Origin of the sequence: Pseudomonas sp. PsB (assembly GCF_043658375.1) — a bacterium.
In the GTDB taxonomy this organism is placed as follows: domain Bacteria; phylum Pseudomonadota; class Gammaproteobacteria; order Pseudomonadales; family Pseudomonadaceae; genus Aquipseudomonas; species Aquipseudomonas putida_Z.
The window spans coordinates 1-104,645 of record NZ_JBIGLU010000019.1; the positions used below are offsets into that span (position 1 = coordinate 1).

Consider the following 104,645-nt stretch of genomic DNA (forward strand, 5'->3'; position numbering starts at 1 on the left):
GTGCACATCGCAGCTGGGCAGATCAGTGGCTCGCAGTCGGGTGTTCTGGCGGACGACGTCTATGTGGGCAGCAGTGCTTCGAGCATTGCTATCTCCGGGATCACCGAGCAAGGTACAGGCAAGCAGGTCTTTGAGAACCTGGTCAAAGGCGACCCGGTAACCCTGCAGATCACCGACGAGCCGGGCACTCCAGGTAACCCTGGCACCCCGGGCACACCGAATGGCGGCGATGAAGTGACGCTGACCCTCACCGGCAATGCCGTGCAGGAAGGCAACACCACGACCATCACCGGCACCCTGAGCCACCCGGCAGGCCAGGCCTTCACCGTCACCCTGAGCAACGGCCAGACCCTGACCTTTGCCGAGGGCGCGCTTACCGCGACCACCAATCCGTTCGTGGCGCAGAGCGATGACGTGTTCAAGGATGGCGAAACCCAGACCGTCAGCGTGATCGATGCCGGTAGCCACAACTTCGAGAACCTGAACACCAGCGCGACCACCATCGTTACGGTGAGCGACACCGTCGACACCGTGAAGGCCGAGCTGAGCATCTCGCCGAACCCGGCCGTGGAAGGTCAGGCGGTGACCTACACCATCACCTTGACCGGCCCGGCCGGTGCCGACCTGAGTCAGCACGGTGGCCTGTCCATCGCGCTGAGCAACGGCGAGGTGATCAACATCCCTGCGGGCCAGATCAGCGCTTCGCAAACCGCTAACCTGGCGAACGACGTTTATGTCGGCAGCAGTGCTCCAAGCATCGCCATCAACGGGATCACCGAGCAAGGCACCGGCAAACAGGTCTTTGAAAACCTGGTCAAAGGCGATCCGGTGACCCTGCAGATCACCGACGAACCGGGTACCCCGGGCAACCCTGGCACTCCAGGCACGCCGAATGGCGGCGATGAAGTGACGCTGACCCTCACCGGCAATGCCGTGCAGGAAGGCAATACCACGACCATCACCGGCACCCTGAGCCACCCAGCGGGCCAGGCCTTCACCGTCACCTTGAGCAACGGCCAGACCCTGATCTTCGCCAAGGACGCGACCACCGCGACCACCGCACCGTTCGTGGCGCAGAGCGATGACGTGTTCCGTGACGGCGAAACCCAGACCGTCAGCGTGATCGATGCCGGTAGCCACAATTTCGAAAACCTGAACACCAGCGCGACCACGACCGTCACCGTGAGCGACACCGTCGACACTGTGAAGGCCGAGCTGAGTATCTCGCCGAACCCGGCCGTGGAAGGGCAGGCGGTGACTTACACCATCACCCTGAGTGGCCCGGCCGGTGCCGACCTGAGTCAGCACGGTGGTCTGTCCATCACCCTGAGCAACGGCGAGGTGATCAACATCCCTGCGGGCCAGGTCAGCGCGTCGCAAACCGCTAACCTGGCGGACAACGTCTATGTCGGCAGCAGTGCCCCAAGCATCGCCATCAACGGAATCACCGAGCAAGGCACAGGCAAACAGGTCTTTGAAAACCTGGTCAAAGGCGATCCGGTCACCCTGCAGATCACCGACGAGCCGGGCACGCCAGGTAACCCTGGCACCCCGGGCACGCCGAATGGCGGCGATGAAGTGACGCTGACCCTCACCGGTAATACCGTGCAGGAAGGCAACACCACAACCATCACCGGCACCCTGAGCCACCCAGCGGGCCAGGCCTTCATCGTCACCTTGAGCAACGGCCAGACCCTGACCTTCGCCAAGGACGCGACCACCGCGACCACCGCACCGTTCGTGGCGCAGAGCGATGACGTGTTCCGTGACGGCGAAACCCAAACCGTCAGCGTGATCGATGCCGGTAGCCACAACTTCGAAAACCTGAACACCAGCGCGACCACGACCGTCACCGTGAGCGATACCGTCGACACCGTGAAGGCCGAGCTGAGCATCTCGCCGAACCCGGCGGTGGAAGGTCAGGCGGTGACCTACACCATCACCCTGAGTGGCCCGGCCGGTGCCGATTTGACCCAGCACGGTGGTCTCGATATCGCGCTGAGCAACGGTAAGGTGGTTCACATCGCCGCCGGGCAGATCAGCGGCTCGCAGTCGGGTGTTTTGGCGGACAACGTCTATGTCGGCAGCAGTGCCCCAAGCATCGCCATCAACGGAATCACCGAGCAAGGCACCGGCAAACAGGTCTTTGAAAACCTGGTCAAAGGCGACCCGGTGACCCTGCAGATCACCGACGAGCCGGGCACGCCAGGCAACCCTGGCACCCCGGGCACGCCGAATGGCGGCGATGAAGTGACGCTGACCCTCACCGGCAATGCCGTGCAGGAAGGCAACACCACGACCATCACCGGTACCCTGAGCCACCCGGCAGGCCAGGCGTTCACCGTCACCCTGAGCAACGGCCAGACCCTGACCTTCGCCAAGGACGCCACCACCGCGACCACTGCACCGTTCGTGGCGCAGAGCGATGACGTGTACCGTGACGGTGAAACCCAGACTGTCAGCGTGATCGATGCCGGCAGCCATAACTTCGAGAACCTGAACACCAGTGCCACCACGACCGTCACCGTGAGCGACACCGTCGACACCGTGAAGGCCGAGCTGAGCATTTCGCCGAACCCGGCCGTGGAAGGGCAGGCGGTGACCTACACCATCACCCTGACCGGTCCGGCCGGTGCCGATTTGACCCAGCACGGCGGCCTGGATATCGAGCTGAGCAACGGTAAGGTGGTCCACATCGCAGCCGGGCAGATCAGTGGTTCGCAGTCGGGTGTTCTGGCGGACAACGTCTATGTCGGCAGCAGTGCCCCAAGCATCGGCATCAACGGAATCACCGAGCAAGGCACGGGCAAACAGGTCTTTGAGAACTTGGTCAAAGGCGATCCGGTCACCCTGCAGATCACCGACGAGCCGGGCACCCCAGGCAATCCTGGCGCCCCGGGTACGCCGAATGGCGGCGATGAAGTGACGCTGACTCTCACCTGCAACGCCGTGCAGGAAGGCCATACCACGACCATCACTGGCACCCTGAGCCACCCGGCAGGCCAAGCGTTCACCGTCACCCTGAGCAACGGCCAGACCCTGACCTTCGCCAAGGACGCCACCACCGCGACCACCGCGCCGTTCGTGGCGCAGAGCGATGACGTATTCCGTGACGGCGAAACCCAGACCATCAGCGTGACAAATGCAGGCACCCACAACTTCGAAAACCTGAACACCAGCGCGACCACGACCCTCACGGTCACCGATACCATCAACACCGTGACGGTCGTGCTGAGCGCTTCGCCCAACCCGGCAGCCAAGGGCCAGGAGGTGACCTACACGGTCAATCTGGAAGCGCCGGCTGGCATGAGCGCAAGCAACCATGGCGGCCTGACCATCAAGCTGGACAATGGCCTGACCATCATGGTGGCGGCGGGCAGCACCACCGGCACGGTGAAAGGTGCCATTCCCGACGGTGTCTTCGTGGGTGGTGGCAGCGTGTCCGTGGGCATCGACCAGATCACCCAGAATGGCACGGGTAGCAAGGTGTTCGAGAACCTGGTCCCGGGCGCCAGCGTTGCGGTGGGCATGACCAATGCCACGCCAACCATCACTTCGGGGGCCGCGCTGGTGTCCGAGGAGGGGCTGATCGGCGGGAACAAAGATACCGTCGGTTCACCAGCCGACCAAAGCGACAGCAAGTTGTACGCTGGCAAGCTGACGGTCAGCGATATCGATACGCCGTCGGCCAACCTCTCGGTCAGCCTGGCAGCACCATCGACAGCGCTGACGTCCTCTGGCCAGAGTGTGCAATGGGCGTTGTCCAATGGCGGCAAGACCCTGACCGGCACGGCCGGTGGCAAGGACGTGATCGAAATCAGGATCGACAACGCTGGCAACTACACCGTGGAGCTGAAGGGGCCGCTCGACCATCCGAACCAGGCGGCCGAGGATGTACTGTCCCTCAACGTTGGTGTCAGCGTTTCCGACGGCAGCACCTCATCGACTGGCACGCTGACGATCAGCGTCGAAGACGACAGCCCGACCTTCGCCACCAGTGACAATGCCGGCATGTGGAACACTGTCGGGTACACGGCGGTTGGCGACACGCACTTCCTGGCGGGCGGCGATGGCGTGGGCACGCTGAAGTTCGGCACCATCGTTGGCCTGCCTTCGGGCTGGAGCAGCAAGGCAACGGATGCAAGCGGCACCACGGTGGAAATCTTCGACGGTACCACGAAGGTGTTCACGCTTGCCTTGGGAGCGGATGGGCACTACACCGTCACCCAGAACGCCGTGCGCGAAGGTAGCCGAGATACGTTCAACCTGGAAAGTTTGAAATCCGGGAATACCTCAACCCTGCCCGTCACTTTCAACAGTGGCATAACGGCCACCTTCGAAGCCTTGGCCAGTGCTACAGGGAAGCCGACGATCAACGTCGGCAATGGGCTGGGGGTGGGTAACAACCACTTCTCTGCCAACGAAAAGTTCTCCGTGGCGTTCACCGATGCCCAGCAGCACGCCGTCTCGATGAAAGAGGTCACGCTAGGCATTGCGCGGCTTCAGGTCAGCGGTGACGTCAATATCATCGCCTCCTACAAGGACGCCAATGGTGTTGTGCATGAAGCAACGAAGACTTACACCATCACCTCTGGCTCCGAGTCCATAAAGATTCTGGCCAGTGACTTCACGGGCCTTGCCGGGCACGCCTTCGATACGATTACCCTGGCTGCACCGAGCAAGAGTACGCTTGACACCACCTTCACCAAACTGACCTATGTAGAGGAGAAACCTGCCAGCGACCTGAACTTCACGGTCCATGTCATCGGCACCGACCACGATGGTGATTCGGCAAGCAGCTCGTTCGTGGTGACATCCCATGGTGATGCAGCCTCGTCGACGTCGATGAGCACGATGTCGCTGATGGCGAGCGACACATCGGACAGCGCCTCCACGTCCCTGCTTGGCAGCGAGGACCACATCGTGTTCGTGGGGGCAGGGGACAGCACCGTCACCGGCAGCAGCGGCATCGCCGAGTCCTTCGTGTGGACGGCAGGTGATACCGGCCATGACGTGGTCAGGAACTTCAATGCTGAAGAAGGCGACCGCCTGGACCTGAGTGCCCTGCTGCAGGGCGAATCGCTGTCGGCCATCGACAGCTACCTGAAGATCACCACGGTCGATGGCGAGTCGACCTTGCAGGTCAGCACCCAGGGCAAGTTCACACCCGGCGGTGACACCAGCAGCGCTGACGTGTCGATCAAGCTCGAAGGTGTGAACTGGTCGAACACCACGGTCAGTTCGCTGGTCAGTGGTGGCGATCCAACCATCAAGATCGACCACTCCGGGCAATGAGCCACGCCCCGCGGCGGCGGCCAGGCCGCTGCGGGGTCCCCCTGAACTATTGATTTGGCAGCCCAACCTGTGGGGGTTCACCCGCGAGCACCGCTACGAAGGCCGAATCCGTCGATGGGGTTCAGCCGGGCAGCCTGGCGCAATCGCTCGCCAATCCGAGGAAGCGGCCCTTGTCGTACCAGGCATCGCGTTGGTAGGCCGTGTAGCTGCCCGTCTTCGACAACACCAGCATTGCCGAGGCCCTGGCGGGGTCGGCGGCGCCGAACAGCAAACGGCTGCCGCTGTCGGTTTCCGAGGTGAATACCTGCGTGCCCGGGGCAAGGTTGCTTTGCAGGCAGCCGACGAAGGCCGCTTCGCTGCGCGCCGTCTGCCCGCTCACCTGGTCGTGGCTGGCGCCGATGTCCGGGTTGTGAGCGCAGCCCGAAAGAGCAGCAGCGGCAAGCAGGCTGGCCAGGAAACGAATGCCCGTAGTGAAGGGGCGATGGATTGGGTTCACGCTGCTCATGGTTTGGTCCTCGTTTGGCGAGCGCTTTTGTCAGGTAGCGCAGGGCATGCGCTCAGGCTAAGGGCGCTGCGACTGGCAGGCGACAGCCAATGCAAGGGAAAACCACAAGACCAATGTCCGGCCTGCATGCGGTCAACTCAGGCGATCTGCCGCAGGATATCCAGCACACGGTCCAGGGCCGGGTCGATGTCCAGCGTTTCGATCGTGCCGAAGCCCAGCAGCAGGCCCGGGCGCACAGGCGCCTGGTAGTAGTAGTCGTCGATCGGGTAGATGCCGACCTCGACCTTGCGCGCAAGCTCGGTGAGCAGGCGGGTATCGACGGGCACCTTGAACAATGCGCCGACATGGGACCCTGCCGTGCTGGGGACGGCCTGCAGCCAGGGGGCTAGGTCACTGCCCAGGCGGTAAAGCAGGCGTGCGCGACGGCTGGTATAGATCGCGTGGCAGCGGCGAATATGCTTGAGCAGCTCGCCATCGGCGATGAACTTGGCCAGCGCCCACTGGCCCAGGGATGCCGTGTTCCAGTCGGTGACCTGCTTGGCCTTGATCACTGCCGAAAGGATCGCTTCCGGGAGAATTGCATAGCCCAGGCGCAGGTCGGGGAAGGTGGTCTTGGAGAAGGTGCCGACGAACGCCACCAGTCCGCTGTCGTCCATGCTCTGCAGGCAGTCGGTGGGACGTCCCTCGTAGCGGAACTCGCTGTCGTAGTCGTCCTCGACGATCACCGCGCCCAGCGCCCTGGCCCGCGCCAGCAAGGCCTGCCGTCGTGCGCTGCTCATGGGCATGCCAAGAGGGAACTGGTGCGCCGGGGTGACGTAGATCAGCCGTGTCTGGTCAGGAATGAGGTCGACTCTGATGCCCTCGTCGTCGACCGGAATACCGACGACGGTTGCACCCTGGGAGGCGAACAGCAGCCTGGCCGGTGGGTAACCGGGGTCTTCCACTGCGACGATGCTGCCTGGCTGCAGGACGACCCTGGCGATCAGGTCCAGCGCCTGCTGCGCGCCGTTGCACACCACCACGTCATCATCCTTGCAGACCACTCCGCGTGAGAACGATATGTGCTGGGCTATGGCGCTGCGCAGCGCCGGCAAGCCTGCCGGATGGCAGTAGAGCCCACCGTCGCGTTGCATCTGGCGCATGGCGTGCTGGACGCAGCGGCGCCACTCGTCCTGGGGGAACAAGCCCTTGCTGGTCGCGCCGCCAACGAACTCGAAACGCAGCGTGCCCTCCCGGATCGGCGTCGGTATCGGTGCCGGCAGGTTGCGCCAATGCTCGAGCTGCTCGGCGCAGGCCAGCTCCGGGGCCGTCGCGCGACGGGCTTGCGCCACGGGCCGGGCGTTGACGAAGGTACCCTTGCCGACACGGCCGATGAGGATGTTTTCGTAGGTCAGCTGCGCATAGATATCGGAGATCGTTTTACGCGAAATGCCGAGTTGTTCTGCGAGCAGTCGCGAGGGTGGTAGCTGGGTGCCGGCTGTCAAACGACCGCTCTCGATCGCGCCACGCAGTTGCTTGTACAACTGGCCGGCGAGGTCCTTGCGGCCATTGATGACAACATGAAGTTCCATTGTGCAAGGCTCTTTATGGAAGGTAGAAATGCGCGCCGTGGCATATGGCAAGGCCCAAGGGCAAAACTGGCAAGTTCAAGGCGCTGAACGTGTTGGCTGCCCCTGCACTTTGCAATTGCTGCGGGCGGCGATTGGTCTTGCGAGAAAAGACTGGATTGGTCTTGGACAGCTATCGGGCTGTTCAATACAGTGGTCGCGGGTGATTGAGAAGTGCAGCGAGTGAGGCACGCGTTGCACGATTCAGTTGCCTGGTGCTCGGTACCTTAGTGTTGAATGATTAACTGAACATTATCGTTCGACGGTATCGCGCGCATCTCCCTTGGATTGCAGTCAACCGGTGTGTCGTGCGCCGCGTAGTGCAATGTCTGATTTTAGGCTCGCCCCAGTGGCGAGCCTTTTTTTATCGGTCAAAGCCCTGTGACGCAGGCAGCCCTTCGCGGGCAGATCGCAGCGCACCGAGCTGCTGCGACTGCCCGCGAAGGGCTATGCGTGTCATCGACAGGAGCAGTTCAGCTGCCCCGGGACTGGCTGCCGCCCTCGGACTTGGCGGTGTCGCGGGTTTCCTTGCGGGCCTTTTCCTGCGCCAATTCCTTGGCCTGGGCTTGCGCCTGGGCGCGTGCTTGCATGCGTTCCACCAAGCGATCACTGCCACCTTCGGCGAAGGCGACACTGCTCATCATCGCACCTATCAGGGCGAGGCCGGTCATTAACTTCTTCATGGGTTCACCTGTTTTGAAAGGGACACGGAAAGTGTGTGCCATGGCAACAGGTTAAAAACCGGAAGGGGGTTGCTGAATATCCAATTACGGAAAAAACCATATGACCAAGATTCATGGGCGAATCACCCGTTTGGTATATCGCTTTAACCAGTGATTGGCTGTTCCTGACAGCCTGACAAGCTCATAAGGTGGCGGCCGGAACACACTAACAGCCCCTTTGACGAGAACCAAGATGAATACTTCAGCGCTGACCAGAAACATTGGCAGGCGAGCACTTGGGCTCGGCACGCTCCTTGTCTTGGGCGTCGCCGGCTACTACTTCGCTGGCCCGGCGCCGACGGCGGCGCCCCCGACCTCGGCGACCCCGGCGACGCCCGTGACGACCCCGGTCGATGTCGCCAGCGTTATCGAAAAACCGATCATCGAATGGAACGACTTTTCCGGACGCGTCGAAGCCGTCGAGAGCGTCGAGATCCGGCCACGGGTCACCGGCACCATTGACGCGGTGCATTTCCAGGAGGGCCAGATGGTCGCCAAGGGCGCCGCGCTCTTCACCATCGACCCGCGGCCCTACCAGGCGGCCTTGGCCAAGGCCCAAGCCACCCGGGAAAGCGCCGTGGCGCGGCTGTCCCTGGCGCGCACCGAGTTGGAGCGGGCGAGCAAGCTGATCCTGGTCCGGGCGATCTCCCAGCGCGAGCACGACCAGCATGTCAATGAGCAGCTTGAAGCGCAGGCGGCACTGGCTGCAGCCCAGGCGGACGTACAGGCGGCGCAGTTGAACCTGCAGTACACCACTGTCATCGCGCCAGTGGCGGGCCGGGTTTCGCGCGCCGAACTTACAGTCGGCAACCTGGTCGGCGCAGGCCCCACGGCCCCCGTGCTTACCCGTATCGTCTCGGTTTCGCCGGTGTATGTGAACTTCGAACTCGACGAGGCCAGTTTCATCCGTTACGCGCGCAATGGCGCCCGAGGCAGCACCGGGGTCGCCGAGCTGCCGGTGCTGATGGGCCTGGCCAGCGAGGCCGACTACCCCTACAGCGGCCGCATCAAGTCGCTGGACAACCAACTCGACCAGCACTCGGGCACCTTGCGCGTGCGTGCGGTGTTCGATAACGCCAGCGGTGTGCTGACGCCCGGCATGTATGCCCGCGTGCGCATCGGCGACGGCGCTCCCCGCGCTGCGCTGCTGATCAATGACCAGGCCGTCGGCACCGACCAGGCCAGGAAATACGTGTTCGTGGTGTCGGCAGACAACCGCGTGGAGTACCGCGAAGTGCAACTGGGCCCGGTGGTCGACGGCTGGCGTGTAGTACGCGCCGGGCTGGCCAACGGGGAGCGGATCGTGGTGCAGGGCCTGCAGAAAATCCACCCCAACGACCGCGTCGATCCGCACCCCGTCCAGGCCTCCGTTGCCGTTCAAGATCCGGCCCGGCCTGGTCGGTCCTGACGCGTCACGAGGAACAAGTTCATGAACATTTCCCGCTTCTTCATCGACCGTCCAATTTTTGCCGGCGTGCTGTCGGCGACCATCTTTCTCGCCGGGCTGATTGCCATCTTCAACCTGCCGGTGTCCGAGTACCCGGATGTGGCGCCGCCGTCGGTGGTGGTCAGGGCACAGTACCCTGGCGCGCACCCGCAGACCATTGCCGAAACCGTGGCCACCCCCATCGAGGAGCAGGTCAACGGCGTGGAGGGCATGCTCTACATGAACTCCCAGGCCACGCCGGACGGCCAGTTGACCCTGACCGTGACCTTCCGCCTGGGTACCAACCCCGACCTGGCCCAGCAAATGGTGCAGAACCGCGTGAACCAGGCTTTGCCACGCCTGCCCGAACCGGTGCAGCGCCTGGGCGTTACCACCATCAAGAGCTCGCCGGACCTGACCATGGTGGTGCACATGCGCTCGCCCAACGAGCGCTACGACATGCAGTACCTGCGCAACTACGCAGTGCTCAACATCAAGGACCAGTTGGCTCGCATCAACGGCATGGGCCAGGTCCAGGTGGCAGGCTCGGGCGATTACGCCATGCGCATCTGGCTTGATCCGCGCAAGCTGGCTGCGCGCAACCTGTCGCCGGGCGACGTGGTCCAGGCGCTGCGCGAGCAGAATGTCGATGCCGCGGCCGGCGTGATTGGTGCCTCGCCATCAGTGCCCGGCGTGGACTACCAGATCTCGGTCAATGCCAAGGGGCGCCTGAAGACCGAGGAGGAGTTCCGCGATGTGATCGTGCGCACGTCTGCCGATGGCTTGGTCACTCGCCTGCGCGATGTCGCTCGGGTGGAGCTGGCAGCGGGCGAGTATGCGCTGCGCACGCTGGTCAACAACAAGCAGGCCACTGCGATCCTGATCTATCAGCTGCCCGGCTCCAACGCCTTGCAGATTTCCAAGGATGTTCGTCAGCGCATGGCCGAGCTCAAGCAGGCCATGCCCGAGGGTGTCGACTACCAGGTGGTGTACGACCCGACCGAGTTCGTGCGTTCGTCCATCGATGCGGTGATCCACACTCTGTTCGAGGCCATCCTGCTGGTGGTCGTGGTAGTGATCGTGTTCCTGCAGACCTGGCGCGCCTCGATCATCCCGCTGCTGGCCGTGCCGGTTTCGGTGGTGGGCACCTTTGCGGTGATGCTGGCGATGGGCTTCTCGATCAACGCGCTGAGCCTGTTCGGTTTGGTGTTGGCGATCGGCGTGGTGGTGGACGACGCGATCGTGGTGGTGGAGAACGTCGAGCGCAACATCGGCCTCGGGCTGAGCGCCCGTGAAGCCACCTACCAGGCCATGCGCGAGGTGTCGGGGCCGATCGTGGCGATCGCCCTCACGCTGTGTGCGGTATTCGTGCCGCTGGCCTTCGTCAGTGGCCTGTCGGGCCAGTTCTTCAAGCAGTTCGCCCTGACCATCGCGATTTCCACGGTGATCTCGGCGTTCAACTCACTGACCCTGTCGCCAGCGCTGGCGGCGCTATTGCTGAAGGGCCACGACGCACCCAAGGACGCCTTCCAACGGGCTTTCGACAAGCTGTTCGGCGGGTTCTTCGTGCGTTTCAACCGCCTCTTCGGCCGCGCTTCTGACCGCTACGGCGTTGGGGTTTCGCGCATACTCAAGCGCAAGACCGCTGCGCTGCTGGTATACGGCCTGCTGGCGATGGCTGCGGTGCTGCTGTTCAACCGTGTACCGGCCGGCTTCGTGCCGCCCCAGGACAAGCAATACCTGGTGGGCTTCGTGCAACTGCCCGACGCGTCGTCGCTGGACCGTACCGAAGCGGTGCTGCGCGAGATGACCGCCACCGCCCTGGCCCAGCCGGGAGTGGAGGCGGTGACCGGCTATGCGGGCTGGTCGATCAACGGTTTCGTCAGCAGCCCGAACTCGGGGGTGGCATTCTTCGTGCTCAAAGACTTCGCCGAACGCAAGGGCGCGGACATGACAGGCAACGCCATCGCCGCGCAGCTCAATGCCAAGTTCGCCGATATCAAGGGTGCCTACACAGCGGTGTTCCCACCGCCACCGGTATCGGGCCTGGGTAGCGTGGGCGGCTTCAAGCTGCAGCTGCAGGACCGCGCGGCCTTGGGCAACGCAGCGGTCAACGACGCTTTGCAGGCGTTCATGGCCGAGGCCCGCAAGGCGCCGGAGCTGGCGGGCATGTTCTCCAGTTTTCAGATGAACGTGCCGCAGCTGTACGCCGATGTCGACCGTACCCGTGCCCAGCAGTTGGGCCTGTCGATCCCGTCGGTGTTCGAAGCGCTGCAGGTCTACCTGGGCTCGTTGTACGTGAACGACTTCAACGCCTTCGGCCGTACCTTCCAGGTCAAGGTCCAGGCAGATGCGCAATTCCGTGCCCATGCCGAAGATATCGCCCTGCTCAAGACTCGCAACGACAAGGGCCAGATGGTGCCGTTGGCTTCGGTGCTGAAGATCGAGCAGCGCTATGGCCCCGACCAGGCGATGCGCTACAACGGCTTCCCCTCGGCCGATGTCAGCGGTGCGCCAGCTGCCGGCTACAGCAGCGGTCAGGCCTTGCAGGCGGTGGAGCGCATCGCCGCGCAGACCCTGCCGCGCGGTATCGGCTACGAATGGACCGAGATTACCTACCAGGACAAGATTGCCGGCAACACCTTGGTCATCATCCTGCCGCTGGCGATGCTGCTGGTGTTCTTCGTCCTCGCTGCGCAGTACGAAAGCCTGACGTTGCCGATCGCTGTGCTGCTGATTGTGCCGATGGGCATCCTCTCGGCGATTGCGGGGGTATGGATGACCGGCGGCGACAACAACCTGTTCACCCAGATCAGCTTTGTGGTGCTGGTGGGGCTGGCGTGCAAGAACGCCATTCTCATTGTCGAGTTCGCCCATGAGCTTGAGCATCAGGGCCGTTCGATCCGACAGGCTGCAATCGAGGCCGCGCGCTTGCGCCTGCGGCCAATCCTGATGACTTCGATCGCCTTCATCGCCGGCGTGGTGCCGTTGATCCTGGCCACCGGTGCCGGCGCCGAGATGCGTCATGCCATGGGTATTGCCGTGTTCACCGGGATGATCGGGGTGACCCTGTTCGGCCTGTTCCTCACGCCGCTGTTCTACGTGCTACTGCGCCAGTTCTCGGTCCGTTTTACCCGTGGTGCCGGCGCGCCAGCTGCCCAGCGCGACGCTCGCGCCGCTTCTGTGGAGGGTTGACGCATGAAAAGCCTGAAACCTGCCGATAGCCGCCTGACCTTGGCCGCACCGCAAGCCTTGGCTGTGTGCTGACGGCTGGACACAGGTGGCGCCGGGGCGGCACTGGTCTGCGGTTTTTCCCGCGGATTGGTGGTGGTCTGCCCCGGCACCGTACCCTACAGTCAGCAGAAAAAATACTCAGGAGCCTACAATGGAGCCTCGTCTCGATTACTACGCGGCGTCCCCCGGGGCAATGAAGGCGATGCTCATACTGGAAGCTATGACCGGTAACTTGACCATCGAGCAGCCACTGCTGCACCTGATCAAGATCCGCGCATCGCAGCTCAATGGTTGTGCCTTCTGTACCGACATGCACTCGATCGACGCAAGACGGTTAGGGGAAACCGACCGCAGGCTGTACTCGATCGTGGTCTGGCGCAGCAGCGGCTTCTTCACCCCCCGGGAAAAGGCGGCCCTGGCCTGGACCGAGGCGTTGACCTCGCTGACTGACGGCGAGGTTTCCGACGAGGTCTACCAGCAGCTTGAAGCGTACTTCAGCGAAACCGAAAGGGTCGACCTGACCATGGCGATCAATGTCATCAGCAGCTGGAATCGCCTGGCGGTGGGCTTCAGGCAGAAACCCTGCACCTGACGCCGTCGACAATAAAACTGCCCGTAACTCATTGAATTGGCAGGGACCCTGTGGGAGCAACCGTCTTGCTCAAATTCTAAAAGTTGGCGCGATCCCCTTTGGGAGCGGCCTTGTGTCGCGAAAGGGCTGCAACGCAGCCCCAGGGTACGCGGACCGCTTGCGAATCCAGTTCTCTACGCGACGCGCAGCCCAAAGGGCAGGGTGATCGCCCACAGGTTTTATTGCAGGGTTACCGGCTTCATGCCATCCGGCAGCTTTTGAATAGCTGCCTCCATCCGCGCGATCGGTGCCGCGAGTTCGTCCGCTTCCTTGTCCTTGCCCTCCCTTCTCAGGCGATCACGCTCAAGGCGTAGGTTAAGCAAATTCTTCTGCAGCTTCAGGGCCGAGGTATTGAACGGATCCATGCTTTTCTCACGCTGTAGGCTTCCGTGCCGTTGTAGGAAAACTGGACCGTAGCAGCTCGAATTTGCTGGAGAAACTGATGTTTCATACAGGCAAATCTCACTACTTCGATTCTTCCTACGTTGCGAGGTAAAAGATCCTACAAACCACATTTCAAATCGTGTCTTTCAAATTCGCCTCAACACCGCGCGATAGCTGGGCACAACCGGTTTTCGACAATGCAGGCCCTCGACGCGGCTCAAACCAGGGCCTGCCGCTCCTTTCGAAACCTTATGTAGCAATTGCCGCCTCGCAAGCTACAGGTGGTCCGCATCCACCACCGCCTGGGTGAACGCCTGCGGCGCCTCCTGCGGCAGGTTGTGGCCGATGCCGCCGCTGATCAGCCGGTACTCATACTTGCCGGTAAAGCGCTGCGCATAGGCTTCGGCCGGCGGGTGCGGGGCGCCGTTGGCGTCGCCTTCCAGGGTGATGGTCGGTACGCCGATGCTGGGGAAGCTGGCCAGTTTGGCCTCGAGCGGGTCGTAGCGCGTTTCGCCCTGGGCCAGCCCCAGCCGCCAGCGGTAGTTGTGCACGGTGATCGCCACCTGGTCGGGGTTGTCCAGGGCCTTGGCGCTGCGCTCGAAGGTGGCGTCGTCGAAGGCCCACTTGGGCGAGGCGGTTTGCCAGATCAGCTTGGCGAAGGCATGGCGGTTCGTTTCATAGCCGGCCTGGCCGCGCGCGGTGGCGAAGTAGTACTGGTACCACCACTGCAACTCGGCACTGGGGGGCAGGGGGGCCTTGGCGGCTTCCTGGCTGCTGATCAGGTAGCCGCTGACCGATACCAGTGCCTTTACCCGCTCTGGCCACAGCGCCGAGACAATATCGGCGGTGCGTGCGCCCCAGTCGAAGCCGGCGAGCACGGCACGCTGGATATGCAGCGCGTCCATGAAGGCGATCACGTCGCTGGCCAGCGCCGAGGGCTGGGCATTGCGTGGGGTTGCCGCAGACAGGAAGCGGGTCTGCCCGTAACCACGTACGTAGGGCACCAACACCCGGTAGCCTTTTGCCGCCAGGGCGGGTGCAACTTGTTCGAAGCTGTGAATGTCATACGGCCAGCCATGCAGCAGGATCACCACCGGGCCATCGGCCGGGCCTTGCTCTACGTAAGCCACATCGAGCACGCCAGCGTTGACGTGTTTCAGCGGGCCGAAGTTATCCGCCGCTGTGGCGGCTGGCTGGGCCTGCAGTGGTGCAGCCGTGGCCATGTTCGCCGCCAGCAGGCCAAGTGGCAGCAGGGCACAGGCGAGCAGCGTACGGCTGAAGCGGCGTGGCAGGGCGGTGGTCGAGTGGCGGGCAGACATTGGGCATCTCCTTGGCGAAGCCATCGGTGCAGGTTGATGGGTGCCAGTAAAGATGACGGCTGTATCGCGGATGTGTCCGCTCGGCCTGCAGGAAACGTTCTTGTGTATCAGGTCTCAATTTGTACACATGAAGATACAAACACCGGCTGGCAGCGGGTTTTGCCGCTTCTGCTACGATCGATGAGTTTTCCCGGCCAAGGAGAGGCCCATGCATTACGTTGTGATTGAATCTCACCGCAGTGAGTACCCGCGGCCCATCCGCTTCGCCAAGGGCACCTTGCTGAACATTGGCCCACGCTACGAGGGCGAGGCAGGTTGGCAGGACTGGTACCTGTGCACCTGCACCGGCCAGGAGCCCGGCTGGGTGCCGGCCCAATTGATCGAGCGGCTCAGCGTGTGCCAGGGCAGGGCGCTGGACCACTACTCGGCGCATGAACTGGATGCCGACCCGGGGCAGTTGGTGCAGATGGTGCGCCCGCTCAATGGCTGGGTCTGGTGCAGGCGCCACGGCAGCGATGAGTTCGGCTGGTTGCCTGCGCAGAAGCTTCAGCAGCTGACCTGATATGCCGCAAACTCGGCCTGCAACCGGGCACGGCTTTGTGTAGGAGCGGCCTTGTGTCGCGATGGGCTGCGCAGCAGCCCCAGTAATTTGTGCTTGAACATTGAGATCCTTGGGGGGACTGCTGCGCAGCCCATCGCGACACAAGGCCGCTCCTACACGTGTCCCGGTTCAATTGGAGAGAGGGCCAGTCTTCACATCTGATCCGCTTTTTTTCCCCAAACCTGAATCTGTAACGGTATCAGCCCAAGCCCGACAATATGCCCATTCCCGCATCACACTTGTAGAGGTTCCAATGGGCAAGCTCGCGCTATTCCTGGGTGGTTTTCTGCTGCTGACCATTCTGATCGGTATTCTTGGCACCATTCCGCCAAGCTGACGTTAACCACCTATATCCCTCGCGGCCTGCCTTTCCTTCGGGCGGGCCCATTCCTCTTCATTGTTGGCCGATTCACCCTACCGATTTGTACGATAAGTCGTTCTTTGCACTGGGAAAACTGTCCACAAAAAACGTGGGTAGGTCTGTGGATAAAGTGCTGCAAGCCAGGCCCGCGGCGGGCTCTGTTAAATTGAGCAGAATTTGAACAGCCATTTCAGGGCGTTGTTTCAGTAGGCCAGGCCGGCGCGGCGCAGGGCAGCCAGCAGGTCGCGTACCCGCGCCGGCAGCTCGCCGGCGGGGTACACGGCATGCATCTGCGGGTCCTGGCCGTTGCTGGAAGTCAGGCGGTACTGCGGGCATACCCGCACCAGCCGCCCGGCCTTGACCTGCGCTTCACCGACCCAGGCGGCCAGGCGGGCGATACCGGCGCCGGCCAGGGTGCTGTGGTACACCGCGTCACCTGAGTCCAGGCGCAGCCTGGGCCTGGGGCGCAGGCTGGTGATCTGGCCGTCGCGGCAGAAGTGCCAGGCCTTGAGGATGCGCGGGGCAGTGTGCAGGATCAGCGCGTGGCCTTCGAGGTCCTCGGGTTGTTGTGGCGTGCCGGCCAGTGCCAGGTATTCAGGGCTTGCATACAGGTGGCGCTGGTAATCCCACAGCGGGTAGCCGATCAGCTCGCTCGACTGCGGAAAAGCACCGCGCACCACGAAGTCGAACTTGCCTTGCAGCGGGTCCAGGGCCCCGTCGCTGTACTGCACGTCCAGGGTTACCTGGGGGTGGCAGCGGGAAAACTCGGCAAGCACCTGGGGCAGGACATGTTCCCCCAGTACCTGCGGCACGGCGAAGCGGATCCAGCCTTGTGCACTGCCGCTGAGCGCGGCCAGTTCGTCGGCGGCATCACGTTGCACATCCAGCAAGCGTTCGGCGTGTGGCAGCAGGCGCTCGCCGGCTTCGGTCAGGGTCACGGCATTGGCGTTGCGGTTGAGCAGTTTGCTCCCGGCGTTGTCTTCCAGGGTTTGTACCGCGCGGGTGACCGCGCTGGGTGAGCGCCCCAGGGCGCGTGCGGCGGCGACGAAGCTGCGCTTGTGCGCCACGCTGACGAACGCCTGGATTTCCCGCAGCATGTCCAATGCCATTGCCTGCTCCTCGTTGCAGTTTTTGCAATATGGCATTTCAACACAAGCGCGGCACTTTGATTAGCCTTGCAGGCGTCTTCACTGCCTGGAACCGCGTCATGATGGATATCGCTGTGCTTTCCGTGTTCGCCTTCGCCGCAGGGCTGATCGACGCCGCCGTGGGGGGCGGTGGGCTGATCCAGATCCCGGCCTTGTTCAACGTGCTGCCCACCGCGCAACCGGCGGCATTGCTCGGTAGCAACAAGCTGGCGTCGGTGTGTGGCACGGCCTTCGCTGCGCGTTCGTTCATCCGCAGGGTGACGCTGGACTGGGGGTTGATCGTGCCGGCTGCGCTCAGTGCCTTCGTCATGTCGTTCGCCGGTGCCGCCACGGTGTCGCTGGTGCCGCCCAGTGTGATGCGCCCGGCGGTGCTGGTGCTGATCGTGCTGATGGCCATCTACACCTTCTGCAAGAAGGACTTCGGCACGCTGCACAAACCCACAAGGATCGGCCGCAAGGAGCAGTGCCTGGCGGTGCTGATCGGTGGCGCGATCGGCTTTTACGATGGCCTGTTCGGGCCGGGCACCGGCAGCTTCCTGATCTTCCTGTTCATCCGCTTCTTCGCTTTGGACTTCCTGCACGCCTCGGCATCGGCCAAGGTGGTGAACATCGCCACCAACCTGGCGGCACTGGTGTTCTTCGTGCCATCGGGCAACGTGCTGTACGCCATCGCCTTGCCCATGGCGGCGTGCAATATCCTCGGTGCGCTGACCGGTACCTGGCTGGCGGTGCGCAAGGGCGCGGGCTTTGTACGCGGGCTGTTCCTGGTGCTGTTGTGCGTGCTGATCGCCAAGTTGACGTGGGACTTGCTGGCCGGCTAGCTCACATCACCTGGCGTTGCGGCTCGGCCTGCTCGACGCGGTTGCGGCCATGGGCCTTGGCTCGGTACAGCGCCTGGTCGGCGCGCGCCAGCAGTTCGTCGAGGGTGGGGGCCGGCATGTCGGCGGCACAACCGGCCAGGCCGATACTCACGGTAATTTGCAGGTGTTGGTCGGCCTGCACCACATGCAGGTCCTGCACGGCGCGGCGCAGGCGTTCGGCAGTGAACTTGGCCCGGTCTGGTGCCAGGCCTGGGAGGATCACGACAAATTCCTCGCCGCCCAGGCGGGCGAACAGTTCGCCATCGTGCAGCTGGTCCTGCAGGGTGCCGGCGAACTGGCGCAGCACCTGGTCACCGACCGCATGGCCGTGGGCATCATTGATCGACTTGAAGTGGTCGATATCCAGCATCATCAGGGTCAGCGGCAGCGCCTGGGCGTGTTGCTGGCGGCTTTCCAGCAGCGCGTTGGCGCGGCGGGTGAAGGCGCTGCGGGTGAACACGCCGGTGAGGTGGTCGATGGTGGCCTGATGCGCCAGGCGGGCCATCAGGCTGCGGTTGGCCTGGCTGACGCAGGCCACCACCAGCGGCCCGAGCACCAGCATGGCGATGCCCAGGCGCGCCGACATCAGCGTGGTCACCCCGGGCTCGCTTTGCGGCACGCTGAAATGCATGAGGTTTTGCGCCACCGCCACTATCAGCGTGCTGCCGGCGGTGAGTGTCAGCAGTGAGACCAGGAACGGTGAGTAAGTCCAGGCGCACCACAGCAGCGCGGCAATCGGGAAGGCAATGGCCCCGGGGCCGCCGAAGGCAATGCTGGACGCTAGCGAGACCAGCAGCATCAATAACGGCGCCAGGCGGATGGCCTGGGCGCCACCGCGCACCAGGGCTCGCGCCGAGGGCGCCGTCAGCAGCACTGGCAGCACCAGCACGCTGGTCGAGAACTGTTCACTGAACCAGGCCAGCCAGGTGGCGCGCAAGGACTGTTCGAACCACGGCGCGGCCATTGCCGCCGCCATGCTGGCCGCCACTATCGCCCCGGCGGCACAGGCGCCGAACACGCTGAGCACGCCGTGGGGGGTACGCATGCGCCGGTGCAGGCGCGGCAAGCGCGAGAGCAGCAGCCAGAGGGTGACCACCACGCCCAGGTTGCACAGGTTGAACCACAGGGCCGGTACCCAGGCGCTGCCACACAGCAGATCGGCGCCGACCATGGCCAGCCAGACCAGGGCAAAGCCCGTCAGCGTGGCCTGGCGGGGGTAGCGCAGCAGCACGCCGGCCAATACCGCATTGACCGGCCAGAACAGCGACAGGGATTCGATCGGGCGGGCCAGGATGCCGCCCAGCGTCAGGGCGAAGGTCAGGCCGAGTAGAACGACGTAGTGCAACAAGCGCGATTGGGCTGGAAAAACCATGGGCTCGACCGGCAAAGCGGAAACGAAATCCAGGACAACGGCTTGAAGCACCTGGGGCAATTGTGCATAAGTGTGTTTCGTCAGAGGACTTGATGTCAATCTGCCGCGATCGGTCGAGATAATGCCAAATTGCCTTCATTCGAGATGTGTCACCTCACAGCCCGAAGAACCACGGCACCATCAACACGGTCACCAGCATCACCAGTACGGTGAACGGCACGCCGACTTTGACGAAGTCGGCGAAGCGGTATTGTCCCGGGCCCAGTACCAGCGTGTTGACCGGCGATGACACCGGCGTCATGAACGCCGCCGAGGCGGCCAGCGCCACGGTCATGGCAAACGGGTAGGGCGACATGCCCAGCTGCGTGGCGGTGCTGACAGCCACGGGGGCCATCAGTACTGCAGTGGCCGTGTTGGAGATGAACAGGCCGATTACCGCCGTGACCGCGAACAGGCAGGCTAGGATGGCGCTGGGGCCGGCACCGCCCAGCACGCTGACCAGGCCGCCCACTGCCAGGTCGATGCCGCCTGTTTTCTGCAGTGCCTGGGCAAAGGGCAGCATGCCGACGATCAGCACCAGGCTTTGCCAGTGGATGGCCCGGTAGGCGCTGTTCATGTCGATGCAGCGGCCGGCGCCCATCAGCAGGCAGCCGATCAGCGCGGCAATCACATTGGGTACCGCGCCGCTGACCATCAGCCCGACCATTACCGCCAGGCTCAGCAATGCCTGTGGTGCGCGGGTGCGGGCGGGCGCGACCAGGTCGATTTCCGCGGGCAGGCTCAGTACCAGGAAGTCCTTGGGCTTGCCTTGCAACTGGCGCACGGCCTTCCACGGGCCGACTACCAGCAAGGTGTCGCCCAGGCGCAGCTTTTCTTCCACCAGCTGTTCTTCGATCGCCACCTGCTCGCGGCGCAAGCCCACCACGTTGAGGTCGAAGCGAGTGCGGAAGGCCAGTTCGAGGATGCTCTTGCCGAGCAGTTTCGAGCCTGGTGGCAGCAATACTTCGGCCATGCCCAGCTCCTGGGACTGGTCGATGAAGTAGGCGGCCTTGAAGTGCAGCGGCTCCAGTTGCATGGTCTGGCACAGGCTGCGCAGGTCGTCGCGGTTGGCGAACAGGTCGAGCAGCAGCACATCGCCCTGATGCAGCACGGTGCTGGAGTCGGCGGCGATCACCCGCGTGGTGAACTTGTGCTGGCGCTCGATACCGATCACGTTGGCGCCATGCCGGGTGCGCAGCTCCAGCTCGCCCAGGGTATGACCGATCAGCGGCGAGTGGGGGCGGATGCGCAGGCGCCGTTCGCGGCCGTTGAGCTTGTAGTCCAGCACCAGGTCCAGCAGGGTGCGGCGGCTTTCCACGCGGCCGTCCTTGCGCACTTCGCCATTCAGCCAGTGCCGGGTCAGCAGCATGTAGCCGATGCCCAGCACCAGTACCACCAGGCCGAACGGGGTGAAGCTGAAGAAGCTGAAGCCCGCTTCGCCATGGCGCACCAGTTCGCTGTGCACCACCACGTTGGGCGGTGTGGCCACCAGGCTGAGCATGCCGCTGATCAGGCCTGCGAAAGCCAGCGGCATCATCAGGCGGGCGGGTGATAGCTGCAGGCGTGCGGCGATGCTCAGCACCACCGGAATGAAAATGGCTACCACGCCGGTGGAGCTCATCATCGAACCCAGCCCCGCCACGGCCACCATCAGCAACACCAGCAGGCGCGCCTCGCTGTTGCCGGCCCGCTCGCTCATCCATTCGCCGATACGGTAGGCAATGCCGGTGCGCACCAGGCCTTCACCGATCACGAACAGGGCGGCGATCAACACCACGTTGGGGTCACTGAAACCGGCCAGCGCCTGCTCCACGGTGAGGATGCCCGACAGCGGCAGGGCGAGGATCACCAGCAGCGCGACCACGTCCATGCGTGGGCGGTTGATGACGAACAGGGTGATGACGATGGCCAGCAGGCCGAGGACCCAGAGCAGCTCTTGGTTCATGGGGAGGGGGTGTTCCTTTACACGGGGGCACGATAGACAGTAGCAGCCAGTGTGCAGGATCGTGGTGAAGGGGGTGTTGATGTGCTGCAACAAAAAGGGCCGCTAGGCGGCCCATCGCTGGCAAGCCAGGCTCCCACAATGACTGCGCATGGCTTGAGGTCAATGCGGTCGAGGTGGGAGCTGGCTTGCCGGCGATGGGCTGCGCAGCAGCCCCTCAGGTCACCGGATCAGTGACGGTGACGGCGGTGCTTGCCGTTGTTGTCGCCCAGGTGGTTGCCGATGGCACCACCGGCTGCGCCACCCAGGCCGGCGCCCACGGTGGAGCCGGTCTTGCCGCCTACCGCGCCGCCCAGCAGTGAACCGCCGGCCGAACCCAGGCCACCGCCGATGGCGGCTTCGGTACGGTTGCCCTTGCGTGCACCTACCGCACTGCCGGCTGCGCCGCCGAGGCCGGCGCCGATGGCCGCCCCCGTTTTGCCGCCGATCTGTTGACCGACAACGTTACCCAGAACACCACCCAGGCCACCGCCAATGGCGGCGGTACCGTCACCGGCGAAAGCGCCCTGGCACAGCAGCAGGCCGAGGGCAAGGGAAGGCAGAGTCAGACGCATGATACGAACCTCAAAGGAATCATCAGGTTAAGGTGCCGCGCAACGGGCGGCGGGCCAGGGTTGAAAAAGACGCTTCAGCGGTAGTAGCGGTCACCACGGTATTGACGATCGTCATCATCGTCGTCGCGGTCATGTCGATGGTGGTGGCGATGGCCACGATCGCGATCACGGTCACGCCAGCCATCGTCGTCGTCATGGTAGCGATGGCTATGGCACCCTGCGGTCAGCAGGACAACGGCAATCAGCGAAAGGCTTGCAAGACGGGTCATCACGATATAGGTCCTTGATCCGCAAAGGTTTACGGCACACCCTCTGAGACTGGAAAGGATCCATTTGGTTTCGCTGGCAGGCAAAAATTTGTCGTGCCAGCGATGAGCGGCGGGGAAAGTGTGGAATCAGTGGGTTGGCTGAATTGCCAACACCACACCGTTGGTGATCTGCACCAGCACGTAGCGCCCCCCCATGTTTACCCAGTGGCTCTCCTTTTCCGGCGCTGGCAGGCCCTTGGTTTTCCAGTCCTTGATTGCCTGGTCATCGCGTTTGTACTGGTCGGGTGCCTTGTCGCCGACCTTGAGCTCGCGGTTGTGGGTTTCTGGCGCGGTGATGCTTTCTTCGCCGGAGGGGGCTGCGGTGGCAGCGAGGGGCAGGCAGGGAAGGGCGGCGAACAGCAGGTAGTGCAATTTCATGACGTTCTCCTTGTGGCGGAATGCCTTATCTGCGACAGCCACCTGCGCGTGACAATTCACTCGCGATGCTTGCCAGTGCTAGAGTCGCCTTCTTTTTTACCCTGAGGATGGAACATGCGTGCGATTCTGCCGATGGCCGCGGCGCTGATGCTGATCGGTTGTGCTTCTGCGACCATGGAAACGGCCCGCGGCGGCAAGCCGACCGCGCAGCTCGACTCGCACAAGGCGCCGGAACTGGTGGCCCAGTGCATCCAGTTCAGCTGGCAGGAAGAGAAGGTTTTCGGTGACGACGCCAGTGGTTATCTGGAACCACGCAAGCAGGGTGGGTTCACGGTGTATACCCGTGAAGCCGAGGCGTTCGTGGATGTGTATCCGCAGGCGGGTGGGGCGCGGGTGGATTACTACGCGCAGAAGAACGACGGTGTGGCCTTGCAGCGCCGGGCGGCGGCGGCGACCTGCCTGTAACGGCTGGCGACTTGGCAGGGGCTCTGTGGGGTCGTGTGGGAGCGGGCGCGCCCGCGAACACCGGCGTAGCCGGTGCCAGCCACCGCGTTGTTTCTTCGCGGGCACGCCCGCTCCCACAGTGACCGCGCCAGCATTACAATTTTTAGCAAGGCTTTTGTGTCGCAGGGAGATTGGTGGAGGCTAGCATGAGCCCCCACGAATCAAGGAAGACACCATGGACCGCTCACTGCAACTCAACCGCGCCAGCTGGGATGAACGTGCCCCGCTGCACGCTGCTTCCAACGACTACGAAGTCGAACGGCTCGTCCAGCATCCCGAACACCTTTCCGAAACCGTACGCTTCGACCTGCCGTTGCTTGGCAATATCGACGGGCTCAACGCCGTCCACCTGCAGTGCCACATCGGTACCGATACCCTCTCGCTGGCGCGCCTTGGCGCCAAGGTCTGTGGCCTGGACTATTCCGCGGCTTCGCTGGCCGAGGCGCGGGCGTTGGCCCAGCGCTGTGCGGCACCCATCGCGTATGTCGAGTCCGACGTCTACGCCGCCGACAAGGTGTTGCCGGCCGGCACGTTTGACTTGGTCTACACCGGCATCGGCGCGCTCTGCTGGCTGCCTCGCATCGAGCCATGGGCGCGTACTGTCGCGGCTCTGCTGAAGCCGGGCGGGCGGTTGTTCCTGCGCGACGGGCACCCGATGCTGATGGCGGTCAACGAGGACCACCAGGACCGCCTGCAACTCGAATACCCGTATTTCGAGCACGAAGAACCGACGGTATGGCACAACGACCAGACCTACGTCGAAACCGAGCAGCGCCTTTCCCACACCGAAACCCACGAGTGGAACCACGGCCTGGGCGAGGTGATCAGCGCCTTGCTGGCCCACGGCCTGCAGCTGACCGCCCTGGTCGAGCACCAGAGCATCCCCTGGGAGGCGCTGCCGGGGCAGATGGTCAAGGGCGACGACGGTGAATATCGCCTGCGCGAGCAGCCCGCACGCCTGCCCCTGAGCTACACCCTGGTTGCAGTAAAAGCCTGATCAGGACAGGTAACCACCGTCGACATTGAGCGCGGTACCGGTGGTGTAGCTGGAGGCATCGCTGGCCAGGTACAACACGGCGCCGGCCATTTCCTTGGGGTCGGCCACGCGCTTGAGCGGGATCTGCTGCAGCGCGGCATTGAGGATGGCGTCGTTCTTCACCAGTGCCGAGGCGAACTTGGTGTCGGTCAGGCCCGGTAGCAGGGCGTTGCAGCGGATCCCGAACGGCGCGCATTCCTTGGCGAAGACCTTGGTCATGTTGATGACTGCCGCCTTGGTCACCGAATAGATGCCCTGGAACAGGCCGGGCGAAACCCCGTTGATCGAAGCCACGTTGATGATGCTGCCGCCACCATGCTCGCGCATCAGCTTGCCGGCCTCTACCGACATGAAGAAGTAGCCACGGATGTTCACGTCCACGGTCTTCTGGAAAGCTCCTGGGTCGGTATCCAGCACGTTGCAGAACTGCGGGTTGGTAGCGGCGTTGTTGACCAGGATGTCCAGCCGCCCGAATTGTTCGCGGATGCCGGCGAACACTTGCTGGATCTGCTCCAGTTCACCGATGTGGCAGGCCACCGCCGATGCCTTGCCACCGGCGGCGATGATGGCATCGGCCACCTGCTGGCAACCGTCGAGCTTGCGGCTGGACACGATCACATGGGCACCTTGCTGGGCCAACAGGTGGGCGATGGCCTCGCCGATGCCACGGCTGGCGCCGGAAACGAAGGCAATCTTGCCGTCGAGGTCGAACAGGTGGGTCTTGGACATGCTGTTTTCCTTGTTATCCGTCGTCGAGGTCGGGGCTCAGAGGCTGGACTTGGCGATGACCTGCAAGGTCATCTGCTCCAGCAAGCGGTTCATGTGGATGAACTGGGCGAAGCGCTTGTCCTGGGTCTGGCCGTGGTAATAGCGGTAGTAGATCTGCTGGACGATGCCGGCCAGGCGGAACAGGCCATAGCAATAGTAGTAATCGAAGTTGTCCAGGCGGATGCCGGCGCGCTCGGCGTAGTAATCGACGAACTGGCGGCGGCTGAGCATGCCCGGTGCGTTGCTCGGCTGGCGACGCATCAGTTGCACTGGCGCCGGGTCATCGGCCTCGATCCAGTAGGCCAGGCTGTTGCCCAGGTCCATCAGCGGGTCGCCGAGGGTAGCCATTTCCCAGTCCAGCACACCGATGATGCGCATGGGGTTGTCGGCATCGAGGATCACGTTGTCGAAACGGTAGTCGTTGTGCACGATGCCGGGCCGCGGGTGGTCGGCGGGCATTTTCTCGTGCAGCCAGGCGGTCACCTGTTCCCAGCGCGGGGCGTCGGGGGTCAGGGCCTTTTCATAGCGGCTGGTCCAGCCCTCGATCTGGCGCTGCACATAGCCTTCCGGTTTGCCCAGGTCGGCCAGGCCGCAGGCGTTGTAGTCCACCTGATGCAGTTCCACCAGGCGGTCGATGAAGCTCTTGCACAGGGCCTCGGTGCGGTTGGCGTCGAGGTCCAGCTCGGCCGGGATGTCCGAGCGCAGGATGATGCCCTTGACCCGTTCCATCACGTAGAACTCGCCGCCGATCAGGCTGCTGTCGGTGCAATGCACATAGGCCTTGGGGCAGTAGGGGAAGCCGCCGTTGAGCTGGTTGAGGATGCGAAACTCGCGGCCCATGTCGTGGGCTGACTTGGCCTTCTGCCCGAACGGTGGACGGCGCAGCACGAAGTCGCGGCCCGGGTAGCTGACCAGGTAGGTAAGGTTGGAGGCGCCGCCAGGGAACTGGCTGATGCTCGGCAGGCCATCCAGGCCGGGGATGTTGGCTTTGAGGTAAGGGTCGATGACAGCCGCGTCGAGTTCTTCGCCGGGGCGTACCTGGGTGGACTGGTCGGTGAGCGTCATGCGTTTTCCTTATTCTCGATCGCAAGGACTATTGGCTAATCTAATGGTCCGCCGGGGATGGGACAAGCGTGCCAGATGCCATATAGGGGAGGGTGTTGCTGCCTGATCAACTGCCTTGATGAAGCGACTGCCGCTATCGCTGGCAAGCCAGCTCCCACAGGTACAGCGACAACCTCGAGAGCAACGCTGTACCTGTGGGAGCTGGCTTGCCGGCGATAGGGCCCGAACAGGTGGGCAAAAAAAAACCGAAGCCGGTCAGGCTTCGGTTTTTCGATCATCCGCTATTTCCAGCCCTCAGGACGGGAACAGCTCGCTGAGCTTCATCGACAGCATCATGTCGCCTTCAACGCGCAGCTTGCCGCCCATGAATGCCTGCATGCCGTCGGTTTCGCCGCTGACGATACCCTTCAGGGTTTCGCTGTCCATCACCAGGGTGCAGTTGGCATCCGGGTTTTCGCCTTCCTGCAGGTCGCAGGTGCCGTCCTTGACGATCAGCGCGTAGTGCTTGTCTTCGTCGGTGATGTTGAAGCCGAACACCAGGTCCAGGCCGGCGGCAGCGGATGGGTTGAACTTCTCTTGCATCTTTTTGACGGCATCAGCTACGGAGGTCATGGCGCATTCCTTATAGAGTGATTTACACGTCCCCGCAGGGACACAACAAGCCGGGCTCATCGATAGGTGACAAGCTCCGGCGCCCTCAACAGCTGCACATGGGCCTGGCTGTTGAAGGAAGCCAGTGCCACGTCGCGGCCGCGGAACTTCAGCTGGCTGAGCGACGTGTTGATGATCTGCCAGTTCAGCGCGAACGCCTGGCCGGGGGTAATACGGGTAACCAGGTGGAGCAGGGCGGCAATGGTGCCGCCCGAGGTGAAGATGGCGATATTGTCGCCGCTACCGGCGGCATCCAGTACGCGCTGCAGGCCGCCTTGCACGCGGGCGGTGAACGCCTGCCAGGTCTCCAGGCCATCGTCGGCATGTTCGCCATCGTGCCAGCGCTGCACCATCAGTGCGAACAGGCGCTGGAACTCGCTGCGGTGCTGCGCGCCATTGCGCAGGATGTGCAGGGCGTCGGGCTCCTGAGGCAGCAGCCCGGGCAACAAGGCGCGGATCACACCATCGGCATCGAACTCATTGAATGCTGCATCGGTCTCAACAGCCGGCACCGGGCAGCCATTGGCGTGCAATGCATCCAGGGCCAGGCGCGCGGTATCCTGCTGGCGGCGCAGGTCGCCTGCCACGCAGCGGTCCAGCCTTACACCGAGCTGGGCCAGGTGCTCACCCAGGGCCTGGCTCTGGCGCACGCCCACGGGCGAGAGGACATCGTAGTCATCGGCGCCGAAGGAGGCTTGGCCATGTCGGATCAGGTAGAGGTTGCCCACGAAAGGTTCCGGCCTGTTGGAGGTTGCTGCGAGGTTAGGATGCGGCACACGGGCTGTCAACGAAAAAACATACAAGCGTTTGAAAAGGTTGTTTGAAAGGTGTTGCCAGCGTTTGCCACGGCTGGCAGCACCTCAGGCGCAACGGTATGCTTGCTACAGTTACGCGCCGTAGTGGCGCAAGTCTTTAAGGAGTCAACGTGGAGTTTCTTGCTGAATACGCAAGCTTTCTCGCCAAAACCGCCACCCTGGTCATCGCCATCCTGATAGTGCTGTCGGCCATCGCCGGGCTGCGCGGCAAGGGGCGGCGCAAATCGGGTGGGCAATTGCAGGTCACTCGCCTGAACGAGTTCTACAAGGACCTGCGCGAGCGCCTGGAATCCGGCCTGCTCGACAAGGCCCAGCTCAAGGCCTTGCGCAAGCAGCAGGCCAAGGCGGAAAAGCGGCAGAAGAAGGGCAAGGCCGAGGAAAAGGGCCGGGTCTTCGTGCTGGACTTCGATGGCGACATCAAAGCTTCTGCCACCGAAAGCCTGCGCAACGAAATCACCGCGCTGCTGACCCTCGCCACCCCGCGTGACGAAGTGGTGCTGCGCCTGGAAAGCGGTGGCGGCCTGGTGCACAGCTACGGCCTGGCTGCATCGCAGCTGGCGCGCATTCGCCAGGCCGGCATCCCGTTGACCGTGTGTATCGACAAGGTGGCCGCCAGCGGCGGCTACATGATGGCCTGCATCGGCGAGAAGATCGTCAGCGCACCGTTCGCCGTGCTGGGTTCCATCGGCGTGGTGGCGCAGCTGCCCAACGTCAACCGCCTGCTGAAGAAGCACGACATCGATTTCGAAGTGCTGACCGCCGGTGAATACAAACGCACCCTGACCGTGTTCGGCGAGAACACCGAGAAGGGCCGGGAGAAGTTCCAGGAAGACCTGGACATCACCCACCAGCTGTTCAAGGACTTCGTTGCCCGCTATCGCCCGCAGCTGCACATCGACGAAGTGGCCACCGGCGAAGTCTGGCTGGGCGTCGCGGCACTCAACCGCAAGCTGGTGGACGAGTTGCAGACCAGCGACGAGTACCTCAGCGAACGCGCGCGCAACGCCAACCTGTTCCACCTGCACTACGCCGAACGCAAGAGCCTGCAGGAGCGAATCGGGATGGCTGCCAGTGGCACCGTGGAGAACACAGTGGTGGGCTTGTGGAGTAAACTCGGCCGCCTGCGCTAACACCTTGAACCCGTTGAAATTTTTTTTCGTTCAGGGGGTTGCAAGGTTAAAGGAATGAAGACATAATGGCGCCCATCGAAACGCAGCAAACTTTGAAAAAGGTTCAGCGTTTCAAGGAGATAGCGAAGCGCAAGCTGCTAGATCCGACCTTTGAGGCCGAGTAGCAAAGTGGTTATGCTCCGGATTGCAAATCCGTCTACGCCGGTTCGATTCCGACCTCGGCCTCCACCATTCGAAAGCCCCGCAGCCATTGAGGTTGCGGGGCTTTTTTAATGCCTGCGGATTTTGTCCCGTGCTCGATTTGGGACAAATTTGGGACACCGAAGAAAATTGCGTGTCCCAGTTGTCCCCGGCAAAATCCGGTGCATGGCCACTTACGAGCAGCGCCCAGGCGGCGCATGGCGGGCAAAGATCCGCCGGAAAGGATATCCCTCCCTATCAGCGACCTTCGATACCAAGGCCGAGGCCCAGCGCTGGGCGGCGGAGATCGAGGGCGATATGTCGCGCGCCCGGTTCGTCGACATGCGAGAAGCGGAGCGCACAACCCTGGCCGAAGCTTTGGATCGGTACTCCCGGGAAGTCAGCTCGACCAAGAAAGGCGCCAAGCAAGAGCAGACCCGGATCAACAAGTGGAAGAAGCACGCATTTGCCGAGAAGGGCATGGCTGCTTTGCGATCAAGTGATTTTGCATCGTACAGGGATGAAGAGCTCAAGGCGGGCAAGTCCACGGCCACGGTCCGTCTCGACCTGGCGATCATCAGCCACCTGTTCACGGTAGCCATCAAGGACTGGGGTATTGAGGGGCTGAGCAACCCGGTGATGAAGCTGCGGATGCCCAAAGGGGCAAAAGAGAGGGATCGCCGGCCGAAGGGCTTCGAGCTTGCCGGCGTCATCGAGAAGGCGGGGGCGATTCACGCCGAGATGCCGGCGATCATCCAGATTGCGGTAGAGACGGCGATGCGGCGCAGCGAGTTGCTGGGCCTGCGGCGGGAGAATGTGAAGCCCAAGCATGTGCTGCTGGAGGACACCAAAAACGGGACACGCCGATTGGTCCCGCTTTCCTCCCGTGCCAGGGCATTGCTCGACGGCTTGCCGGCGCGCCTGGACGGCAAGGTGTTCTCGCTTGCACCTCACTCGGTGAGCCAGTACTTCAACCGGGCCTGCAAAGCGGCCAAGGTGGAAGACCTGCACTTCCATGATCTGCGCCATGAAGGCACGTCCAGGCTTTTCGAGAAGGGCCTTTCGATCATGGAGGTGGCCTCGATCACCGGCCACAAAACCATGAGCATGCTCAAGCGATACACCCACCTTTGCCCTGACGCGCTCGCGGACAAGCTGGGTTAGCGGACGCTCGCCAGCGTCGGCGGCGCCTGGCGCTTCCTTCCGGGTTTGGCCGGCGTGTGCAGGCCCTGCTCGAACTCCTGCAGGAACTCGCGCACCGTGCTGACACGCCAGCAAACGCGTGCACCCTGCTTGAAAAAAGGTGGTAGCCACGCTGCGCCGGCCTGCCGGGCGCTGCGAATGGCGGATTCGGACCGGCCCAGCAGCTTGGCCAGTTCGGGGATGTGGATGATCTCTGGTTCCATATGGGGCTCCTGCCGCACCCGGCGGCATCAGTAGGATGCGACTATCTTTTTGCGCTGCTCGTGCAGCTCGTTCTCTCTGGCCAGCTGCGCCTCACGGTCAGCGAGCCACTTCCTGGCTTTGTCTTGCGCGGCCTTGGCGCTGGTGAACAGCTTCGGCCTCGGGTGCTTCACGCCTTTGCTGTCCACGCAGAACAGGCCTTTGCGCACGATGGTGACCTCCCTGACGGCGAAGTCCTCGCCCAGGGTGTAGGCCTTGAATGGGGTGGTCATGCAGGTCTCCACGCCGCCGGTGGCGGCAGGTTGGTGGTCAGTCGCAGCTGCTGGAGCTGGAGCCGCTATCGCTGGAACTGCTGCTGTCGCTCGACGAGTAGCTGCCGCTGTCGTAGCTGCTGTAGTCCCGGCTGGAGCAGGAGCTGCTGGTGCTGCGCGATGGTTCGTAACTGTCTGCTTGGTAGGCGGGATGCAGTGGGCTGACGGGGCTCAACGGATTGAGCGGATCAAGCATCGGGTCTTGCCTGCCTGATGCCGGGCTGTGGCCGCGTGCGAATCCTGTCGGTGCCAGAGCCGGACGCGGCTCGGGCTTCTTCTTTCGCTTGAAGATGCGAGTCAAGAAATTGAGCATGAGTCTCTCCATGCCCGCGAGCGTTTGCCGGCGGGCTGCGTTGAGGGGGAGGGTTACTTGGTCAGTTCGTGTCCGAACGGCACGCGGAAACCGGAGGCGTTGCGGTGGCCGCCACCGCCGTACTGCATGGCGATTTCCGAAACATCCAGGCCTTCGTCAGTGCTGCGCAGGCTGAAAACGCGGCCTTCAGGGGTGTCCCAGTAGCAGGCGGCGAAGGGCTCGCCCTGGGCCATGAGGTGACCCGCATCGCTGGTGAGTGTGTAGGGAAGGCTGGCTGCCGGTACGTCGTGACCACCGATGACCAGGCGGCGCTTCATCACGGCGACCAGTTCGGCAATGTCCTTGTGGTGCTTACGCTCGATTGCGGCGCCGTCCGAGCGTAGGGTTTCCACGTCGGCTGCCATGAGCTTGTCCCAGACTTCGAAGTCGTAGGGGTAGCTGAACAGGTTGGCCTGGATCTCGCGGGTGCCGTCCAGCTGGAAAAGCCAGAGGTCCCGGTCCTCGATGTGGCGCAGCAGCATTGGCGGCTCTTGCTCGGGGAAGAAGTGGTCCCAGGCGAGCATGGCGCCGCTGCGGTTCATGTCGAAGCAGCAGGCGATGGCCGGTGAGTTCTGGGAGCTCATGAAGGTGTGTGCGCTTTCCCAGCCCAGCGCGGTAGATCCATCGGCGTACCTGCCATCTACCCGAACGCCGGCATGGAACGGCGGGAACTTCGCAAGGTCCTCAGCCGCTGATTTGTGATGGTCCAGAACAATGATGCTTCGGGCTTTCCAGCTGATCCGTGCGAGCACGTCGTACTTGTAGCTGAAGTCGACGATGATCACGTCTTTGTCGGTGACGTCTGGTGGCTCTTGGCCGTACACGCCGGCCACAAACTCCACCTGGTCGCCCAGGGCCTTGCGAACAACCCAGGCGGCCCCGAAGCCGTCAGCACAGTTGCCGTGGTAGATGCACATCGTTTTGCGTTCAGACATAGGTAGTCCTCGCCCGCGCGGCTGGCAGCGGGCCTTATTGATGGTCGAGGATAACCATTTCGGTAGAGTCACCGATATGGTTCCGCCCGGCTGGCGGGCTTGAGTAGTAAGGGGGCTAGGCGCGCGCTAAGACCTCGTAATTGGTCATTGGCACAGCTCCTTCGGCACCTGGACGGTATCGCCGATCTTCGATTTGACGAGTGATCGGAAGAAAGCAACCAGCGGGGTCGGCCCGTAGAGCCACGCCACAGCTGTTCCAGGGCCTCCGCTGTAGCAGTACTTGCTACTGCCCATGTGCGGGTTCCACTGCAGGCCGCCCCGGTGCTTGTCGATCAAGGGGCCGCCGACCGCCCAGTCTTCCCAAGGGTTGAAGCGCTTGGTGTGTTCGATTGCCTGCCCTTGGTGCCGGGCAAACACCCTCCAAGGCACGCCGTTGTACCCGGGCGGCTCCAAATACACATCCAGCCCTTCGGCCGTGCCAACTGCCCAGCCCAGCGCCTCGCCGGCGAGGTTCGACGCGCTCACTTCGATCAGGTCGGGCATGGCGCCACCTGCTTGGCCTTGGCCGCTTTGGCGCGCTCGATGTTGCCGAACTTGCTCTTGCGCTGGATATCCTTGAAGGTGCGGCAACCTGACATGAACAGGGTTGAGGTCAGGTCTTTACGGCTCCGACCAACCTCCATTATCCCTTTCACACCGTGGCGACAGAGCACGTATGCACTCTTGTAATCGCCACTGCGCAGCATCGTTGTGTAAAACGCCAGCCGCATTGCCAAGCGCCAACTGTCGCTGTCGTCGGACGGGTGCATGCGACGGGTGTAAAGCTGGCCTTTACGGTACTTGCTCACAGCTGATACCTCTCATCAATCCAGCGCCCAGGCGCCAGAGCGGGTGTAGGTTCGGGTTGGGTTTCGTGCGGGGAGAGCTGGCGCTCGTTGCCGGCGTTCTCCCTAAACAGCTTGCGGCATGCCTCGGACTTGAGGTCATGCGTCATGCACCGTTCTGGCTCAGGCTTCTTGAGCATCCAGTTGGGCAGGCAGGACATGCCGCTGTCCGACTGCCAGCAAGTAACGGCGCGCGTCGTGTCTTCCTTCACTTCCAGGTGACCTGGTTGCTCGATGCAGCCGGCCAGGGTGGCCAGCAGCAGGAGGCAGAGGGCGAGGCGGGTCATGCCTGGGCCTCCAAGCGCCCATGGATGACCATATCGATGAAGGTTTTGGGTAGCTCAACAGCTTCCTTTCCCGGCGACCAAGACAATGGCGGGCTTTTCCGGATCATCTCGTTCAGCAGCTCGAACGCGGCCAACAGCTGATCGTCATTCACCTCGCCGTCTTCCGGCAGGTCATCGCAGAAGTAATCGTCAGGGTCGATCTGGCGGGGGTAGTTCGGCGTGCAGAAGACCAGTCTCAGGTCGGCCAGATCGATCTCATGATCGATCAGGTAGTCGCGCAGCTCTTCCTCATCGAAGAAGTACCGGTCACCGTCATATTCGGTGATCGGCTCTCCGGCCCAGACACGCTTCGGCATGGCCGCGAAACTTATGGCTCGGCGCTCTTTATGGCAGGCCGGGCAACCCCGGCCAGTCGTGTGGATGGGGTGTTCGGGGTTCTGCTCACACTGGCGGTGGGTCGACCCGCTGTAGCGGGCCATGTGCTCATCCTTGCCCCAGAACCTGCCGCCGGCATCAACCCAGCCGGTCACGGTCTGGAGGCTGGCAGCTTCGGGGGATTCGTACATCACGACTTTTTCTTTAGGCATGACTTCGTCCTTGGCCGCCATATCGCGGCAGTGAATAGAGGGGAGAGGGGTTACAGCGAAGGAGTACAGATGTACTCCAGTGGTCAGGAGGGCTTGCGCTCCAGGGCGGCGCGGGCTTGCCAGCCTTCCCAGTTCTCTACGACGTCACGCTGACTCTCGTTGAGTTCGTAACCCTCGACGACTTCATACTTTTCGTTCGCCCAGGCTAGGAACTCCGCCCGCTCATCGCGCTCAACCTGCGCGCTCGGCTCTGCGCTGTACGGCTCGCCGCATTTCACGCAATCGCTTCTGAAGGGCACGAACTCATGGGCACCCTCCGCGCACAGGTCGTTGGTCGGCTCTGCGCTGGCGGATAGGAAGACTTCGATTGCAGCGTTATCCGAGCTTGTCCTTAAGAGTGGATGTTTGTTGATCGCATTTGCATAAGCTCCAGAAGATAGGAGCAAGTCGACCCGTGCGCATCTTTCGTCGTCCAGACCGCCAAGGCGAATATCAACCAGCAGCGCATCCCGCTCGGCCATCTGGGCGCGCAGGGTGTCGCGCTCTTGCTCAACGCTGGCGCATAGACTCGCCACCTCATGCAGCCTGGCTTCGCACCGCTCAATCTCGCCAGGGTTGGCAGCGCTGGCGAACACGGGTCGGATCTCGCGCATGATCCCGAATTGGTTGAACCGACCAACTTCATGCGAATGCATGGCCCGCGTCATCTCGCAACATTCTTTCCAGGGCGTCCACTGGGATTCCGGGCGATTGGTCTTACTGCGTACCTGCCAACCCACGGGATCGCCCTGGTACTTCTCGGCAGGCACTGCGCCTGCCATCGGCCCCAGGCCAACAATCGGCAGCCCAGTCGCCGCCGCATCCCGTTCTGCCTCTTCTTTGGTCCACCAGAAGGCAGTACCAACCATCCAGGCTATTGGCTCGGGGTGGGGCTGCGGGGCTGGCGCCAAGGCTTTGATGTGCGTGCGACCGCCAAAGTAGTGCCAGTCGATCTTCCAGCCAGTGACAGCGGAAAGGCTCTGGCAGATGGTTTCGGCCGCATGCTTCGGCACGTCACCTACCAGGCAGGCGCTTACGCCATTCTTGAACACGTCATCTGCACATGGCGGAAGTTTGTCGCTGACCATCTCGGTGTTGCTGGATCGGTTTTCTGTGGGCATGGGGATACCTCAAGTTGAGTTTCAGCTTCCGAAAAGACTGAGCTGCGATTCGGCGGGTTGTTCGCGAGCGGCGGTGACCTTGGCCAGCTCGTGCTCAATGCGCGCCTTGGCGATCGCCAAGTACTCCGGGTCGAGCTCGCAGCCGATGAACTCGAACCCTTCGCGCATAGCTGCTTTGCCAGTGCTGCCGCTGCCCATGAACGGGTCGAGCGCGGTGCCGCCAGGCGGCGTTACCAGGCGCAGGAGATAGGCCATCAGGTCGGTGGGCTTGACTGTGGGGTGGTGGTTGCCGTTGCGCTTTGGCCAGTCGGCGTCCTCGACCTGGCGCATGGTGGCGTTGGTGCTGACGGCCTTCTGGTCGCCAATTGGCAGGCCTTCGTTGCGGTCCTTGCGGCTGGTCTTGGCGCAGTAGAAGAACCGGGCAGCGCTACCGGTGTCGGCGTGGAAGGCGCCGGCCACGCGCTCGCGCATGCCGGAGTACTTCACCGGCCCGCTAAAGCCGTTGGCCGTTGGCTCGGCGCTTTTGACCGGGGCACTGGCACAGGCCTCGGACGGGAACAGCACTACGACATCGTCGCTGCCGTCGTGGATCAGGTTGGCGGGCCAGCGTCCGAGATCGCTCGGTTTGCTGCGCTCCACGGTATCGCCATCCTGCCCCGGCACGGCCGTCAGCTTCTTAGCAGGGCCGCCCCAGCCAGGAGTTCCGATTTCAGGTACCTTGCCGTCGGGCCACCCCACCCGGCATCCGTCGATGTTCAGCGCCCCCGTGCCATGGGCCAGCACGTTCGCCGCGACGGTGCCGGTCAGTGGCTTGCGGGCGACGGTGATCGGCTCCAGTGCGGGTTTGAGTGCAGTGCCCCAGCCTTGCCAGTCGCCGTCCAGGTTCCGCGACTTCGGGAAGCCAGAGCCGTAAACCCAGGCGATCATGTCGCGGATTTCGAAGCCTGCGTCCTCGATGCGGACGGCCATGCGGTGCTGGGTTCGGGTGCCAGCGAAAGCCAGAAGGTGGCCGCCAGGCTTGAGCACGCGCAGGCACTCGACCCAGATCTCGACGCTCGGCACGTCGTAGTCCCACTTCTTGCCCATGAAGCTCAGACCGTAGGGCGGGTCGGTAACAATGCTGTCGACCGAGTTGTCAGGCATGGCCCGCATCGCCTCGATGCAGTCGCCAAGGTGAAGCGTGTACGTCATGGCAGGCTCCAAGCGTGCAGGCGCCGCCCTCGCCGGGGAGGCGTTATCGTTGAATAGGGGAAGGCGCTGGCGGGCAGCGCGGGTCAGGCAGCGGCGGATAACGGCTGGGCTAGCGCCTTCTGAACTGCCTCGACGATGCGAAGCAGGTAGGTGTATTCGTGGTTTTCCTCGACCGCCTCTTCCTGGAGGGTGTGCCACCACTCTTCTCCGAAGATATCGGTGAGCAGGTCGTTGTGGTGCCAAGTCTCGCTTGGCACCTCCAGGCCGCCTAAAATGTCTACCTGGTCGAACAGGCGTCGCGCCTCGTCCTTGTCCATGGATAGGTCGCGACGCGCTTTAGTCACAGTTCTCCTTGCCAGCGCCTCCAGAGCGCTGCCACTGAACCTGGTCGAACTGATGCCACGGTCAAGGCAGTTCAGCACGTAGCTGGCATTGCAGTTGGTGACGAACTCGGCAACCGTGCGCGGACCCATGCCACCCCAGTAGGCATTCCAGCTCTTGTCCCAGCAGCTAATGGTGATCTTGCCCTGAGCCGTCTGATAATTCGGATCTTTCTCGGTCGGACAGTCGCGGCGACCGAAGTCCTCCAGAAACACGCTGATCGGATCGAGGCGCGGAACGTCACTGATGACGAGCTTAGTTACTGTCGAGGTTTCGACCTTCATGTCGATCTCCTGGGCATGCGCCGCCCTCCGTGCTGGTGGCGGCATGGTGGCAATTTGGTTTGGGGTGGGGTATTACGGGTGACCGGCATGGGGCCGGATCAAGGAGCGTATATGCAGCAGCGTGAGGCGGGTTTCTTCCAGTTCTTCGAAAAATATCCAATGGCTGAACGCCACGAACACAAGCATGGCAATGGCCATTACTCGACCGTGAGCGTTGGGCTTTTCCAGGGGCAAGTTGACGGCGCGTTCATTGGAATTTACGACGAGCACGGTCGCCTTCGCAGCGAAGAAAACCTGCCATGGGACATCATCGAAAACAGCTACGGCCGGAGCATCAGCCCGGTTGATCTCCTATCCAAGCTGACGGAGACCGCTGTGGCTAAAGCTGGCGCGCCGATCGCGTCCTAATTTTCTGCTGATATTCTGAGGGCCTCTCGTGCCCTGAAATTCTCAAGCTTCCGCGCCACAGCCGGCGACACTGTGATTTCGTGGCGCGGAGGTTCCAGTAGCGGCAAGGCGCCGCCCGGGCCCAGCCCATGCAGGTGATGAATCATCAGGGTCATCGCCTCGCCCTGTTCCTCAATCCCGGCCCACTCCATTAGCTCCAGCAGGGCCTGTTTAGTCCCTGGACGAACCTTCAAACGCAGGTCTTCTTCCTGCAGTCGCTCGGCCTTGGCGCGGCGCTTCTCGTCGCGGGCCTGCTGTGACATCGCCATACGGCACCTCCTTCAATCCGCTGGGCGGTAGGTTGAACTGCTCACGCCGCCTTGTTCTTTGCAGCGCGCTTCGGATTTTTCTGCTCAATCTCAAGGTCCATGTCGTTCCAGCCGGCCAGGAACCAAGAGCCGTGGAACGTGTGAGAGGCGAATGGGTTGGCCAGCTTGCCGCCACCGTTGCGGCGGCATTCCCGGCCAAGGTAGTAGACGCTGGGGTGCTCGCCGTGGTCGCTCATGGCCTATCCCCTATGCCGCTGAAGCGGGAAGTTGATCTTGTATGCAGCCAGGATTCGCTCCAGCTTGCGATTTCCGATCCCGAGTACTGCGGTAGCCCGGCAGCGGGACATACCCTCGTCGCGCAAGGCAATGATCCGGTCTGCCAGTTGCCGATCAGCAGCCTCTTGAGCGGCGGCGTCCTTTACTGGCTGCGCCTGGCGTGGCGGCTTGCAGAACCTGAATCCTTCGCGAGCGGCTACGCCCCAAAGCGCTCCCTTGGTTTCGCCCAGGAGTTTCGCGACCTCGCCACAGGTCATGGTCTTGGCGAGTTCGGCGATCCGTGCCGCACGAGTTCTGGCGCGGCTCTGCTGCGGGTGTTCCGATTTATGCGCAGTAGGCTTCGCCCGCTTCGGCTTTGGCTCTGGGTGCTTGCGCTGCGGCAACGGCCGGTAGGTGAAGCCCTCCAGCACGATCAGCTGGCCGCCAGATGCGAAGAAGGCCGCTTTGGCGGCCTCCAGGTCGATAGATGGGTTCATGCGAGCTACCTCATGAGGGCTTTGCGAACGAACGGGTCAAGGTCGGGCTGATTCAGCAGCCAGCGGCGGTAATCGGCCGGCAGATCGCTGAACTTGGTGCCGCGGTGCTTGCCGAAGCCGATCACGGTCGGGATGCGGGCGTCTTCGGAGATGCTCCAGAGTTCTTCCCAGTCGGCCACCGGGCGGTCCAACTCGGCAGCCAGGGCATCGAGAATCTTGACCAACAGCAGTCGGCAGTTCTTCACATCATCCAGGGCGGCGTGGGCATTGCGGAGCAGGCCCGGAGCTTGCTCGCGGTAGTGCAGGTAGATCATCGCCGACTGCGAATGAGAGTCGGCGTCGGGCCACAGTCGACGGCTCAGGGCTGCGGTGCAGATGCGCTTGAGCTCTGGCTTGCCGATGACGCCCCAGTCGTAGTCGACGTTGTGACCGATCAGATACTCAATCTCGGCAGGCAGCTGGAATTCGGCATGGTCTGGGCAATCAACCAGTTCCTCGTCGAGGATGTGGCTGGTAGCCAGGGCGCCGAGCTCAATCGGCTTGCCTGGTTTGTAGCGCTGCAGGAATTCGCCGGCCACAGGCAAGCCTGGGATGGCTGCCAGTTGCAGCCAGGCTGCCTCAACCAGTTGAGGCTCGTTGAAACCTGTGGTTTCGCTGTCGAAGATGAAGGCATTCATGCCGATTGCTCCTGAGGTGTGAGTTCGTACTTGCGCTGGTCCTTCGCGGCGTTCAGCTGCGCAAGTAGGTGAGGGGACTGCTCGAGGACGCGATAGGCTGCCGAGAACACGCTCTGCAGCTCCTGCATCGTCTCTGTGATCGGGATCTTCGACAGGGCGTCGTCGAGCGCCGCAGCCTGGAGATCAGCTTGAGACTTGCCATCGTTCAGCCAGGCCAGAAGGCGCCGGCCGGTATCCGGGCTGACAACCTCCGGCTGATCGAAGAGGCGGGTACGGTCCTTGGTGGCCACGGCAACATTACCGTCGTGGAGGAGGTCGAGCACCACGGTGAACTCGTAGTCAGATCCGTCACGCTGCTCCGACTTCATGCCAAGCTTGAGGATCTTCTTGCCTTCGCCCTGGACCGTCTCCGTCTTGCTGCGCATCGTGCAGATGATGTGCAGCGGACTGGTCAGGATGGTGTCGACCAGCTTGCGGTGGCGCGGCGTCGTCTCGTTCCAGGCCGACCAGGTGTTGCCCTTGTAGCGCTGCTTGGCGATCGTGTCGTTGATCTCCAGGCAACCGCCGGAGCCGACCCACTCATGCGAGTAGCTGTCGATGATCAACGTTGAGTAACCGCCAGCCTCCGCAGCCTTGATGGCCTCGATGTACCGCTCCGGCGAGTACGGCGCGCTCAGCCCCATGACGTCAAAGTCGGTCAAGTCAGCATACAGCGAAGCGCTTTCGTGCTCGGTGTCGATGACCGCGATCCGCCCGCCCAGGCCGATGGCCAGTTGCAGAGCGGAATAGGTCTTGCCTGATCCAGATGGGCCGGTAAGTGCTAGCCGTAGCCTTGCCTGCTTACGTTCGGCTTTCTTGAACATTGGGATGCCCTCAGTTCGGTTGGTTGTCCCACTGCCGCTCAATGCGAGCGGCCTCTTCTTCGTACTCTTTGCGCTCGTCGCCCTGGTACCGCTCAGGCGAGAACGATCCGACCGTCATCCAGTCGAGCTGGGCGGCCAGGCGGGGTGTTGTGTTCATGGGTGCCTCAGGAAATAGCTTTGGTGACTGTGGCGCGGGCTTCGGCCATGAGTTCGGCTTTCTCTGTCGCATAGCGGTCTGGATGCCACTGGGCGTCGAGAGCCACGAAGCGCTGTACGATGCTCAGAAGGTCCGGAGCGGTGGCGATCAGGCGGGCATTAGCTTCTTGCTGCGCCTGTCCGGCCTCGGTCGGACCGCAAGCGGCAACCTCTTGGATGACGCCATGGCGGAGGCGGGCCTCTACATAGACCGTCGAAAACCCCTCCCGCTTAGCGAACCAAGGGCCGGGAGTGAATTTGCTCTCGCTCATCACATTCCCTCCCGTGCGCCGCCAGGCTTGCGTGGCCAGAAGTCGAAGGCGAACGCCGACAGCGCCATGTGCATCTTGTTGGCGCGCTCCATGCCGGGACGGCGGAGCACCTCCTTGAGGTAGCACCACTGCAACTCGCCGTAGCCATAGGAACTGGGGTTATTGGCATGATCGGCCTCGATCACCTTGGCTAGTTCATCGAAGAACTTCGCCTGCTGGGTGTCTTCCATGGCCCAAAAGGCCTTGGCCAGGATGGCAGGCGTCAGGCCGACGACCTGTTGGTCGAGCTCTACGCGAATTTCGGACATGCGAATCTCCCGCGCCATGCATGCGGCCGGCGCTGATGTGGTGGTTACTGGGTGATACAGCCGGCGTAAGAGCTGGCAAGCATCCAGGCAGTGCAAAGGGAAAGGGTGATGAAGCTACCGCGCCACATGGCGAAGCGGCGTGCGCGCTGGTAGCTGGTCATGACTCCACCTCGACATAGAAATGATCTTGCGGGGGGCCATAGCCTGCTGTTCGGAGGTGATCACAGAGTTTTATGGCATCCGCCTCAGTAGGGCAAGTTCCAGCCTCGCTTGGAATGCTTCCATCCTTGCTGCCGCGGTATCCGATACCGCTGAGAGGATTATCTTCATCAGGGAGCTCTGCTAGAAACCATCGGCGCCCATCATCGCCGCTCTTGTAAATTGCGAAGCTCATGGGCGAGGCCTCACAGCGATCTGGCCCGACTTGAGCGCCGCTACTACCTCCGGCGGAAGCTTCTGCACCGGCAGTTCGCGGGGCAGGCCCACGCCGATGATGGCCAGGCTGCGTTCGATCTGTTCTAGCTGTTCGTCAATCAGGGATTTAACCGGTGCCGTGCTCATGCGACCCTCCCAAACGATTCCAGCCCTTGCTGGTTGTTTCGCTCAATGATCCTGTTCAGGCGTTCTTTGTAGTTGCGCTGCTGGTCCAGGCCTATCGCTTCGGTGAGCCCAGCCAAATCGATGGCCATCTCCAGCTCGCCCCGTAGGATGTCGCTGAACGACGCGCAGATCTGCGTGAACCGCAACTCGATGATTTCGACAACGTCCTGCCTGGTCTTCTTGTTCATGCTGTCCTCCGGGCGGCACCTGAGCCGCACATGGCTTCCATCTTGTCGAGTGCCGAGGCGATCACCCGGCGGCTCTCGGTCCGCTGGCGTTCATCGCGCTCTCGGATCATCGTGCTCCAGGCCTCGTTGTTTGCCCGGGCCTGCTCCGAGGTCATATGGTCAACCCACGACGAGTCACCAAATAGCTGGTACTGGCGGTCGACCTCGCGGGCCTGGGCACTGTCTGCGTAAAGCTCATGCTCGCGAGCCATAGTCGCCTCCAGGTGGTGGGTTACTCGGTGGGTGGTGGTGGGAGTGGCATCCAGTGGGTAGGCGGGTTTTCATCGGTGAATCCGCCGTCCCACGACATCCAGAATGGTTCGATGTCTTCGTACTCAGGGCAGCGGCACACACCGCCGCAGTCGCCTACGTGCTTCAGGAGCTCGTCGCCTACGGTGTAATGCCCCAGCGTTACTCGATCCGGGATCGGCACGCCGTCGAATGTCTGGCCAATGGATGCAAGCAGCACCTCAGTGCCGTCGCGCGGCGCCGATGCAATCGGCTGCCAGCCACTCATGCAGCCTCCGGCCAATGGCGATTGATGCTCTCTTTGGCATAGGGGGAGAGTCGCTCGAAGCTGTTTACCCCGCCACATCCGGGCATGGTTCCCTCCAGTTCGACGCAGGCTTTGATGTCACAGCGACGCGAGCACACCCAGCCGCCGTAGTGGCAGCGGTGCACTTCTCCTTTTGGGTCGGGGTGATAGGCCAGCCCGCCTTTCCAAGATGGCGACCCGCGCAACTTGAGGCCGCAGCCCCGGCACACAGCCTGGGTATCGGTGCAATTGTGCATGTGGTGATCCTCTGGACCGCATTGGCCAGGAGCCAGGCGCAGGTGACCAAACCCACCGTGAAAGGTGGCCTGGCGCCTGCCTAATGCGGTCGTATGTGAAGGGAAGGGGATGCGAGGTGTATCGGTGATGCGATCTGGCCGGTGCTGATATCCGGCTTCATGAGGGTTTTAGCGATTTGCGCGACAGCAGGGCATTGCCCGCCTTAGTGATTCGCACCTCATGGACGCTACCTGCGCATCAGCCTGCGCATTCAGATCGCATCCCGATCACACCCTGCGATGGGGAGCAGGGCATCGGGCCGTCTTTCCGGCTGCCAGGGATTTACTAACAAAGCCCCAGTTAAGGGGCTTGGTGCACTAGATTCTCGATACTGTGAATGGAAGCGCGTAGCAGCGTTGCAGCGGGCCCACGAAATCGCTTACCCATCGACTGGAAAGGTCATTCTCTACGCTGGCTGCCAGCTGGTAGTGGGTCACCTCGGCAACAACCTTGCCGGTCCACGAATTGATCACAGCCCATTTGTTCATAGTGTTGCCCTCCAGGGCGGTTGATTTCCCGGCAGCCACTCGTGGGAATGGCTGCGAGTGAAACCTGCCGCGACCCGCTACTGGCGTCGGTCGCTGGCAAAAATCGAATGTCGTGTTGACCGCTGCGCCGGCGTGCCGGGCGCTACAGCTCAACGGGTGTTACAGGTCGCTGTTACCCGCCACCTGCGACTGGGCGATGATTTCTTTCCATACGTTTTCTGGTTTGGGCTGCCAGGGCTATTCGATACAGCGCAGCAGGGTGGGAGTCGCCCACGCCCGGTGCGTTAGTCGTTTCGCTGGCTGGCAGCCTTTCTGCGATTGGGTTGTTAAAGAGCGGTGAGGCTTGAGGGCCTCTGCAGTCCCTCGTGAGTGACTGCGATGGACAAAATATGCACCAGTGCAATTTGAGTGTCAATGCACTGGTGCATAAATTTTTTCGAAGACACAAAAAAGCCCGCGCTAGGCGGGCCTCATCGGTTAGTGCGGATTACTCGTCAGGACTGGGTTTGGCGATAAAATCCTTCGGGATGTATGGAACCTTGGTCACCTTTCCATCCTTTGTCTCGAACGACACGGACTTCGCGCCGCCGAATGCTGTGGCATGGCTGTAGACCCACATCTGGCCGTCTTCCCTGGATGTGACCATGTAGGGGTTGCCCATGATCTCGTAGAGCTGATCTTCGGTCATGCCGACCTTGACCTGGCTGGCCTGGCCGAAGGTGAATGGGGTGCCGGCGCAGCCCGCAAGAACGGCGACTACTGCGGCGAGAAGGAATCGGTGTATGTGGCGAAGCATGGCGACCTCCCTGTGAATTGAGCCGCCATCCTACCACTCTGGCAATGAGCCATCACGCAGGCGTAAAAAAGCCCGCTGGGAAGCGCGGGCTAACGTAGGGAAATCGGATGAGCCTTCACTGTGCAGGGTAGGGCGTGAAAAAAGCGTGAAGGCATGAAAAAGCCCGCCGAGGCGGGCTTATCAGATAGTAATGTCAACTCTGACCTGGGCGACTTTTGAGCTGGGCTGCACGGATCTCATCAAGAATTCGACGATTTGCCTCAGTCTGGTCCTGGGCCTGCTTGATGAGGGCATCAATCCGCTGCTGGTTTACTAAAGCCTCTTTCCCGCCGTCAAAGAACGCCTTACCACCACCAAAAATGGTGGCATTGGCGCCCATAATGCCCAGGACGATGGCTACGCCGATACCAGCCATCCAGAACCGCAGTTCTTTATTGGCTTGTTTCACTTGACCAAATTCGGCTTCGGCACGCTCTACAGCCGCAAGCGTGGCGGCCACCGACTTGTCATTGGACTCCAGGTGCGCTGCTACGGCCTGTTTATAGGCAATCGCTTCCCGCCGAGAAGATTGATCTCGCAATCTCATTTCTCTTCGGAATTCATCAGCAAGACGATCGATCCGGCGCTCCATCCTCTGCTCGATGCTTGCAAGATCTTCCTTCACCGCGTGATCCTCTGCTTCATCAGGCCCAGTATGTACGCTAACCAATGGTTTGTCTTCAGCATTGGCAGGCTCCACCAGTACAGTAGTTTGTGACGATGTGCCGCTTTTCAAGACCATATTGGCTGATGGTATGCCAAGGGCGTAGGCGACCAGATCCTGATTTGTTTTGCTCTTGGCGACTGGTATGACCAAGCTTAGGTTAGGGTTTAGCGACTGCGGCTGCATTTGCCTGGGCTGCCTCTACTTGTTCCACGGATTGTAGAAGAGCCATAGCGAACCCTTTGGCAGCCTTCAATGGCATCACGGCTTGCATCATTTGAACCCGATAGTGGTCAACGTTCTGGGGCTCAACAGTGAGGATAAGCTCGCCAGGATTGTTACCAGCTACGAACACTTCCTCCTTAACGTCCATGCAGTCCCGGGAAAAAGTAATCGAAACCTGAGCGCCGCCATCGTTGGTTTGCATCATGATTACGTGCGTCTGATCAACGACCTCACTTACAAAGGTCTCCGATTTCCGGTGCTGCAGACGTACGCCTGGTGCTGGCTCTTGCATTGTTAAACACTCCGTTGAATATCTCTTTCTAGCTATCCTGACGCGCCCCAGATGCCGCGGCAGCTTAGGTCAATATTGCAATCTGATCACACCAGGTGCGCATTCCACACCAGCAGCACCCAGCCCTGCGATTACGCTTGCTCTCTGAGGATAAGTCCCGCCTTCACCTCATCCCCATACCCCACCAACCGATCCTCCCCAGCCCGGCGGATCCTCACTCTGGCACCTCGCAAGGTGTCTTTACCCGGACAATTAGCCCCAGGTGGGTTTCCTCTGCATATCCGGCAAGCCTTTCCTCGGCGTCCTGAAAGGACCGGCACATCCTCAGTACGGCTTGAGCATCTGGGTCATTCCCGGACAGGCTGATGCGCTCAGCAATCCGTTTCAGCTCGACGGCTGACCACTTGAGGTCAGATGCAAGGCCTTGAAGGTCGCGGCGGAGTTCTTGGTTGGGCTTGGTTAGGGGCATGGCTATACCGGCTGCCCGTTCCACACGTAGAGCACCCGGGCCAGAATGTGGGTGTCGTCCACGCGGATCTCCTCAGGGTCATGGTGCTTGTTGTCCGAAATCATCTTGAAGCGTTCACGGCCTTTCTTCTGCAAGCGCTTCACGTAAAGCATCTCGTCATGAGAGAAGAGGTAGATGCCGTCACCGGTGAATTCTCGGATTGTGATGTCAACAAGCAGGGGGTCGCGATCCTTGATTGTCGGAGCCATCGACTGGCCCCAGCCGGTTATCACTTTAAGGTGGTAATGCTCCTTGAAAGTGATACCCATCTCGCGCAGATGCCTTGGGCTTACTCGTATGTCCTGAAGCATTTCTGGGTAGTCATGCGGGATCTGACCTCCGCCCATTGCCGCCCGGACGTCGTAGTGAGCAATCCATACTTCGTCGCCAACCTGGCCGGGCCTGGAAAAGTCGACAGTAACCACGTTGGATGAAGCCTGCTCAGCGGACTTTTCCTCAATGGCATCGGCGATTTTCTGGCGGGCGTCGAGAGAGAGCCCCTTTCCGTGCTTGGCCAGCATCTGCTTGACGATATCGGCTGTAGATAGAGTTTCGCGCCTCTCCGCCTCTGGCTCACCCTCAACCAATGGCTCATAGCCGCGCAACTGATCGGTGGTAACGCCAAAGAACTCAGCCAAAGGCCTGACCTGCTTGTCGGTAGGCTCTTTGATGCCTTTAGGGCCCTGCGGCTTGAGAATCCTGGAAATGGTCGATTGGCCGACGCTTGTACGGCTCGACAGCTCAACCTGGGATATGCCGTTCTTGGTCATCAGCTGAGCGAGAATTTTATCTATCGATTTATGCATGAGTGCAATGCTGCCTCCCGGCGGTGCATACAGCAATAAGGCAGAGCGTTGACATATATGCACCAGTGCATGATGATGTGCATATCTACAAAGGAGGCAGCCATGAGCGCTACCGATCTTCCGAAAAAACTGGATGAGCTGCTGGGCTCTGGATTGACCTACAAGGCCATCGCAGAGCGCGCCAAGTGCGACATCTCGACGGTTTTCCGTATTCGCAACGGCCAGATCAGCAACCCGAGCTACGTGGCAGGGACCGCTATCGACCAAATGCACGCTGAGCTGGCCAAAAACGGCAAGCAAGGCATCAAGAAATCAGCTGCCTGACAAATTTCATAGCCGCAAGGAGCCAACCAAGCATGTACCAAGACCCGAATCAGAAGCGCGCCATCCCGGTGAAGGTCCGTTTCGAGCCCGTGCTCGACCGGATCCTCCGCAAGGCTGCGAGCAAGACCCGCATGCAGCACGCCACCTATCTGTACGAAATCATCGAATGGGCCGTAGCCAACGGCGTTATCGAGGAGCTGATGCAGGACAAGCAGCAAGAAGATATCGCGGGCTGAAGGCCCTTTGGAGGCCTAAATGACCGTACAGCTTGATCAGCTGTCGCCAGATGTGCGGCAGCGAGTAGAGGGGCTGATGAGGGCCAATGGCTGGGATTTCAGCACAGCGATGAACCAGGTGTTCGAAGCGGCTGTAGCCAGTGGGGCCTTGTCAGTGGTTGGCCGAAGGAAGGCCAAAGTCTTGCAGTTGGTGACCCCAATGAGGGCCTCTGCGAGGGACTCTTCAGGGTAGGGCGGAGGCCCTCTTAACACTCAACCTCAAACGACCGAAGCATCCAGGGGATCACCCGATGGCCTACGACGACAAAGCACACCGACACGACCACCAGGTCAAGGTCCGCTTGGATGACGAGGACTTCAACGAACTGAAGGGGTACGCCCTGGAGCTCAAGGCTCAGCACAGCGTGCTTGCCCGGGAAATCATCCTGGCAGCGCTGGCGTTCAAGAAAGAGCACGGCCACCTGCCGCTGATCAACGAGAAGAAGGCCAGGGCCTGAATAGGTCAAGGGAGGACGAATGTCGCCTGCAAACGAAGCGGTACAGCAGCACGACGTAGAGGTCGCCCGGTTCCGCCGGAATGACTTCGCGGACCTGGAGGCCTGGGCGGAGGAGGTTGGTGTCAGCACCGACGAGCTGGCCGCGCAGATCCTGAAGAAGGCCACGCACTTCCTCGCGCAGCGGGGGAAGCCCAAGAGCAACAACGTGGTGCCGTTCGCGGCGCCGAGGTAACCGTCCGATCCCTAATTAGGGACCCTGGCGTCAGTCCCTCATAAGGGACGCCAAATCGCAGAGACAAAAAAGCCGGGATTGCGGCCCGGCTCTCTGCATAACGAAAAACTCTGTTGAGGAATCTTACCTATGCAGACCCCAAGTGTACAGGCCCTGCAAAGGGTCGCGCCACAAAACGACAGACGCGATTTCGTGGCGCGCATGTCCTCCCGGGAGATCGCCGAACTGGTTGGCTCCAGGCATGACAGCGTGAAGCGAGCCATGGAGCGCCTTCAGGAAAAGGCCATTGTGAGCTTTTCACCGTCGGTGGAAACCTCTCACCAAGGCCAAGGCTCCCGTCCTGTTGAGGTTTATCTGGTCAACAAGCGCGACAGCTTCGTCGTTGTCGCCCAGCTGTGTCCGGAGTTTACGGCGGCGCTGGTTGACCGCTGGCAGGAACTGGAGGGGCAGGTGGTGGCCACGCTGCCCGACTTCACCAATCCAGCTGCCGCCGCGCGCGCCTGGGCCGACCAGGTCGAGCAGAAGGAGGCCTCCGAGCGCGCCCGCCTGTTGCTCACCGTGGAAGTGCAGGCCCAGGCCAAGAAAATCGACCACCTAGAGAACCTGTTCAAGGAAGGCATGAGCCACGTCCAGTTCTGCAAGGGCCTCAATGGGGTCAACGTGATGCAGGTCGGCCATTTCCTCGAGCGCCGCAACTGGCTCTACAACGAGAGCAAGTCCGGTACCCGGTACCGCGTCGGCGCCTACGCCCGCGACAAGTACATGACCGAACACCAGCAGGAGATCACCCCGCACGGGAAAGAGGCGTTCATCAGCTACACGCCGATCCTGCTGCGCAAAGGCGCCGTGCGCCTGTACGAGCTGTACCTGGCCGGCGAGCTGCCCATGAAGAAGAACTGGGACGGCCTGCACACCCACGACAAGGCCGTGCGGGGTGCAGCATGAGCGTCGACATCAAAGAACTCAAACGGCTCGCCCGGAAAGTCGCAGAGTGCGAAGACCGGCCTGAGATTGCTGACGAGCACGCCGAAGCTGCTGATGCGCTCTGGCTGCACATGCACTGCCACACCATCCTGGGGCTGATCGAAGAGATCGAGCGGAGAGACGAAAACCCCAACTTCCGGGCAGTCCAGTCTGCGCGCCAGGAAGCGGAAAGGCTCAAGGCCGAGAGCGAGGCGCTGCGCAAGGATGCCGAGCGATATCGCGCGATCCGTGACGATATCCCACACGCCGACTTGGGGCGGGCGATCCTCGACGTTCAATCGGCAGTCGAATACGACTCCGCTGTGGATTCGGTAATGGCCAAGGAGTGCGGCCAATGAGTGTCCAATCCATGTCCTGGGCCCTGGAGCAGCGCGACATCGTAGACGCCACTGCGCGCTACGTGCTGCTGGTCCTGGCCAACTATGCCGACAAGAACGGCCGAGGGGCTTTTCCGTCCTCCGCCAGCATCAGCGATGACACCGGCCTGTCCATCCGGACGGTGAAGTACAAGCTCGACCACCTGCTGGAGATCGGGGTAATTCGCCTTGGGAATCAGGCTATTGCCGGTGCCTACATCGACCGTCACGACCGCCGCCCAACCGTTTATGACCTGTGCGTAGAACGGGGTGCACCAGCTGCACCCGGTTCGTCACGGGGTGCAAATGACGACACAACGGGGTGCAGCTCACGACAGAACGGGGTGCAAACCACGACAGAACGGGGTGCAGGAGCTGCACCCAATCCATCAATAAACCATCAATTAACCATCAGAGAACCGAAGGGGCCAGTCGCTGACGCTCCTGCGGCACCGAAGAAGGCTCCGAAGTTCGACCCGATGACTGCCAAGCCGGCCAATGTCAGCTCGGCTGTATGGGCCGACTGGTGCCAGCACCGCAAGGAGATCGGCAAGCGTCTGACCAAGACGTCGTGCGAGCGCCAGGCCGCCCAGCTGGCCAAGCACCACGCACCCGACGCCGTGATCAACCAGTCGATCAGCAACGGCTGGACCGGCCTGTTCCCGGAGAAGGTGTTGCCTGGTGCCCAGGCTAACGGCAGTAGCCGCCACCACGGCTTCAACGACAAGGACTACACCAGCGGCCTCAAGCGCCGGGAGGATGGCAGCTATGCGCTCTGAGAAAGTCACTCCGATCAACCAGTCATCCCTTGTTGATCGCATCCAGCCAGCCGACTGCGAGAAGCACGGCCCCTTCGAGCAGAAGGTCACCATGCTGCTTGGCAAGGCTCTACGCAGCCACTGCCCTGAGTGCGCTCGAATCGCCAAGGAGGTGCGCGAAGCCCGCGCAGAGGCCGAGCAGGCCCTGAACGTGCGCTTGGCGATCTCCCGCAAGCTGGGCGACTCGCTGATCCCCAAACGCTTCGCAGAGCGCTCTCTGGCGAACTACAAGGCCGAGCACAAGGGCCAGGCCGAGGCGCTGCGCTTCTGCCGGCACTACGTGAAGACCTTCGACCAGATTGTTGAGGCAGGCCGCTGCATGGTGCTGCTTGGCAAGCCCGGCACCGGCAAGACCCACCTTGGCGCAGGTATGGCCAACGACTTGATGCGCAGCACCTCGCACTCGGCCGTGTACCGCACTGTCGGCTCGGTCTTGCAAGCCATTCGAGCCACTTACGACCGCTCCAGCGAGGCGACTGAGGCGAGCATTCTGGCCAGCCTGATCGAACCTTCCCTGCTGGTGCTGGACGAGGTGGGCGTGAGCAAGGAGCAGCCGAGCGACTTCGAGCTGACGACTCTGTTCGCGATCATCAACGGACGCTACGAGCAGGTTAAGCCCACGGTGGTGATCTCCAACCTGAGCCCCGAGCAGTTGTCGGTGGCCATGGGCGAGCGCTGCGTCGACCGGCTGCGTGAGGGCGGAATGATCGTGGTGCCGTTCGAGTGGGAATCGCACCGTGGCAAGGAGGGCGTCTGAATGTGCATCTGGTTTGAAGTGACACCGCTCCATGGGAATCCCGAGGAGGTCGACAACGCCACGCAGATGGCGGCCATCGCTGGGTGCGAGGTATCGGACCTGCCGACCATCAGCGGTTCAGCCATGCAGGAAAACGACTGCCTGTGCGATTTCGACGCCGAGGCCTTCGGGAAGAAGTTCGGTTTCAGGCTGCAGGAGGGTGAAACCGCCTTCGATCACTACCTGATTCAGGAGGCCCGCCCATGACCCCAGCACAAGAAATCACAGTCGCCCAGCTCAAGAGCCAGGGCTTCGCGCAGGTCGTGGAAGGCCGAGAAATCGTTCGCATGACCAAGGGCGCCGACCGCCGTGTCGTGATGGCCGATGGCAGCCAGAAGCGCGGGTATCACGTTGAGTTTGAGCGCGCCGGGCAGCCGGCCGGGGAGGGGGTGTGATGCGCACCTATCTGAAAGCGGTGCTGATGATCGTCCTGGCTCCGTCGGTGATCGTTCTGGGATCCGTAATCGCCTACCTGTGGTGCGAGTTCGCCATATCGCTGGACCTGCCAAAGCCTGTGCGCTTCGGGATCTACATCACGCCGGTGGTGCTGCTTGCGGCGATCCCGGTCACCTGGGTGCTAAATCGGATTGAGGGGCGCAAGTGATGACCATGACCGATCAAAAACTTCTGGAACTGGCAGCCAAGGCAGCCGGCATCGGTCCGGTGCTGTGTTACGAGGCCGCGCGCAACTGCCTGCGTATTGGTGACCGCAAGTCCTACACCCTGTGGCGCCCATTCACTGATCACGCAGACGCGTTCCGTCTGGCTGCGGCTCTGGAGCACGCAATCCAATACGTAACGCATGAGTTGCCGGAGGACGAGATTGGGGTAACCCGCAGAACGGTAGACGTGGAGGCTACGTGCAGAGGCATCGTCATTGCAGCTGCCAACTACGGCGAATTCATGCAAGGGGGCCAGTAATGCGCAAGTTCAATCCCCGAGGTGTTCAAGCCTGGATGATTCGTCGCCCGTGGCTTGCTCGACTTTACCTGCTGGCGCTGCTCCCGTTCATGCCGATCATTTTCTCTGTCGCGATCCTTTGGCAGAACCGTCGAGATTTCCGGGAGATCCCCGAAGCGGTCTCTGCCATTTTCCTGCCTTGGGAGAAGCACTGATGGACACCAACAAGATGCGCGAACAGCGCGCCGAAGCTGATGCGCGAGTGCTGAAGTATCTCCAAGGCTGCCTTGGTTCCACCGCCTGGGCGATGTCCGGCGCCGTCCGCTTGAGCCGAGAAGATGTTTCCAAGGCATGCCAGCGCCTGAAGCGCAAAGGCCTCGTCGCCACATCTCCAACGCAGACGACCTACTGGCAGGCGGTGAAGCCATGAGCGAGAAGATAAGCGTCAACAGCCAGGCCAAGCTGTCCGAGGCCGTGACCATGCTCACCCGTATGTTCCGCGACAAGAAGTTCGTCGTGGTCACCATGCGCCCGGGCAAGGACCGCACCCTGGACCAGAACGCTCTGTGGTTCGCCATGTACGACCGCATCGCCAAGAGCACCGAGATGGGCGACATCGAGGATGTGCGCCGGTACTGCAAGCTGCACTTCGGCGTGCCGATCATGCGTGCCGGCTGCGATGAGTTCCGCACCGGCTGGGCCGAGTCGTTCATCCACCTGCCGTATGAGGTGAAGCTGCGCCTGATGGGGCCGTGCGCCATGTTCGGGCCGGATGGCTTCCCGGTGACCCGTCTTTTCGACCGGGCCCAGGGTTGCCAGTACACCGACCGCATCGTTGCCGAGTTCGCGCCGCAGGGCGTGGTGTTCAGTGATCTGCTGAGCGAGGAGGCGGCATGAAGAGCCAGGAAGCAAATCTCAAGCGCAACAAAGACCAAGGCGTTTTCGCAGCGCCCGGCTGGCGAGGGCTGTATGGCCATGGCCTGACGCGGCGCGGGGTGCAGTGTGTGGTTCTTGCTGCAACAGGGAAGAGCGGCAAGCAGATCGCTCGCGAGCTCGGCATTTCGCCTGGAACGGTCACCAGCAGGATGGCGGATGCCCGCCTGCACCTGGGAGCCTCCAACCGCACGGAATTGGTCGCTAAGGCAGTGGCGGCAGGAATCATCTACGCATCGGAGGCCGAGCCATGCGCGTAGTAAGCAAGAAGGTGCGGGAGAGCGCCCGGGGCCAGGACTGCACCGTTCGCATTCCCGGCACCTGCAACTTCAACCCTGAAACCACCGTGCTGGCCCACCTGCCATGCGGGCAGAAGGGCATGGGCATGAAGGGCTTCGACACCGTGGCGGTATACGCCTGCAGCGCCTGCCACGACGTGCTCGATGGCCGGGGGAAGGGCGAGGTGGACTGGTCCGACATGCCTCGGGCGATCGCTGAGACTCATGAGGCCCTGATTCGGGCTGGCATTCTTACCATCAAGGGGGCCGCATGACGGACCTGACACTACCGTGGCCTCCGGCCGCATGCAGCCCGAACGCCCGGGTGCACTGGACCAAGAAGAGCAGGGCGGCCAAATCCTACCGGGCAGCCTGCCACCTGCTTGCGAAGCAGGCCGGTATCAAGGCGCCTGAGGGTGAAGCGCTGCTCATGATCGAGTTCGTGCTGCCGGATCGCCGACGCCGCGACGACGATAACCTGCTGGCGATGTTCAAGGCTGGCCGTGACGGCCTGGCAGATGCTCTGGGCATCGACGACAACGTGTTTGCCACCCAGATCAGGGTGAGCAAGGAAACGACAAAGGGCGGCGTCGTGCGCATCCGCATACAGGCACAGGAGCAAGCAGCATGACACCAGCATGGGGATTCCTGATTTTGGCCACCCTCATGGTGGTGGGTGGTTTATCGCTGTCATGGGCCGGCGCGGTCCGCCGCAAGCGTTGCTACGAAGAATTTCTGCTGAAGAAGAACAATCGCATCCAGGGAGAACGACCATGAAAGTAATCAGCGCCCGCCAAGTTTGGCACGACGCACTGCACGAGAACCGCGCATCCGCCCTGGCAGTCGCCGCTGAGCAGGCAGCCCTGGGCAAGAAGGGTGGCTCCGGTGATGTGAAGATCATGGTCATGCTGGAGAACCACGACGGCCAGGAGGTGTGCAAGGTGTATGAGGTTCGCAAGGAAGGGGTGCAGGAGACGCGCCCAGGCCGCCGCCTCACCAATGACCGCTGCGCGCACATGCTGACCGCCGGCCTGGTGCTTCAGGCGATCGACTCCCTGCCGAAGTCGCTGCGTCACCTGGGGCACTTCCTGTACTCGCCAGTGGCCAGCGGCAACGACCTCAGCATCTCCCATGGCCTGGTATGGCTCGGGAGCGGGCTGGAGGCGCTCACAGACCGCAAGAAGCAGCGAGCCTACTGGATGGCCATGGCTGCGCTCCAATCGCACAAAATCCTCGTGCACGGCGGCGAGGCGATGGGGCCTGGGGCGGTATGCATGTTCGTCGAGGATCGCACTGGCGAGAAGATGAACCCCCAGAACTGGGCCAGGGATTGGCAGGAGGTGTGGGATGCGCTCTGTGCCCAGGTCGATAAGCTCGACAAGCAGGCCCTCAAGCCTGTTGCCCGGGTGGTGGAAAGGCTCCGCGAACGCAATGACGGGGCACAGGAAATAGCCGCTTGACAGTTTGAGGAGTGTTTTGGCACTATTTCGCCATCGTCATAATTTCGCCTTTGGCGAAAACATCAAGAACCCGGCCCAAACAGCCGGGTTTTTTGTTGCTCGAATAGGCCTTCAAGAGGCCCGGTCACTCCGAAGGCTTTTCCATTTATCGCGCACTAATCGATCCCCATCGATTTGGTGATGAGCGACGCCCCTACAGCAAGAAACTGGTCAACGAGCTTCGAGGTCGTCGCTTTAGCCCCTTCGGACGACGCCTTTCGCAATTTTTCGCCCAGCGTGTCACTGCCAATCTCTGGCTGATCTACATGCTTCATCGATTTAAGTCCAGCTGCAGAAAGGGTATACCGCGAACTGATGCGGCCGGCTCGCTGAGACAGGTAACCCTCTTCGGCGAGCCAGTAGGCTGAGTGATCAATAAAATTGCTCAATTCCCTCCAGCCTGATGTGTAGATCACGCCACCAGTTTCATCTCTTGTTGGCTCCTCATTGCTCAGCCCAAGTGCTTTTGGACACAAAAAGACAGGCTCAGGAAACTTCGAGTAAAGCGTTGAGAGGATAAGGGCGGTGATCTCGTCAAAGCGCTCAATATTTGATTTTTCCATTGCTCAGCTCGTCGTCTAAATGTGCGAATCACGATAGCACGCAGCCATGGTTTTACTCTCATCGCACTTGCCCGGTCCCTCAATAGGGCCTCACCCCGGGCCTTTTCTTCTAGGAACCATTCATGGCCGAACCAGCAAGCACGACTGCCGGCGTCCTGCTGGTGAAGTACGGCGTGATAATTGGTGGCTTCGCGGGGGCGATCCTCTCGCTGACCTTCCTGCGCGGCCTCACCCGGGGCCAGGCGGTCGCCGCCTTCTTCACCGGCTTCGCTTCAGCAGTCTTCTGCACCCCGCTCGCCATCAGCTACTTCAGCCTTGGCACAAGCGGGGAAACCCAATACGGCGTGGCCTTCCTGATAGGCCTTCTGGCAATGAACATCATCCCGGTGCTGAAGTCGCTCGTGGGTCAGTTCGGAGCCAAGGGAGCTACCTGATGAGCTCGACCCTGATGTCAGTCCTGATAGGCACCAATGCCTTCCTGAGCGTGCTGGTGGTGATCGCTGCGTGCGACTACCTGCGGCGGATCAAGCCGATGGATGCGCCACTGCTGGCCGTCGCGTTCTACCTGGTGGCCATCGGCGCGTTCGGCGCCTTCGTCCTGGCCATGAACGGCCATGTGCCCACCCTGTACGGTGTGATCCTCAAAGCTGGGGTCGTCTTGTACGCAGTCGCCCGGCGAGGACATGTGTTCCAGCCGGGGTAGGGCGCCACAAATTCGAGATGCGCCGTTTCGTGGCGCGACAGCCTGAGGATCATCCATGGACAACCAGCACAAGAAAATCACCGGCTACCGCGACCTCACCCAGAGCGAGATCGACGGCATGAACTCGATCAAGGCCCTGGAGGCCGATGCCGGCGAGCTGTTCAAGCAGATCGGCCAGATCGAAGGTGTTGACCCGCGGCTGCTGGCCCTGGCAAAGACCAACCTGCAGCAGGGCTTCATGTGGTTCGTGCGCTCGATTGCCAAGCCAGTCGATCCTTTCAGTTGATGACTGCTCTCCTCGCTATCTCTACGGTTTACCGTTGAGCAAGGGCAAGAACGTCTTGGCCGACCTAGATGGCGCAATCGTGCACGCACAACGCACAACGAGACGATTCGCATACGGGAGAAGTGATTGTTTTTTTCGGTGGTGTGGGCTTTGAGTGTTTAGTTATTGTCTCTTGCCGATGTATTATTGCCACCACAGAAACCATAGGAGTGAGCGAGCCTGGCAGAACATGACCTGCACCGCGGCACCTGTAGTAACGGTGATCGGGAACAACGCCCCAGTAGCCATTACCCAGACCAATGTCAGTAAATGCGACAACCAGGCCGGGGATTCGATTTCCCCTAACGAAACCAAACAAACATCACCTACCGAAATCCCAGGAGGGACGAAGATGAAAAAAAGCACCCTAGGAATCAAATCGTTAGCTCAAAAAGCTCGAAATGTGACTGCAGGCTTTGTGATGCTGGGCTCGTTACTGGATGTGGCTGGGGTACATTCCGCTCAATCCTATGGTTTTTGATTCAGCACCTCTCCTGCCTAGCTAACTCGCATCTAGGCTCTTCAGAAATATTGGGTATGTCCATGAAGCGGCCATATCCTCCTTCAAAACTGCTGGAAACCTAATCTGCCCGGCTTTGGCATCCGCCTGACGTCAGCTCCTGATGTATGGGATTGGATTAAGGCTGAGGTCCTGGCGGATACCGGCAGCATCCATAACCCAGAGCATGCCCACTTAATCGACGCCAACATTGGCGTGCTGTGGGCATCGACGGGATTCGCCAAACAGGGGCGGGTCGTCCTTGGCCAGGCTGAGCAGCTGATGTTCCGCGCTGGCGGGTGGCAGAAGGCCCGGCAAGAGCAGCAGATGCGGGAGTGGTTCGGTGAGGAGCCGGCCTACCTCATCACCCTGGCGGCCGACTACTGTGCCCAGTGCACCGATGCCGAGTTCTGTGCCTTGGTCGAGCACGAGCTTTACCACATTGCCCAGGCGACCGATGAGTACGGCGCTCCCAAGTTCACCCAGGACGGCATGCCCAAGCTCTACCTTCGTGGACATGACGTCGAGGAGTTCGTCGGCGTGGTGAGGCGCTACGGCGCGAGCGAAGAAGTACAGCAGCTGATCGAAGCTGCAAGCCGACCACCAGAGGTGGCCAAGATCAACATTTCGAGGGCCTGCGGAACCTGCCTACTCAAGTCGGCCTGATTTTTGACAGGTTTTGACGGATGACAAACCCATGGCAGCACTACGAAGCGAGGTCAAAGCCTTCATTGTTCAGGCTCTGGCCTGCTTCGATTCACCCAGCCAGGTGGTGGAGGCCGTCAAGAAGGAATTCGGGGTCGAGGTGAGTCGCCAGCAGTGCGAGTCGCATGATCCCACCAAGTATGCAGGCAGGGGCCTGGCCCAAAAGTGGGCTGACCTTTTTCACGAATGCCGAAAGCGCTTTCGGGAAGAGACCGCAGACATCCCAATCGCCAACCGGGCGTACCGTCTGCGCGGTCTTGGGCGGATGGCCGAGAAGGCCGAGAGCATGCGAAACCTGGCCCTGACCGCTCAGCTATACGAGCAGGCGGCCAAGGAGTGCGGCGACATGTACGTCAACCGCAAGATTGAACCCGACAAGCCCCTGGGCTCCCAGGCGGACCAGCAGCACGCTGTTGCTGAGTACAGGCTGGAGCCAGACGAGAATGTCCCCGCTACCCCGTACCTATGAGGCGCCGGTCAAACTGACGCCGAAGCAGGCGAACATCTACGTGTGGGGCTTCCAGCGTAATGCCCGCTTCCGCGATGCGGTCTGTGGTCGGCGGTTCGGCAAGACCTTCCTCGGAAAGGCAGAGATGCGCCGCGCGGCCCGGCTCGCTGCGGAGTGGGGCGTGAGCGTCGAGGATGAGATCTGGTACGCAGCTCCGACGCAGAAGCAGGCCCGCCGGGTGTTCTGGCGCCGGCTGAAGCAGGCCATCCCGCGAGAATGGCGTGAGTGCAAGCCGAACGAGTCGGACATGCTGATCACGCTCAAGAGCGGCCACCTGATCCGGTGCGTTGGCTTGGAGAATTACGACGACCTGCGCGGCTCAGGCCTGTTCTTCGTGCTGGTGGACGAATGGGCGGACTGCAAGTGGGCTGCGTGGGAGGAAGTCCTGCGACCTATGCTGTCCACCTGCGAGTACGTCGTGCCCGGTGTTGGCAAGTGCAAGGGTGGTCATGCGCTGCGCATCGGCACCCCCAAGGGCTTCAATCACTGCTTCGACACATACCGCGACGGCCAGGTAGGTGGCGAGCCAGACCACAAGAGCTGGCTCTATACCTCACTGCAGGGCGGTAATGTTCCGGCTGAGGAGCTAGACGCGGCGCGCCGCAAGATGGACCCGCGCACATTCCGGCAGGAGTACGAGGCCAGCTTCGAGAACTACGCCGGGGTCGTCTACTACACCTTCAGCCGAAGCGAGAGCCGCACCAGCGAGCGAATCAAGCCTGGCGAGGCCCTGCACATCGGCATGGACTTCAACGTCATGAAGATGGCCGCGGTGGTCTATGTCGTCCGCGACGGCCTGCCTTTGGCCCTTGATGAGTTCCACTCGGTTCGTGACACGCCGGAGATGATCGAGAAGATCAAGGCGCGTTTCCCAGGGCACGGCATAGCGGTCTATCCCGACGCAAGTGGCCAGAACACCAGTAGCAAGAACGCCAGCGAGTCGGACCTGTCCTTGCTGCGCAAAGCTGGATTCACGGTGATCGTGGACACGCAGAACCCCAGCGTCAAAGACCGGGTGAACTCGGTCAATGCCGTGCTGCTGAACGGCTACGGCGAGCGCCGATTGAAGGTCAACATCGACCAATGCCCGCAGCTGACGCTGTGCCTGGAGCGGCAGACCTACGACAAGCATGGCGACCCGGACAAAGACCCCAAGAAGGGGCACGACCACATGAATGACGCCGCCGGCTACTTCATCGCCAAGCGATACCCGATCAACGTGGCGACGACCACAAGCCAATCCCTGAGAATGTGACCATGAGCGATAACCCGAGCATCACGCTGCCCGCTGTCGACGCGATGCGCGCCTACTGGGCCGTGATCTCGCCGCTTATGGGCGGGACAATGGCGATGCGTGTAGCGGGCAAAACTTTGCTCCCGCAGTACCCGGCCGAAGACGACGAGGCCTACAAAGAGCGCCTGCGCCTGTCGACCCTGCTGCCGGCGTATTCCGAGACGGTCGGCAACATGACCTCTCGCGTGTTCGCCGAGCCGCTGCAGGTAGGCGACGATGTGCCCGAGGTCATTGTCGAGATGACCAAGGATATCGACCACGCTGGAAATGACCTCAACTCTTGGGCGGTCGGGTTCTTCACCGAGGGGCTGAGCCACGGTCTTTGCCACGCCTTCGTCGATCACCCGCCTGCGGGCGACCTTAAAACCCAGGCAGACGAGCAGGCCGCCGGTGTGCGCCCGTACGTTGTGATGGTGAGGCCTGAGCAGGTGCTGGGTTGGCGCTCCAAGGGCGGCGTGCTGACCATGATCCGCTACATCGAGGTGGTCGAGGAGGAGGATGGGGAGTTCGGCGCCAAGTGCGTCGAGCAAATTCGCGTGCTGGAGCCGGGCGCCTGGCGAACCTATCGCAGGTCGGCCAAGGCCGTACGGGGCAAGCAGGCCGCAGCCGGCGGTACCTGGGAGCTGCACGAGGAAGGCACCAATAGCCTGACCGCGATTCCATGGGTCACCTTTTACACCGGCCGCACCGGCTTCATGACGGCCAAGCCGCCGCTGATTGAGTTGGCGCACCTGAACGTGAAGCACTGGCAGAGCCAGAGCGACCAGGACAACATTCTGCATGTCATTCGCGTGCCGATCCTGGTTCGCATCGGAATCCAGACCCAGTACGACAACCAAGGGAAGGTGGTCCCGCCAGAGTTCAAGGTGGGCACCGGCCAACTGACCGACCTCCCCAAGGACGGTGACCTCAAGTACGTCGAGCACACCGGCCAAGCCGTCGATGCGGGTCGCACCGCGCTGCAGGACCTGATCAACGAGATGCGCATGGCCGGGGCCAAGCTGCTGACACCGGACAAGACGGCCACCAAGACCGCCACCCAGGCGGAGGAGGAGGCGGCGCAGGAGCTTTCCCCGCTGGCGCGCATGGCGCACCACTTCGCCGACTGCCTGGCGCAGCTGCTCCAGTTCATGGCCGATTACCGCGGCTTGGGCGAGGGCGGCAGCGTCGAGATGCGCGGCAATTTCGATGTCGACTACATGCCGGAGGTGTCGCTGCCGACGCTGGTCACCATGGCGAACGCCGGGATGATCAGCAAGGAGACGCTATTCACCGAGATGCAGCGGCGCGGAGTTATCAGCGACGAATACGACTGGGAAGAGGAACTGGCGAAGATTGAGGCCCAGGGTCCGTCCCTCGGTACGCTGTGATGAAGACGGCCAACGAGAAGCTACTGGACGAGCTAATCGGCCATGAGGTTGACCTGTCCAGACTGAGCAACAGCCAGGTCGTGGCGATCATCAGGGTCCTGAACAGTTCTGACCCTGAGCTGAGGGCGGCGCTCATTGCTGCCATCGACAACCTGGATGCCGGCGCGTCCGTTGCCGCGATCGATGCCGCTCTGGCGCCCGTGCTGCGGATCAACCAATCGACGTTCTTTAGCCTGCAGCAGGCGCTCACAGGCGTCATCGACGGCGTAGCCGGCTACGAGATCGCTTTCCAGGCTGGCGCGCTTACAGCGGCTGTTCCTGAGCTTGTACAGGCGCGATTCCCTGTTGCCGTGGCTCAGTTCAGTCAGGTGCGCGCCATTGCGCTGGCGAGGCCGTTCCAGGGGCGACTACTGAGCGAGTGGATGGCCGGAATTGAGGCTGATCGCGCTGCGTCCATCCGCGATGCCGTGCGTTCTGGCGTGCTAGAAGGCCGCACGACGCCGGAGATCGTCCGGCAGATCATGGGCACCAAGGCGGAAAAGTACGCTGATGGCATCCTGCAGAGGTCTCGCCGGGAGGTCGAGGCGGTTGTCCGGTCAGCAGTGTCCAGCACAGCAGAGACGGCCAGCGACAAGGCGTTCGAGGCCAACAGCGACATCATCAGCCACGTTGAATGGCTGAGCACGCTTGATAACCGGACATCGACGACCTGCCGGATCCGTGACCGCCTGCCGTACACGCTGGGCACGTACCGACCGATCGGGCACAAGGTGCCGTGGCTCGCCGGCCCTGGCCGTATCCACTTCTGCTGCCGCTCGACCAAACTGCCGATCCTCAAAAGCGCCCTAGCGCTGGGGATCAGCGACGCCGCGGCCCGGGCAAGCATGGACGGGCAGGTGCCGCAGCAGACCACGTACGCGCAATGGCTCGCACGCCAGCCTGCCGCCCGTCAGGACGAGATCCTCGGCCCGGAGCGGGGGAAGCTGCTGCGCCAGGACAAGCTTAAGCTGCAGGACTTCTACAACGACAAGGGCAAGTTCCTGACGCTCGATGAGCTCCGGGAGCGCCTGTTGTAACCCACGCCACAAATTACCAAAGCGCCATTTCGTGGCGCGCAATTGCAAAGCCTCGCCCAGCGCGGGGCTTTTTCATGCCTGCGGTTCGGATGGACGGGGCGACCTGGGGCCGGATGGCTCACCAACAGGCCGGATGGCCCAGAGAGACGAAATGAAACTCAAGACTGTTGAAGTGGATGGCAAGCAGTACGCAGTGATCGAAGATGGCAAGCCCGTATACACCGATGACGACGGCAAGGACGTCGCTTTCGATGCAGTTGGCACTCGCAACACCATCACCCGGCTGAATGCCGAGGCGAAGTCGCACCGCGAGCGCGCGGACAGCTTCGAGAAAACTGCGAAGGCGTTCGAAGGCATCGAAGATGCTGCGGCCGCCAAGAAAGCCCTGGAGATTGTCGCCAACCTCGACGCCAAGAAGCTGGTGGATGCCGGCGAGATCGAGAAGGTGAAGGGCGAAATCAGCAAGGCCTTCCAAACCCAGCTGGATGAAGCCAACGGAAAGGCGCAGGCCTTCGAGCAGCAGCTGTATGCCGAGAAGATCGGCGGCAGCTTCGCGCGCTCGCAGTTCATCGCCGAGAAGATGGCTGTTCCCGCTGACATGGTCCAGGCCGCCTTTGGCAGCAACTTCAAGATCGAGGAAGGCAAGGTCGTCGCGTACGACGCCCAGGGCCAGAAGATCTTCAGTCGCGCTCGCCCGGGGGAACTGGCCGACTTCAACGAAGCACTTGAAACCCTCGTCTCGCAGTACCCCCATCGCGACCACATCCTGAAGAGCTCCGGCGCCAATGGCGGCGGCGCGCCGAACGGCGGTGGACAGCACAAAACCACGAAGGGCAACTTCGGTGGCACCAAGGCTGAGCGCCTGGAAGCTATCAAGGGCCTGACCGCAAGCGAATAAGGAGACCCAATGGCCCTTTCGAACATGAAGGTATTCAACGAATACCTCAAGCGCACCACCATCGAGACCCTGGCTCAGGATGTCGAGAAGTTCAACGCATCCTCGGCCGGCGCCATCCGCCTGACTACCCAGGGCATCGACGGCGACTTCCTGCAGGAATCGTTCTGGGCCGGCCTGCACGGCGCCCAGCGTCGTGTCGACCGCTACGCTGCCAACGGCGCCCAGGCTTCCACCCCGCTGGCCCAGAAGCAGTACGACTCGGTGAAGATCGCCGGCGGCTTCGGCCCGATCCTGTGGGAGCCTTCCCAGCTGTCCTGGATCCAGAAAAACCCGGAAGAAGCGCTGGAAGTGATCAGTCGCAACCTGTCCGAAGCCATCATGGCGGACCAGCTGAACACCGCCATCTCGGCCCTGGCCGGCGCCATTGGCAACCAGCCGACCGCCACCAACGACGTTTCGGCGACTGCTGGCGTGACCTACGTCGCGATCAACAACGCCCACGCGCTGTTCGGTGACGCTTCCCAGCGCCTGGTGGCCCAGGTCATGACCGGTGCCATGTACCACAAGCTGGTCGGCCAGAACCTCGCCAACGCCGAGCGTCTGTTCCAGTTCTCCGGCGTGCAGGTGGTCGACATCCTCGGCAAAGCCGTGATCATCACCGACGCCCCTGCGCTGTACGAGGCCGGCACCCCGAACAAGCAGAAGGTGCTCAGCCTGGCCGACGGCGCAGCGGTGGTGATGGATGGCTCCGACCTGATCACCAACATCGAGACCTCCAACGGCAAGGAGCGTATCGAGACCACCATGCAGGCCGACTACACCTTCGGCCTGGGCCTCAAGGGCTACACCTGGGACACCGCCAACGGCGGCAAGTCGCCGACCAACGCCGAACTGTCCACCGGCACCAACTGGGACCTGGTGGCGAACAGCATCAAGGCCTCGGCCGGCGTGCTGACCATCGGTGACGCCACCAAGTAACCGGTACCGCGCCCTCCGGGGCGCCTTCCCAGGAGATCGCCATGAGCGAGAAAGTGATTTACGAGAAACACCCTGTCAGCCCTGAGCGAAAGGCCGAACTGCGTCAGAAGGGCTACAAGATCATCGATGCGCGTTTCGCGCCCGATGGCTACGAGCACCCGGAGCCGCTGAAGGAGACCAAAGGCTCGAAGGCTGGCAAGTCCGCTGCCGACAAGAAGGCTGCCGAAGAAGCCGAACTGAAGGCAAAGCTGCAGGCTGCCCTGAACGAAAAGGGGGTGCAATTCAGCCCTGACGCCAGCCTGGAAGACCTCCAGAAGCTGCTGGACGAGGCCGCGTAATGATCACCTACATCACCGTCGAGCAGGTAGACGCCCTGCTTGGGCCGACCTGGGCGCCCGACGACCAGAAGGCCAGGGCGGTGCTGATGGCCAACACCTGGCTCACCAATCTCGACCTGCCTGAGTTCGATCCGGTACCGGACGACGTCATCCAGGCCGGAGCCGAGATTGCCCGAGAGGCAGCGGCAGGGAACATCTACGGCAGCAAAGAGACCGGCGTGCTGAGCAAGTCGGTCAACGCTGACGGGGTTTCCAGCAGCAAAACCTACTCCGAATCCTCCCGCACCATCAGCGCTGGCGAGTCGTTCGCCCTGGCGCTGCTGGCGCATTACCTGAACAGCAGCGGTCAGACCAAGATCGTGAGGGGCTGATATGGGACTTCGCGACGAACTGCAGGCCGACCTGGCCCAGGCGTTCAATACGGACCTGGCCGATGCGGTGCTTGCCTTCACGGGCGAGTACATGGGTCCAGGCGTGGTTGATCCTGTAACCGAAGAAACCACGGCGCAGCCCATCACTTATTCGGGGCGGGGCGTGCTTTCGCGCTACGAAGACAGCCGGATCGACAACATCAACATCCTGGTCGGTGACCTGCGCCTCACCGCGCTAACCAACGAGGTCACTGATACCCCGGACGTTGGGCACAAGATCACCGCGCCCGACCTGATGGACCGAACCAAACAGGTGGTCTACCTGGTCAAGTCAGTACGCGCAGACCCGGCTTCGGCCACCTACCGATTGCAGCTGAGGAAGTAGCCATGGCCAAGAGCAGGGGATGGAGCACGCCACCAAGCCTGTTCGCCGGCCTGGTCGAAGAGGCTCTGACGCAGCGCGTGCGCGTCATTGCCCTGGCCATGCTCAACGAAATTGTGCTGCGGTCGCCAGTCGACACTGGGCGGTTCCGGGGTAACAACATCGTCAGCGTGGGATCGCCCGTGTACACCAGCAGCGTGAATGTCGATCCAACCGGCTCGGAGACCATCCAGCAGGGCGTCAGGGTGATGACCGGGCTTGAGCCTTACACGCAGGTTTTCATCCAGAACAACCTTATCTATGCGGTTCCGCTTGAAGATGGGCACTCCCAGCAGGCGCCCGCCGGCATCTACGCGGTGTCGTTCAACAGCGTATCGCAGGCCTACTCATGACCTTCGAACAAATCCGGGCCATCGTCACCGGCCGCATGGCGCAGTGGGCGGGAATTCCCGCCGACGCTGTGGACTACCCGAACAACCCCAAGGGCCCGTTCAATCCAGCGGGCAAGCCCATCTGGGCCAGGCTGGCAGATGTGCCAGGGCTGTCCAGCGCTCCCGAGACCGGCATCGGCCCCTGCGTGCGCCGCACCGGCATCATCATGATTCAGCTGTTCGTGCCCAGCTATAAGGGCACCCTCGCTATCACCAGGGCTGCCGACACGCTGGTGCAGCACTTCGAGTTCTACAGCGACCCGACCGGGCCGTTTGAGTGCTACGCAGCCTCGGCCAGCACCATCGGCGATGACGGCCACGGCTGGTACCAGATCAACGTCAGCGCCCCATACCGGGCCTACTGAGCCCGCCACCTGCACCGCCACATGGCGGTTTTTTTACGCCTATCGATAGGAGATATACCCCATGTCCAGTGGTGCAAAGCGCTCTACCGCGTGGATTCGCGAAGTCACCCCGGGGGTAACCCCGCCGGGCCCATGGAACGTACTGACCCGCGTCAGCTTCGGCCTGGTGCCTACCTACAACACCGAAGAGAACAACGAGATCGGCGAAAGCCGGATGTCGCAGGGTACCGCCCAGACGACCGTGGATGTTGGCGGCGATATCGAGACCAAGTTCCGCTACGGAGCCCTGGACGAGTTCCTGGCCTCCTGCTTCGGCGCGAACTGGTCCGGTAATACCCTGACCATGGGCAACGAGCGCATCTCGTTCTCCATCGCCGCCTATGACGCAGACGTTGGTATCGCCGGTATCGCCCGGGGCGCCCAGGTTGACACCATCAACATCGAGGTCCCGAACGACAACGAGATCAGCGTCACCACCACGTTCATGGCCACATCGTGGCAGGACAAGGCCGACAACACTTCCTTCATCGTCAGCCCTGCGCCCGAGGCCAGCCAGCGGCGCTACGGCTTCAAGGATGTGACCGGGCTAAAGATCAACGGCGTTCAGCTGGGTGACGACAACGCGTGCGTTGACACCTTCAACCTGCAGTTCGCCAACAACTCGCAGACCCAGCGCTGTATCGGCAACGGCAACCCGTTCGCCGGCAACATCATTCAGACCACCTTCGTGCCGGGCGGCTCGATCACCCTGAGCTGGTCCAAGACCGCCTACCAGTACTGGAAGGCGCAGCAGACCGGTGACTCGCTCAGCTTCGAGTTCACCCTGAGCAACGCAGATGGCGGCTACACCTTCCTAATCCCCGAGATGGAAGTCAGCGGCGACTGGCCGGACGGCGGGGCCACCGACATCGTCCAGGTGGAACTGAACTACACCGCCCGCCGCGTGCCGCCGACCATTACTCGCCTGCCGGCGCCCATCGTCGTTGCTGCGGTGGAAGTAACCCCGGCCACCCTGAGCCTGGCGGTGGACGAAACCGCAGACCTCGAAGCCGTGGTCACCCCGGTAGGCGCAAGCCAGCTGGTCACCTGGACCTCTTCGGCCCCGGCGATCGCCAGCGTGAGCGCCACCGGCCTGGTAACCGGCCTGGCTGCCGGTACCGCCACCATCACCGCGACCAGCGCCGCAGACGGCACCAAGGCCGACACCTGCGCTGTCACCGTCACCGCTTAACCCTTTGCCCGGCGCGCCCTGCGGTGCGCGTCGGGCCTTTTACCGCAGAGGATTACCATGGGCATCACCATTGCAAAGAAGCCTGAGCTGGACATCAATGGCGAGCGTTGGGTGCACTTCAAGGTCGGCCCGGACGGCCTGGTCGTGAAATGCGAGAAGGGGTCGGACACTGCGTCGATTCTGGTCGCGTCCATCGCCAACCCAATCTACAAGTCGCACCAGGCCGTGATTCGCCGGCACCTCGCCGCGCTGAACCAGCAGGCCGGGGTAGGTACTGCCGGTTTCACCGTCGACTCCATCCCCGATGTCGAGCTCGAAACCGACGATGACCTGTTCATCAACCTGGCTGCCAAGCACCTGATCAAGGACTGGCAGGGCATCGACGTCGAAGAACGTCCTGGCGAGCCAGCCAAGTACACCCCGCAGCTGTGCAAGGCGCTGATCGAGCAGCTGCCCAGCGTCTACTTCCTGGCCCTGCGGACAGCCCTGGACATCGCCAAGCGCATCGAGGAGCAGGCCCAGGCCACCGCGGAAAAGCAGTAGCGGCATATCGCTGGGGTAGGGACTGGGCCGGGCCGGAGAACGAGAAGAAGCGATGGAAATATGAGCGCCTCGGGCTGAAGGCCCAGGAGCCGCCAGAGATCGACGATGTGGTAGCCGAGATCCTTGAGGCCTACGGTCACATCGGCCGGTCCCGGCAGTACGTCGGCATGATGGGAGCTCCGGCCCCGATTGCGCCGGCCGCCATCGCCGAATACCTCGACCGCTACCCCTCGGTGATATGCCGCGAAGAGTTCGATGCCGCCATCTTCGCCCTGGACGACGAATTCCGCAGACGGTGGGATGAGCAGCAGGAGAAAGCGCAGGCTGAATCCGAAGGAAATGGAAGGCCAAGGAAGCGCTGATGGGTGAGCACGTGTGTTAGATTCTGGCCATCTTTATGGAGGAAGCCATGAATCGAACGCTATTGATCGCCGCCTTTATCTGCCTACCTGTTTCAGCCTTTGCCGCAAGCGGCGAAGAGACCTGCAAGAAAATATCTGCCATGGCGGGCAAAGCAATGGAGGCGCGCCAGAACGGCGAGCTACTTGAGGACGCTATGTCATCCGTTGGCGACCATAGCAAATTCTCTGACGCCATGGTGGTAAAGGCGTACACCGCACCTGTAGCGAACAGCTCTGCCGGTAAGAAAAAGCTCGTGTCTGACTTCAGAAACGCGGCCTACGCCGAGTGTTACACGAACATCATCGAGCCAATGAAATAACAGAACCCGCTCCGGCGGGTTTTTTAATCCCCGGAGAAAGGTATGGCGCAGGAATCCCGCCTGGCGGTAACAATCGACTCGCGGGGCGCAAAGCGCAATGCGGACGATCTAACCGGGTCTCTTGAGCGCATGGAGCGCGCTGGCGATGCGGCAGCTGCATCTGCTGATGGCGTGAGCAGCAGCCTTGATGATCAGCGCAAGGAGCTTTCCCAGCTGCTGGGTCAGATCAACCCGACGGTTGCAGCGCTCGGTCGTCTTGACGACATGCAGGAGAAGCTGGCCAAGTTCAAAAAGGCCGGAATCGTCGAGAGCGACACGTTCGTCGAGTACACGCAGCGCATTAACACGATGCGAGATGCCCTTGGTGAGACTGCCGAAGGCATGAACAAGGCGGGCATGTCAGCCAAGGCCTACCAGGCCGCGCTACGTGGGGTCCCTGCACAGTTCACCGACATCGCAGTGAGCCTACAGAGTGGGCAGGCACCGCTGACTGTGCTGCTGCAGCAGGGCGGCCAGCTCAAGGACATGTTCGGCGGCATCGGCCCTGCAGCACAGGCGCTCGGCGCGTACATCCTGGGCCTGGTGAACCCATTCACTGTTGCGGCCGCCGCCGCCGGTGCGCTGGCCCTGGCCTACTACAAAGGGTCCGAGCAATCCGATGCCCTGCGCGACAGCCTGATCCTGACCGGAAACTTCTCGAAAGCCTCCGAGGCCCAGTTGATCGGCCTGGCCGAGTCTGCGGACAAGGTGACAGGAACGTTTGGGCAGGCGGCCGGCGCACTGGCGCAACTCACCGCCGCGAGCGTGAACACTACCGGCAACCTGAATCTCATCACAACGACTGCTGTCGAGATGCAGCGCATCACCGGAAAGGCAGTAGAGGACACGGTCGCCGAGTTCATCAAGCTGGGCAAAGACCCGGTGGCTGGAATCGTCGAACTGGATGAGAAATACCGATTCCTGACCGCGTCGGTGTATGCCCAGATCAAGGCCCTGTCGGATCAGGGTAACGCTGTGGCGGCCGCAGACCTGGCAGAGCGCACCTACGCCGAGGCAATGGGGCAGCGGACGTCCAAGATCCGCGAGAACCTGGGCCTGATCGAACGCGGCTGGCTCAACATCAAGGACGCCACCAACGAGGTTCTTGACGCCTTTGCAAGCATCGGCAGGAAGAGCGTCGAGAGCGAAGGCAAGGCCATCACCCAGCTTCAGCAGAAGATTGCCTACCTGCAGAGCACCCTGGACACGGCCTACGAGGACAACGATGCCCGCGATCGCATCGCCAGCCTTCAGGCTGAGCTCAAGCAGCGTCAGGACATCCAGAAGACCAATGCGGCAACCCTGGAAGAGGAAGAGAAGCGGCGCCGAATTCAGGAGGATGGGCGCAAGGGTCTGCAGGACCTGGATGCAACCTACAAAAGCTCGCTCACGCAGACCCAGCGCCTGAACAAGGAGCTGACAGACCTCGACAAAGCGCGCGCTAAAGCCGTAGCTGCAGGGGTGTTCACCGCTGCAGAGGAAGCGAAATACGCTCAGTCGCGCAAGAACATTGAGAAGGAAATCGCCGACATCAAGGAGCGTGAGGCGAAGAAGAACACGCCGAAAGGCGCCAACAAAGGCGTGTCGGAGGCAGAAACCACATTCGCCCGCCTGTACGGCCAGTATGATCCAGCAGCCCAGGCCGCCCGGGCGCTGACCAAGGAGCAGGGTCAACTCGACCTGGCATTGAGCAAGGGCAAGATCACTCAGGAGGAGTACAGCAAGGCTCTGGCCCAGGCGTCGATCAACTACGCCGCCGCCATCAAGGGAGCCAAAGGCCTGACCCAGGCCGAGGAATACCGGGCGCAGCTGCAAAAACAGCTGGACAATGACCGCGCCCAGTACAGCCTGGATGCAGCCAGTGTTGGCATGGGAGACCTGCAAACGCAGCGCATGCAGCAGCGTGTTCAACTCGAGCAGCAGACCAACGATCGTATCCTGCAACTACGCACCGAAATGGCGAACGCCACGACGGAAAAGCAGCGCCAGGACCTGCAGGCGCAGATCGACCTGACGAACGAGTTTCTCCCGCAGCAACTGGCAGCGCTCCAGGCCGGCTGGGCGCAGATGGACCAGGCCATGCTCAACCCGATCAACGGGTGGACGGCTGCAGTGCAGAACTTCGGCAACCAGGCGCGCGACATCGCCGGGCAAACGCAGTCGATCTTCTCCAGCGCATTCAACACCATCTCGACCGATATCACCGACGCGATTATGAGCGGGCAGCTGTCCATGAGCACGCTTGGCGATATCGCTTCGAACGTGGTGCGCGAGATCATCGCGGGCTTCGTGAAGATGGGCGTGCAGATGGCGCTGAATGCGGCGCTGAACGCCACTCTCGGCACTGCAGCAGCCAGCCAGAGCATGATCCTGGCCGGAACCACGGCCGCGGCCTGGGCGCCGGCTGCGGCGTTTGCCTCCCTAGCAACGCTGGGCGCCAACGCCGTGCCGGCCGATGCAGCCCTGACCTCGACCACTGCCCTGGCGTCCAGCCTGGCCGTGATCCCAGGCTTCGCCATCGGTGGCTACGTCTCAGGCGCCGGTACCGGCACCTCGGACAGCATCATGGCCCGCCTGAGCGACGGCGAGTTCGTGGTGAATGCCGCGGCCACCAAGCGCAACCGGGCGCTGCTGGAGGCGATCAACTCGAACGAGCGGGTCTCCTTCGCCGGCGAAAACATCTCGCTCAACAAGGTGCAGGCCAACGGCCAGGCCCAGCAGCAGGCCGCTCCGGCCAATGTCACCGTCAACCTGATCGAAGACCGCTCCCGAGCCGGAACTGTTGATCAGCGCACCGGAGACGATGGACAGCTGCAGATCGACGCCTTCGTGGCTGACATCTGGGGCGGCGGCGAGCGGGCCCAGGCAATCGAAGCGGCCTACGGGCTCTCGCGCAACCCAACGTAGGTAGATCCCATGACCACCGAAACCGACGAGGCCGACAGCGGGGCGGGCGCAACTGTGCCCGAGCCCGTTGTGCCGCCAGATGAGAAAGAGCTTCTGCTCCAAAGGCGACTCGCTCGCATCGAGGAGGCGCTGGGCCTAAGCCCGCTCACCTAAACGCAAACCTCAGCTGAGGAACGGCAATGATTCAATACCCGGCAGAATTGCCACTTCCGCTGCAGGATGGCTATGGCTATACGACCGTTGACCCGATGCGCTCGACGCCGATGGTCACCGGCCGCCGCAGGTACCGGAAGGTGCGCAGCTATGTCCCGTCTGAACTGACGTTCAACTTCGTGTTTGAAGAGGATGAGGCGGCATTCTTCGAGGCGTGGTATGCGCGAACGCTGAATGATGGGCTGGAGTGGTTCGAAATGCCGCTCCAGCTGCCGGCCGGCTTCACCACCTACCAGGTCCACTTCATCGGCATCTACGGGAAAGTTGAACTGACCCAGGTGAAGCGCTGGCGGTACTCCATCAACGCCGAATTGAAGCAGCGTCCGCTGATTCCCGAAGGCTGGGAGCAGTTCCCGGAGTACTGGTTCAACAAGAACGTCATCGACGTTTCGGCGAACAGGGAGTGGCCTGAAGCATGAGCCTGATCGAGGAGTGCTATGCCTCGGGCCGGGGCGAACTGGTCGACACCATCGAGGCCAGAAAGGAGGGCGGCGCCGTCTCCCACCTGTACTGCTCGGGATGGGAGGACCAGGTGTGCACAACCGAGGACGGCCGCACGCTGACCTTCATCGCGATGGCCATGGACCTGGCCCTGCCCAAGAACGACAACAGCGCGTTCCAGAACCTGGTGCTGGGCCTGGACAACGTGACCGGCGAAGTGCAGGAGGTCGTGGAGGAGGCGAAAGCCGCCGACGATCGCTTCATCATCACCTTTCGGCGCTACCTGGCCGAAGACCTGTCTTTCCCGCAAGAGCGGTACCGGATGACGCTGCTCAGCCGGGAGTATGAGGACGATGTCGCCAAGCTGACTGCCGGTTTCTTCGACCTGCTCAACACCAACGGTCTCCGCACCATCCTGACCACCTCTCTGGCGCCAGGCCTGAAGTACATCTGACCATGATCGAAAAATTCATGCGCGCCCCGTATCGCGAGGGTGCACGGGGGCCTATTGCCTTCGATTGCTGGGGGCTGTGCATCGCGGTTCGCCACCAGGTGTTTGGTTTGCCGCTGCTGCCCAGCCTGGGCGCCGTGGGCAAGGACAAACTCAGGGCCAATACCGCCGCCTATCACGACCTGCGCCAGGGCATGGAGGAGTGCGCCCCGGAGCCGGGGGCCATAGCCGCCGTGTTTCGCGGTGCGCTGTGCCTGCATGTCGGCGTGGTGGTGGAAAGCGAAGGTCGCCTGAAGGTGCTGGATACAAACCCCGGCGGCGCCTGCCTCCGGACTACTGGCGAGTTCGAGGCCGCTCACCCGAAAGTGGTGTACTACCGATGATCGAGTTCTATCCGAACAAGCTGAGTGACACGGCGCCGCTCGGCACCTGGAAGACCGACCGCCGCATGACCATCGAGGCCTGGCTGAAGTCGTTGGCGCCGTCCTACGAGCGCCGGGAAAGCCCGCCGATCAGCGTTGTCCTCAATGATGAGGTGATTGAGCAGCACCTGTGGCACAAGGTGAAGTTCAAGCCGTCTGACCTGCTCCAGATCTACCGCGAGCCGAAAGGCACCGATCCTTTCTCCATCACCTTCGCCCTGTTCAAGGGCGCCAAGGCGGTGCTGAAGGCGTTGATGCCGAAGATGCCTGGCATGCCATCCAGCGCTGGAACCCAGCAGGGCGACCCCCTGATGGACGCCAGCGCCAAGGGCAACAAGGTCAAGCTGGGCGACCCCGTGCGGCAGATTGCCGGGCACCAACGCACCTATGGCTCCTACCTCGCACAGCCGCGTAGCGCGCATGTCGCCCCACGAGACCTGCGCGTGGAGATGCTGCTGTACATCGGTGAAGGCGAGTACGACATCCCGCTGGCCAAGGTAAGGGTTGGCGAAACCCCGCTGATCTCCTTGGGTGCTGACGCTACCTTCACCATCTACCCTCCAGGGGCCGACCTGAGCGCCGATCCTGCCCATATCAACTGGTTCAATGCGCCAGAGGTTGGGGCCAGTTCCAGCGGCTCTGCGGGTCTTGAACTGACCGTTGCCACCGACATTACCCGGTCCGCCACGGCCTCGGCGTATCAATTCGCTGGTGAAACTATCAGCGTGCCGGCCGGCTCAGGCCAGTTTCCGGGCGACTGGTCGAACGGCATCATCATCCGCGTGCTCGCTCCGTACACCTATACCGTCATTGACGGCGGCGCCGGGCGCGACATCGTGCGCGGACCGCTGGAGATGCTGAGCCCGACCCCTGGCATGCTCATCGAGGTTGCAGGGGCGAATGCTGGCCTGTACGTCGTGCACAGCTACACGCCATACAGCCCAGCCGTTCCGGCAAACCCTGGGACCGCTTCCATGCTGACCGGGTCTGCTGCGCCGACTCGGTATGACTTCAACGTCACCCCGCTGAGCTTCACCCTGCTCCGCGGTGCGACCAGCTACCCGATCACGCTGAACACTGCCACCACCAACCTGGCCGGCCTGGTTTCTGCACTGAACACGCTTTTCAGCGGAATGCCATTCCAGGCCCAGGTTAGCGGCAGCGTGCTACGCATTGTCGAGCTGACACCTTTCTCCGGCCAGGCCATCACCGCAACTGGAGCGACCACTATCTTGGGCGCCTCGCCAGTTGGCGTCACTGGGACTGCCACCACCAGTGCCATCCCAGAGCAGCCAGCCGAGATGACTCTGGACTACGACGGCGGCTCGCCAGTGGTCGGCTTGGCGCTGGGCCAGGGCCTGGCAACCATTGGCCCGCGCGGGCTTCGGTACCGGATTACGGCCTTCAGCACGAGCCTCCTCGAGGTCGAACGCCTGACCTCGTCAGGGGCTTCCGACACCGGATGGTCAGGCTTCAACGCCATGCAGACGGTAAATGGCCTGATCACACTGGACCCCTCGAACCTTCAGGGTGGCTATCGTGGCCCGGTTGCCTGTTGCCCAGAGGGTGAGAAGGTCACCGAGATCGAGTGGACAGTCACGTTTGCCAACGGATTGTGCGGCATTGGTCGAGAGGGCCAGATCTACGAGGTCACCGCGTACCATGTGTTCGAATACCGCGACATGGATGTAGCTGGTGATTGGACTGTCATTGAGAAGGCCCACACAGGCGGCTCTCTTGATGCGCAGGGCTTCACCAATCGAACGACCCCGCCGTACCCCATGCGCCCAGAGTGCAGGATTCGTGAGCTGTATGTTGATCGCCCTGGCCGCGTCAACGAGGAAGCTCGGGATGACGCGACATGGACAGCGTTGCGCGGCCGCATGCAGAACTCGCCAACGAGCTATCCTGGGCTGACGGTGATGACCTGCAATATCCGTGGCGGGGATCGTCTGTCGGCGCAGTCTGAAAGCCAAATTAGTGTCGAGGCTACGAGGGTCCTGCCGCTGATGGAGGGCGGTACCGGACCAACGCGTGACATCGTGCCATGGTGTATTCACCAGCTAAAGCAGCGCGGATACACGGACGACGACCTGGATCTGCCCGAGTGGCAGGCCTTCCACGAGATCTGCGTGGCCCGGGGCGACACCTACGACGAGACACTGGACGCGACCATTACCGTGAAGGACATGGTGAACAACGCCCTGGCGTGCGGATTCGGCGAGCTGGTTACGTTCCGTGGCTTGCTACGGCCTGTGCGGGACAGCGCCCGGGCAGCGTTCGATGTCGCCTACGGCCCGAAGACGCAGACCTACTCGCCACAGAATATGACCAAGATGCTCAAGATCAGCGGCGCCATGCCGTCGATCAACGACTTCGATGGCGTGGATGTGGAGTTCTTCTCGCGCACGACCTGGGCGTGGGAGACGGTCGAATGCCGCTGGCCAGGCGACCTGGGCATCAAGGTCGAGAAGATCAAGATGCCCGGCATCAGCGATAAAACCAGGGCTTGGCGTATCGGCATGCGCCGGCGCGGGCACCAGAAGTTCCGCACCGACGTTTACACCTGGGAAACCGAGATGGACGGAAGCAATAGCGGCTATCTGAGCTTCGCCGCGGTTGCCGACGACAGGCCGAAGGGGTGCCAGAGCGCGATCCTGCTGGCCTTCGAGGTGACTGGGGCGGGCACGCTGCTGATCTCGTCAGAGCTGCTGGACTTCAGCGCCGGCGGCGAACACCTGATCGGGGTTCGCAAACAGGATGGCACGCTGTCTGGCCCGTGGACTGCCACGCAAGTGGGCCCGTACACGGCACGGGTGGATGCGCTCGACTTTACGCCCGTGGTCGACGGCCCGCTGGAGCCGCCACACATCCTGTTCGGGCCGGCCACGCGCTGGGCATACCCAACCCTGATCACCAGCTCCGACCCAGCAAACGGCAACGTCGCCATGAAGGGCATGCCCTACGACGACCGCGTTTACACCTACGACGACCTATACCCGCCGGCTTGACCGGACCGTAAATCGAGCATGCCCGCCACTGAGCGGGCTTTTTTATGCCCGGAGAAAACTATGCGATACAACACCGGAAACCCAGTTGGACCGGACGGCTCCAGCAGCCCGTTCGATTTGCACGACAACGCAGGAAACCTGGATCTCGGCGTTAACAGCGAAGAGCTTATATTTACTGATAGAACTGGGAAAAACCGAGACACATGGGCAGGTTTCGAGAAGAAGTTCTCAGATCTACTTATTTCCCAAGGATATGAATCAGTCTATCTAGAATATGCTCCTGGCGTGGTCGTTGAGCGCCAGACCCAGCTGGTCCAGGTGGGTGGGGAGCTGTATCGTGTTAAGGATGTTGATGATTTGCCTCTAGCTCTCAGCGGAGACTGGGAGATCGATGCGCCGAAACTTTTGGTAGGTGGCATAGGGTGGTTCCAGCAGGTGGGAAGCGGATCTGTGATTCGTCCTTTTGCTGGAAAGGTTGGAGAGCAATTTTCCATAACTGACTTCGGCGCCAGCCCGGCCATCGCAGACAACTCGGCTGCAATTGCCGCAGCATGCGCGGCGGCGGCTGGTAAGCCGGTTATCGTGCCGCGTACTGATGATGGAAACGTTTACGCCGCGCCATCATTTGTTGCGCCTCTTGGCACTTTGTTCAATTACCAAGGTGGCGCTTATATCAGTGGCGGCGATGTGAACAACGCAGTGGTTCACTATGTTGGCGCTGGAGAGCCTGGAGAGCATAGGGCAGACACTATCACCCGAGGATACGGGGTAGAGATCAACGCCCCACTAACTGGAGTAGGCGCAGCAAGCACCTACATGCTCAATCGCTTTTATATACGAAACGACCGTCTTGACGCGCAAAACGATGGTTTCCCAGGATCCAAGGTTGATGGCGTCATCATCCAGCACAACTTCGGCGGGGCTGGATGTCGAGGAGGTCGGCATGCGTTCGAATCCATCCTGACACAGACCGCGCCAACCGAATCTGACAATACCGACAGGAACTATGTTGGTGCTGTCTCCGTCGTAAATAGTCTTTCCGGCGACGGCGGTACCTCTGGAACAAAGCGTGGCTCATTCTTCGCGCATAACTTCTATGCAAACCTTACCAACTCCATGTACACGCAGCATGTAAACGGATGCGAAAGTAATGTGCTTATTGATGCAAGCTCTTCTGCCCAATATCGAGCAGGCTACAGCGCAGTATCTGCCGGCGTAAAGCAAGGTGATGACATTGATGCCGCATATGCAATTGACGCCCTTGGCCTAACCGGTGCCCAGTGGAAATATGGCATTCACGCTGGAATCCAGAATGGCCGACAACCGCTTAGCCTTGGCTTGATACGAGACGAGACAAATGCCTCGACTTTGATTTCTGTATCCGTAGCTAAAGCCGTATTGTACGACTCCGATGATGGACGCATGCGAATATCTCTGGCGTCCAGCAACTACTACTCCGACAACTACGCAGTCCGCATCGGCGGGACAAACAACGTGGCAAACACGCCGCTCCTGCAATTCCAGTGTGGATCTACCGACGTTAACCTGTACGCCGGCAGGATCATGGCTGCAGGCGGTATCCCTTTAACGGCAGGCTCCGGAGTTTGCCGCATCGAATTCCGGCAAACGCTGCTGCGCGAGACGGCGCCCCTTGCAGCGAATACCTACACCTGCGGCACTGCTGCGCTTCCATGGTCTGGCGGGTTCACACAAAGCGCATTCACCGTCACCTCTGACGAGCGCCAGAAACAGGACATCGAGGCTATTCCTGATGAAGTGCTCGACGCGTGGGCAGAGGTTGAGTACCTGCAGTTCCGTCTGACTGATCGTGTGGCCGAGAAGGGTGATGGTGCGCGGCTGCATACCGGCGTTATTGCTCAGCGTGTCCGTGATGTGTTCTTGAGTCATGGAATTGATCCCTATGCCCGCGGTGTTCTTTGCCATGACAGCTGGGATGCGACCGAGGCTGAGTATGTGACCTGGGAGGAGGAGCGTGATGAGGATGGGAACGTAACAAAAGAGGCAGGGAGTGAGCTGGTGGTGCCAGCCAGGGAGGCGGGTGATCTGTATACGATCCGATACCAGGAAGCCGACGCACTCACGCTGGCGCTGCTGAAACGAGAGGATCGACGGAAGGGGGAGCTGATTGATCAGCTGAAAGATCGTATTAGCTCGATCGAGGCTGCGCTGGACTCTACTAGGGCATCGTGAGCTCATGGTGGCTCCGCTTGGCGCTGAGTATGCTGCTGGTGGGCTGCGCGGGGAAATCGCCAGGTTGCGGAATGGCCACCGAGCCACCTGCGACAACTTCGCTGCCCAGCAGCGCCAGGCAGGAACCTCTGCCATCGTGGTGCTCGGGGGATTGCTTGAAGAAGCTGACCGAATGGCGGGAGACCTCGCAGCAGCGCTTGAGCGAAGCCGAATAGCTGAGCTGGCGTGCGAGGCCGTTGTGAAGGGGGCAGATGTGGGCGATTGCCCACAAATCCACAGATTAGGGTGCCGACTCCGGATGGCGCGGCACCTTTCCGCTACGATCCGCTACGGCTGTCGAAGTAGGAAGTCTCGACGAGCCATGCGCTCAACCGTCGTCATTACGACAAAATCTGGCTTGAAGCTCTTTGTTAATTTCTTTACTAGATCAGGGGTTGAAATAGTAGTGTGTACCTGTAGGGTCTCATAGAACGTTTCAGCCATGAATGGAGCCATCGCTGAGCCGAAGGAGTCTCTCAACCATAAGACGCGCATTTTATTAATAGCTTTATCGGATGTGACTACGGTTGGTATCTTCACGTTAGCTACATCAGCATTAGGTGCTGCGGGGATCAGCTTACCGCTTCCAAATTCAGTTAGCCGAATAGATGCTTGGGAATATGTAGGCTCGATAAGGTCAGGTTTTTGATCTTCGATAAACTCGCTTATTCGTTGGAATTTTGAAAGATCTCCCCCTGTGCGCTCATTCAAAATAATGTCATTCATGGTGGTCGGGGCAGGCCACTTTAGGCTTTTATCGGATTTTGAAAGGCTTTGCATTAGCTGTTCGAAAGCAATTGATGCGCCAGCAATGTTCCAATGAGTGTCTGTCTTAAAGTACAGAGGGGCTGCAAATTGTGGTTTTGAAGATATTATTTCTCTCTTGGGATATAATATTATTCCTCCTGAGTCCATGCTGGATATCAAATCCGTTATGGTGAAATTAGCCGGTTTCGCCCAGTAAGGAAGATATTCTGGATATACTGAGTCTTTGTCTGGGCCGATTACGATCTTGTAAGCTTTTACGCCATTCGAAAGAAACCATGACTCCCATTCCTTGGAGTTGGTTATAATGTTTTTTGCTAGGTTTTCATCAATGTCTGTCGGTGTTCTGCGCTTAACAGATATTGTGCTGTTGTATTGGTCGCCCAAAAAAAACCAACCAGATTTCCCTATTATAACTGATTTTGGGTCTAGCGAGACTCCTGCCTGATAGTATATCCTGCCAATATGCGGCAATGCAAAATCCATGTTGAACAGATTTTGCCATATTTTCAACGGGGAGTTGCCGGCAACAATTGCGGTCACTCCTCGATTTGTGAGATTAATGGCCGGCACTATGCAAAGTCCGACTAAGGTTAAAAGCAAAAAGCTGTAGGTATATTTTTTCATTCCGTTCCAATCCTAGAAATTGAAATAAAGAAATACGGTGCTAGTGGACTTGATTGTTGAGTACATAGCCGTGGTGAAGATAAGCGTCATGAAAAATGTCTTCAGTCGAAGGTGTCCTTGACTTGTTGTTATTTCAAACGAGTTTCGTTGGCAGATAATAATAAATCCAAGAGCTATCATCGCGTAGCATAGGAAGTTTGCTGCAATGCCAGTTGGCAGGATGCTAAGAATGCTGTCGGATAGCGTGCCACCCCAAGCCAAATTAGAAACAGGGACTTCATTGGGGCTTGCAAGATTGATTGAAGATAAATTAACCATTCCACCGAGAATTGAGAAAGCATCATTCAAAGATGTGGCGCGGAAAAATACCCACGTAACGTTAACGAACAAGAAAGTTATAAGCCAGGCCAGAGGGGCTGGCATCGACATTCCAAGCTGTTTCCATAGGCGGTGGATTACAAGTGCGCCGCCGTGAAGAGCTCCCCATATAACGAACATCCAACTTGCGCCGTGCCACAGCCCGCCTAGCACGAAGGTTGCCATAAGATTAAAGTAGATCCGAGCTGATGAGCAACGATTTCCGCCGAGCGGTATATATAGGTAGTCTCGGAGATAGCGACTTAGGGTCATGTGCCAGCGGCGCCAGAAGTCCTGAATGTCGAGTGACTTGTAGGGCGAGTTGAAATTTATTGGCAGCCAGATATTGAATAGTAGGGCGGCGCCAATCGCCATGTCGCAGTATCCGCTGAAGTCAAAGTACAGCTGGAATGTATATGAAAGGCTAGTTGCCCAAGAACTAAAGAAATCGTGGCTTGCACCGCTTGCGAACCCGGAATCCGCCCAGACGGCAAACGTGTCAGCAATCATCACTTTTTTGAACATGCCTACGCTAAAAATAAATAGGCCCATGAAAATATTTCTGTGGCGAATTGCCAATGTCCACTTTGATTTAAACTGACCCATCATCTCCTTGTGGTGCAGAATAGGGCCTGCGATCAGGTGGGGGAAGAATGTTACAAACAGTGCGTAGTTAACGAAATCGTATTCCTTGGCCTCGCCTTTGTAGCTATCAACCAAAAATGCAATCTGAGTAAATGTGTAAAAGCTAATTCCAAGTGGGAGAATTATTTCTGCAAGATTGTAACTAGAGCCTATTGCAGAGTTAATGTTTTCGATGAAAAAGTTTGCGTATTTGAAGTATCCTAGCAGTGCAATATTCGCAGTTATACTTAATGCTAGTACTGTTTTCCGTGAGGTGTTTATGCGAAGACCTTTCGCATATGGGGATATCGCGCAGCCTACTACGAAATTGAAGAATATGGATGCCAGTAGCAGAGGGATATAATCAATGCTCCAGTACCCGTAGAAAAAGATACTGGCCGCGACTAACCATAGTTTCCCAGCTTGTATTAGCCTAAGCTTGTTTAGGCCAAAGTAAACAAAAAAAACGATCGGTAAGTAGACCAATATAAATGCTGTGGAGCTGAATATCATCTTGTCGTCCTGATCTGCCTATGGAATTCCATAACGATTCCGGTTGGCCCGTGTATGCCTGTTGTTTTCTTTCCGCAGAAGCTGATGCGGAGCTTCAAAGCGGCCGAGATTCTACCTGAAATTAGATGGCATATGCCCATCACAGGGCGGTATCTGCTTCAAATCCCTCCCAAAGTCCGCCCAGTCGCGGGCATTTTTTGCCTGGAGAAACCATGGCCAGACTCACCGAACCCCAGGCCGGAGGCGCGAACGTGCTCCGGTTTCTTGATCTCGTCGCCTTCTCGGAAGGCACCTCAACCGTGAAGGCCAGTGACGACGGCTACAACGTCCTGTACGGCGGCGGCCTGTTCCAGGGCTATGCCGATCACCCGCGGCGCAAGCTGACCTTCCCCATCAACGGCAAGTCGGTAACCAGTACGGCAGCCGGCCGGTACCAGCTGCTCGAGCGTTACTGGGATGCGTACCGGGCCAGCCTTCGCCTGGCTGGAGGATTCACGCCGGAGAACCAGGACCGCATCGCGCTGCAGCAGATCCGTGAGCGCAAGGCCCTGGCAGATATCAAGGCAGGCCGCATCGAGCAGGCGATCGCCAAGTGCTCGAACATTTGGGCCAGTTTTCCTGGAAACAGCTACGGCCAAAACCCGCACCGCCTGGAAAAGCTGCTGGCTCAGTGGCAGAAGCTCGGCGGGGTGCTCCCATGAATGCCTGGCTGATGCGGCTGGCTGGTGCCGGGCTTCTGGTTCTGGTCGGTATGTTGATCGGAGTTTGGGCCGCCGCCGGTCACTTCCGGCCGCTGCTCGATTCCGAGCAGACCCAGGTGGCCAGTTGCAAGGCTGCCCGCGACAACCTCAGCGGGCTGGCGGCGGAGCAGGGCAAGGCCTTGGGCGACCTAACCCTGGCGGCAAAGGCTCGCCAGGCCGGGGCTGAGCAGGCGGTTGGCAAGGCGAAGGCCAGCGCGGAAGTCGACTACGCCGCGGCAAACCGCCTGCAGCAGGAGCGAACGGGCGGTGACCAGTGCGCGGCTGCCATCTTGATCATCGACAAGGAGCTGGGTCTATGAGGCTGGTGCTGAGTTGGCATATCTGTGGGAGCGGAAGAGGCCTGATTCAGGCCGCAAGCCGCGAATTACTTAGCCTGTCCTGTAGGAGCGGGCTGGTGCTGGCCCTGGGGATGGCCGGATGCTCCGGCAAGGTAGAACCGCAGGTCCAGTACGTGCGCGTCGAAGTGCCGGTGCAGGTGCCGTGCCGGACGCCTGAAGTTGCGGTACCGCCATGGGCTGCTACCGGTCTGCGCAAGACCGACAGCCTGGAGGTTAAGGTGCGCGCACTGCTGGCCGAGCGCCGGCAGCGGATCGGATATGAGAGACTGCTGGAATCAGCAGCAGGCTCCTGTCGCTGACTTCAATCCGGATTGGAGTCGATAATCCGCCTGACATCGAGTTCCTTCTGGCGTTTCTTCAGCGGCTCGCCAACATACTTATCGAAAACGTGTTTTTGCTTGTCGCTCAAGCCTTCGTACCCTTCATGGATAACCTGCTGAGCAATACCGTGCCCCGGCGTGCCTTCCTCCAGTAACCCTTCATCTAGAAGGTCCTGAATGGCGTCGTTCAACTCCCAGTCAACGTGATCATTCCATCCCATAGTCTTCTCCAGGTCGGCTTGGTGTTTTGCACATTAGCCTCGCTTAGCGGGCATAGCAAATGGTCACATCGGTCGGATCATCGGCTGTTGTCGAGCTGCATGGCGCAAGCTACGATACTGTATCTATATACAGTATTCGGTGCAGCATGTACTTCCTCCTCGTTCGCCGCCGCGTGAATGGCGTGGCCATCCCTTCCGATAAGCTTAGGAAGATCCAACCCCTGCGGGCCGACATTCACATCGGTGACCACCACAGTGAGCCGCTGGGCCGGGTTTCGACCCAGGCCTGGGTTTTCAATCCGTCCCCAGGGCCTGACATCATCCCCCGGCTGCACGACGCCAAGCTCAATGGCATGGCCCAGCTCGGGATCAACATCAACGGAGTCGAGGAAATCGACGGGGTGCTTTACGCTCAGTCGTGGTGGTGCCGGGCGGTGGGCGACTATGGCAACTGAGCTTCCGCAGGCCTGGCTGGCCGAGCTGAACGATCAGGCTGCTCTGGTGGCTGACCCTGATGGGCGCGCAGCGGTGCTCGATGAGATGGCTTATGCCGCGCGCCGGCGGCTGGAGGTCGATGACGGCGACCTGGTCGACATGTTGGAGATCGTCGAGGCGGCTAGGCTGTGGGCGCTGGATGGCGCCGATCTGTGAGGAGCTATATAAAGGAAGGGAATCGGTCGGCAGAACGCCGGAGAGTGGTGGCAGGAAGCGTGGGACAAATCTGGGACATCGAATGTCCCAAATGATGATGAATCAAGATGCAGGAAAATGAGGAAAACCCCAATGGATACAGGGGGTTGAGCGATTTGCTCCAATAAAATAACAGGTTGAGACCGGATTGCAAATCCGTCTACGCCGGTTCGATTCCGACCTCGGCCTCCACCATTCGAAAGCCCCGCAGATTAAGGTCTGCGGGGTTTTTCTTTGTGGGTCGGAAAAAACTACGAGTTCCGAAACTGCAGGCACACAGATGGGATGGAGGGTCGGGTTGGTTGTGGGCCTGGTAGGTCGTGAATAGCGTTCGGATAAAGTCGCATAGTGCGCTGATGTATGCAATTGCCTTAGAATGCTCGCCTTTCACCCCTCAAAGGAATGAATACGTGGTGAGCAATAACGCAATCTGCTGCCCGCAATGCCAAGGTCAAAACGTCCAGCTTCTGTCTATCATCCATGCTGCTGGCACTTCTCACATACAAGCAACCCACCAAGCGCAATCCCAATCCGGATTCGGGCCAAGCGTGACCGTTGAAACTTCAGGTCGGCATCAGACCAATTTGGCGGCAAGCGTCGGTCCACCTCCAGGTAAGCGCTTGCTTGGCCCTGTCATTCTTACGGGGGTTGGCGCAATCATCTTGTACGATGGCCTCAAGCTTATGAACACGTTCTGGGGCGTTGATTGGACGAGGTTCTTCATAGGCGCGATATTTATCACCGTCGGTGTAATTGGATTCGTTCGCCACTGGAAATTCAACGTCGCACAGTACGACAAATTGGAAGAGTGGCGCCGCACTTGGATGTGCCACGCTTGTGGCACTCGATTCATTCCGTAAACGGTATTGAGAGGGCACCTGCGGGTGCCTTTTCTTTTGGCAGAGCTGTTCAGTATTGCGCTAGAGGTGGGGAACGATGCCGGACGCTTTCGTCCCATGCATCCGTATCAGCGAACGCTCGATCAGCCCAAATCCCGCTCAACAATGATCAACTCACGACGATAGGCGCGTAATGCCATCGCCTTTGCCTCCGAATAGGCGGGATCGGCATAGCACGCCTTGGCCTGAGCATAACTGTCGAATTCGACCGCCAGCGCCCGCGCGCTGGTATGCGACTCGACCAGCGCGCCAGCTGCGCCCATATGGTCTGACACAGATCGTCCAGCAAAAAAACATGTTCCATGAAACGAGGGCCGCAGCAATGCTGCGGCCACGGAAGATCAAATGCTGCGTGTTACGCCGCCATCGACCCTGATGTTCTGCCCGGTGATGTAGGCCGCGCCTTCGCTAGCAAGGAACGCAATGGTCGCAGCGATTTCTTCGCTGGTGCCGTAGCGCTTGAGCGGCACGCTGTCGCGGCGTTGCTCGGTGCTCGGCAAGCTGTCGATCCAGCCAGGGAGGACGTTGTTGATGCGCACGTTATCGCCGGCGAAATTGTCGGCGAAGATCTTGGTGAACGCGGCAAGGCCCGAGCGGAATACCGCAGAAGTCGGGAACAGCTCGCTGGGTTCGAACGCCCAGGCAGTGGAGATGTTGATGATCACTCCGCTCTTCTGACGCTGCATGTAAGGCGTCACCAGGCGAGTCGGGCGAATGACATTGAGCAGGTAAGTATCCATGCCCTTGTGCCAATCCTCGTCGCTGATTTCCAGGATTGGCGCGCGCGGACCATGGCCGGCGCTATTGACCAGCACATCGATACGGCCCCACTTCTGCACGACAGCGTCGACCAGGCGTTGCAGGTCTTCAACCGACTGGTTGCTACCGGTTACACCAATACCGCCGAGTTCGGCAGCCAACGCCTCGCCCTTGCCCGAAGAGGAGAGAATCCCAACCTTGAAGCCGTCGGCGGCCAGGCGTCGTGCTGCCGCTGCGCCCATGCCGCTGCCACCCGCCGTAATTATCGAAACTTTTTCTACTGACATGCTGCCTCCAATCTCTCAATGCTGATTTCCAGGTGCATTCACCTTAGCAGCAGTCCCATTGGCGAGGGAGACAGCTAAACTTCACTGTTACGATAGATTAACTATCGACAGCTTGTTGCTTGAGCCAGTGTTGGACGACGCTCAATGAGTCCGGCTGTTTCATCTTGCGTGGCCAGACCAGATAAAACGACTTGTCGACCCTGAGTTGCTGGGGAAAAACCTGCATCAGTCGGCCTGCGGCAATGTCATCACCGACGAACGCAGGGCTAGCCAAGGCAATGCCCTGGCCGCTGATTGCCGCTTCAATGGCCAATGAGGTCTGATTGAAGCGCAGATTTCTGGCTGTGGGTTGCAGGTGATGCGGGAACAGCTCTGCAAGGAACTGAGGCCAGAAATTATGGGCATCGTGCAACATGACGAAGTCCTGCAACTGCGCAAAGCTGGCAGGTATTTCGCTGCCTTCGAACAGCCTTGGGCTGGCCACCGCAATGATTCGCTGCTCCATCAGCAGCTCGCTATTCAAACCTGCTCCGAACTCGGGCTTGCCATAGCGGACAGCGATATCCACACCATCGGTGCTGAAGTGCGACAGCCGGTCGGTTGCCAGCACACGCAAATCGATGTCTGGGTGGCTCTGCGCAAAATTGCCGAGCCTGGGAATCAGCCATTTCGAGGCGAAGGTAGGTGTAACGCTGACTGTCAGGTGAGAAGTCTGTGGCCGAAGCAGGCGTGTTGCCTCGTCGATCATGGCCAGTGCACTGCGAATGCTTCCGCTGTAGCCCAGGCCCGCATCAGTCAACGCCAAGCCACGGGGCAGGCGTTCAAACAAACGCAGATCCAGGCTCGCCTCCAACCCGCGTATCTGCTGGGCAACTGCCGCCTGGGTCACGCCCAGTTCCTCGGCAGCCACACGGAAGTTCAAGCGGCGAGCCACCACTTCAAAAACACGCAACGCGTTCAGCGAGGGCAAATCAGGGAAACCGTCTGGCATGGCAATGAAGATTCTATCGAGTTCGGCAATTGTTCTGTCTCTCTGATGCTTTCACAAGGTTGATAACCTGATCGGGCTCGAAAGATTCACTGTGCCGAGGCTACTCCCTGAAACTAGCTAAAGAAACCTGTGCCAATCGAAAGCATCACTTGGCTAGCTTGCTGAAACGTTTCTTCGTGTCTATAAAGGGGAACAACTCCAAGAAAGGCAACCTGTCATGCCCCTCCTCAAATTCTTCGTTGCTCTCGGCGCCCTGTCCGCAGCCTCCCACACCATGGCCTGGGATTACGTTCTGCTCGACACCGATAAAGCCGCCCAGAACTGGCAGATCACCAGCCAGCAACTTGGCATAAAAACCGACAAGCCCTTCAGCGTTACCTTGCGTACCTTGCACGGAGGCAGGCAAGAGGGTGTCAGCATCGTCGACATCGATAACGGTACGATGAAACTTTCGGTAGTGCCGACCCGTGGAATGAACGTCTTGCAGGCGTCGGTCGGCAATGTGCGCATGGGCTGGGATTCGCCGGTCCAGGAAGTGGTCAACCCGTCCTTCATCGAGCTTAATGGGCGCAATGGCCTGGGCTGGCTGGAGGGCTTCAACGAACTGGTCGCCCGTTGCGGTTACGAGTGGGTCGGCCACCCCGGCGTCGACAATGGCGAGCTGCTGACCCTGCACGGTCGGGCCGCCAACATACCTGCAAACAAAGTCACCCTGCACATCGATGAGAAACCACCATACGCCATCAGCCTGCGTGGCGAACTGAAAGAGCAGGCGTTCAAGAAAGTCGACTTCTCCGTCGTGACTGAATTGGTCACCGAACCGGGCAGCGTGATGTTCGTCCTCAACGACACCCTGACCAACAACGGCGATTATCCAAAGGAATACCAGGCGCTGTATCACAGTAACTTCAGCACCCCGTTTCTGGAGCAGGGTGCTCGGTTCGCCGCGCCAGTGAAACAGGTGTCGCCGTTCAACGACAAGGCAAGGGAAGATCTGGCCGATTGGCAAACCTACCGAGCGCCCACCAAGGACTATGACGAAACGGTTTATAACGTGGTGCCGTATGCCGATGCCCAGGGCAATACGTTAGCCGTGTTGCATGACAAGGCTGGCAGTCTGGGCGTTTCGGTCGGCTTCAATACTCGGACATTGCCTGTATTTTCACTGTGGAAAAATACCGATACCCAAGGCCAGGGTTATGTGACCGGGCTCGAGCCGGGGACGAGTTTTTCCTACAACCGCCGTTACCAGCGGCCACTGAACCTGGTGCCGACAATCGGACCGAAGGAACACAGGCAGTTCCACATCAGCTACAGCTTGTTGGCGGACAAGGTGGCAGTGGACAAGGCCTTGAAGCATGTTAGCGAGATTCAGGGCGGGCGTGAAACCGAGGTGCGGCAGACGCCATTGGTTGATCTGACCAAGGGGTAACGCCGACCAGGGCATGTCGGCTTCGTCGACTAGTCAGAACTATCAAAGTTGTTGGTTTCATGGCTTTGCTGCAAGGCTGCTTTCGACCCTTGGCTGTCATTTTGCCCAACAGCAATCATTGTGGGAGCGGGTTTACCCGCGAACACCGGCACCGCCGGTGCCATCCACCGCGGCGCCTGCTTCGCGGGTAAACCCGCTCCCACAGAGTACGCGTCGCGCTTACGAAACCAGTTATCTTTTAGCGTCCGCTTTGGGTCGATAGCTGTCTGTCGCCTACGGTCGCAGCATCCATCGCCCGCCGCTCCGTCCATTCAAACGCTAGCCTTCAGGCGGGGATATCCCGCAAACGAACTCATCCGATCCCAGGCGGTGCGAGCCGAACTCCACAACATAGCCAACCCCGCGGCGCTCCGCCTCGGCCCTGGCTGTCTTCTGGTCGGCATAAACATCGACGAAATGCCAGGGATGCCGGTCTCTCAGTACGCCCCATCCAAGCACCCAGCCGTCATTGTCCGGATCGGGTGGCAGGTTTTTCGCCAAGCTGCGGATGCCCATACGTTCACCCCGATGTGCTAGCCAGTTTTCTGCTTGCGAAGCAACTACAAACCACGACTTGGATAAAACCGTATATGAAGCATAGCGCTTACCCGAAACCAGAGCCCAAGGCGCACCCATTGGTTCGCTTTACAAGGGCGGAAGCCATCTCTGACCGCCCGCGCTCGAATGCAGCAGGGTAGCGTGCGCTGCACCAACAGCCAGCGCACATGGGCCATCACCCCTCGAACTGAATCACCATTCGCCCTTTGATCTTGCCCTCCAGCATCTCATCGAAGATCTGGTTGATATCCTCGATCGGCCGCAGGGTCACCTTCGGCACCACTTTCCCTTCCGCCGCAAACTGGAAAGCTTCCTGCAGGTCCTGCCGGGTACCGACCAGCGAGCCGATCACTTCGATGCCGTCCAGCACCAATCGAGGGATATTCAGGTTCATCGCTTCCGACGGCAGGCCGACCGCAACCAGGCGGCCACCCGCACGCAGGGCATCAACGGCCGAGTTGAAGGCTGCCTTGGCAACGGCGGTAACCACGGCGGCGTGGGCGCCACCGGTCTTGGCCTGGATGACCTTGGCGGCATCCTCGGTGCGTGAGTTGATGACCAGGTCGGCGCCCATCTCGCTGGCGAAGCGCAGTTGCTCTTCGTTGACGTCGATGGCGATCACTTTGGCGTTGAAGACGTTCTTGGCGTATTGCAAGGCAAGGTTGCCCAGGCCGCCGAGGCCGTAGATGGCGATCCATTGGCCGGGGCGGATGTTGGAGATCTTCACCGCCTTGTAGGTGGTCACGCCGGCGCAGGTAATGCTGCTGGCGGCAGCGGAGTCGAGCCCGTCGGGCACTTTTACCGAGTAGTCGGCTTTGACGATGCAGGCTTCGGCCATGCCGCCGTCCACGGTGTAGCCGGAGTTCTTCACTTCGCGGCACAGGGTTTCGTTGCCGCTGTTGCAATACTCGCAATGCCCGCAGCCCTGGTAGAACCAGGCCACGCTGGCGCGGTCGCCCGGTTTGAGCGAGGTGACGCCTGGCCCTACTGCCTGGACCACGCCGATGCCTTCGTGGCCTAGCACCACACCGGTCTTGTCACCGAAGTCGCCATTTTTCACATGCAGGTCGGTGTGGCACACACCGCAGCATTGCATCTTCAGCAGCGCTTCACCGTGCTCGAGGGGGCGCAGGGTTTTCTCCACCACATCCACGCGACGGCCTGGTGCAACAACAGCAGCTTTCATAGGAGCCTCCGTGTCTATCCGAATGAGCTTGGGTTATCGCCGGGGTTAGCATAGCCCTTGCCGGGTGGGGCAAAACTGCTTCAGGTCATGGTCTGGGGTGGGAGGCTTGTACGCAGCAGGGCCCTGCAGGATTCTGCGTAAGGCTCGCCACAAAAAGAAAAGCCCGCGGCAATAATGCGGCGGGCTGCAAGAACATACGGAGCAGGGCCAGTGTGCCCACCCGGATGTCAGTATTTCGTGAAGGTCAGGTCATGAGCATGTCATGCATGGCTCAGTTCCAGTTGGCTGATGACGCACACCGAGCCATCCTCGGCAGGCGTGTCGTCGGTGTAGTCCACCTGGTTGTATACCCCGCCATGGAATTTGAGCGTGCGCGTCGCCCAGGTCGCACCCAGTTGCAGGGGCGATGTGCTGCCAATACGGCCGTTGCAGCTTGCACTGACCGTGCAGGCGCCGTTGTTCGTCACGTCGATGCTCACATCGAAACGGGCACCGAGCGGTACGTCGGCCAGCACCGTGCTGCTGCTCGTGGCCGTCTGGTTGAAGTCGGTCCGGAAGCCCACGGTGATCTTGCCCTTGTTCCAGAACACCTTGATGGGCGGGTTGTCGTCGTCTTTGACGTGCATCTGGGCAATCACCACTTTTTGCGCAAAGTTCACTTTCTGCAGTGTCATGGTCTGGTGATTGCGGTGCCGGGCGCCGCTGTTCAGTGCCCAGTACGCGGGCTCCTTCCACTCGCAGCGGGTGCGGTGGGTGCTTTTGCTGGAGGCGCCCTTGGTGGGGGCGGTCATGCGGATCGAGCCGTCGCTCAGGCGGGCGATGACTTCGGGCAGGGTCGCCAGCGCCTGGGCGCCGGTCAACTCCAGCGCCACCGGGTTGGTCGCGGACTTCGGCACGGGAGTGGTGATGATGAGGTTGTCGATATACACAGCCATGGGCTTTCTCCTTGAAAAACGACAGGTCCTGCATCATTTGCGAGCCTGGCCAGCATGGGCGCAGTTCACTGTGATTTGCCAAGGCTGGACGAAGGGAAAACCCAGGGGATAAAAAAGCCCGCCATGGGAGGCGGGCAAGCAACGTTTGAAGGGAGAGCCTGCAGAGTGGACCCGGCCGGTTAACCGAGCATTAAGCGGTAACGCATTGACCTGTGCAGCCGATCAGCCTATACAGGCTGCCACCAGCCCAGGAGCCAGCATGCACGACGAAGACGACTTGCACGAACCCGAGCACGATCACCTGCTTGACCACGAATTCCTCTACGACGATTTGGAGCCTGAAGCGGATGCCCAGGGCGCCGAGGACGAGGTTGGGGAAGACGAGGATACGCTGGATGACCTCGATGACGAGGAGCGCGATCACCCAGCCTGGTTCGACGACTGCGAAGACGACTGACTCAGCGCCCGTCTACCGAAAAACGCCCAGGGCCGCTCACTGCCAGCATCAGCAGGCCGCCCATGATGCTGAGGTTTTTCAGGAACTGGGTCATGTTGGCGCTGCGCTCAGGGTCGACCATGCTCCAGAACGGGTGGCCCAGCAGCGCCGTGCCCAGCACGAACAGCGCCAGCAGGAAGGCCAGCGGCCGGGTATAGAAACCGAGGATCAGCAGTATGCCGACAACGAACTCCATGAGCACGGCAACTGCCGCTGCCAGCATGGGGGCAGGGGCGCCCAGTGAGGTCATGTAGCCGACCGTGCCTTCGAACCCGGTCAGCTTGCCCCAGCCAGACAAGACGAACAGGATCATCAGCAGCACACGGGCAATCAGGATAATGATGTCGCGTTGGCCATCGAACAGGGAGTAGCGCATGGCGGCGTTCCAGTGGACGGGTACAAGCTCCACTCTAGCAGCTGCGCAAAGGATTGCTGGCGGGCAGCAAAAAGGCGCCGCAAGGGCGCCTTCGCAAAGAATTTGGTGCGAGTGGCGGGACTCGAACCCGCAAGGCTCACGCCGACAGATTTTAAGTCTGCTGTGTATACCAATTCCACCACACTCGCACGCTTGAAGGGGTCGTGACGACCAGCTCGCTTCTAAGCAGAAGGGCTTCGCAATCAAGCGCGCTTTATAACCCATTGTTATAGTTGAGTCAACCACAGCACCTATGATCAACAGAGTGAAGGGTCGATCGATTGGGCAATTGACACCTTGCTGTCATTACGCCACTGTTGCCCCTTTATTGGATCCAAAGAGTATGCGGTGATGAATCAGTCCAGTGCTTCCGAGCGTATCGTACGCCCACGGCTGTTCTGGCGACTGTTGTTCGTGCTGGTAGTCGTGTTGGGGGCGTTTCTCTACCTCAGCCTGATCAGCCTGGGCGGTTACCTGCTGATGCTGGGGTTCGATGCCGAACATCCTCAACCGCAGCGCCTGATGGCCCTGGCCGGTGGCGGGCTTATCCTGCTGGTCGGTTTGTGGCTGCTGAAAGTGGCGATGCCGCGGCGCATCAGCCCGGTACTGGTTGAGCCCGAGCGTTGAACCTCGCCCTATCTTCCCTCCTGCCGTACCGGTGGAGCTCGCATGGTTTCAGCTGACTGCCTCGACCACCCTGTCATGCCTGCCCACCGCTATGAACAGCTGGTTCAGTCGGTGGTGGATTACGCTATCTACATGCTCGACCCATCCGGCCATGTGGTGTCGTGGAACGCAGGCGCGCAACGCATCAAGGGGTACCGTGCCGATGAAGTGATCGGCCAGCATTTTTCGTTGTTCTTCACCCCGCAGGATTGCACCGAAGGCCGCCCGGAGCGCTTGCTGCGCCAGGCGCTGGAGCAGGGCGTGGCGCAGGATGAAGGCTGGCGCGTACGCAAGGATGGCACGCAGTTCTGGGCGCTGGCCGCGCTGGATGTGATTCGCGATGACCAGGGCCAGGTCGTCGGCCTGGCCAAGGTGACCCGGGACATCACCGACCGTCGCGAGTCGGCGCTGCAACTGGACGCGGTGCGCGCCCAGCTGTTCCAGGCGCAGAAGCTGGAGGCCCTCGGCCAGTTGACCGGTGGCCTGGCGCATGACTTCAACAACATGCTGACCATCATCATCAGCTCGGCGCGCCTGGCACTGGCCACACAGGACCCGGCACGCGCCCAGCGCATGCTGCAGCATATTCTGGATGCCGGGCAGCGGGGCACTGAACTGACCCAGCAACTGCTCAGCTTTGCCCGCCACCGGAAGCTTGATGTGTCTTGCGTCGCCCCGGCGAACCTTATTGCCGCCACCCGTGGTCTACTGGAGCATGCGCTGCCCGCTTCGATTGACCTGGAGGTTGTGCTGCAACCGGACCTGCCCCTGATCGAAGTGGATGCCGGGCAATTGCAGATGGTGCTGCTCAATCTGTTGTTCAATGCCCGCGATGCCATCACGGGGCAGGGCCGGATCGGCTTGACCGTCGATGTGGTCGAACTGGCCGGCGAGGTGGAAGGCCTGCACGGCGGGTTTGTGCGTTTCGAGGTGGAAGACAGCGGCGAGGGCATCGCGCCAGCGGTACTGCCGCGGATTTTCGAACCGTTTTTCACTACCAAGCCCTTTGGCAAGGGGACTGGCCTGGGCCTTAGCCAGGTGTATGGTTTTGCCAGGCAGAGCGGTGGTGCCATTTGCGTCGACAGTGAGCCCGGCCGGGGAACTTGCATGCAGCTTTACTTGCCAATCTATCAGCAGACGGACAGCCAACTCGACAGGTAGAACACCATGGCACAGGCACTCAGGCGGCTGGTGACGGGGATCGATGGGCTCGATGCGTTGCTCCAGGGTGGCCTGGTGGCTGGCGCGTCCTACATCATTCAGGGCCCGCCGGGCGCGGGCAAGACCATCCTCGCCAACCAGCTGGCCTGCGGGCATGTGCGCGGCGGTGGCAGGGTGCTGGTGGCCACCTTGCTGAGCGAGTCGCACGAGCGGCTGTTCCAGTACCTGGCGACCCTGGAGTTCTTCGACCCGGCGCTGGTCGGCGACCCGATCCAGTTCGTCAGTGCTTTCGACACCCTGGAGCAGGAAGGCCTGGACGCCGTGGTACGGCTGCTGCGCCAGGAAATCGCCCGCCAGCAGGCCAGCCTGCTGATCGTCGATGGTGTGCTCAATGCCCGGGTGCGTGCGGAAACAGCGCTGGACACCAAGAAATTCGTCTCCGAACTACAGGGCCATGCGGCCTTTGCCGGTTGCACCGTGCTGCTGCTGACCAGCGCCCGGCTGGAAGAAGGCAGCCCGGAGCACACCATGGTCGACGGCGTGATCGAACTGGGCGAGCAACTGTTCGGCAGCCGCGCCGTGCGCCATATCCAGCTGCGCAAGACACGGGGCAGTGCGGCGTTGTCGGGGCGCCATGAATGCCTCATCGATGGAGCCGGCATGCATGTATACCCGCGCCTGGAGTCGCTGTTCAGCCACCCCAGCCAGGCGGGCAGCGCCACCTTGGAGCGCGTCAGCAGCGGGGTGGCGACCTTGGATGAAATGCTTGGTGGCGGCTTGGCCACCGGCTCGGTCAGCCTGCTGATCGGGCCCTCGGGTATTGGCAAGACGTCATTGGGCCTGGCTTTTCTCGGTGCCAGCAGCCCGCAGGCGCCGGGGCTGCATTTCGGCTTCTACGAAACGCCGGAGCGCCTGCGTATCAAGGCCGCGTCGCTGGGTTACGATTTCGCAGCCATGGAGCAGGGCGGCAGCCTGCAGCTGTGCTGGCAGCCGACCACCGAGGGCCTGCTGGACCAGGTCGGCGCGCGCCTGCTCGAGCGGGTCGAAGCGCAAGGCAGCAAGCGCGTGCTGATCGACAGCCTGGGGGCGTTCAGCCGCCTGGCCATCGACCCGGCGCGGCTCAATGCGTTTTTCCGCGCCCTGGCCGGCGAGCTGCGCGCGCGCGATGTCAGCGTGATGCTGACCTGGGAAATGCGCGACATCTTCGGCGCGGAAATCAGCGCCCCGGCCCCGGACCTGTCGAGTATCGTCGACAACCTGATGCTGATGCGCTTCGTCGAGCTGGGTTCGCAGCTGCGGCGCATGCTGTCGATCCTCAAGGTGCGTGACAGTCACCATAACCCTGCCTTGCACGAGCTGCTGATCGGGCCGCAAGGCATTACCCTGCGCAAGGCGTTCGAAGGCGCCTGCGGTGTGCTTTCGGGAACGCCGGTGCCGCAGGGGAGCGGGTGACGGGGCGGGCGATGAATACCATCCTGATCGTCGATGACGAGTACCTGATTGCCGACATCCTCGGTTTTGCCCTGGAGGACGAAGGTTTTCTGGTGGAAAAGGCGAGCAACGGCTGCAAGGCGCTGGAGGCACTGAAGGAAAAGCGCGTTCAGCTCGTTATCACCGACTACATGATGCCACTGCTCAACGGTGAAGAGCTGGTGCGCTCGATGCGTGAAGACCCGGCCTTGAGCGAGTTGCCGGTCATCCTCATGAGTGGCGCGCAGGCCAACCAGGGATGCCCGGAACTGTTCGCCGCGGTGTTCGACAAACCGTTCGACATGGACTGTATGATCGCCAAGGTGCACGAACTGCTGGGCACCTGAGGCGCGGGGCGATCAAGCGCGTCCGTGCGGCTTGAGGCAGGTCGCTCAGTGCGAGTCGTCGTGCTTTTCCGGGGCCGGGCTGCCGGCCTGGATACGCTTGAAGATCTCTTCGCGATGGACCTGGACGTCTTTCGGTGCATCGATACCGATCCTCACCTGCATCCCTTTGACGCCCAGAATGGTGACTTTGATGTCATCGTTGATGACGATGCTTTCGCCAACCTTGCGGGTGAGTATCAGCATGTAGTTCTCCTTGGTGATGTAAAAGTCCGTCGGGCTAGTTGCCACGGCGGCGGGAGCTTGTCCCTCTTCCTTCTCATTAAAGACGCTTTCGGCGGATAGTAATTCCCCGACAGACAAATTCTGTTGCGTGTCTTCAGTCGCAGGTGCCGAAGCAAACCGCCAGCGGTTTGTCGGCCAAGGTGCTCGGTGGCAAGAATAGGGGGCTTGGCGGCCAATGGGAAATTTCTTCGCATCATGGTCTGAATAGACCGGGTTAATGGTCATCCTGTTCCTCGAGTGCCTGAAGAAATAGCAGCAAGGCTACTTCTTCACGGTCCAGGCCTTTGCGTACACGGTTCTTCGGCAAGTTGGCCAGACGCCCCAGGGCATAGTGTTCAAGTACAGCCGGGTGGATGTAGCAGCGCCTGCACACCGCCGGCGTGTTGCCCAGGCGTGATGCTACCTGGCGGACGATGGCGGCGACCTGGCGCTTGGCTTCGCTCTCGGGTTCCCAGGCCAAGGGCCTGAGCAGGTCCAGGGCAAGGCTGCTGCCGGCCCAGGTGCGGTAGTCCTTGGCGGTGAAGTCGGCGCCGGTCAGCTGCTGCAGAAACTGGTTGACCTCGCTGGAGCCGACACTGTGGCGCTGGCCGTCGTCGTCCAGGTACTGGAACAGCGCTTGCCCGGGCAGCTCCATGCAGCGCTTGAGCAGGTTGGCCAGGCGCCGATCGTTGAGGCTGACGTTATGCTCTACGCCACGCTTGCCGCGGAACTGGAAGCGGATGCTGCTGCCCTTTACCTCGACATGGCGGTTGCGCAGGGTGGTCAGGCCATAGGACTGGTTTTCACGCAGGTAGCGCTGGTTGCCGATGCGGATCAGGGTGTGGTCCAGCAGGCTGACCACCAGCGCCATTACCTTTTCCCGGTCCAGGCCTGGCCGGGCAAGGTGGGCGTGCAGTTGTGCACGCAGTTTCGGCAGGGCCTGGGCAAACGCCAGCATGCGCCCGTACTTGTGCTGGTCGCGTACTTCGCGCCACTGCGCATGGTAGCGGTATTGCTTGCGGCCCCGGGCATCGCGACCTGTCGCCTGCAGGTGGCCCTGCGGGTCGGCGCAGATCCACACCTCGGTATAGGCCGGGGGGATTACCAGTGCAGCGATGCGGGCGAGGGTATCGCTGTCGCGCACCCGCTGGCCGTCGGCATCCAGGTAGATGAAGCGCCCCCGCCAGCGCCGCCGGGTCAGGCCCGGCTGGCTGTCGTCGACGTAGTGCAGGGTGCGCGGCAGGGGGCAGTCAAGCATGGCTGGCAGGCCTCGATCAGGTCACTGATCAATGGACATCAGCCACGGGGCCGATGCTCAGCCCAGCAACGCCACCGACTTGATCTGGGCGAACAGCACCTGGCCCGGGTGCAGGCCGAGCTGGTCTGCCGAGAAGCGGGTGATGCGTGCGAGCAAGGCGTTGCCGCCGGCATCCAGGCTGACCAGCACATGGGCCGGGTTGGCGGCCGGGCGGCTTTCGCGCACGCGCACCGGCAATCGGTTGAGGATGCTCGAAGTACTGTCGGCTGCCAGGGCCAGGCTGACGTCACGAGCCTGCACCTTGACCCGCAAGGTGCTGCCCATCGCCTGGGCCGGGTAGGCGATGCGCAACAGTGGCCCATCGTTGCCGGGCAGGCGCAGTTCGAGCAGGTCGTAGTGCGGGTCGTGCCCCACCACCAGGCCCTCGAACACCACGCCAGCATCCTCGCCCTCGGCCAGCGACAGGTCGAGACGGGCCAGGGTTTCGCCGATCGGGCCGCTGGCCACTGCCTGGCCTTGCTCCAGCAACACCAGGTGGTCGGCCAGCCGCGCCACTTCCTCCTGGGCATGGCTGACATACACCAGCGGGATGTCCAGTTCGTCGTGCAGGCGTTCCAGGTAGGGCAGGATTTCGCGCTTGCGCGGCCCGTCGAGGGCAGCCAGCGGCTCGTCCATCAACAGCAGGCGCGGGCTGCTGAGCAGGGCGCGGGCAATGCCCACCCGCTGTGCCTCGCCACCGGACAAGGTTGCCGGCCGGCGTGCCAGCAAGTGGCCGATGCCCAGCAACTGGCAGGCCTGGTCGAGGCTGACCTTGCGCTCGGCAGCGGCCACCCGGCGCCAGCCGAACTCCAGGTTGCCGCGTACCGACAGGTGCGGGAACAGGCTGGCCTCCTGGAACACGTAACCCACCGGGCGCAGGTGTGGTGCCTGGAAGTAGCCACGGGCGCTGTCTTCCCAGACTTCGCCGTTGACCTCGATGTAGGCGCTGGCGGCCCGTTCCAGCCCGGCCAGGCAACGCAGGCAGCTGGTCTTGCCAGAGCCGGAGTGGCCGAACAGCGCGCTGATGCCGCGCCCGGGCAGGTGCAGGTCGACGTCCAGGGTGAAGTCGTCGCGCGCCAGTTTCAGGCGCGCCACAATCGATGCGCTCATATCAGCTCCAGCCAGCCTTGCCGCGGCGCCCAGCGTACAGCAGGAGCAGCACCAGGAACGAGAACACCAGCATGGCACCGGCCAGCCAGTGTGCTTGCGAATAGGCCATGGCCTCGACATGGTCGAAAATCTGCACCGAGACCACGCGTGTCTTGTCGGGGATGTTGCCGCCAATCATCAACACCACGCCGAACTCGCCCACGGTGTGGGCGAAACCGAGGATGCTGGCGGTGATGAAGCCCGGGCGGGCCAACGGCAGCACCACGTGGACGAAGGTATCCCAGGGGCTGGCGCGCAGTGTGGCGGCCACTTCCAGCGGGCGCTGGCCAATGGCGCCGAAGGCATTCTGCAGCGGCTGGACCACGAACGGCATGGAGTAGATCACCGAGCCGATCACCAGGCCGGTGAAGCTGAACACCACGCTGCCCAGGCCCAGCGCCTGGGTCGCCTGGCCCAGCCAGCCATGCGGGCCGAGGGCGATCAGCAGGTAGAAGCCGATAACCGTGGGTGGCAGCACCAGCGGCAAGGCCACCACCGCGCCCACCGGCCCACGCAGCCACGAGCGCGTGCGCGCCAGCCACCAGGCGATGGGCGTGCCGATGATCAGCAGGATCAGGGTGGTCAGGCTGGCCAGTTTCACGGTCAGCCAGATGGCACCCAGGTCACTGGCGTCCAGTGGCATCAGATTTCATAACCGTAGGATTTGATCACTGCCGCGGCTTTCGGGCCTTTCAGGTAGTCGACCAGGGCCTTGGCGGCGGGGTTGTCCTTGCCTTTTTCGAGGATTACCGCGTCCTGGCGGATGGGCACGTGCAGGGTCGAGGGAACGATCCAGGCCGAACCGCTTTCGACCTTGCCGTCCTTGTAGATTTGCGACAGGGCGACAAAGCCCAGCTCGGCATTGCCGGTGGAGACGAACTGGAACGCCTGGGTGATGTTCTGCCCTTCGACCAGCTTGGGCTTGGTGGTTTCGGTCAGTTTCAGCTTGTCCAGCACCTGGGTGGCGGCCAGGCCGTAGGGAGCGGTTTTCGGGTTGGCGATGGACAGGTGCTTGAACTGGTTCTTCTTCAGCACTTCGCCGTTGGCGTCGACATAGCCGGGCGTGGCCGACCACAGGGCCAGGGTGCCGATGGCGTAGGTGAAGCGCGAGCCCGGGACAATGGCCTTTTCCTGCTCGAGCTTGGCCGGGGTGCTGTCGTCGGCAGCCAGGAATACCTCGAACGGCGCCCCGTTCTTGATTTGTGTGTAGAACTGGCCGGTGGCGCCATAGGCGGCGACCAGCTTGTGGCCGGTGTCTTTTTCGAAGTCCTTGGCAATGGCCTGGATGGGGGCTGTGAAGTTCGCTGCGACCGCGACCTGGACTTCATCGGCCCAGGCAGTGTTGAAGGCGAGCAGGCTGGCCAGGGCGGTGGCAGCCAGGTGGGACGGGCGGATACGCATGAAGACAGTTCCTTGGGGGTTATCGTTATAGCCTGAACTATATAGCGATAGGCCATGGGCCGGGAAGGGGGCAAGGTCATGCGTAAGCAGGCCAGGCCCTTTCGCGGGTAAACCCGCTCCCACAGGGTCGCCCCAATATTCGAATTGTGGGAGCGGGTTCACCCGCGAAGAGGCCGAGCCTGCTTATGCAGAAGCCTGGCAGCCGACCAAGGCCAGCGCCTTTTCGGCAATCTCCCGGGTCAGCTCGCCCGCCGGCGTATGCCTGCCCAGCCGCAACGCCTGCCCCGACCACAGGTTGCTGAAATCGCTATTGCCCTGCGGATCCGTAATCGCCCGCAAAGGCATCAGCGCTCCGCCGGCCAGTGGGAAGCGTGGCGCAAGGTCGCTCATCGGCCCCAGCTCACGCATGATGCGGTTGTTGATGCCGCGCGCCGGTCGGCCGGTGAACAGGTTGGTCAGCGCCGTGTCGCTGGCGGGTGCGCTGTCCAGGGCCTGGCGATGCGCCGGCGAGACCTTGGCCTCGGGGCAGAACAGGTACGCCGTTCCGATCTGCACTGCCGAAGCACCCAAGGCCAGTGCCGCCAACAGGCCGCGGTGGTCAGCAATGCCGCCGGCGGCAATCACCGGCACGCTGACCGCATCGGCCACCTGTGGCACCAGGGCGAAGGTGCCGATCTGGCTGGTGATATCGTCGCTGAGGAACATGCCGCGATGGCCGCCCGCTTCATAGCCCATGGCAATGATCGCATCACAGCCGTGTTGCTCCAGCCACACGGCTTCCTCTACGGTGGTGGCGCTGGACAGCACCTTGGCACCGCTGGCCTTTACCCGTTGCAGCAGGTCGGCCTTGGGCAGGCCGAAGTGGAAACTCACCACCTCCGGGCGCAGTTGCTCGACCAACTGGCAGCTCTGTTCGTCGAAAGGCGCGCGGTTGGACACCGGCGTGGGCGCCGCGAAGTCTGCGCCCACTTCGCTGTAATAGGGTTCGAGCGCCTGCTTCCAGCGTGCATCGCGCTCGGCATCGGGCGCTGGCGGCTGGTGGCAGAAGAAGTTCAGGTTCAACGGGCGGCCCGGGCAGCCGGCGCGGAAGGCGGCGATCTCGGCGCGCATCTGGTCGCCCGTGAGCATGGCGCAGGGCAGGGCGCCCAAACCGCCCGCCAGGCCCACGGCAATGGCCATGCCCGAGCCCGTCGCGCCGGCCATGGGGGCCTGCAGAATGGGCAACTCGATGCCCAGCAGGTCGAGGATGCGGCGGTCGGGCCAGTGGCTCATGCGGTTCTCCTTGCGCGGGCGAGCGGCGGGGCGGGTTCTTACAAGGCTTTGCTGACCTGGATGTCGCTGATCTTGTCGGCGTCTTCGCCGTGAATCTTGCGCAGGGCTTCCAGGGCTTGTTCGAGGGAGGCGTCGGGCATCAGTGCGAAGTCCCAGCGGCGCTGGCCGTCGAGCTTGTACTTGATGACGTACTTGGTGGTCTGGGTCATGGTGGCCTTATCTGAGTTTCGACGATGAACGACGGACGATCTTGATCTTGTGGGTCAAGGTTGGCTTGCGGGTGACCGAGATCGGGCGGGATGTCACGGTATCGATGGTGATGTTCCAGAAACCGGTGCTGGGCACGGTGATCTTCGCCGGGAACTTGTCGAAATGGCCACCGTGGTAGGTGTGACGGCCGCCGTTCTTGAAGCTGCGGAAGTTGGCGTCGTTCATCAGGCGGATATTGCAGCGCTGGGAGCACTCGATGACGACGATGTCGTCCTCGTTCAGGTGCTCGCGCTGGTGTACGAATTTCATGTGATGCTCCGCAAGGATTGGTTCTGCAAAGGCGAAAGATACCACGATGTCGGGTTACACTGCCGCGCTGTTCCGCCAGGCGTAGATAAATCTGCCAAAGCAGGGAGCAAAACAGCCTGGCTGTGGTCGAAGCGGATTCTTGAAGGCAGAGGTGCTGCAAATGAAGTGGATGGTGGCGGCGTTGGCGGTGACGCTGGGTGGCTGTGTGAGTGTTACGGAACTGGAACAGTCGCGTGAAACGCTGGATGTGATCTCCGGCAAGTCCCCGCGCGCGTATGCCGATTGCGTCAAGCAGAAGCTGGCCGATAGTCGCGACCCGCTGGTGGAAGAGCAGCGTGGTGATGGCCTGCGGCTGATCGTGCCGCAGAAGATCAGCTCGGGCGTGGGCCCGGCGGCGCTGGTGGATATCGACAAGCGTGGCAGCGGCAGCAGCATCAAGCTGCACGAGCGGCTGAACAACTTCCCGCTGCGCCTGGGCGACGTGCGCACCGCAGCCACCCAATGCATCTCCGGTAGTTGATCCAGGGCAACTGATCACGCTCCTTTTGCTTATATGTTTTAGGCCTAAGCATATAACAATAGAAAAGGAGATTCGTGATGACACCGTTGAGTCGCGTCGTGATCGGCAGTCTGCTGATCCTGGCCTGGCCCGCGGCGCATGCCGCCGATGGCCAGAAAGTCTTCACCCAGGGCGGGGCCAACCCCGCCGCCATGGCTTGCCTGGGTTGCCATGGCCCGGACGGCAAGGGCATTGCCGCTGCCGGCTTCCCACGCCTGGCCGGGCTGCCGGCCACTTACCTCAGCAAGCAATTGCATGATTGGCGCAACGGCAGCCGCAAGCAGCCGGTGATGGAGCCGCTTGCCAAGGCCCTGAGCGAGGATGAAATCAAGGCTGTCAGCACCTATCTGGCCAGCCTGCCGGCAGACCCTGCAGGCGACCTGCGTCGCCAGCAGATTGCCGATGACCCCACCACCCGCATGGCCCTGTACGGTGACTGGAGCCGGCAGATTCCTGGTTGCGTGCAATGCCATGGCCCGGGCGGTGGCGGGGTTGGCGAACACTTCCCGCCCTTGGCCGGCCAGCCCGCCAGTTACCTGGTGGCGCAGCTCAATGCCTGGCGTGACGGCACCCGCAGCAATGACCCCAACCAGCTGATGGTCGGTGTGGCCAAGGCCATGACCGATGACGAGATCAAGGCCGTTGCCGAGTTCTTCGCCCGCCCCGCCAGCCAGGAGGTCAAGCCATGAAACCGATGATTCCAGCCCTGCTGCTGCTGGCCATGGGCAGCGCCCAGGCCGCCCAGATCGCCATGGAAGACCAGTCGCAGTTGAAAGTCCCTGGCGTGCAGGCTGCGCCACAGTTCGTGCCGCCAGCGGAAAGCGAGTTGCCTGCCAATGCCTTTGGCAAGATGGTGCGCGAGGGGCATGCCTTGTTCGTCGACACCCGCAGGTTGATGCCTGAGGCCGTGGGCAATGGCATGAACTGCAGCAACTGCCACCTTGACCAGGGGCGGCTGGCGCATTCCGCGCCGATGTGGGGGGCGTACCCGATGTACCCCGCGTACCGCAAGAAAAACGACAAGGTCAACACCTACGCCGAACGTATCCAGGGCTGCTTCCAGTTCAGCATGAACGGCAAGCCGCCTGCGGCAGACAGCCCGGAGATGACAGCGCTGTCGGTGTATTCGTATTGGCTGTCGACCAAGGCGCCGACTGGCGTGGAGATTGCCGGGCGAGGCTACCCGGAGGTGCCGCAACCCAAGGGCGGGTACGACTTCAAGCGCGGCCAGCAGGTTTACCGCGAGCAGTGTGCGATCTGCCACGGCGACAACGGCGAGGGGCAGAAGGTAGCGGGCGAGTATGTGATGCCGCCGCTGTGGGGCAAGGACTCCTACAATTGGGGGGCCGGCATGCACCGCATCAACACCGCAGCGTCGTTCATCAAGTACAACATGCCGCTGGGCAAGCCGGGCAGCCTGAGTGACCAGCAGGCCTGGGACGTGGCGGCCTGGGTCAACCGCCATGAACGGCCGCAGGATCCGCGGCTGGTGGAAGGCTCCATCGAGAAGACGCGGGTAAAGTTCCACGCCAATGACGGGGTGAACCTGTATGGGCAGAAGGTCGATGGGGTGTTGATCGGGCAGGGCACGGGTAGCTGATGTATTGCCTGTGCCGGCCTCTTCGCGGGTAAACCCGCTCCCACAGGTACTGCACAGCATTCAGAGCCTGTGGTGATCCTTGTGGGAGCGGGTTTACCCGCGAAGAGGCCAGTACAGGCAACCCCGATTTCCTGTCATCGAACGGTCATGGATGACAGCAATATTTACGATCCCTCGGAACTATCTACACTGGGTTATCTCTATCTTCCCATCGATCGGCCACAGGTAGGGCATTGTAAGGTGACTGCCGCCTGATTAGACTGCGCCGAATTCCACAGGCCTAGCCTTTTGTAAGGACGTATATGATCAAAAAATGCTTGTTCCCGGCAGCCGGTTACGGCACCCGCTTCCTGCCCGCTACCAAAGCCATGCCCAAGGAAATGCTGCCGGTGGTCAACAAGCCACTGATCCAGTATGGCGTTGAAGAGGCACTGGATGCCGGTCTGAACGAGATCTCCATCGTCACCGGGCGCGGCAAGCGTGCTTTGGAAGACCACTTCGACATCAGCTACGAGCTGGAAAACCAGATCAAGGGCACCGACAAGGAAAAATACCTGGTTGGTATCCGTCGCCTGCTCGACGAGTGCTCGTTCTCCTACACCCGCCAGACCGAAATGAAAGGCCTGGGCCACGCCATCCTGACTGGCCGCCCGCTGATCGGCGACGAGCCGTTCGCCGTGGTGCTGGCGGACGACCTGTGCGTGAACCCGGAAGGTGACGGCGTACTGACCCAGATGGTCAAGCTGTACAACCAGTTCCGTTGCTCGATCGTCGCCATCCAGGAAGTCGATCCGCAGGAAACCAACAAGTACGGCGTGATCGCCGGCGACATGATCCGTGACGACATTTTCCGCGTCACCAACATGGTCGAGAAGCCAAAGCCGGAAGATGCCCCGTCGAACCTGGCGATCATCGGTCGCTACATCCTGACCCCGGACATCTTCGACATCATCGCCAACACCGAGCCGGGCAAAGGTGGCGAGATCCAGATCACCGACGCCCTGATGCAACAGGCGCAGAACGGCTGCGTGATCGCCTACAAGTTCAAAGGCAAGCGTTTCGACTGCGGTGGCGCCGAGGGCTACATCGACGCGACCAACTTCTGCTTCGAGAACTACTACAAGACTGGCAAGGCTTACTGATAAGCCGCTACTTGTATCAAAGCTGATAACTGGGGCTGCTTTGCAGCCCTTCGCGGGCACGCCCGCTCCTACAGGTACTGTGCAGGCCTTCAAGGTTGTGCCGGTACTGTGGGAGCGGGCGGGCCCGCGAAGGGGCGCAAAGCGGCCCCAGTGCGTTATGCTGGGCGCCTGCCTAGGAGAGTGAATACATGGCCTACGATTTTGATCTGTTCGTGATTGGTGCCGGGTCCGGCGGTGTGCGCGCGGCGCGGTTTGCCGCCGGCTTCGGCGCAAAGGTGGCAGTGGCCGAGAGCCGCTACCTGGGCGGTACCTGCGTCAACGTGGGTTGCGTGCCGAAAAAACTGCTGGTGTACGGCGCACACGTCGCCGACGAACTGGAGCAGGCCGCAGGCTTCGGCTGGACCCTGGAAGAAGGGCATTTCGACTGGGGCACCCTGATTGCCAACAAGAACCGGGAAATCGAGCGCCTCAACGGCATCTACCGCAACCTGCTGGTCAACAGCGGGGTCGCCCTGCTGCAGGGGCATGCGCGCCTGACCGGTGCCAACGAAGTGGAAGTGGACGGCCAGCGCTACACCGCCGAGCACATCCTAATCGCTACCGGTGGCTGGCCACAGGTGCCGGACATTCCGGGCAAGGAACTTGCCATCACCTCCAACGAAGCCTTCTACCTCAAGGACCTGCCACGCCGGGTGCTGGTGGTGGGCGGTGGCTACATCGCCGTCGAGTTCGCCGGCATCTTCCAGGGCCTGGGGGCGGCTACCACGCTGCTGTACCGTGGCGACCTGTTCCTGCGTGGCTTCGACGGTTCGGTGCGCACGCACCTGAAGGAAGAACTGGAAAAGCGCGGCCTCGACCTGCAGTTCAACGCCGACATCCAGCGCATCGACAAGCTCGAGGACGGCAGCCTGAAGGCCACCCTCAAGGATGGCCGCGAGCTGGTCACCGATTGCGTGTTCTATGCCACCGGCCGGCGCCCGATGCTGGACAACCTGGGCCTGGAAAACACCGGTGTCGAACTGGATGCACGCGGTTACATTCGGGTTGACCAGCAGTACCAGACCACCGCGCCGTCGATCCTGGCCATTGGCGACGTGATTGGCCGCGTGCAATTGACTCCGGTGGCTCTGGCCGAGGGCATGGCCGTGGCCCGGCGCCTGTTCAAGCCCGAGCAATACCGCCCTGTGGACTACCAGAACATACCCACCGCGGTATTCAGCCAGCCGCCCATCGGCACCGTGGGCCTGACCGAGGAGCAGGCGCTGGAGGCCGGGCACAAGGTGCAGGTATTCGAGAGCCGCTTCCGTGCGATGAAACTGACCCTGACCGACATCCAGGAAAAGACCCTGATGAAGCTGGTGGTCGATGCCGAGACCGACAAGGTGCTGGGCTGCCACATGGTTGGCCCCGACGCCGGCGAGATCATCCAGGGCCTGGGCGTTGCCCTGAAGGCCGGTGCGACCAAGCAGCAGTTCGACGAAACCATTGGCGTGCACCCGACCGCGGCCGAAGAGTTCGTGACCATGCGCACAGCGACACGCTGATCCCAACGGAACGCATACCGTTGTAGGAGCGGCCTTGTGTCGCGATGGGCTGCGAAGCAGCCCCAGTATTTCTGCAATCGTGAGATACACAGGGGCTGCTTCGCAGCCCATCGCGACACAAGGCCGCTCCTACAGGAGTGATCCGACCATGGAGTCAGGAGGTACGACCCCGCAATCCTTTGCTCAGCCCATTCCCTTCTATTAATTATCCTCGGTTATAGCCAA

The 104,645-nt window shown here is 61.4% G+C and carries 136 protein-coding genes, 2 tRNA genes and 2 pseudogenes; 77 read left to right on the plus strand and 63 right to left on the minus strand.

The window, feature by feature from the left end; genetic code table 11:
* Window positions 1-5,295 (plus strand): immunoglobulin-like domain-containing protein (locus ACGLHT_RS20310; protein ID WP_394520155.1); only part of this gene is annotated, 5,295 nt, incomplete at its 5' end.
* A gap of 121 nt (window positions 5,296-5,416) precedes the next feature.
* Here the strand turns inward: ACGLHT_RS20310 and ACGLHT_RS20315 are convergent.
* Both ACGLHT_RS20315 and ACGLHT_RS20320 read right to left on the minus strand, forming a co-directional pair.
* Complete coding sequence (locus ACGLHT_RS20315; protein ID WP_025339717.1) at window positions 5,417-5,800, minus strand: hypothetical protein; 384 nt, start codon at window positions 5,798-5,800, stop codon at window positions 5,417-5,419.
* A gap of 137 nt (window positions 5,801-5,937) precedes the next feature.
* Window positions 5,938-7,371 carry a PLP-dependent aminotransferase family protein gene (locus tag ACGLHT_RS20320; RefSeq protein ID WP_025339716.1) on the minus strand — a complete coding sequence of 478 codons (1,434 nt, stop codon included), beginning with the start codon at window positions 7,369-7,371 and terminating at the stop codon, window positions 5,938-5,940.
* 28 nt (window positions 7,372-7,399) lie between these two features.
* Here ACGLHT_RS20320 and ACGLHT_RS20325 point away from each other — a divergent pair, with 28 nt between their 5' ends.
* Window positions 7,400-7,594: a hypothetical protein gene (locus ACGLHT_RS20325; RefSeq protein WP_137164356.1), complete on the plus strand. Its 195-nt coding sequence runs from the start codon at window positions 7,400-7,402 to the stop codon at window positions 7,592-7,594.
* Window positions 7,595-7,880: 286 nt separating this feature from the next.
* Here the strand turns inward: ACGLHT_RS20325 and ACGLHT_RS20330 are convergent, their stop codons facing one another.
* Window positions 7,881-8,090: a co-regulatory protein PtrA N-terminal domain-containing protein gene (locus tag ACGLHT_RS20330; RefSeq protein ID WP_025339715.1), complete on the minus strand. Its 210-nt coding sequence runs from the start codon at window positions 8,088-8,090 to the stop codon at window positions 7,881-7,883.
* Between the two features lie 232 nt (window positions 8,091-8,322).
* On the opposite strand from ACGLHT_RS20330, the gene ACGLHT_RS20335 reads away from it, so the two are divergent.
* From ACGLHT_RS20335 to ACGLHT_RS20345, 3 genes are all read left to right on the plus strand, one after another.
* Window positions 8,323-9,537 carry an efflux RND transporter periplasmic adaptor subunit gene (locus tag ACGLHT_RS20335; RefSeq protein ID WP_137164354.1) on the plus strand — a complete coding sequence of 405 codons (1,215 nt, stop codon included), beginning with the start codon at window positions 8,323-8,325 and terminating at the stop codon, window positions 9,535-9,537.
* Window positions 9,538-9,558: 21 nt separating this feature from the next.
* Window positions 9,559-12,750, plus strand: a complete 3,192-nt coding sequence (locus ACGLHT_RS20340; RefSeq protein WP_274120679.1) for an efflux RND transporter permease subunit — start codon at window positions 9,559-9,561, stop codon at window positions 12,748-12,750.
* A gap of 190 nt (window positions 12,751-12,940) precedes the next feature.
* A complete protein-coding gene (locus tag ACGLHT_RS20345; RefSeq protein WP_025339712.1) occupies window positions 12,941-13,381 on the plus strand; it encodes a carboxymuconolactone decarboxylase family protein in 441 nt (146 codons plus the stop codon).
* 218 nt (window positions 13,382-13,599) lie between these two features.
* On the opposite strand, the gene ACGLHT_RS20350 is transcribed toward ACGLHT_RS20345, so the two are convergent.
* Window positions 13,600-13,785 (minus strand): hypothetical protein, encoded by a 186-nt coding sequence (locus ACGLHT_RS20350; protein WP_025339711.1) that lies wholly within the window; start codon window positions 13,783-13,785, stop codon window positions 13,600-13,602.
* Between the two features lie 294 nt (window positions 13,786-14,079).
* Window positions 14,080-15,123, minus strand: a complete 1,044-nt coding sequence (locus ACGLHT_RS20355) for an alpha/beta fold hydrolase (protein ID WP_274120678.1) — start codon at window positions 15,121-15,123, stop codon at window positions 14,080-14,082.
* 208 nt (window positions 15,124-15,331) lie between these two features.
* Here ACGLHT_RS20355 and ACGLHT_RS20360 point away from each other — a divergent pair, with 208 nt between their 5' ends.
* Window positions 15,332-15,685, plus strand: coding sequence for an SH3 domain-containing protein (locus ACGLHT_RS20360; RefSeq protein WP_137164350.1), 354 nt, complete (start codon window positions 15,332-15,334; stop codon window positions 15,683-15,685).
* 603 nt (window positions 15,686-16,288) lie between these two features.
* Here the strand turns inward: ACGLHT_RS20360 and ACGLHT_RS20365 are convergent.
* Complete coding sequence (locus ACGLHT_RS20365) at window positions 16,289-17,194, minus strand: LysR family transcriptional regulator (protein ID WP_085590798.1); 906 nt, start codon at window positions 17,192-17,194, stop codon at window positions 16,289-16,291.
* 98 nt (window positions 17,195-17,292) lie between these two features.
* Here ACGLHT_RS20365 and ACGLHT_RS20370 point away from each other — a divergent pair, with 98 nt between their 5' ends.
* Window positions 17,293-18,054 (plus strand): TSUP family transporter, encoded by a 762-nt coding sequence (locus tag ACGLHT_RS20370; RefSeq protein ID WP_025339707.1) that lies wholly within the window; start codon window positions 17,293-17,295, stop codon window positions 18,052-18,054.
* 1 nt (window position 18,055) lies between these two features.
* Here ACGLHT_RS20370 and ACGLHT_RS20375 read toward each other — a convergent pair whose 3' ends face one another.
* From ACGLHT_RS20375 to ACGLHT_RS20395, 5 genes are all read right to left on the minus strand, one after another.
* Complete coding sequence (locus tag ACGLHT_RS20375) at window positions 18,056-19,480, minus strand: GGDEF domain-containing protein (RefSeq protein WP_137164826.1); 1,425 nt, start codon at window positions 19,478-19,480, stop codon at window positions 18,056-18,058.
* A gap of 139 nt (window positions 19,481-19,619) precedes the next feature.
* Complete coding sequence (locus ACGLHT_RS20380; protein ID WP_075045632.1) at window positions 19,620-21,449, minus strand: SLC13 family permease; 1,830 nt, start codon at window positions 21,447-21,449, stop codon at window positions 19,620-19,622.
* Window positions 21,450-21,676: 227 nt separating this feature from the next.
* On the minus strand, window positions 21,677-22,060 hold the full coding sequence (locus ACGLHT_RS20385) for a glycine zipper domain-containing protein (RefSeq protein WP_025339704.1): 384 nt from the start codon (window positions 22,058-22,060) through the stop codon (window positions 21,677-21,679).
* A 74-nt stretch (window positions 22,061-22,134) separates the two neighbouring features.
* Window positions 22,135-22,329: a hypothetical protein gene (locus ACGLHT_RS20390; RefSeq protein WP_081742349.1), complete on the minus strand. Its 195-nt coding sequence runs from the start codon at window positions 22,327-22,329 to the stop codon at window positions 22,135-22,137.
* Between the two features lie 126 nt (window positions 22,330-22,455).
* Entirely contained in the window at window positions 22,456-22,746 is a 291-nt protein-coding gene (locus tag ACGLHT_RS20395) for an RcnB family protein (protein WP_025339702.1), read from the minus strand.
* A 114-nt stretch (window positions 22,747-22,860) separates the two neighbouring features.
* Between ACGLHT_RS20395 and ACGLHT_RS20400 the strand changes: the two genes are divergently transcribed.
* Together ACGLHT_RS20400 and ACGLHT_RS20405 are read left to right on the plus strand one after the other, a co-directional pair.
* Entirely contained in the window at window positions 22,861-23,211 is a 351-nt protein-coding gene (locus tag ACGLHT_RS20400) for a hypothetical protein (protein WP_274079862.1), read from the plus strand.
* 214 nt (window positions 23,212-23,425) lie between these two features.
* Window positions 23,426-24,247: a bifunctional 2-polyprenyl-6-hydroxyphenol methylase/3-demethylubiquinol 3-O-methyltransferase UbiG gene (locus tag ACGLHT_RS20405; protein ID WP_085706466.1), complete on the plus strand. Its 822-nt coding sequence runs from the start codon at window positions 23,426-23,428 to the stop codon at window positions 24,245-24,247.
* Here ACGLHT_RS20405 and ACGLHT_RS20410 read toward each other — a convergent pair whose 3' ends face one another.
* The 4 genes from ACGLHT_RS20410 to ACGLHT_RS20425 form a co-directional block, all read right to left on the minus strand.
* Window positions 24,248-25,015, minus strand: coding sequence for an SDR family oxidoreductase (locus ACGLHT_RS20410; protein WP_025339699.1), 768 nt, complete (start codon window positions 25,013-25,015; stop codon window positions 24,248-24,250). It lies immediately after the preceding gene.
* 36 nt (window positions 25,016-25,051) lie between these two features.
* Window positions 25,052-26,119: a phosphotransferase family protein gene (locus tag ACGLHT_RS20415; RefSeq protein ID WP_274120677.1), complete on the minus strand. Its 1,068-nt coding sequence runs from the start codon at window positions 26,117-26,119 to the stop codon at window positions 25,052-25,054.
* A 294-nt stretch (window positions 26,120-26,413) separates the two neighbouring features.
* The gene (locus ACGLHT_RS20420; protein ID WP_003257405.1) at window positions 26,414-26,731 is read right to left on the minus strand and encodes an SCP2 sterol-binding domain-containing protein; all 318 of its coding nucleotides are present in this window, start codon (window positions 26,729-26,731) and stop codon (window positions 26,414-26,416) included.
* A gap of 56 nt (window positions 26,732-26,787) precedes the next feature.
* Window positions 26,788-27,498 carry a histidine phosphatase family protein gene (locus ACGLHT_RS20425; protein ID WP_075045628.1) on the minus strand — a complete coding sequence of 237 codons (711 nt, stop codon included), beginning with the start codon at window positions 27,496-27,498 and terminating at the stop codon, window positions 26,788-26,790.
* 197 nt (window positions 27,499-27,695) lie between these two features.
* Here ACGLHT_RS20425 and sohB point away from each other — a divergent pair, with 197 nt between their 5' ends.
* The 3 genes from sohB to ACGLHT_RS20440 all read left to right on the plus strand — a co-directional run bounded on the left by sohB (window position 27,696) and on the right by ACGLHT_RS20440 (window position 30,059).
* Complete coding sequence (gene sohB, locus ACGLHT_RS20430; RefSeq protein WP_023662815.1) at window positions 27,696-28,715, plus strand: protease SohB; 1,020 nt, start codon at window positions 27,696-27,698, stop codon at window positions 28,713-28,715.
* A 154-nt stretch (window positions 28,716-28,869) separates the two neighbouring features.
* Window positions 28,870-28,943, plus strand: a tRNA-Cys gene (locus tag ACGLHT_RS20435).
* Between the two features lie 138 nt (window positions 28,944-29,081).
* Window positions 29,082-30,059: a site-specific integrase gene (locus ACGLHT_RS20440; protein ID WP_274120676.1), complete on the plus strand. Its 978-nt coding sequence runs from the start codon at window positions 29,082-29,084 to the stop codon at window positions 30,057-30,059.
* Here ACGLHT_RS20440 and ACGLHT_RS20445 read toward each other — a convergent pair.
* The 11 genes from ACGLHT_RS20445 to ACGLHT_RS20495 all read right to left on the minus strand — a co-directional run bounded on the left by ACGLHT_RS20445 (window position 30,056) and on the right by ACGLHT_RS20495 (window position 36,671).
* On the minus strand, window positions 30,056-30,301 hold the full coding sequence (locus tag ACGLHT_RS20445; RefSeq protein ID WP_064590544.1) for an AlpA family transcriptional regulator: 246 nt from the start codon (window positions 30,299-30,301) through the stop codon (window positions 30,056-30,058). The genes ACGLHT_RS20440 and ACGLHT_RS20445 overlap by 4 nt on opposite strands.
* A 27-nt stretch (window positions 30,302-30,328) precedes the next feature.
* The gene (locus ACGLHT_RS20450) at window positions 30,329-30,571 is read right to left on the minus strand and encodes a hypothetical protein (RefSeq protein ID WP_063912550.1); all 243 of its coding nucleotides are present in this window, start codon (window positions 30,569-30,571) and stop codon (window positions 30,329-30,331) included.
* 37 nt (window positions 30,572-30,608) lie between these two features.
* Window positions 30,609-30,923 carry a hypothetical protein gene (locus tag ACGLHT_RS20455; protein WP_274120675.1) on the minus strand — a complete coding sequence of 105 codons (315 nt, stop codon included), beginning with the start codon at window positions 30,921-30,923 and terminating at the stop codon, window positions 30,609-30,611.
* Window positions 30,924-30,976: 53 nt separating this feature from the next.
* Window positions 30,977-31,897, minus strand: a complete 921-nt coding sequence (locus tag ACGLHT_RS20460) for a phosphohydrolase (protein WP_274120674.1) — start codon at window positions 31,895-31,897, stop codon at window positions 30,977-30,979.
* A gap of 144 nt (window positions 31,898-32,041) precedes the next feature.
* The gene (locus tag ACGLHT_RS20465; protein WP_274120673.1) at window positions 32,042-32,440 is read right to left on the minus strand and encodes a phage protein NinX family protein; all 399 of its coding nucleotides are present in this window, start codon (window positions 32,438-32,440) and stop codon (window positions 32,042-32,044) included.
* On the minus strand, window positions 32,428-32,745 hold the full coding sequence (locus ACGLHT_RS20470) for a hypothetical protein (RefSeq protein ID WP_274120672.1): 318 nt from the start codon (window positions 32,743-32,745) through the stop codon (window positions 32,428-32,430). The genes ACGLHT_RS20465 and ACGLHT_RS20470 overlap by 13 nt, the downstream gene beginning before the upstream one ends.
* Entirely contained in the window at window positions 32,742-33,068 is a 327-nt protein-coding gene (locus ACGLHT_RS20475) for a hypothetical protein (RefSeq protein ID WP_274120671.1), read from the minus strand. Before ACGLHT_RS20475 ends, ACGLHT_RS20470 begins: the two co-directional genes overlap by 4 nt.
* Window positions 33,065-33,655, minus strand: a complete 591-nt coding sequence (locus ACGLHT_RS20480; protein ID WP_274120670.1) for a hypothetical protein — start codon at window positions 33,653-33,655, stop codon at window positions 33,065-33,067. Before ACGLHT_RS20480 ends, ACGLHT_RS20475 begins: the two co-directional genes overlap by 4 nt.
* Before the next feature lie 83 nt (window positions 33,656-33,738).
* Window positions 33,739-34,815 (minus strand): hypothetical protein, encoded by a 1,077-nt coding sequence (locus tag ACGLHT_RS20485; RefSeq protein WP_274120669.1) that lies wholly within the window; start codon window positions 34,813-34,815, stop codon window positions 33,739-33,741.
* Between the two features lie 21 nt (window positions 34,816-34,836).
* Window positions 34,837-36,006: a site-specific DNA-methyltransferase gene (locus tag ACGLHT_RS20490; protein WP_274120668.1), complete on the minus strand. Its 1,170-nt coding sequence runs from the start codon at window positions 36,004-36,006 to the stop codon at window positions 34,837-34,839.
* Window positions 36,007-36,089: 83 nt separating this feature from the next.
* A complete protein-coding gene (locus tag ACGLHT_RS20495; RefSeq protein ID WP_274120667.1) occupies window positions 36,090-36,671 on the minus strand; it encodes a hypothetical protein in 582 nt (193 codons plus the stop codon).
* A gap of 111 nt (window positions 36,672-36,782) precedes the next feature.
* Between ACGLHT_RS20495 and ACGLHT_RS20500 the strand changes: the two genes are divergently transcribed.
* A complete protein-coding gene (locus ACGLHT_RS20500; RefSeq protein WP_274120666.1) occupies window positions 36,783-37,079 on the plus strand; it encodes a hypothetical protein in 297 nt (98 codons plus the stop codon).
* On the opposite strand, the gene ACGLHT_RS20505 is transcribed toward ACGLHT_RS20500, so the two are convergent.
* The 17 genes from ACGLHT_RS20505 to ACGLHT_RS20585 all read right to left on the minus strand — a co-directional run bounded on the left by ACGLHT_RS20505 (window position 37,076) and on the right by ACGLHT_RS20585 (window position 45,931).
* Complete coding sequence (locus tag ACGLHT_RS20505) at window positions 37,076-37,387, minus strand: hypothetical protein (RefSeq protein WP_274120665.1); 312 nt, start codon at window positions 37,385-37,387, stop codon at window positions 37,076-37,078. The two genes, ACGLHT_RS20500 and ACGLHT_RS20505, sit on opposite strands and share 4 nt — an antisense overlap.
* Before the next feature lie 41 nt (window positions 37,388-37,428).
* The gene (locus tag ACGLHT_RS20510; RefSeq protein ID WP_137188324.1) at window positions 37,429-37,623 is read right to left on the minus strand and encodes a hypothetical protein; all 195 of its coding nucleotides are present in this window, start codon (window positions 37,621-37,623) and stop codon (window positions 37,429-37,431) included.
* 3 nt (window positions 37,624-37,626) lie between these two features.
* Window positions 37,627-38,139: a hypothetical protein gene (locus tag ACGLHT_RS20515; RefSeq protein WP_274120664.1), complete on the minus strand. Its 513-nt coding sequence runs from the start codon at window positions 38,137-38,139 to the stop codon at window positions 37,627-37,629.
* A gap of 5 nt (window positions 38,140-38,144) precedes the next feature.
* Complete coding sequence (locus ACGLHT_RS20520) at window positions 38,145-38,816, minus strand: 3'-5' exonuclease (protein ID WP_274120663.1); 672 nt, start codon at window positions 38,814-38,816, stop codon at window positions 38,145-38,147.
* Window positions 38,813-39,679: an ATP-binding protein gene (locus tag ACGLHT_RS20525; RefSeq protein WP_274120662.1), complete on the minus strand. Its 867-nt coding sequence runs from the start codon at window positions 39,677-39,679 to the stop codon at window positions 38,813-38,815. The genes ACGLHT_RS20520 and ACGLHT_RS20525 overlap by 4 nt, the downstream gene beginning before the upstream one ends.
* A gap of 10 nt (window positions 39,680-39,689) precedes the next feature.
* Entirely contained in the window at window positions 39,690-39,836 is a 147-nt protein-coding gene (locus tag ACGLHT_RS20530) for a hypothetical protein (RefSeq protein ID WP_156342108.1), read from the minus strand.
* A gap of 7 nt (window positions 39,837-39,843) precedes the next feature.
* Window positions 39,844-40,146 carry a hypothetical protein gene (locus ACGLHT_RS20535; RefSeq protein WP_274120661.1) on the minus strand — a complete coding sequence of 101 codons (303 nt, stop codon included), beginning with the start codon at window positions 40,144-40,146 and terminating at the stop codon, window positions 39,844-39,846.
* On the minus strand, window positions 40,146-40,454 hold the full coding sequence (locus ACGLHT_RS20540; RefSeq protein WP_274120660.1) for a hypothetical protein: 309 nt from the start codon (window positions 40,452-40,454) through the stop codon (window positions 40,146-40,148). The genes ACGLHT_RS20535 and ACGLHT_RS20540 overlap by 1 nt, the downstream gene beginning before the upstream one ends.
* A gap of 390 nt (window positions 40,455-40,844) precedes the next feature.
* Entirely contained in the window at window positions 40,845-41,015 is a 171-nt protein-coding gene (locus ACGLHT_RS20545) for a hypothetical protein (RefSeq protein WP_207936439.1), read from the minus strand.
* On the minus strand, window positions 41,012-41,242 hold the full coding sequence (locus ACGLHT_RS20550; RefSeq protein WP_024086952.1) for a hypothetical protein: 231 nt from the start codon (window positions 41,240-41,242) through the stop codon (window positions 41,012-41,014). The genes ACGLHT_RS20545 and ACGLHT_RS20550 overlap by 4 nt, the downstream gene beginning before the upstream one ends.
* The gene (locus tag ACGLHT_RS20555) at window positions 41,239-41,493 is read right to left on the minus strand and encodes a hypothetical protein (protein ID WP_274120659.1); all 255 of its coding nucleotides are present in this window, start codon (window positions 41,491-41,493) and stop codon (window positions 41,239-41,241) included. The genes ACGLHT_RS20550 and ACGLHT_RS20555 overlap by 4 nt, the downstream gene beginning before the upstream one ends.
* Before the next feature lie 20 nt (window positions 41,494-41,513).
* Complete coding sequence (locus ACGLHT_RS20560; protein ID WP_274120658.1) at window positions 41,514-41,798, minus strand: hypothetical protein; 285 nt, start codon at window positions 41,796-41,798, stop codon at window positions 41,514-41,516.
* A gap of 1,290 nt (window positions 41,799-43,088) precedes the next feature.
* The gene (gene bamE, locus ACGLHT_RS20565; RefSeq protein ID WP_248920484.1) at window positions 43,089-43,397 is read right to left on the minus strand and encodes an outer membrane protein assembly factor BamE; all 309 of its coding nucleotides are present in this window, start codon (window positions 43,395-43,397) and stop codon (window positions 43,089-43,091) included.
* Between the two features lie 193 nt (window positions 43,398-43,590).
* Entirely contained in the window at window positions 43,591-44,286 is a 696-nt protein-coding gene (locus tag ACGLHT_RS20570) for a hypothetical protein (RefSeq protein WP_054882089.1), read from the minus strand.
* A complete protein-coding gene (locus tag ACGLHT_RS20575) occupies window positions 44,261-44,617 on the minus strand; it encodes a hypothetical protein (protein WP_024086958.1) in 357 nt (118 codons plus the stop codon). The genes ACGLHT_RS20570 and ACGLHT_RS20575 overlap by 26 nt, the downstream gene beginning before the upstream one ends.
* Window positions 44,618-44,831: 214 nt before the next feature.
* On the minus strand, window positions 44,832-45,086 hold the full coding sequence (locus ACGLHT_RS20580) for a hypothetical protein (RefSeq protein ID WP_038409498.1): 255 nt from the start codon (window positions 45,084-45,086) through the stop codon (window positions 44,832-44,834).
* A 2-nt stretch (window positions 45,087-45,088) separates the two neighbouring features.
* The gene (locus tag ACGLHT_RS20585) at window positions 45,089-45,931 is read right to left on the minus strand and encodes a LexA family transcriptional regulator (protein ID WP_274120656.1); all 843 of its coding nucleotides are present in this window, start codon (window positions 45,929-45,931) and stop codon (window positions 45,089-45,091) included.
* A 102-nt stretch (window positions 45,932-46,033) separates the two neighbouring features.
* Here ACGLHT_RS20585 and ACGLHT_RS20590 point away from each other — a divergent pair, with 102 nt between their 5' ends.
* The 20 genes from ACGLHT_RS20590 to ACGLHT_RS20685 all read left to right on the plus strand — a co-directional run bounded on the left by ACGLHT_RS20590 (window position 46,034) and on the right by ACGLHT_RS20685 (window position 53,745).
* The gene (locus tag ACGLHT_RS20590) at window positions 46,034-46,255 is read left to right on the plus strand and encodes a helix-turn-helix domain-containing protein (protein ID WP_102083722.1); all 222 of its coding nucleotides are present in this window, start codon (window positions 46,034-46,036) and stop codon (window positions 46,253-46,255) included.
* Between the two features lie 32 nt (window positions 46,256-46,287).
* On the plus strand, window positions 46,288-46,491 hold the full coding sequence (locus tag ACGLHT_RS20595) for a hypothetical protein (protein WP_027907145.1): 204 nt from the start codon (window positions 46,288-46,290) through the stop codon (window positions 46,489-46,491).
* Window positions 46,492-46,781: 290 nt separating this feature from the next.
* Window positions 46,782-46,988 carry a hypothetical protein gene (locus tag ACGLHT_RS20600; protein ID WP_027907143.1) on the plus strand — a complete coding sequence of 69 codons (207 nt, stop codon included), beginning with the start codon at window positions 46,782-46,784 and terminating at the stop codon, window positions 46,986-46,988.
* A 19-nt stretch (window positions 46,989-47,007) separates the two neighbouring features.
* On the plus strand, window positions 47,008-47,220 hold the full coding sequence (locus ACGLHT_RS20605) for a hypothetical protein (protein ID WP_027907142.1): 213 nt from the start codon (window positions 47,008-47,010) through the stop codon (window positions 47,218-47,220).
* A gap of 129 nt (window positions 47,221-47,349) precedes the next feature.
* A complete protein-coding gene (locus ACGLHT_RS20610) occupies window positions 47,350-48,165 on the plus strand; it encodes a Rha family transcriptional regulator (protein WP_274120655.1) in 816 nt (271 codons plus the stop codon).
* The gene (locus ACGLHT_RS20615) at window positions 48,162-48,542 is read left to right on the plus strand and encodes a hypothetical protein (RefSeq protein WP_274120654.1); all 381 of its coding nucleotides are present in this window, start codon (window positions 48,162-48,164) and stop codon (window positions 48,540-48,542) included. Before ACGLHT_RS20610 ends, ACGLHT_RS20615 begins: the two co-directional genes overlap by 4 nt.
* Window positions 48,539-49,339 carry a helix-turn-helix domain-containing protein gene (locus tag ACGLHT_RS20620; protein WP_274120653.1) on the plus strand — a complete coding sequence of 267 codons (801 nt, stop codon included), beginning with the start codon at window positions 48,539-48,541 and terminating at the stop codon, window positions 49,337-49,339. Before ACGLHT_RS20615 ends, ACGLHT_RS20620 begins: the two co-directional genes overlap by 4 nt.
* The gene (locus tag ACGLHT_RS20625) at window positions 49,329-50,135 is read left to right on the plus strand and encodes an ATP-binding protein (protein ID WP_274120652.1); all 807 of its coding nucleotides are present in this window, start codon (window positions 49,329-49,331) and stop codon (window positions 50,133-50,135) included. Before ACGLHT_RS20620 ends, ACGLHT_RS20625 begins: the two co-directional genes overlap by 11 nt.
* Window positions 50,136-50,381, plus strand: coding sequence for a hypothetical protein (locus ACGLHT_RS20630; protein ID WP_274120650.1), 246 nt, complete (start codon window positions 50,136-50,138; stop codon window positions 50,379-50,381).
* Window positions 50,378-50,569 (plus strand): hypothetical protein, encoded by a 192-nt coding sequence (locus ACGLHT_RS20635; protein WP_061550567.1) that lies wholly within the window; start codon window positions 50,378-50,380, stop codon window positions 50,567-50,569. The genes ACGLHT_RS20630 and ACGLHT_RS20635 overlap by 4 nt, the downstream gene beginning before the upstream one ends.
* Window positions 50,569-50,778: a hypothetical protein gene (locus ACGLHT_RS20640; protein ID WP_274120649.1), complete on the plus strand. Its 210-nt coding sequence runs from the start codon at window positions 50,569-50,571 to the stop codon at window positions 50,776-50,778. The genes ACGLHT_RS20635 and ACGLHT_RS20640 overlap by 1 nt, the downstream gene beginning before the upstream one ends.
* A complete protein-coding gene (locus ACGLHT_RS20645) occupies window positions 50,778-51,095 on the plus strand; it encodes a hypothetical protein (protein WP_274120648.1) in 318 nt (105 codons plus the stop codon). The genes ACGLHT_RS20640 and ACGLHT_RS20645 overlap by 1 nt, the downstream gene beginning before the upstream one ends.
* Entirely contained in the window at window positions 51,095-51,289 is a 195-nt protein-coding gene (locus ACGLHT_RS20650; RefSeq protein ID WP_274120647.1) for a hypothetical protein, read from the plus strand. Before ACGLHT_RS20645 ends, ACGLHT_RS20650 begins: the two co-directional genes overlap by 1 nt.
* Entirely contained in the window at window positions 51,289-51,504 is a 216-nt protein-coding gene (locus tag ACGLHT_RS20655; protein ID WP_274120646.1) for a hypothetical protein, read from the plus strand. The genes ACGLHT_RS20650 and ACGLHT_RS20655 overlap by 1 nt, the downstream gene beginning before the upstream one ends.
* A complete protein-coding gene (locus ACGLHT_RS20660; protein WP_274120645.1) occupies window positions 51,501-51,971 on the plus strand; it encodes a hypothetical protein in 471 nt (156 codons plus the stop codon). Before ACGLHT_RS20655 ends, ACGLHT_RS20660 begins: the two co-directional genes overlap by 4 nt.
* Complete coding sequence (locus ACGLHT_RS20665) at window positions 51,968-52,267, plus strand: response regulator transcription factor (protein ID WP_096010387.1); 300 nt, start codon at window positions 51,968-51,970, stop codon at window positions 52,265-52,267. Before ACGLHT_RS20660 ends, ACGLHT_RS20665 begins: the two co-directional genes overlap by 4 nt.
* A complete protein-coding gene (locus ACGLHT_RS20670) occupies window positions 52,258-52,560 on the plus strand; it encodes a nuclease domain-containing protein (protein WP_182408140.1) in 303 nt (100 codons plus the stop codon). Before ACGLHT_RS20665 ends, ACGLHT_RS20670 begins: the two co-directional genes overlap by 10 nt.
* Window positions 52,557-52,916 carry an endodeoxyribonuclease RusA gene (locus ACGLHT_RS20675; protein WP_274120644.1) on the plus strand — a complete coding sequence of 120 codons (360 nt, stop codon included), beginning with the start codon at window positions 52,557-52,559 and terminating at the stop codon, window positions 52,914-52,916. The genes ACGLHT_RS20670 and ACGLHT_RS20675 overlap by 4 nt, the downstream gene beginning before the upstream one ends.
* Window positions 52,913-53,062 carry a hypothetical protein gene (locus ACGLHT_RS20680; RefSeq protein ID WP_164524309.1) on the plus strand — a complete coding sequence of 50 codons (150 nt, stop codon included), beginning with the start codon at window positions 52,913-52,915 and terminating at the stop codon, window positions 53,060-53,062. Before ACGLHT_RS20675 ends, ACGLHT_RS20680 begins: the two co-directional genes overlap by 4 nt.
* A complete protein-coding gene (locus ACGLHT_RS20685; protein ID WP_274120643.1) occupies window positions 53,059-53,745 on the plus strand; it encodes a hypothetical protein in 687 nt (228 codons plus the stop codon). Before ACGLHT_RS20680 ends, ACGLHT_RS20685 begins: the two co-directional genes overlap by 4 nt.
* A gap of 155 nt (window positions 53,746-53,900) precedes the next feature.
* Here the strand turns inward: ACGLHT_RS20685 and ACGLHT_RS20690 are convergent, their stop codons facing one another.
* On the minus strand, window positions 53,901-54,347 hold the full coding sequence (locus tag ACGLHT_RS20690; protein WP_274120642.1) for a hypothetical protein: 447 nt from the start codon (window positions 54,345-54,347) through the stop codon (window positions 53,901-53,903).
* A 122-nt stretch (window positions 54,348-54,469) separates the two neighbouring features.
* Between ACGLHT_RS20690 and ACGLHT_RS20695 the strand changes: the two genes are divergently transcribed.
* The 28 genes and pseudogenes from ACGLHT_RS20695 to ACGLHT_RS20830 all read left to right on the plus strand — a co-directional run.
* The gene (locus ACGLHT_RS20695; RefSeq protein ID WP_016711287.1) at window positions 54,470-54,781 is read left to right on the plus strand and encodes a hypothetical protein; all 312 of its coding nucleotides are present in this window, start codon (window positions 54,470-54,472) and stop codon (window positions 54,779-54,781) included.
* Window positions 54,781-55,050, plus strand: a complete 270-nt coding sequence (locus ACGLHT_RS20700; RefSeq protein WP_274120641.1) for a hypothetical protein — start codon at window positions 54,781-54,783, stop codon at window positions 55,048-55,050. The genes ACGLHT_RS20695 and ACGLHT_RS20700 overlap by 1 nt, the downstream gene beginning before the upstream one ends.
* A 55-nt stretch (window positions 55,051-55,105) precedes the next feature.
* Window positions 55,106-55,336: a hypothetical protein gene (locus ACGLHT_RS20705; RefSeq protein ID WP_103302214.1), complete on the plus strand. Its 231-nt coding sequence runs from the start codon at window positions 55,106-55,108 to the stop codon at window positions 55,334-55,336.
* Window positions 55,337-55,565: 229 nt separating this feature from the next.
* Window positions 55,566-55,856 (plus strand): hypothetical protein, encoded by a 291-nt coding sequence (locus tag ACGLHT_RS20710; protein WP_238211053.1) that lies wholly within the window; start codon window positions 55,566-55,568, stop codon window positions 55,854-55,856.
* Between the two features lie 62 nt (window positions 55,857-55,918).
* A pseudogene (locus ACGLHT_RS20715) lies at window positions 55,919-56,540 on the plus strand (putative metallopeptidase).
* Between the two features lie 31 nt (window positions 56,541-56,571).
* Window positions 56,572-57,048: a DUF2280 domain-containing protein gene (locus ACGLHT_RS20720; RefSeq protein WP_102082722.1), complete on the plus strand. Its 477-nt coding sequence runs from the start codon at window positions 56,572-56,574 to the stop codon at window positions 57,046-57,048.
* Window positions 57,023-58,342 (plus strand): terminase, encoded by a 1,320-nt coding sequence (locus ACGLHT_RS20725; RefSeq protein ID WP_274120640.1) that lies wholly within the window; start codon window positions 57,023-57,025, stop codon window positions 58,340-58,342. The genes ACGLHT_RS20720 and ACGLHT_RS20725 overlap by 26 nt, the downstream gene beginning before the upstream one ends.
* Window positions 58,343-58,344: 2 nt before the next feature.
* A complete protein-coding gene (locus ACGLHT_RS20730) occupies window positions 58,345-59,751 on the plus strand; it encodes a DUF4055 domain-containing protein (RefSeq protein ID WP_274120639.1) in 1,407 nt (468 codons plus the stop codon).
* Window positions 59,751-60,827 (plus strand): hypothetical protein, encoded by a 1,077-nt coding sequence (locus ACGLHT_RS20735; protein WP_274120638.1) that lies wholly within the window; start codon window positions 59,751-59,753, stop codon window positions 60,825-60,827. The genes ACGLHT_RS20730 and ACGLHT_RS20735 overlap by 1 nt, the downstream gene beginning before the upstream one ends.
* Before the next feature lie 151 nt (window positions 60,828-60,978).
* Window positions 60,979-61,725 carry a DUF6651 domain-containing protein gene (locus ACGLHT_RS20740; RefSeq protein WP_274120637.1) on the plus strand — a complete coding sequence of 249 codons (747 nt, stop codon included), beginning with the start codon at window positions 60,979-60,981 and terminating at the stop codon, window positions 61,723-61,725.
* 9 nt (window positions 61,726-61,734) lie between these two features.
* On the plus strand, window positions 61,735-62,703 hold the full coding sequence (locus ACGLHT_RS20745; RefSeq protein ID WP_013972416.1) for a major capsid protein: 969 nt from the start codon (window positions 61,735-61,737) through the stop codon (window positions 62,701-62,703).
* 41 nt (window positions 62,704-62,744) lie between these two features.
* Entirely contained in the window at window positions 62,745-63,041 is a 297-nt protein-coding gene (locus tag ACGLHT_RS20750) for a hypothetical protein (RefSeq protein WP_274120636.1), read from the plus strand.
* Window positions 63,041-63,412, plus strand: coding sequence for a hypothetical protein (locus ACGLHT_RS20755; RefSeq protein WP_274120635.1), 372 nt, complete (start codon window positions 63,041-63,043; stop codon window positions 63,410-63,412). The genes ACGLHT_RS20750 and ACGLHT_RS20755 overlap by 1 nt, the downstream gene beginning before the upstream one ends.
* 1 nt (window position 63,413) lies before the next feature.
* Window positions 63,414-63,797 carry a glutamate 5-kinase gene (locus ACGLHT_RS20760; RefSeq protein ID WP_274120634.1) on the plus strand — a complete coding sequence of 128 codons (384 nt, stop codon included), beginning with the start codon at window positions 63,414-63,416 and terminating at the stop codon, window positions 63,795-63,797.
* Between the two features lie 2 nt (window positions 63,798-63,799).
* Window positions 63,800-64,186, plus strand: a complete 387-nt coding sequence (locus ACGLHT_RS20765; protein ID WP_102059648.1) for a hypothetical protein — start codon at window positions 63,800-63,802, stop codon at window positions 64,184-64,186.
* Complete coding sequence (locus ACGLHT_RS20770; RefSeq protein ID WP_274120632.1) at window positions 64,183-64,590, plus strand: phage tail terminator-like protein; 408 nt, start codon at window positions 64,183-64,185, stop codon at window positions 64,588-64,590. Before ACGLHT_RS20765 ends, ACGLHT_RS20770 begins: the two co-directional genes overlap by 4 nt.
* Window positions 64,591-64,651: 61 nt before the next feature.
* Window positions 64,652-65,821 carry a phage tail tube protein gene (locus ACGLHT_RS20775; RefSeq protein ID WP_274120631.1) on the plus strand — a complete coding sequence of 390 codons (1,170 nt, stop codon included), beginning with the start codon at window positions 64,652-64,654 and terminating at the stop codon, window positions 65,819-65,821.
* A 57-nt stretch (window positions 65,822-65,878) separates the two neighbouring features.
* Window positions 65,879-66,364, plus strand: a complete 486-nt coding sequence (locus tag ACGLHT_RS20780; protein WP_274120630.1) for a hypothetical protein — start codon at window positions 65,879-65,881, stop codon at window positions 66,362-66,364.
* Window positions 66,365-66,471: 107 nt separating this feature from the next.
* Window positions 66,472-66,726, plus strand: coding sequence for a hypothetical protein (locus tag ACGLHT_RS20785; protein ID WP_274120629.1), 255 nt, complete (start codon window positions 66,472-66,474; stop codon window positions 66,724-66,726).
* A gap of 47 nt (window positions 66,727-66,773) precedes the next feature.
* Window positions 66,774-67,085: a hypothetical protein gene (locus tag ACGLHT_RS20790; protein ID WP_232905814.1), complete on the plus strand. Its 312-nt coding sequence runs from the start codon at window positions 66,774-66,776 to the stop codon at window positions 67,083-67,085.
* Between the two features lie 42 nt (window positions 67,086-67,127).
* Window positions 67,128-70,031: a phage tail length tape measure family protein gene (locus ACGLHT_RS20795; RefSeq protein WP_274120628.1), complete on the plus strand. Its 2,904-nt coding sequence runs from the start codon at window positions 67,128-67,130 to the stop codon at window positions 70,029-70,031.
* 9 nt (window positions 70,032-70,040) lie between these two features.
* On the plus strand, window positions 70,041-70,184 hold the full coding sequence (locus tag ACGLHT_RS20800; RefSeq protein ID WP_172827503.1) for a hypothetical protein: 144 nt from the start codon (window positions 70,041-70,043) through the stop codon (window positions 70,182-70,184).
* A gap of 26 nt (window positions 70,185-70,210) precedes the next feature.
* A complete protein-coding gene (locus ACGLHT_RS20805; protein WP_274120627.1) occupies window positions 70,211-70,663 on the plus strand; it encodes a transposase in 453 nt (150 codons plus the stop codon).
* Complete coding sequence (locus tag ACGLHT_RS20810) at window positions 70,660-71,139, plus strand: DUF1833 family protein (protein WP_274120626.1); 480 nt, start codon at window positions 70,660-70,662, stop codon at window positions 71,137-71,139. Before ACGLHT_RS20805 ends, ACGLHT_RS20810 begins: the two co-directional genes overlap by 4 nt.
* 2 nt (window positions 71,140-71,141) lie before the next feature.
* On the plus strand, window positions 71,142-71,519 hold the full coding sequence (locus ACGLHT_RS20815) for a hypothetical protein (RefSeq protein ID WP_084850580.1): 378 nt from the start codon (window positions 71,142-71,144) through the stop codon (window positions 71,517-71,519).
* Complete coding sequence (locus ACGLHT_RS20820) at window positions 71,516-74,569, plus strand: host specificity factor TipJ family phage tail protein (RefSeq protein WP_274120625.1); 3,054 nt, start codon at window positions 71,516-71,518, stop codon at window positions 74,567-74,569. The genes ACGLHT_RS20815 and ACGLHT_RS20820 overlap by 4 nt, the downstream gene beginning before the upstream one ends.
* A 60-nt stretch (window positions 74,570-74,629) precedes the next feature.
* Window positions 74,630-76,780: a tail fiber domain-containing protein gene (locus ACGLHT_RS20825; protein WP_274120624.1), complete on the plus strand. Its 2,151-nt coding sequence runs from the start codon at window positions 74,630-74,632 to the stop codon at window positions 76,778-76,780.
* A gap of 22 nt (window positions 76,781-76,802) precedes the next feature.
* Window positions 76,803-77,024 (plus strand): annotated as a pseudogene (locus ACGLHT_RS20830) (DUF2514 family protein); the annotation flags it as partial.
* An 83-nt stretch (window positions 77,025-77,107) separates the two neighbouring features.
* On the opposite strand, the gene ACGLHT_RS20835 reads toward ACGLHT_RS20830, so the two are convergent.
* Together ACGLHT_RS20835 and ACGLHT_RS20840 are read right to left on the minus strand one after the other, a co-directional pair.
* Entirely contained in the window at window positions 77,108-78,211 is a 1,104-nt protein-coding gene (locus ACGLHT_RS20835) for a hypothetical protein (RefSeq protein WP_274120623.1), read from the minus strand.
* A gap of 12 nt (window positions 78,212-78,223) precedes the next feature.
* Window positions 78,224-79,705 carry an MBOAT family protein gene (locus tag ACGLHT_RS20840; protein WP_274120622.1) on the minus strand — a complete coding sequence of 494 codons (1,482 nt, stop codon included), beginning with the start codon at window positions 79,703-79,705 and terminating at the stop codon, window positions 78,224-78,226.
* A gap of 212 nt (window positions 79,706-79,917) precedes the next feature.
* Between ACGLHT_RS20840 and ACGLHT_RS20845 the strand changes: the two genes are divergently transcribed.
* The 3 genes from ACGLHT_RS20845 to ACGLHT_RS20855 are packed head-to-tail and all read left to right on the plus strand — an operon-like array spanning window position 79,918 to window position 81,103.
* Window positions 79,918-80,406, plus strand: a complete 489-nt coding sequence (locus ACGLHT_RS20845; protein ID WP_274120621.1) for a glycoside hydrolase family 104 protein — start codon at window positions 79,918-79,920, stop codon at window positions 80,404-80,406.
* Window positions 80,403-80,765, plus strand: a complete 363-nt coding sequence (locus tag ACGLHT_RS20850; protein WP_274120619.1) for a hypothetical protein — start codon at window positions 80,403-80,405, stop codon at window positions 80,763-80,765. Before ACGLHT_RS20845 ends, ACGLHT_RS20850 begins: the two co-directional genes overlap by 4 nt.
* Window positions 80,762-81,103, plus strand: coding sequence for a hypothetical protein (locus tag ACGLHT_RS20855; protein ID WP_274120618.1), 342 nt, complete (start codon window positions 80,762-80,764; stop codon window positions 81,101-81,103). The genes ACGLHT_RS20850 and ACGLHT_RS20855 overlap by 4 nt, the downstream gene beginning before the upstream one ends.
* A gap of 2 nt (window positions 81,104-81,105) precedes the next feature.
* On the opposite strand, the gene ACGLHT_RS20860 is transcribed toward ACGLHT_RS20855, so the two are convergent.
* Window positions 81,106-81,345, minus strand: a complete 240-nt coding sequence (locus ACGLHT_RS20860) for a hypothetical protein (RefSeq protein WP_274120617.1) — start codon at window positions 81,343-81,345, stop codon at window positions 81,106-81,108.
* A gap of 146 nt (window positions 81,346-81,491) precedes the next feature.
* Here ACGLHT_RS20860 and ACGLHT_RS20865 point away from each other — a divergent pair, with 146 nt between their 5' ends.
* Together ACGLHT_RS20865 and ACGLHT_RS20870 are read left to right on the plus strand one after the other, a co-directional pair.
* Window positions 81,492-81,800, plus strand: coding sequence for a hypothetical protein (locus ACGLHT_RS20865; RefSeq protein WP_191472415.1), 309 nt, complete (start codon window positions 81,492-81,494; stop codon window positions 81,798-81,800).
* Window positions 81,790-81,996, plus strand: coding sequence for a hypothetical protein (locus ACGLHT_RS20870; RefSeq protein ID WP_274120616.1), 207 nt, complete (start codon window positions 81,790-81,792; stop codon window positions 81,994-81,996). Before ACGLHT_RS20865 ends, ACGLHT_RS20870 begins: the two co-directional genes overlap by 11 nt.
* A gap of 1,021 nt (window positions 81,997-83,017) precedes the next feature.
* Here the strand turns inward: ACGLHT_RS20870 and ACGLHT_RS20875 are convergent.
* From ACGLHT_RS20875 to ACGLHT_RS20885, 3 genes are all read right to left on the minus strand, one after another.
* On the minus strand, window positions 83,018-83,209 hold the full coding sequence (locus ACGLHT_RS20875) for a DUF1330 domain-containing protein (RefSeq protein WP_249352849.1): 192 nt from the start codon (window positions 83,207-83,209) through the stop codon (window positions 83,018-83,020).
* A 66-nt stretch (window positions 83,210-83,275) separates the two neighbouring features.
* Window positions 83,276-83,980 (minus strand): SDR family oxidoreductase, encoded by a 705-nt coding sequence (locus ACGLHT_RS20880; protein WP_274120615.1) that lies wholly within the window; start codon window positions 83,978-83,980, stop codon window positions 83,276-83,278.
* 97 nt (window positions 83,981-84,077) lie between these two features.
* A complete protein-coding gene (locus tag ACGLHT_RS20885) occupies window positions 84,078-84,971 on the minus strand; it encodes a LysR substrate-binding domain-containing protein (RefSeq protein WP_137164346.1) in 894 nt (297 codons plus the stop codon).
* A 217-nt stretch (window positions 84,972-85,188) separates the two neighbouring features.
* Here ACGLHT_RS20885 and ACGLHT_RS20890 point away from each other — a divergent pair, with 217 nt between their 5' ends.
* Window positions 85,189-86,403 carry an aldose 1-epimerase family protein gene (locus tag ACGLHT_RS20890; RefSeq protein WP_137164345.1) on the plus strand — a complete coding sequence of 405 codons (1,215 nt, stop codon included), beginning with the start codon at window positions 85,189-85,191 and terminating at the stop codon, window positions 86,401-86,403.
* A 318-nt stretch (window positions 86,404-86,721) separates the two neighbouring features.
* Here ACGLHT_RS20890 and ACGLHT_RS20895 read toward each other — a convergent pair whose 3' ends face one another.
* The 3 genes from ACGLHT_RS20895 to ACGLHT_RS20905 all read right to left on the minus strand — a co-directional run bounded on the left by ACGLHT_RS20895 (window position 86,722) and on the right by ACGLHT_RS20905 (window position 89,121).
* The gene (locus tag ACGLHT_RS20895) at window positions 86,722-86,958 is read right to left on the minus strand and encodes a hypothetical protein (protein WP_075045625.1); all 237 of its coding nucleotides are present in this window, start codon (window positions 86,956-86,958) and stop codon (window positions 86,722-86,724) included.
* A 217-nt stretch (window positions 86,959-87,175) separates the two neighbouring features.
* A complete protein-coding gene (adhP, locus tag ACGLHT_RS20900) occupies window positions 87,176-88,186 on the minus strand; it encodes an alcohol dehydrogenase AdhP (protein ID WP_025339682.1) in 1,011 nt (336 codons plus the stop codon).
* A 260-nt stretch (window positions 88,187-88,446) separates the two neighbouring features.
* Window positions 88,447-89,121 carry a polysaccharide lyase family 7 protein gene (locus ACGLHT_RS20905; RefSeq protein WP_274120614.1) on the minus strand — a complete coding sequence of 225 codons (675 nt, stop codon included), beginning with the start codon at window positions 89,119-89,121 and terminating at the stop codon, window positions 88,447-88,449.
* 259 nt (window positions 89,122-89,380) lie between these two features.
* Here ACGLHT_RS20905 and ACGLHT_RS20910 point away from each other — a divergent pair, with 259 nt between their 5' ends.
* Entirely contained in the window at window positions 89,381-89,578 is a 198-nt protein-coding gene (locus ACGLHT_RS20910) for a hypothetical protein (protein ID WP_274120613.1), read from the plus strand.
* A 1-nt stretch (window position 89,579) separates the two neighbouring features.
* Here the strand turns inward: ACGLHT_RS20910 and ACGLHT_RS20915 are convergent, their stop codons facing one another.
* Both ACGLHT_RS20915 and ACGLHT_RS20920 read right to left on the minus strand, forming a co-directional pair.
* Window positions 89,580-89,993 (minus strand): DoxX family protein, encoded by a 414-nt coding sequence (locus tag ACGLHT_RS20915; RefSeq protein WP_025339679.1) that lies wholly within the window; start codon window positions 89,991-89,993, stop codon window positions 89,580-89,582.
* A 103-nt stretch (window positions 89,994-90,096) separates the two neighbouring features.
* A tRNA-Leu gene (locus tag ACGLHT_RS20920) sits at window positions 90,097-90,181 on the minus strand.
* 202 nt (window positions 90,182-90,383) lie between these two features.
* Here ACGLHT_RS20920 and ACGLHT_RS20925 point away from each other — a divergent pair.
* The 4 genes from ACGLHT_RS20925 to ACGLHT_RS20940 are packed head-to-tail and all read left to right on the plus strand — an operon-like array spanning window position 90,384 to window position 93,676.
* Entirely contained in the window at window positions 90,384-90,659 is a 276-nt protein-coding gene (locus tag ACGLHT_RS20925; protein ID WP_085615096.1) for a hypothetical protein, read from the plus strand.
* A gap of 42 nt (window positions 90,660-90,701) precedes the next feature.
* Window positions 90,702-91,859 (plus strand): nitrogen regulation protein NR(II), encoded by a 1,158-nt coding sequence (locus ACGLHT_RS20930; protein WP_274120612.1) that lies wholly within the window; start codon window positions 90,702-90,704, stop codon window positions 91,857-91,859.
* Between the two features lie 6 nt (window positions 91,860-91,865).
* Window positions 91,866-93,311 carry an ATPase domain-containing protein gene (locus tag ACGLHT_RS20935; RefSeq protein WP_274120611.1) on the plus strand — a complete coding sequence of 482 codons (1,446 nt, stop codon included), beginning with the start codon at window positions 91,866-91,868 and terminating at the stop codon, window positions 93,309-93,311.
* An 11-nt stretch (window positions 93,312-93,322) separates the two neighbouring features.
* The gene (locus ACGLHT_RS20940) at window positions 93,323-93,676 is read left to right on the plus strand and encodes a response regulator (protein ID WP_013973192.1); all 354 of its coding nucleotides are present in this window, start codon (window positions 93,323-93,325) and stop codon (window positions 93,674-93,676) included.
* Window positions 93,677-93,721: 45 nt separating this feature from the next.
* Here the strand turns inward: ACGLHT_RS20940 and csrA are convergent, their stop codons facing one another.
* The 8 genes from csrA to ACGLHT_RS20980 all read right to left on the minus strand — a co-directional run bounded on the left by csrA (window position 93,722) and on the right by ACGLHT_RS20980 (window position 99,575).
* The gene (gene csrA / locus ACGLHT_RS20945) at window positions 93,722-93,919 is read right to left on the minus strand and encodes a carbon storage regulator CsrA (protein ID WP_004375914.1); all 198 of its coding nucleotides are present in this window, start codon (window positions 93,917-93,919) and stop codon (window positions 93,722-93,724) included.
* 253 nt (window positions 93,920-94,172) lie between these two features.
* Window positions 94,173-95,195, minus strand: coding sequence for a DNA topoisomerase IB (locus ACGLHT_RS20950; RefSeq protein WP_085692945.1), 1,023 nt, complete (start codon window positions 95,193-95,195; stop codon window positions 94,173-94,175).
* Window positions 95,196-95,252: 57 nt separating this feature from the next.
* Window positions 95,253-96,344, minus strand: coding sequence for a molybdenum ABC transporter ATP-binding protein (modC, locus tag ACGLHT_RS20955; RefSeq protein WP_274079817.1), 1,092 nt, complete (start codon window positions 96,342-96,344; stop codon window positions 95,253-95,255).
* A 1-nt stretch (window position 96,345) separates the two neighbouring features.
* Window positions 96,346-97,026, minus strand: coding sequence for a molybdate ABC transporter permease subunit (gene modB, locus ACGLHT_RS20960; RefSeq protein ID WP_274120610.1), 681 nt, complete (start codon window positions 97,024-97,026; stop codon window positions 96,346-96,348).
* Entirely contained in the window at window positions 97,026-97,784 is a 759-nt protein-coding gene (modA, locus tag ACGLHT_RS20965; protein WP_274120609.1) for a molybdate ABC transporter substrate-binding protein, read from the minus strand. Before modA ends, modB begins: the two co-directional genes overlap by 1 nt.
* A gap of 183 nt (window positions 97,785-97,967) precedes the next feature.
* Window positions 97,968-99,056, minus strand: a complete 1,089-nt coding sequence (locus ACGLHT_RS20970; protein WP_274120608.1) for a nitronate monooxygenase family protein — start codon at window positions 99,054-99,056, stop codon at window positions 97,968-97,970.
* A 38-nt stretch (window positions 99,057-99,094) separates the two neighbouring features.
* Window positions 99,095-99,265, minus strand: a complete 171-nt coding sequence (locus tag ACGLHT_RS20975) for a hypothetical protein (protein ID WP_176240905.1) — start codon at window positions 99,263-99,265, stop codon at window positions 99,095-99,097.
* A 7-nt stretch (window positions 99,266-99,272) separates the two neighbouring features.
* Window positions 99,273-99,575: a DUF1883 domain-containing protein gene (locus ACGLHT_RS20980; RefSeq protein WP_274120607.1), complete on the minus strand. Its 303-nt coding sequence runs from the start codon at window positions 99,573-99,575 to the stop codon at window positions 99,273-99,275.
* A 160-nt stretch (window positions 99,576-99,735) separates the two neighbouring features.
* Between ACGLHT_RS20980 and ACGLHT_RS20985 the strand changes: the two genes are divergently transcribed.
* The 5 genes from ACGLHT_RS20985 to gorA all read left to right on the plus strand — a co-directional run bounded on the left by ACGLHT_RS20985 (window position 99,736) and on the right by gorA (window position 104,420).
* Complete coding sequence (locus tag ACGLHT_RS20985; protein WP_274079813.1) at window positions 99,736-100,095, plus strand: hypothetical protein; 360 nt, start codon at window positions 99,736-99,738, stop codon at window positions 100,093-100,095.
* A gap of 77 nt (window positions 100,096-100,172) precedes the next feature.
* On the plus strand, window positions 100,173-100,823 hold the full coding sequence (locus ACGLHT_RS20990; protein ID WP_025339667.1) for a cytochrome c: 651 nt from the start codon (window positions 100,173-100,175) through the stop codon (window positions 100,821-100,823).
* A complete protein-coding gene (locus tag ACGLHT_RS20995) occupies window positions 100,820-101,734 on the plus strand; it encodes a c-type cytochrome (protein WP_025339666.1) in 915 nt (304 codons plus the stop codon). The genes ACGLHT_RS20990 and ACGLHT_RS20995 overlap by 4 nt, the downstream gene beginning before the upstream one ends.
* A gap of 302 nt (window positions 101,735-102,036) precedes the next feature.
* Window positions 102,037-102,876 carry a UTP--glucose-1-phosphate uridylyltransferase GalU gene (gene galU / locus ACGLHT_RS21000; RefSeq protein WP_013973181.1) on the plus strand — a complete coding sequence of 280 codons (840 nt, stop codon included), beginning with the start codon at window positions 102,037-102,039 and terminating at the stop codon, window positions 102,874-102,876.
* 188 nt (window positions 102,877-103,064) lie between these two features.
* Entirely contained in the window at window positions 103,065-104,420 is a 1,356-nt protein-coding gene (gorA, locus tag ACGLHT_RS21005; protein ID WP_274079958.1) for a glutathione-disulfide reductase, read from the plus strand.
* The last annotated feature ends 225 nt before the right edge of the window (window positions 104,421-104,645 follow it).

Bases quoted from the DNA above. Each gene is read 5' to 3' on its own strand.
- ACGLHT_RS20325 (WP_137164356.1), top strand. From the start codon at position 7,400: ATGCGCGCCGTGGCATATGGCAAGGCCCAAGGGCAAAACTGGCAAGTT.
- ACGLHT_RS20495 (WP_274120667.1), bottom strand. From the start codon at position 36,671: ATGAAGGTCGAAACCTCGACAGTAACTAAGCTCGTCATCAGTGACGTT.
- ACGLHT_RS20600 (WP_027907143.1), top strand. From the start codon at position 46,782: ATGGCCTACGACGACAAAGCACACCGACACGACCACCAGGTCAAGGTC.
- ACGLHT_RS20890 (WP_137164345.1), top strand. From the start codon at position 85,189: ATGCCCCTCCTCAAATTCTTCGTTGCTCTCGGCGCCCTGTCCGCAGCC.
- ACGLHT_RS20610 (WP_274120655.1), top strand. From the start codon at position 47,350: ATGCAGACCCCAAGTGTACAGGCCCTGCAAAGGGTCGCGCCACAAAAC.
- ACGLHT_RS20395 (WP_025339702.1), bottom strand. From the start codon at position 22,746: ATGAAATTGCACTACCTGCTGTTCGCCGCCCTTCCCTGCCTGCCCCTC.
- ACGLHT_RS20685 (WP_274120643.1), top strand. From the start codon at position 53,059: ATGAAAGTAATCAGCGCCCGCCAAGTTTGGCACGACGCACTGCACGAG.
- ACGLHT_RS20795 (WP_274120628.1), top strand. From the start codon at position 67,128: ATGGCGCAGGAATCCCGCCTGGCGGTAACAATCGACTCGCGGGGCGCA.
- ACGLHT_RS20675 (WP_274120644.1), top strand. From the start codon at position 52,557: ATGACGGACCTGACACTACCGTGGCCTCCGGCCGCATGCAGCCCGAAC.
- ACGLHT_RS20575 (WP_024086958.1), bottom strand. From the start codon at position 44,617: ATGCAAGAGCCAGCACCAGGCGTACGTCTGCAGCACCGGAAATCGGAG.
- ACGLHT_RS20895 (WP_075045625.1), bottom strand. From the start codon at position 86,958: ATGGGCATCCGCAGCTTGGCGAAAAACCTGCCACCCGATCCGGACAAT.
- ACGLHT_RS20455 (WP_274120675.1), bottom strand. From the start codon at position 30,923: ATGCTCAATTTCTTGACTCGCATCTTCAAGCGAAAGAAGAAGCCCGAG.
- ACGLHT_RS20815 (WP_084850580.1), top strand. From the start codon at position 71,142: ATGATCGAAAAATTCATGCGCGCCCCGTATCGCGAGGGTGCACGGGGG.
- ACGLHT_RS20315 (WP_025339717.1), bottom strand. From the start codon at position 5,800: ATGAGCAGCGTGAACCCAATCCATCGCCCCTTCACTACGGGCATTCGT.
- ACGLHT_RS20335 (WP_137164354.1), top strand. From the start codon at position 8,323: ATGAATACTTCAGCGCTGACCAGAAACATTGGCAGGCGAGCACTTGGG.
- ACGLHT_RS20910 (WP_274120613.1), top strand. From the start codon at position 89,381: ATGCACGACGAAGACGACTTGCACGAACCCGAGCACGATCACCTGCTT.
- ACGLHT_RS20620 (WP_274120653.1), top strand. From the start codon at position 48,539: ATGAGTGTCCAATCCATGTCCTGGGCCCTGGAGCAGCGCGACATCGTA.
- ACGLHT_RS20690 (WP_274120642.1), bottom strand. From the start codon at position 54,347: ATGGAAAAATCAAATATTGAGCGCTTTGACGAGATCACCGCCCTTATC.
- ACGLHT_RS20370 (WP_025339707.1), top strand. From the start codon at position 17,293: ATGATGGATATCGCTGTGCTTTCCGTGTTCGCCTTCGCCGCAGGGCTG.
- ACGLHT_RS20630 (WP_274120650.1), top strand. From the start codon at position 50,136: ATGTGCATCTGGTTTGAAGTGACACCGCTCCATGGGAATCCCGAGGAG.
- ACGLHT_RS20990 (WP_025339667.1), top strand. From the start codon at position 100,173: ATGACACCGTTGAGTCGCGTCGTGATCGGCAGTCTGCTGATCCTGGCC.
- ACGLHT_RS20595 (WP_027907145.1), top strand. From the start codon at position 46,288: ATGTACCAAGACCCGAATCAGAAGCGCGCCATCCCGGTGAAGGTCCGT.
- ACGLHT_RS20385 (WP_025339704.1), bottom strand. From the start codon at position 22,060: ATGCGTCTGACTCTGCCTTCCCTTGCCCTCGGCCTGCTGCTGTGCCAG.
- modB (WP_274120610.1), bottom strand. From the start codon at position 97,026: ATGCCACTGGACGCCAGTGACCTGGGTGCCATCTGGCTGACCGTGAAA.
- ACGLHT_RS20710 (WP_238211053.1), top strand. From the start codon at position 55,566: ATGACCTGCACCGCGGCACCTGTAGTAACGGTGATCGGGAACAACGCC.
- ACGLHT_RS20925 (WP_085615096.1), top strand. From the start codon at position 90,384: ATGAATCAGTCCAGTGCTTCCGAGCGTATCGTACGCCCACGGCTGTTC.
- ACGLHT_RS20465 (WP_274120673.1), bottom strand. From the start codon at position 32,440: ATGCCCGACCTGATCGAAGTGAGCGCGTCGAACCTCGCCGGCGAGGCG.
- ACGLHT_RS20995 (WP_025339666.1), top strand. From the start codon at position 100,820: ATGAAACCGATGATTCCAGCCCTGCTGCTGCTGGCCATGGGCAGCGCC.
- ACGLHT_RS20935 (WP_274120611.1), top strand. From the start codon at position 91,866: ATGGCACAGGCACTCAGGCGGCTGGTGACGGGGATCGATGGGCTCGAT.
- gorA (WP_274079958.1), top strand. From the start codon at position 103,065: ATGGCCTACGATTTTGATCTGTTCGTGATTGGTGCCGGGTCCGGCGGT.
- ACGLHT_RS20975 (WP_176240905.1), bottom strand. From the start codon at position 99,265: ATGACCCAGACCACCAAGTACGTCATCAAGTACAAGCTCGACGGCCAG.
- ACGLHT_RS20415 (WP_274120677.1), bottom strand. From the start codon at position 26,119: ATGACGCTCACCGACCAGTCCACCCAGGTACGCCCCGGCGAAGAACTC.
- ACGLHT_RS20760 (WP_274120634.1), top strand. From the start codon at position 63,414: ATGGGACTTCGCGACGAACTGCAGGCCGACCTGGCCCAGGCGTTCAAT.
- ACGLHT_RS20525 (WP_274120662.1), bottom strand. From the start codon at position 39,679: ATGTTCAAGAAAGCCGAACGTAAGCAGGCAAGGCTACGGCTAGCACTT.
- ACGLHT_RS20410 (WP_025339699.1), bottom strand. From the start codon at position 25,015: ATGTCCAAGACCCACCTGTTCGACCTCGACGGCAAGATTGCCTTCGTT.
- ACGLHT_RS20480 (WP_274120670.1), bottom strand. From the start codon at position 33,655: ATGCCTAAAGAAAAAGTCGTGATGTACGAATCCCCCGAAGCTGCCAGC.
- ACGLHT_RS20360 (WP_137164350.1), top strand. From the start codon at position 15,332: ATGCATTACGTTGTGATTGAATCTCACCGCAGTGAGTACCCGCGGCCC.
- ACGLHT_RS20930 (WP_274120612.1), top strand. From the start codon at position 90,702: ATGGTTTCAGCTGACTGCCTCGACCACCCTGTCATGCCTGCCCACCGC.
- ACGLHT_RS20810 (WP_274120626.1), top strand. From the start codon at position 70,660: ATGAGCCTGATCGAGGAGTGCTATGCCTCGGGCCGGGGCGAACTGGTC.
- ACGLHT_RS20340 (WP_274120679.1), top strand. From the start codon at position 9,559: ATGAACATTTCCCGCTTCTTCATCGACCGTCCAATTTTTGCCGGCGTG.
- ACGLHT_RS20450 (WP_063912550.1), bottom strand. From the start codon at position 30,571: ATGACCACCCCATTCAAGGCCTACACCCTGGGCGAGGACTTCGCCGTC.
- ACGLHT_RS20505 (WP_274120665.1), bottom strand. From the start codon at position 37,387: ATGGCGATGTCACAGCAGGCCCGCGACGAGAAGCGCCGCGCCAAGGCC.
- ACGLHT_RS20645 (WP_274120648.1), top strand. From the start codon at position 50,778: ATGACCATGACCGATCAAAAACTTCTGGAACTGGCAGCCAAGGCAGCC.
- ACGLHT_RS20730 (WP_274120639.1), top strand. From the start codon at position 58,345: ATGAGCGATAACCCGAGCATCACGCTGCCCGCTGTCGACGCGATGCGC.
- ACGLHT_RS20720 (WP_102082722.1), top strand. From the start codon at position 56,572: ATGGCAGCACTACGAAGCGAGGTCAAAGCCTTCATTGTTCAGGCTCTG.
- ACGLHT_RS20695 (WP_016711287.1), top strand. From the start codon at position 54,470: ATGGCCGAACCAGCAAGCACGACTGCCGGCGTCCTGCTGGTGAAGTAC.
- ACGLHT_RS20660 (WP_274120645.1), top strand. From the start codon at position 51,501: ATGAGCGAGAAGATAAGCGTCAACAGCCAGGCCAAGCTGTCCGAGGCC.
- ACGLHT_RS20680 (WP_164524309.1), top strand. From the start codon at position 52,913: ATGACACCAGCATGGGGATTCCTGATTTTGGCCACCCTCATGGTGGTG.
- ACGLHT_RS20555 (WP_274120659.1), bottom strand. From the start codon at position 41,493: ATGGCTCGCGAGCATGAGCTTTACGCAGACAGTGCCCAGGCCCGCGAG.
- ACGLHT_RS20880 (WP_274120615.1), bottom strand. From the start codon at position 83,980: ATGTCAGTAGAAAAAGTTTCGATAATTACGGCGGGTGGCAGCGGCATG.
- ACGLHT_RS20605 (WP_027907142.1), top strand. From the start codon at position 47,008: ATGTCGCCTGCAAACGAAGCGGTACAGCAGCACGACGTAGAGGTCGCC.
- ACGLHT_RS20390 (WP_081742349.1), bottom strand. From the start codon at position 22,329: ATGACCCGTCTTGCAAGCCTTTCGCTGATTGCCGTTGTCCTGCTGACC.
- ACGLHT_RS20320 (WP_025339716.1), bottom strand. From the start codon at position 7,371: ATGGAACTTCATGTTGTCATCAATGGCCGCAAGGACCTCGCCGGCCAG.
- ACGLHT_RS20490 (WP_274120668.1), bottom strand. From the start codon at position 36,006: ATGACGTACACGCTTCACCTTGGCGACTGCATCGAGGCGATGCGGGCC.
- ACGLHT_RS20665 (WP_096010387.1), top strand. From the start codon at position 51,968: ATGAAGAGCCAGGAAGCAAATCTCAAGCGCAACAAAGACCAAGGCGTT.
- ACGLHT_RS20905 (WP_274120614.1), bottom strand. From the start codon at position 89,121: ATGGCTGTGTATATCGACAACCTCATCATCACCACTCCCGTGCCGAAG.
- ACGLHT_RS20700 (WP_274120641.1), top strand. From the start codon at position 54,781: ATGAGCTCGACCCTGATGTCAGTCCTGATAGGCACCAATGCCTTCCTG.
- ACGLHT_RS20530 (WP_156342108.1), bottom strand. From the start codon at position 39,836: ATGAACACAACACCCCGCCTGGCCGCCCAGCTCGACTGGATGACGGTC.
- ACGLHT_RS20840 (WP_274120622.1), bottom strand. From the start codon at position 79,705: ATGATATTCAGCTCCACAGCATTTATATTGGTCTACTTACCGATCGTT.
- ACGLHT_RS20845 (WP_274120621.1), top strand. From the start codon at position 79,918: ATGGCCAGACTCACCGAACCCCAGGCCGGAGGCGCGAACGTGCTCCGG.
- csrA (WP_004375914.1), bottom strand. From the start codon at position 93,919: ATGCTGATACTCACCCGCAAGGTTGGCGAAAGCATCGTCATCAACGAT.
- ACGLHT_RS20585 (WP_274120656.1), bottom strand. From the start codon at position 45,931: ATGCATAAATCGATAGATAAAATTCTCGCTCAGCTGATGACCAAGAAC.
- ACGLHT_RS20330 (WP_025339715.1), bottom strand. From the start codon at position 8,090: ATGAAGAAGTTAATGACCGGCCTCGCCCTGATAGGTGCGATGATGAGC.
- ACGLHT_RS20440 (WP_274120676.1), top strand. From the start codon at position 29,082: ATGGCCACTTACGAGCAGCGCCCAGGCGGCGCATGGCGGGCAAAGATC.
- bamE (WP_248920484.1), bottom strand. From the start codon at position 43,397: ATGCTTCGCCACATACACCGATTCCTTCTCGCCGCAGTAGTCGCCGTT.
- ACGLHT_RS20755 (WP_274120635.1), top strand. From the start codon at position 63,041: ATGATCACCTACATCACCGTCGAGCAGGTAGACGCCCTGCTTGGGCCG.
- ACGLHT_RS20445 (WP_064590544.1), bottom strand. From the start codon at position 30,301: ATGGAACCAGAGATCATCCACATCCCCGAACTGGCCAAGCTGCTGGGC.
- ACGLHT_RS20650 (WP_274120647.1), top strand. From the start codon at position 51,095: ATGCGCAAGTTCAATCCCCGAGGTGTTCAAGCCTGGATGATTCGTCGC.
- ACGLHT_RS20515 (WP_274120664.1), bottom strand. From the start codon at position 38,139: ATGAACCCATCTATCGACCTGGAGGCCGCCAAAGCGGCCTTCTTCGCA.
- ACGLHT_RS20640 (WP_274120649.1), top strand. From the start codon at position 50,569: ATGCGCACCTATCTGAAAGCGGTGCTGATGATCGTCCTGGCTCCGTCG.
- ACGLHT_RS20970 (WP_274120608.1), bottom strand. From the start codon at position 99,056: ATGAGCCACTGGCCCGACCGCCGCATCCTCGACCTGCTGGGCATCGAG.
- ACGLHT_RS20540 (WP_274120660.1), bottom strand. From the start codon at position 40,454: ATGTCCGAAATTCGCGTAGAGCTCGACCAACAGGTCGTCGGCCTGACG.
- adhP (WP_025339682.1), bottom strand. From the start codon at position 88,186: ATGAAAGCTGCTGTTGTTGCACCAGGCCGTCGCGTGGATGTGGTGGAG.
- ACGLHT_RS20835 (WP_274120623.1), bottom strand. From the start codon at position 78,211: ATGAAAAAATATACCTACAGCTTTTTGCTTTTAACCTTAGTCGGACTT.
- ACGLHT_RS20705 (WP_103302214.1), top strand. From the start codon at position 55,106: ATGGACAACCAGCACAAGAAAATCACCGGCTACCGCGACCTCACCCAG.
- galU (WP_013973181.1), top strand. From the start codon at position 102,037: ATGATCAAAAAATGCTTGTTCCCGGCAGCCGGTTACGGCACCCGCTTC.
- ACGLHT_RS20510 (WP_137188324.1), bottom strand. From the start codon at position 37,623: ATGAGCGACCACGGCGAGCACCCCAGCGTCTACTACCTTGGCCGGGAA.
- ACGLHT_RS20950 (WP_085692945.1), bottom strand. From the start codon at position 95,195: ATGCTTGACTGCCCCCTGCCGCGCACCCTGCACTACGTCGACGACAGC.
- ACGLHT_RS20400 (WP_274079862.1), top strand. From the start codon at position 22,861: ATGCGTGCGATTCTGCCGATGGCCGCGGCGCTGATGCTGATCGGTTGT.
- ACGLHT_RS20405 (WP_085706466.1), top strand. From the start codon at position 23,426: ATGGACCGCTCACTGCAACTCAACCGCGCCAGCTGGGATGAACGTGCC.
- ACGLHT_RS20790 (WP_232905814.1), top strand. From the start codon at position 66,774: ATGAATCGAACGCTATTGATCGCCGCCTTTATCTGCCTACCTGTTTCA.
- ACGLHT_RS20550 (WP_024086952.1), bottom strand. From the start codon at position 41,242: ATGAACAAGAAGACCAGGCAGGACGTTGTCGAAATCATCGAGTTGCGG.
- ACGLHT_RS20615 (WP_274120654.1), top strand. From the start codon at position 48,162: ATGAGCGTCGACATCAAAGAACTCAAACGGCTCGCCCGGAAAGTCGCA.
- ACGLHT_RS20420 (WP_003257405.1), bottom strand. From the start codon at position 26,731: ATGACCTCCGTAGCTGATGCCGTCAAAAAGATGCAAGAGAAGTTCAAC.
- ACGLHT_RS20750 (WP_274120636.1), top strand. From the start codon at position 62,745: ATGAGCGAGAAAGTGATTTACGAGAAACACCCTGTCAGCCCTGAGCGA.
- ACGLHT_RS20725 (WP_274120640.1), top strand. From the start codon at position 57,023: ATGTCCCCGCTACCCCGTACCTATGAGGCGCCGGTCAAACTGACGCCG.
- ACGLHT_RS20545 (WP_207936439.1), bottom strand. From the start codon at position 41,015: ATGAGCACGGCACCGGTTAAATCCCTGATTGACGAACAGCTAGAACAG.
- ACGLHT_RS20870 (WP_274120616.1), top strand. From the start codon at position 81,790: ATGGCAACTGAGCTTCCGCAGGCCTGGCTGGCCGAGCTGAACGATCAG.
- ACGLHT_RS20350 (WP_025339711.1), bottom strand. From the start codon at position 13,785: ATGGATCCGTTCAATACCTCGGCCCTGAAGCTGCAGAAGAATTTGCTT.
- ACGLHT_RS20820 (WP_274120625.1), top strand. From the start codon at position 71,516: ATGATCGAGTTCTATCCGAACAAGCTGAGTGACACGGCGCCGCTCGGC.
- ACGLHT_RS20535 (WP_274120661.1), bottom strand. From the start codon at position 40,146: ATGAGCGAGAGCAAATTCACTCCCGGCCCTTGGTTCGCTAAGCGGGAG.
- ACGLHT_RS20805 (WP_274120627.1), top strand. From the start codon at position 70,211: ATGATTCAATACCCGGCAGAATTGCCACTTCCGCTGCAGGATGGCTAT.
- ACGLHT_RS20590 (WP_102083722.1), top strand. From the start codon at position 46,034: ATGAGCGCTACCGATCTTCCGAAAAAACTGGATGAGCTGCTGGGCTCT.
- ACGLHT_RS20775 (WP_274120631.1), top strand. From the start codon at position 64,652: ATGTCCAGTGGTGCAAAGCGCTCTACCGCGTGGATTCGCGAAGTCACC.
- ACGLHT_RS20735 (WP_274120638.1), top strand. From the start codon at position 59,751: ATGAAGACGGCCAACGAGAAGCTACTGGACGAGCTAATCGGCCATGAG.
- ACGLHT_RS20635 (WP_061550567.1), top strand. From the start codon at position 50,378: ATGACCCCAGCACAAGAAATCACAGTCGCCCAGCTCAAGAGCCAGGGC.
- ACGLHT_RS20520 (WP_274120663.1), bottom strand. From the start codon at position 38,816: ATGAATGCCTTCATCTTCGACAGCGAAACCACAGGTTTCAACGAGCCT.
- ACGLHT_RS20560 (WP_274120658.1), bottom strand. From the start codon at position 41,798: ATGAGTGGCTGGCAGCCGATTGCATCGGCGCCGCGCGACGGCACTGAG.
- ACGLHT_RS20625 (WP_274120652.1), top strand. From the start codon at position 49,329: ATGCGCTCTGAGAAAGTCACTCCGATCAACCAGTCATCCCTTGTTGAT.
- ACGLHT_RS20915 (WP_025339679.1), bottom strand. From the start codon at position 89,993: ATGCGCTACTCCCTGTTCGATGGCCAACGCGACATCATTATCCTGATT.
- ACGLHT_RS20670 (WP_182408140.1), top strand. From the start codon at position 52,258: ATGCGCGTAGTAAGCAAGAAGGTGCGGGAGAGCGCCCGGGGCCAGGAC.
- ACGLHT_RS20460 (WP_274120674.1), bottom strand. From the start codon at position 31,897: ATGTCTGAACGCAAAACGATGTGCATCTACCACGGCAACTGTGCTGAC.
- ACGLHT_RS20500 (WP_274120666.1), top strand. From the start codon at position 36,783: ATGCAGCAGCGTGAGGCGGGTTTCTTCCAGTTCTTCGAAAAATATCCA.
- ACGLHT_RS20855 (WP_274120618.1), top strand. From the start codon at position 80,762: ATGAGGCTGGTGCTGAGTTGGCATATCTGTGGGAGCGGAAGAGGCCTG.
- ACGLHT_RS20655 (WP_274120646.1), top strand. From the start codon at position 51,289: ATGGACACCAACAAGATGCGCGAACAGCGCGCCGAAGCTGATGCGCGA.
- ACGLHT_RS20365 (WP_085590798.1), bottom strand. From the start codon at position 17,194: ATGGCATTGGACATGCTGCGGGAAATCCAGGCGTTCGTCAGCGTGGCG.
- ACGLHT_RS20475 (WP_274120671.1), bottom strand. From the start codon at position 33,068: ATGACCCGCCTCGCCCTCTGCCTCCTGCTGCTGGCCACCCTGGCCGGC.
- ACGLHT_RS20745 (WP_013972416.1), top strand. From the start codon at position 61,735: ATGGCCCTTTCGAACATGAAGGTATTCAACGAATACCTCAAGCGCACC.
- ACGLHT_RS20985 (WP_274079813.1), top strand. From the start codon at position 99,736: ATGAAGTGGATGGTGGCGGCGTTGGCGGTGACGCTGGGTGGCTGTGTG.
- ACGLHT_RS20980 (WP_274120607.1), bottom strand. From the start codon at position 99,575: ATGAAATTCGTACACCAGCGCGAGCACCTGAACGAGGACGACATCGTC.
- ACGLHT_RS20570 (WP_054882089.1), bottom strand. From the start codon at position 44,286: ATGCAGCCGCAGTCGCTAAACCCTAACCTAAGCTTGGTCATACCAGTC.
- ACGLHT_RS20485 (WP_274120669.1), bottom strand. From the start codon at position 34,815: ATGCCCACAGAAAACCGATCCAGCAACACCGAGATGGTCAGCGACAAA.
- ACGLHT_RS20770 (WP_274120632.1), top strand. From the start codon at position 64,183: ATGACCTTCGAACAAATCCGGGCCATCGTCACCGGCCGCATGGCGCAG.
- ACGLHT_RS20850 (WP_274120619.1), top strand. From the start codon at position 80,403: ATGAATGCCTGGCTGATGCGGCTGGCTGGTGCCGGGCTTCTGGTTCTG.
- modA (WP_274120609.1), bottom strand. From the start codon at position 97,784: ATGCGTATCCGCCCGTCCCACCTGGCTGCCACCGCCCTGGCCAGCCTG.
- ACGLHT_RS20345 (WP_025339712.1), top strand. From the start codon at position 12,941: ATGGAGCCTCGTCTCGATTACTACGCGGCGTCCCCCGGGGCAATGAAG.
- ACGLHT_RS20580 (WP_038409498.1), bottom strand. From the start codon at position 45,086: ATGCCCCTAACCAAGCCCAACCAAGAACTCCGCCGCGACCTTCAAGGC.
- ACGLHT_RS20780 (WP_274120630.1), top strand. From the start codon at position 65,879: ATGGGCATCACCATTGCAAAGAAGCCTGAGCTGGACATCAATGGCGAG.
- ACGLHT_RS20865 (WP_191472415.1), top strand. From the start codon at position 81,492: ATGTACTTCCTCCTCGTTCGCCGCCGCGTGAATGGCGTGGCCATCCCT.
- ACGLHT_RS20860 (WP_274120617.1), bottom strand. From the start codon at position 81,345: ATGGGATGGAATGATCACGTTGACTGGGAGTTGAACGACGCCATTCAG.
- ACGLHT_RS20355 (WP_274120678.1), bottom strand. From the start codon at position 15,123: ATGTCTGCCCGCCACTCGACCACCGCCCTGCCACGCCGCTTCAGCCGT.
- ACGLHT_RS20940 (WP_013973192.1), top strand. From the start codon at position 93,323: ATGAATACCATCCTGATCGTCGATGACGAGTACCTGATTGCCGACATC.
- ACGLHT_RS20380 (WP_075045632.1), bottom strand. From the start codon at position 21,449: ATGAACCAAGAGCTGCTCTGGGTCCTCGGCCTGCTGGCCATCGTCATC.
- ACGLHT_RS20800 (WP_172827503.1), top strand. From the start codon at position 70,041: ATGACCACCGAAACCGACGAGGCCGACAGCGGGGCGGGCGCAACTGTG.
- ACGLHT_RS20885 (WP_137164346.1), bottom strand. From the start codon at position 84,971: ATGCCAGACGGTTTCCCTGATTTGCCCTCGCTGAACGCGTTGCGTGTT.
- modC (WP_274079817.1), bottom strand. From the start codon at position 96,344: ATGAGCGCATCGATTGTGGCGCGCCTGAAACTGGCGCGCGACGACTTC.
- ACGLHT_RS20765 (WP_102059648.1), top strand. From the start codon at position 63,800: ATGGCCAAGAGCAGGGGATGGAGCACGCCACCAAGCCTGTTCGCCGGC.
- ACGLHT_RS20740 (WP_274120637.1), top strand. From the start codon at position 60,979: ATGAAACTCAAGACTGTTGAAGTGGATGGCAAGCAGTACGCAGTGATC.
- ACGLHT_RS20825 (WP_274120624.1), top strand. From the start codon at position 74,630: ATGCGATACAACACCGGAAACCCAGTTGGACCGGACGGCTCCAGCAGC.